At 72.4% G+C, this 94,928-nt stretch carries 88 protein-coding genes, 7 tRNA genes and 1 pseudogene (1 of these 96 only partly in view); 62 read left to right on the top strand and 34 right to left on the bottom strand.

Annotated features, from left to right (window positions below; all coding sequences use genetic code 11):
• Positions 1 to 254: 254 nt before the first annotated feature.
• The gene (locus AB0C62_RS20190; RefSeq protein ID WP_362974930.1) at positions 255 to 935 is read right to left on the bottom strand and encodes a gamma-glutamyl-gamma-aminobutyrate hydrolase family protein; all 681 of its coding nucleotides are present in this window, start codon (positions 933 to 935) and stop codon (positions 255 to 257) included.
• Positions 936 to 1,068: 133 nt separating this feature from the next.
• Entirely contained in the window at positions 1,069 to 1,806 is a 738-nt protein-coding gene (locus AB0C62_RS20185) for an FCD domain-containing protein (protein ID WP_362974928.1), read from the bottom strand.
• 77 nt (positions 1,807 to 1,883) lie between these two features.
• Between AB0C62_RS20185 and AB0C62_RS20180 the strand changes: the two genes are divergently transcribed.
• The 5 genes from AB0C62_RS20180 to AB0C62_RS20160 are packed head-to-tail and all read left to right on the top strand — an operon-like array spanning position 1,884 to position 7,708.
• Positions 1,884 to 3,254, top strand: a complete 1,371-nt coding sequence (locus AB0C62_RS20180) for a glutamine synthetase family protein (protein ID WP_362974926.1) — start codon at positions 1,884 to 1,886, stop codon at positions 3,252 to 3,254.
• A gap of 8 nt (positions 3,255 to 3,262) precedes the next feature.
• On the top strand, positions 3,263 to 4,663 hold the full coding sequence (locus AB0C62_RS20175; protein ID WP_362974924.1) for an aldehyde dehydrogenase family protein: 1,401 nt from the start codon (positions 3,263 to 3,265) through the stop codon (positions 4,661 to 4,663).
• Entirely contained in the window at positions 4,660 to 5,451 is a 792-nt protein-coding gene (locus tag AB0C62_RS20170) for a 3-oxoacyl-ACP reductase (RefSeq protein ID WP_362974922.1), read from the top strand. The genes AB0C62_RS20175 and AB0C62_RS20170 overlap by 4 nt, the downstream gene beginning before the upstream one ends.
• A 27-nt stretch (positions 5,452 to 5,478) precedes the next feature.
• Positions 5,479 to 6,753, top strand: a complete 1,275-nt coding sequence (locus AB0C62_RS20165) for a haloacid dehalogenase-like hydrolase (protein ID WP_362974920.1) — start codon at positions 5,479 to 5,481, stop codon at positions 6,751 to 6,753.
• Positions 6,754 to 6,781: 28 nt separating this feature from the next.
• Positions 6,782 to 7,708, top strand: coding sequence for a DUF2510 domain-containing protein (locus tag AB0C62_RS20160; RefSeq protein ID WP_362974918.1), 927 nt, complete (start codon positions 6,782 to 6,784; stop codon positions 7,706 to 7,708).
• A 9-nt stretch (positions 7,709 to 7,717) separates the two neighbouring features.
• Here the strand turns inward: AB0C62_RS20160 and AB0C62_RS20155 are convergent, their stop codons facing one another.
• Entirely contained in the window at positions 7,718 to 8,920 is a 1,203-nt protein-coding gene (locus AB0C62_RS20155; RefSeq protein WP_362974916.1) for an amino acid deaminase/aldolase, read from the bottom strand.
• 1,915 nt (positions 8,921 to 10,835) lie between these two features.
• Here AB0C62_RS20155 and AB0C62_RS20150 point away from each other — a divergent pair.
• Together AB0C62_RS20150 and mycP are read left to right on the top strand one after the other, a co-directional pair.
• Positions 10,836 to 11,654: a hypothetical protein gene (locus AB0C62_RS20150; RefSeq protein ID WP_362974914.1), complete on the top strand. Its 819-nt coding sequence runs from the start codon at positions 10,836 to 10,838 to the stop codon at positions 11,652 to 11,654.
• The gene (mycP, locus tag AB0C62_RS20145; RefSeq protein WP_362974912.1) at positions 11,651 to 12,928 is read left to right on the top strand and encodes a type VII secretion-associated serine protease mycosin; all 1,278 of its coding nucleotides are present in this window, start codon (positions 11,651 to 11,653) and stop codon (positions 12,926 to 12,928) included. The genes AB0C62_RS20150 and mycP overlap by 4 nt, the downstream gene beginning before the upstream one ends.
• Before the next feature lie 51 nt (positions 12,929 to 12,979).
• On the opposite strand, the gene AB0C62_RS20140 is transcribed toward mycP, so the two are convergent.
• Complete coding sequence (locus tag AB0C62_RS20140; protein WP_362974910.1) at positions 12,980 to 13,948, bottom strand: serine hydrolase; 969 nt, start codon at positions 13,946 to 13,948, stop codon at positions 12,980 to 12,982.
• Positions 13,949 to 14,097: 149 nt separating this feature from the next.
• Between AB0C62_RS20140 and AB0C62_RS20135 the strand changes: the two genes are divergently transcribed.
• The gene (locus AB0C62_RS20135) at positions 14,098 to 14,829 is read left to right on the top strand and encodes an SseB family protein (protein WP_362974908.1); all 732 of its coding nucleotides are present in this window, start codon (positions 14,098 to 14,100) and stop codon (positions 14,827 to 14,829) included.
• 10 nt (positions 14,830 to 14,839) lie between these two features.
• Here the strand turns inward: AB0C62_RS20135 and AB0C62_RS20130 are convergent, their stop codons facing one another.
• Complete coding sequence (locus tag AB0C62_RS20130; protein WP_164371095.1) at positions 14,840 to 15,196, bottom strand: DUF1844 domain-containing protein; 357 nt, start codon at positions 15,194 to 15,196, stop codon at positions 14,840 to 14,842.
• A 391-nt stretch (positions 15,197 to 15,587) separates the two neighbouring features.
• On the opposite strand from AB0C62_RS20130, the gene infC reads away from it, so the two are divergent.
• From infC to AB0C62_RS20080, 10 genes are all read left to right on the top strand, one after another.
• Positions 15,588 to 16,319 (top strand): translation initiation factor IF-3, encoded by a 732-nt coding sequence (gene infC, locus AB0C62_RS20125; protein ID WP_362974942.1) that lies wholly within the window; start codon positions 15,588 to 15,590, stop codon positions 16,317 to 16,319.
• A gap of 106 nt (positions 16,320 to 16,425) precedes the next feature.
• Positions 16,426 to 16,620 carry a 50S ribosomal protein L35 gene (rpmI, locus tag AB0C62_RS20120; protein WP_003947156.1) on the top strand — a complete coding sequence of 65 codons (195 nt, stop codon included), beginning with the start codon at positions 16,426 to 16,428 and terminating at the stop codon, positions 16,618 to 16,620.
• Positions 16,621 to 16,715: 95 nt separating this feature from the next.
• Positions 16,716 to 17,099: a 50S ribosomal protein L20 gene (rplT, locus tag AB0C62_RS20115; RefSeq protein ID WP_024494113.1), complete on the top strand. Its 384-nt coding sequence runs from the start codon at positions 16,716 to 16,718 to the stop codon at positions 17,097 to 17,099.
• A gap of 107 nt (positions 17,100 to 17,206) precedes the next feature.
• Positions 17,207 to 18,067, top strand: a complete 861-nt coding sequence (locus AB0C62_RS20110) for an RNA methyltransferase (protein WP_362974906.1) — start codon at positions 17,207 to 17,209, stop codon at positions 18,065 to 18,067.
• 53 nt (positions 18,068 to 18,120) lie between these two features.
• A complete protein-coding gene (locus AB0C62_RS20105) occupies positions 18,121 to 19,296 on the top strand; it encodes an ATP-binding protein (protein WP_362974904.1) in 1,176 nt (391 codons plus the stop codon).
• Between the two features lie 182 nt (positions 19,297 to 19,478).
• On the top strand, positions 19,479 to 20,606 hold the full coding sequence (gene pheS / locus AB0C62_RS20100) for a phenylalanine--tRNA ligase subunit alpha (RefSeq protein ID WP_362974902.1): 1,128 nt from the start codon (positions 19,479 to 19,481) through the stop codon (positions 20,604 to 20,606).
• Complete coding sequence (pheT, locus tag AB0C62_RS20095) at positions 20,606 to 23,110, top strand: phenylalanine--tRNA ligase subunit beta (protein ID WP_362974901.1); 2,505 nt, start codon at positions 20,606 to 20,608, stop codon at positions 23,108 to 23,110. The genes pheS and pheT overlap by 1 nt, the downstream gene beginning before the upstream one ends.
• Positions 23,111 to 23,690: 580 nt before the next feature.
• On the top strand, positions 23,691 to 24,653 hold the full coding sequence (locus AB0C62_RS20090) for a PP2C family protein-serine/threonine phosphatase (RefSeq protein ID WP_362974940.1): 963 nt from the start codon (positions 23,691 to 23,693) through the stop codon (positions 24,651 to 24,653).
• A gap of 383 nt (positions 24,654 to 25,036) precedes the next feature.
• Positions 25,037 to 26,377 carry a transcriptional regulator gene (locus AB0C62_RS20085; protein ID WP_362974899.1) on the top strand — a complete coding sequence of 447 codons (1,341 nt, stop codon included), beginning with the start codon at positions 25,037 to 25,039 and terminating at the stop codon, positions 26,375 to 26,377.
• 163 nt (positions 26,378 to 26,540) lie between these two features.
• Entirely contained in the window at positions 26,541 to 27,086 is a 546-nt protein-coding gene (locus tag AB0C62_RS20080; protein ID WP_362974897.1) for an NUDIX hydrolase, read from the top strand.
• A 26-nt stretch (positions 27,087 to 27,112) separates the two neighbouring features.
• Here the strand turns inward: AB0C62_RS20080 and AB0C62_RS20075 are convergent, their stop codons facing one another.
• Positions 27,113 to 27,370: a hypothetical protein gene (locus AB0C62_RS20075; protein ID WP_362974895.1), complete on the bottom strand. Its 258-nt coding sequence runs from the start codon at positions 27,368 to 27,370 to the stop codon at positions 27,113 to 27,115.
• A gap of 199 nt (positions 27,371 to 27,569) precedes the next feature.
• The gene (locus AB0C62_RS20070; RefSeq protein WP_362974893.1) at positions 27,570 to 28,433 is read right to left on the bottom strand and encodes a 3-hydroxybutyryl-CoA dehydrogenase; all 864 of its coding nucleotides are present in this window, start codon (positions 28,431 to 28,433) and stop codon (positions 27,570 to 27,572) included.
• Between the two features lie 168 nt (positions 28,434 to 28,601).
• On the opposite strand from AB0C62_RS20070, the gene AB0C62_RS20065 reads away from it, so the two are divergent.
• Positions 28,602 to 29,891 carry a family 10 glycosylhydrolase gene (locus AB0C62_RS20065; RefSeq protein ID WP_362974891.1) on the top strand — a complete coding sequence of 430 codons (1,290 nt, stop codon included), beginning with the start codon at positions 28,602 to 28,604 and terminating at the stop codon, positions 29,889 to 29,891.
• Between the two features lie 80 nt (positions 29,892 to 29,971).
• Here AB0C62_RS20065 and AB0C62_RS20060 read toward each other — a convergent pair whose 3' ends face one another.
• Entirely contained in the window at positions 29,972 to 31,102 is a 1,131-nt protein-coding gene (locus AB0C62_RS20060; protein ID WP_362974889.1) for a DMT family transporter, read from the bottom strand.
• Between AB0C62_RS20060 and AB0C62_RS20055 the strand changes: the two genes are divergently transcribed.
• Both AB0C62_RS20055 and AB0C62_RS20050 read left to right on the top strand, forming a co-directional pair.
• Complete coding sequence (locus AB0C62_RS20055; RefSeq protein WP_362974887.1) at positions 31,101 to 32,537, top strand: PLP-dependent aminotransferase family protein; 1,437 nt, start codon at positions 31,101 to 31,103, stop codon at positions 32,535 to 32,537. The two genes, AB0C62_RS20060 and AB0C62_RS20055, sit on opposite strands and share 2 nt — an antisense overlap.
• A 187-nt stretch (positions 32,538 to 32,724) precedes the next feature.
• The gene (locus AB0C62_RS20050) at positions 32,725 to 33,318 is read left to right on the top strand and encodes a histidine phosphatase family protein (protein ID WP_081223432.1); all 594 of its coding nucleotides are present in this window, start codon (positions 32,725 to 32,727) and stop codon (positions 33,316 to 33,318) included.
• On the opposite strand, the gene AB0C62_RS20045 is transcribed toward AB0C62_RS20050, so the two are convergent.
• From AB0C62_RS20045 to AB0C62_RS20030, 4 genes are all read right to left on the bottom strand, one after another.
• Complete coding sequence (locus tag AB0C62_RS20045; RefSeq protein WP_362974885.1) at positions 33,315 to 33,851, bottom strand: DUF6314 family protein; 537 nt, start codon at positions 33,849 to 33,851, stop codon at positions 33,315 to 33,317. The genes AB0C62_RS20050 and AB0C62_RS20045 overlap by 4 nt on opposite strands.
• Before the next feature lie 83 nt (positions 33,852 to 33,934).
• Complete coding sequence (locus tag AB0C62_RS20040; protein WP_362974883.1) at positions 33,935 to 34,387, bottom strand: carboxymuconolactone decarboxylase family protein; 453 nt, start codon at positions 34,385 to 34,387, stop codon at positions 33,935 to 33,937.
• On the bottom strand, positions 34,384 to 34,803 hold the full coding sequence (locus AB0C62_RS20035; protein ID WP_362974882.1) for a MerR family transcriptional regulator: 420 nt from the start codon (positions 34,801 to 34,803) through the stop codon (positions 34,384 to 34,386). The genes AB0C62_RS20040 and AB0C62_RS20035 overlap by 4 nt, the downstream gene beginning before the upstream one ends.
• Positions 34,804 to 34,933: 130 nt before the next feature.
• Positions 34,934 to 35,761, bottom strand: coding sequence for a LysR family substrate-binding domain-containing protein (locus AB0C62_RS20030; protein WP_362974880.1), 828 nt, complete (start codon positions 35,759 to 35,761; stop codon positions 34,934 to 34,936).
• 80 nt (positions 35,762 to 35,841) lie between these two features.
• Between AB0C62_RS20030 and AB0C62_RS20025 the strand changes: the two genes are divergently transcribed.
• The 6 genes from AB0C62_RS20025 to AB0C62_RS20000 all read left to right on the top strand — a co-directional run bounded on the left by AB0C62_RS20025 (position 35,842) and on the right by AB0C62_RS20000 (position 41,261).
• Positions 35,842 to 36,234 (top strand): DUF5997 family protein, encoded by a 393-nt coding sequence (locus AB0C62_RS20025; protein WP_362974878.1) that lies wholly within the window; start codon positions 35,842 to 35,844, stop codon positions 36,232 to 36,234.
• Between the two features lie 171 nt (positions 36,235 to 36,405).
• Complete coding sequence (argC, locus tag AB0C62_RS20020; protein ID WP_362974876.1) at positions 36,406 to 37,434, top strand: N-acetyl-gamma-glutamyl-phosphate reductase; 1,029 nt, start codon at positions 36,406 to 36,408, stop codon at positions 37,432 to 37,434.
• Positions 37,431 to 38,585: a bifunctional glutamate N-acetyltransferase/amino-acid acetyltransferase ArgJ gene (argJ, locus tag AB0C62_RS20015; RefSeq protein WP_362974874.1), complete on the top strand. Its 1,155-nt coding sequence runs from the start codon at positions 37,431 to 37,433 to the stop codon at positions 38,583 to 38,585. Before argC ends, argJ begins: the two co-directional genes overlap by 4 nt.
• On the top strand, positions 38,582 to 39,496 hold the full coding sequence (argB, locus tag AB0C62_RS20010; protein WP_362974872.1) for an acetylglutamate kinase: 915 nt from the start codon (positions 38,582 to 38,584) through the stop codon (positions 39,494 to 39,496). Before argJ ends, argB begins: the two co-directional genes overlap by 4 nt.
• The gene (locus AB0C62_RS20005; protein WP_362974870.1) at positions 39,493 to 40,701 is read left to right on the top strand and encodes an acetylornithine transaminase; all 1,209 of its coding nucleotides are present in this window, start codon (positions 39,493 to 39,495) and stop codon (positions 40,699 to 40,701) included. The genes argB and AB0C62_RS20005 overlap by 4 nt, the downstream gene beginning before the upstream one ends.
• A 23-nt stretch (positions 40,702 to 40,724) precedes the next feature.
• The gene (locus AB0C62_RS20000; protein WP_081223422.1) at positions 40,725 to 41,261 is read left to right on the top strand and encodes an arginine repressor; all 537 of its coding nucleotides are present in this window, start codon (positions 40,725 to 40,727) and stop codon (positions 41,259 to 41,261) included.
• A gap of 91 nt (positions 41,262 to 41,352) precedes the next feature.
• On the opposite strand, the gene AB0C62_RS19995 is transcribed toward AB0C62_RS20000, so the two are convergent.
• The 5 genes from AB0C62_RS19995 to AB0C62_RS19975 form a co-directional block, all read right to left on the bottom strand.
• The gene (locus tag AB0C62_RS19995; RefSeq protein ID WP_362974868.1) at positions 41,353 to 42,144 is read right to left on the bottom strand and encodes an FAD:protein FMN transferase; all 792 of its coding nucleotides are present in this window, start codon (positions 42,142 to 42,144) and stop codon (positions 41,353 to 41,355) included.
• The gene (locus AB0C62_RS19990; RefSeq protein ID WP_362974866.1) at positions 42,137 to 42,943 is read right to left on the bottom strand and encodes an FMN-binding protein; all 807 of its coding nucleotides are present in this window, start codon (positions 42,941 to 42,943) and stop codon (positions 42,137 to 42,139) included. The genes AB0C62_RS19995 and AB0C62_RS19990 overlap by 8 nt, the downstream gene beginning before the upstream one ends.
• 19 nt (positions 42,944 to 42,962) lie before the next feature.
• Positions 42,963 to 44,300: a ferredoxin reductase family protein gene (locus tag AB0C62_RS19985; protein WP_362974938.1), complete on the bottom strand. Its 1,338-nt coding sequence runs from the start codon at positions 44,298 to 44,300 to the stop codon at positions 42,963 to 42,965.
• A 155-nt stretch (positions 44,301 to 44,455) separates the two neighbouring features.
• The gene (locus AB0C62_RS19980) at positions 44,456 to 45,151 is read right to left on the bottom strand and encodes a L,D-transpeptidase family protein (protein ID WP_362974864.1); all 696 of its coding nucleotides are present in this window, start codon (positions 45,149 to 45,151) and stop codon (positions 44,456 to 44,458) included.
• 3 nt (positions 45,152 to 45,154) lie between these two features.
• Positions 45,155 to 45,742 (bottom strand): pyridoxamine 5'-phosphate oxidase family protein, encoded by a 588-nt coding sequence (locus AB0C62_RS19975; protein WP_362974862.1) that lies wholly within the window; start codon positions 45,740 to 45,742, stop codon positions 45,155 to 45,157.
• Positions 45,743 to 45,898: 156 nt separating this feature from the next.
• Between AB0C62_RS19975 and AB0C62_RS19970 the strand changes: the two genes are divergently transcribed.
• The 5 genes from AB0C62_RS19970 (at position 45,899) to AB0C62_RS19950 (ending at position 51,934) form a co-directional block, all read left to right on the top strand.
• Positions 45,899 to 47,092, top strand: a complete 1,194-nt coding sequence (locus tag AB0C62_RS19970; RefSeq protein WP_362974860.1) for an argininosuccinate synthase — start codon at positions 45,899 to 45,901, stop codon at positions 47,090 to 47,092.
• Positions 47,093 to 47,220: 128 nt separating this feature from the next.
• A complete protein-coding gene (argH, locus tag AB0C62_RS19965; protein ID WP_362974858.1) occupies positions 47,221 to 48,654 on the top strand; it encodes an argininosuccinate lyase in 1,434 nt (477 codons plus the stop codon).
• A 120-nt stretch (positions 48,655 to 48,774) separates the two neighbouring features.
• Entirely contained in the window at positions 48,775 to 49,746 is a 972-nt protein-coding gene (locus AB0C62_RS19960) for an aldo/keto reductase (protein WP_362974856.1), read from the top strand.
• 122 nt (positions 49,747 to 49,868) lie between these two features.
• A complete protein-coding gene (locus AB0C62_RS19955) occupies positions 49,869 to 50,420 on the top strand; it encodes a TetR/AcrR family transcriptional regulator (RefSeq protein ID WP_179165491.1) in 552 nt (183 codons plus the stop codon).
• Positions 50,417 to 51,934, top strand: coding sequence for an MFS transporter (locus tag AB0C62_RS19950; protein ID WP_362974854.1), 1,518 nt, complete (start codon positions 50,417 to 50,419; stop codon positions 51,932 to 51,934). The genes AB0C62_RS19955 and AB0C62_RS19950 overlap by 4 nt, the downstream gene beginning before the upstream one ends.
• Before the next feature lie 356 nt (positions 51,935 to 52,290).
• Here AB0C62_RS19950 and AB0C62_RS19945 read toward each other — a convergent pair whose 3' ends face one another.
• The gene (locus tag AB0C62_RS19945) at positions 52,291 to 53,043 is read right to left on the bottom strand and encodes a lysophospholipid acyltransferase family protein (protein ID WP_362974852.1); all 753 of its coding nucleotides are present in this window, start codon (positions 53,041 to 53,043) and stop codon (positions 52,291 to 52,293) included.
• 328 nt (positions 53,044 to 53,371) lie between these two features.
• On the opposite strand from AB0C62_RS19945, the gene AB0C62_RS19940 reads away from it, so the two are divergent.
• The 3 genes from AB0C62_RS19940 to AB0C62_RS19930 all read left to right on the top strand — a co-directional run bounded on the left by AB0C62_RS19940 (position 53,372) and on the right by AB0C62_RS19930 (position 55,716).
• On the top strand, positions 53,372 to 54,535 hold the full coding sequence (locus AB0C62_RS19940; RefSeq protein ID WP_362974850.1) for a glycerophosphodiester phosphodiesterase: 1,164 nt from the start codon (positions 53,372 to 53,374) through the stop codon (positions 54,533 to 54,535).
• Positions 54,536 to 54,660: 125 nt separating this feature from the next.
• Positions 54,661 to 55,155, top strand: a complete 495-nt coding sequence (locus AB0C62_RS19935; RefSeq protein WP_081223411.1) for a sigma-70 family RNA polymerase sigma factor — start codon at positions 54,661 to 54,663, stop codon at positions 55,153 to 55,155.
• 57 nt (positions 55,156 to 55,212) lie between these two features.
• Positions 55,213 to 55,716 carry a GNAT family N-acetyltransferase gene (locus tag AB0C62_RS19930; protein WP_362974848.1) on the top strand — a complete coding sequence of 168 codons (504 nt, stop codon included), beginning with the start codon at positions 55,213 to 55,215 and terminating at the stop codon, positions 55,714 to 55,716.
• A 66-nt stretch (positions 55,717 to 55,782) separates the two neighbouring features.
• On the opposite strand, the gene AB0C62_RS19925 is transcribed toward AB0C62_RS19930, so the two are convergent.
• Together AB0C62_RS19925 and AB0C62_RS19920 are read right to left on the bottom strand one after the other, a co-directional pair.
• The gene (locus tag AB0C62_RS19925; protein WP_362974846.1) at positions 55,783 to 56,259 is read right to left on the bottom strand and encodes a hypothetical protein; all 477 of its coding nucleotides are present in this window, start codon (positions 56,257 to 56,259) and stop codon (positions 55,783 to 55,785) included.
• A gap of 1 nt (position 56,260) precedes the next feature.
• The gene (locus tag AB0C62_RS19920) at positions 56,261 to 56,620 is read right to left on the bottom strand and encodes a hypothetical protein (protein ID WP_362974844.1); all 360 of its coding nucleotides are present in this window, start codon (positions 56,618 to 56,620) and stop codon (positions 56,261 to 56,263) included.
• A gap of 69 nt (positions 56,621 to 56,689) precedes the next feature.
• On the opposite strand from AB0C62_RS19920, the pseudogene AB0C62_RS19915 reads away from it, so the two are divergent.
• From AB0C62_RS19915 to AB0C62_RS19875, 9 genes and pseudogenes are all read left to right on the top strand, one after another.
• Positions 56,690 to 57,336, top strand: a pseudogene (locus AB0C62_RS19915) (HAD family hydrolase).
• Positions 57,337 to 57,706: 370 nt separating this feature from the next.
• Positions 57,707 to 58,750 (top strand): ATP-binding cassette domain-containing protein, encoded by a 1,044-nt coding sequence (locus AB0C62_RS19910; RefSeq protein ID WP_362974843.1) that lies wholly within the window; start codon positions 57,707 to 57,709, stop codon positions 58,748 to 58,750.
• Positions 58,747 to 59,484, top strand: coding sequence for a methionine ABC transporter permease (locus AB0C62_RS19905; RefSeq protein ID WP_362974841.1), 738 nt, complete (start codon positions 58,747 to 58,749; stop codon positions 59,482 to 59,484). The genes AB0C62_RS19910 and AB0C62_RS19905 overlap by 4 nt, the downstream gene beginning before the upstream one ends.
• A gap of 101 nt (positions 59,485 to 59,585) precedes the next feature.
• Positions 59,586 to 60,422 carry a MetQ/NlpA family ABC transporter substrate-binding protein gene (locus AB0C62_RS19900; RefSeq protein ID WP_356177109.1) on the top strand — a complete coding sequence of 279 codons (837 nt, stop codon included), beginning with the start codon at positions 59,586 to 59,588 and terminating at the stop codon, positions 60,420 to 60,422.
• 183 nt (positions 60,423 to 60,605) lie between these two features.
• Positions 60,606 to 61,244, top strand: coding sequence for a GNAT family N-acetyltransferase (locus AB0C62_RS19895; RefSeq protein WP_362974839.1), 639 nt, complete (start codon positions 60,606 to 60,608; stop codon positions 61,242 to 61,244).
• Between the two features lie 172 nt (positions 61,245 to 61,416).
• Positions 61,417 to 62,628: a precorrin-6y C5,15-methyltransferase (decarboxylating) subunit CbiE gene (cbiE, locus tag AB0C62_RS19890; protein WP_362974837.1), complete on the top strand. Its 1,212-nt coding sequence runs from the start codon at positions 61,417 to 61,419 to the stop codon at positions 62,626 to 62,628.
• A gap of 345 nt (positions 62,629 to 62,973) precedes the next feature.
• Positions 62,974 to 66,672 (top strand): nicotinate-nucleotide--dimethylbenzimidazole phosphoribosyltransferase, encoded by a 3,699-nt coding sequence (gene cobT / locus AB0C62_RS19885; protein ID WP_362974835.1) that lies wholly within the window; start codon positions 62,974 to 62,976, stop codon positions 66,670 to 66,672.
• Positions 66,673 to 66,826: 154 nt separating this feature from the next.
• Positions 66,827 to 68,059, top strand: coding sequence for a uroporphyrinogen-III C-methyltransferase (cobA, locus tag AB0C62_RS19880; protein ID WP_362974833.1), 1,233 nt, complete (start codon positions 66,827 to 66,829; stop codon positions 68,057 to 68,059).
• Positions 68,060 to 68,122: 63 nt separating this feature from the next.
• The gene (locus AB0C62_RS19875; protein WP_362974831.1) at positions 68,123 to 68,941 is read left to right on the top strand and encodes an RNA methyltransferase; all 819 of its coding nucleotides are present in this window, start codon (positions 68,123 to 68,125) and stop codon (positions 68,939 to 68,941) included.
• 22 nt (positions 68,942 to 68,963) lie between these two features.
• Here AB0C62_RS19875 and AB0C62_RS19870 read toward each other — a convergent pair whose 3' ends face one another.
• The gene (locus AB0C62_RS19870; RefSeq protein WP_362974936.1) at positions 68,964 to 70,280 is read right to left on the bottom strand and encodes a serine/threonine-protein kinase; all 1,317 of its coding nucleotides are present in this window, start codon (positions 70,278 to 70,280) and stop codon (positions 68,964 to 68,966) included.
• Between the two features lie 196 nt (positions 70,281 to 70,476).
• Between AB0C62_RS19870 and AB0C62_RS19865 the strand changes: the two genes are divergently transcribed.
• The 4 genes from AB0C62_RS19865 (at position 70,477) to AB0C62_RS19850 (ending at position 72,733) form a co-directional block, all read left to right on the top strand.
• Positions 70,477 to 70,710 carry a hypothetical protein gene (locus AB0C62_RS19865; protein WP_081223398.1) on the top strand — a complete coding sequence of 78 codons (234 nt, stop codon included), beginning with the start codon at positions 70,477 to 70,479 and terminating at the stop codon, positions 70,708 to 70,710.
• Positions 70,711 to 70,951: 241 nt separating this feature from the next.
• Complete coding sequence (locus AB0C62_RS19860) at positions 70,952 to 71,161, top strand: hypothetical protein (protein WP_362974829.1); 210 nt, start codon at positions 70,952 to 70,954, stop codon at positions 71,159 to 71,161.
• 253 nt (positions 71,162 to 71,414) lie between these two features.
• A complete protein-coding gene (locus tag AB0C62_RS19855; RefSeq protein WP_362974827.1) occupies positions 71,415 to 72,356 on the top strand; it encodes an aminoglycoside phosphotransferase family protein in 942 nt (313 codons plus the stop codon).
• Between the two features lie 74 nt (positions 72,357 to 72,430).
• Positions 72,431 to 72,733 (top strand): zf-TFIIB domain-containing protein, encoded by a 303-nt coding sequence (locus AB0C62_RS19850; protein ID WP_362974825.1) that lies wholly within the window; start codon positions 72,431 to 72,433, stop codon positions 72,731 to 72,733.
• Positions 72,734 to 72,850: 117 nt separating this feature from the next.
• Here the strand turns inward: AB0C62_RS19850 and AB0C62_RS19845 are convergent.
• The 5 genes from AB0C62_RS19845 to AB0C62_RS19825 form a co-directional block, all read right to left on the bottom strand.
• A tRNA-Val gene (locus AB0C62_RS19845) sits at positions 72,851 to 72,925 on the bottom strand.
• Positions 72,926 to 72,966: 41 nt separating this feature from the next.
• Positions 72,967 to 73,038, bottom strand: a tRNA-Val gene (locus AB0C62_RS19840).
• 19 nt (positions 73,039 to 73,057) lie between these two features.
• A tRNA-Val gene (locus AB0C62_RS19835) sits at positions 73,058 to 73,129 on the bottom strand.
• A gap of 1 nt (position 73,130) precedes the next feature.
• Positions 73,131 to 73,204 (bottom strand) — tRNA-Cys (locus tag AB0C62_RS19830).
• 39 nt (positions 73,205 to 73,243) lie between these two features.
• A tRNA-Gly gene (locus tag AB0C62_RS19825) sits at positions 73,244 to 73,316 on the bottom strand.
• Between the two features lie 156 nt (positions 73,317 to 73,472).
• Between AB0C62_RS19825 and AB0C62_RS19820 the strand changes: the two genes are divergently transcribed.
• From AB0C62_RS19820 to AB0C62_RS19810, 3 genes are all read left to right on the top strand, one after another.
• Entirely contained in the window at positions 73,473 to 74,519 is a 1,047-nt protein-coding gene (locus AB0C62_RS19820) for a chorismate-binding protein (RefSeq protein ID WP_362974823.1), read from the top strand.
• Positions 74,520 to 74,602: 83 nt separating this feature from the next.
• Positions 74,603 to 75,424, top strand: coding sequence for an aminodeoxychorismate lyase (locus AB0C62_RS19815; RefSeq protein WP_362974821.1), 822 nt, complete (start codon positions 74,603 to 74,605; stop codon positions 75,422 to 75,424).
• 80 nt (positions 75,425 to 75,504) lie between these two features.
• Complete coding sequence (locus tag AB0C62_RS19810) at positions 75,505 to 76,329, top strand: GNAT family N-acetyltransferase (RefSeq protein WP_362974819.1); 825 nt, start codon at positions 75,505 to 75,507, stop codon at positions 76,327 to 76,329.
• Positions 76,330 to 76,426: 97 nt separating this feature from the next.
• On the opposite strand, the gene AB0C62_RS19805 is transcribed toward AB0C62_RS19810, so the two are convergent.
• Entirely contained in the window at positions 76,427 to 76,957 is a 531-nt protein-coding gene (locus AB0C62_RS19805) for a DsbA family protein (RefSeq protein WP_362974817.1), read from the bottom strand.
• 169 nt (positions 76,958 to 77,126) lie between these two features.
• Here AB0C62_RS19805 and AB0C62_RS19800 point away from each other — a divergent pair, with 169 nt between their 5' ends.
• A complete protein-coding gene (locus AB0C62_RS19800) occupies positions 77,127 to 77,588 on the top strand; it encodes a hypothetical protein (RefSeq protein ID WP_362974815.1) in 462 nt (153 codons plus the stop codon).
• Positions 77,589 to 77,835: 247 nt separating this feature from the next.
• Complete coding sequence (locus tag AB0C62_RS19795) at positions 77,836 to 77,988, top strand: hypothetical protein (RefSeq protein WP_179165490.1); 153 nt, start codon at positions 77,836 to 77,838, stop codon at positions 77,986 to 77,988.
• 104 nt (positions 77,989 to 78,092) lie between these two features.
• Here the strand turns inward: AB0C62_RS19795 and AB0C62_RS19790 are convergent, their stop codons facing one another.
• Complete coding sequence (locus AB0C62_RS19790) at positions 78,093 to 78,650, bottom strand: CGNR zinc finger domain-containing protein (protein WP_362974813.1); 558 nt, start codon at positions 78,648 to 78,650, stop codon at positions 78,093 to 78,095.
• 221 nt (positions 78,651 to 78,871) lie between these two features.
• A complete protein-coding gene (locus AB0C62_RS19785) occupies positions 78,872 to 79,285 on the bottom strand; it encodes an SsgA family sporulation/cell division regulator (protein ID WP_003959770.1) in 414 nt (137 codons plus the stop codon).
• Positions 79,286 to 79,476: 191 nt separating this feature from the next.
• Here AB0C62_RS19785 and AB0C62_RS19780 point away from each other — a divergent pair, with 191 nt between their 5' ends.
• Positions 79,477 to 79,911: a TIGR02611 family protein gene (locus tag AB0C62_RS19780; RefSeq protein ID WP_362974811.1), complete on the top strand. Its 435-nt coding sequence runs from the start codon at positions 79,477 to 79,479 to the stop codon at positions 79,909 to 79,911.
• Positions 79,912 to 79,992: 81 nt separating this feature from the next.
• A tRNA-Val gene (locus tag AB0C62_RS19775) sits at positions 79,993 to 80,064 on the top strand.
• A 1,418-nt stretch (positions 80,065 to 81,482) separates the two neighbouring features.
• Here AB0C62_RS19775 and AB0C62_RS19770 read toward each other — a convergent pair.
• Complete coding sequence (locus AB0C62_RS19770) at positions 81,483 to 83,960, bottom strand: hypothetical protein (protein WP_362974809.1); 2,478 nt, start codon at positions 83,958 to 83,960, stop codon at positions 81,483 to 81,485.
• A gap of 164 nt (positions 83,961 to 84,124) precedes the next feature.
• Between AB0C62_RS19770 and AB0C62_RS19765 the strand changes: the two genes are divergently transcribed.
• Together AB0C62_RS19765 and AB0C62_RS19760 are read left to right on the top strand one after the other, a co-directional pair.
• Positions 84,125 to 84,571, top strand: coding sequence for an SRPBCC family protein (locus AB0C62_RS19765; protein ID WP_362974807.1), 447 nt, complete (start codon positions 84,125 to 84,127; stop codon positions 84,569 to 84,571).
• Between the two features lie 39 nt (positions 84,572 to 84,610).
• Positions 84,611 to 84,682 (top strand) — tRNA-Val (locus AB0C62_RS19760).
• A 65-nt stretch (positions 84,683 to 84,747) separates the two neighbouring features.
• Here the strand turns inward: AB0C62_RS19760 and AB0C62_RS19755 are convergent.
• The gene (locus AB0C62_RS19755) at positions 84,748 to 85,476 is read right to left on the bottom strand and encodes a 3'-5' exonuclease (protein WP_362974805.1); all 729 of its coding nucleotides are present in this window, start codon (positions 85,474 to 85,476) and stop codon (positions 84,748 to 84,750) included.
• Positions 85,477 to 85,646: 170 nt separating this feature from the next.
• Here AB0C62_RS19755 and AB0C62_RS19750 point away from each other — a divergent pair, with 170 nt between their 5' ends.
• From AB0C62_RS19750 to thrS, 3 genes are all read left to right on the top strand, one after another.
• Positions 85,647 to 86,213 (top strand): DUF4365 domain-containing protein, encoded by a 567-nt coding sequence (locus AB0C62_RS19750; RefSeq protein WP_362974803.1) that lies wholly within the window; start codon positions 85,647 to 85,649, stop codon positions 86,211 to 86,213.
• Complete coding sequence (locus AB0C62_RS19745; RefSeq protein WP_362974801.1) at positions 86,210 to 87,427, top strand: hypothetical protein; 1,218 nt, start codon at positions 86,210 to 86,212, stop codon at positions 87,425 to 87,427. The genes AB0C62_RS19750 and AB0C62_RS19745 overlap by 4 nt, the downstream gene beginning before the upstream one ends.
• 137 nt (positions 87,428 to 87,564) lie before the next feature.
• Positions 87,565 to 89,541 (top strand): threonine--tRNA ligase, encoded by a 1,977-nt coding sequence (thrS, locus tag AB0C62_RS19740; protein WP_362974799.1) that lies wholly within the window; start codon positions 87,565 to 87,567, stop codon positions 89,539 to 89,541.
• A 35-nt stretch (positions 89,542 to 89,576) separates the two neighbouring features.
• Here the strand turns inward: thrS and AB0C62_RS19735 are convergent, their stop codons facing one another.
• Entirely contained in the window at positions 89,577 to 90,236 is a 660-nt protein-coding gene (locus tag AB0C62_RS19735) for a potassium channel family protein (RefSeq protein ID WP_362974797.1), read from the bottom strand.
• A 67-nt stretch (positions 90,237 to 90,303) separates the two neighbouring features.
• On the opposite strand from AB0C62_RS19735, the gene AB0C62_RS19730 reads away from it, so the two are divergent.
• Positions 90,304 to 90,864 (top strand): HIT domain-containing protein, encoded by a 561-nt coding sequence (locus tag AB0C62_RS19730; protein ID WP_362974795.1) that lies wholly within the window; start codon positions 90,304 to 90,306, stop codon positions 90,862 to 90,864.
• Between the two features lie 143 nt (positions 90,865 to 91,007).
• Positions 91,008 to 91,517, top strand: a complete 510-nt coding sequence (locus AB0C62_RS19725; protein ID WP_362974793.1) for a DUF4232 domain-containing protein — start codon at positions 91,008 to 91,010, stop codon at positions 91,515 to 91,517.
• Between the two features lie 39 nt (positions 91,518 to 91,556).
• On the opposite strand, the gene AB0C62_RS19720 is transcribed toward AB0C62_RS19725, so the two are convergent.
• Positions 91,557 to 93,224 carry a hypothetical protein gene (locus AB0C62_RS19720; RefSeq protein ID WP_362974791.1) on the bottom strand — a complete coding sequence of 556 codons (1,668 nt, stop codon included), beginning with the start codon at positions 93,222 to 93,224 and terminating at the stop codon, positions 91,557 to 91,559.
• 157 nt (positions 93,225 to 93,381) lie between these two features.
• On the bottom strand, positions 93,382 to 94,928 hold the 3' portion of the coding sequence (locus tag AB0C62_RS19715; protein WP_362974789.1) for an elongation factor G-like protein EF-G2. 649 nt of this gene lie beyond the right edge of the window; 1,547 of the gene's 2,196 nt are visible here — the last part of the coding sequence; its start codon lies beyond the right edge, outside the window; its stop codon occupies positions 93,382 to 93,384.

Genomic DNA, 94,928 nt, shown 5'->3' with positions numbered 1-94,928 from the left:
TCCCCCGGGGCGCGACGGCTAAATCCCCCCCCCCCCCCCCTACCCGCCCCGTACCCGGGGGCGCTGCCCCCGGACCCCCCGCTCCTCAAGCGCCGGAGGGGCTGACTTCTTCTCGTCCGGCGCTGGAAAGTCTTGGCCCGTCCGGCGATTGAGGACGAGGCCGTCAGGCCGAAGCGGGGGTCTGGGGGCGCAGCCCCCAGGTTCGGGACGGGTAGGGGCGGCGGGGGCGAGGAACTTCGGTGGGGGGCGTCCGATCAGCCCGCGGCCTCGATCAGCCCCCGCATCACCCTCAGGTCCTCATCCATCTCCGGATGCCACTGGACCCCCAAGACCCAACCGGGGCAGGGGAGTTCGATCGCCTCCACGGTGCCGTCCGCGGCGTACGCGGAGATCACCAGGTCCTCCCCGAGACGGTCCACCGCCTGGTGGTGGTGGGTCGGGACCTCGCAGGGTTCCGGTACGAGCCCGCCGTACAGCGTCCCCGCGACGGGCGTCACCTCGTGGTAGCCGAAGACGCCGGGTTCCTTCACGTGCCCGTCGAGGTGCTGGACGAGCGAGCCGCCGAGGGCGACGTTCAGGAGCTGCTGGCCCCGGCAGATGCCCAGGAGGGGTGTTCCGGACTCCAACGCGGCCCGGATCAGGGCGAGTTCCCAGGCGTCCCGCTCATGGGCCGGCGGGCCCGTCCGCGGGGAGCGCTCGGCGCCGTAACGGGCGGGGTCGATGTCGGCGCCGCCCGCCACGACCACCCCGTCCAGCCGGGCGACCGTCTCGGCGGCCAGCGCGGGATCGTCCGGCGGGAGCATCGCGGCGAGTCCGCCCGCCCGCTGCACGAGCCGCGGATAACCCGCCGGAAGCAGCGCCGCCTCCAGGTGCCACACGCCCCAGCGCGCCCCGGTCTCCAGATACGTACTCACACCGATCAGCGGCCTGCTCACGCGGTTCTCCCTCGGATCCGGGTCGCCACGACGCCCATGGAGGTCAACGGAAGTCGACGGACGTCAATGGAACGGTCTCATACCTTTGCTGTCGGCGGAGGGAAACCCTCGGGTCCCTCGCGTCCCGGCCCGCTCACGTCAGGAACCCGCGCAGCAGCGCCGCCGTGCCCGCGCAGTGTTCGCGCATCATCTCCCGCGCCCCGTCCGCGTCCCCGTCGAGGACCGCCTCGACGAGGGCGGTGTGCTGGCGCTGGGAGTGCTCCAGGTTGCGGACGAGGAGCGGGATGCAGTCGAGGAGGTCGTTCACGGACGCGCGGACGGCCGCGTAGCGGGCGGTGAGCGAGGGGGAACCGCTCAGCTCGGCGAGCGTGAGGTGCAGCAGGGTGTCCGCGCGCCGGTAGTCGGTGAGCGGCGCGTCGGCGGTTCGCGCGAGCGCGGCGCGCAGCCGGTCCGCCTGCCCGGCGCCGAGGCCGTGCGCCGCGCACAGCCCGGCCGCTCCCACCTCCAGGACCTCGCGGAAGCGCAGGACGTCCTCGATGTCGACCGAGGCGACCCGGCGGCGCAGCTCGTGCTCGTCCGGCGCGTCCGCGCGCGCCAGCACGAACGTTCCGCCGTACCGCCCGCGCCGCGACTCCACCAGGCCCTGGTCCTGCAGCACCTTCAGGACCTCGCGCAGGGTGACCCGGCTGATCCCGAGCCGCTCCGCCAGCTCCCGCTCGGCGGGCAGCCGTTCCCCGCCCGGCACCAGACCCAGCCGCACGATCTGGAGGATCTGCTCCAGCGCCTCCTCGAAACCGTTGCCCGCCCGCACCGGCCGCAGCACCGGCGTCAGCCGGTCCTGTGGCCCCCGGCCGGCTTCCGCCCCTGTCATCCGGTCGCGCCCCCTTCCCAAGCAATGGTTCTCCGCAATACCTTATGGCTCTCGGCTGACCCAAGGAGGCTTTTCCGGTGGCAGACCGCACACCCCCGCTCGCCGTCGAGGAGCTGCGCGCTCTCGTGGCGGCCGGTGAGATCGACACCGTCGTCCTGGCCTTCCCCGACATGCAGGGCCGGCTCCAGGGCAAGCGGTTCGCCGCACCCTTCTTCCTCGACGAGGTCCTGGAACACGGCACGGAGGGCTGCAACTACCTCCTCGCCGTCGACACCGACATGAACACCGTCGAGGGCTACGCCATGTCCTCCTGGGACCGGGGCTACGGCGACTTCGCCATGCACCCCGACCTCGGCACCCTGCGGCGCGTCCCGTGGAACGAGGGCACGGCCCTGCTCATCGCCGACCTCGCCTGGAACGACGGCTCCCCGGTGGTCGCCGCACCCCGGCAGATCCTGCGCCGCCAGCTCGACCGCCTCGCCGAACTCGGCTACACCGCCCAGGTCGGCACCGAGCTGGAGTTCATCGTCTTCAAGGACACCTACGAGCACGCCTGGGACACCGGCTACCGCGGGCTCACCCCGGCCAACCAGTACAACATCGACTACTCCGTCCTCGGCACCGGCCGTATCGAGCCCCTGCTGCGCCGCATCCGCAACGAGATGCAGGCCGCAGGACTCACCGTCGAGTCCGCCAAGGGCGAGTGCAACCCGGGCCAGCACGAGATCGCCTTCAAGTACGACGAGGCCCTCGTCACCTGCGACCAGCACGCCGTCTACAAGACGGGCGCCAAGGAGATCGCCAGCCAGGAAGGCGTCTCGCTCACCTTCATGGCGAAGTACAACGAGCGCGAGGGCAACTCCTGCCACATCCACCTCTCGCTCGCCGACGCCGACGGCACCAACGCGATGGCCGGCTCCGCCCAGGACCCCGGCGGCATGTCGGAGGTCATGCGCCACTTCCTCGCCGGACAACTGGCCGCGCTGCGCGACTTCTCGCTCCTGTACGCGCCCAACATCAACTCGTACAAGCGCTTCCAGCCCGGCTCCTTCGCGCCGACCGCCGTCGCCTGGGGGTACGACAACCGCACCTGCTCCCTGCGCGTGGTCGGCCACGGCCGGTCGATGCGCTTCGAGAACCGGCTGCCCGGCGGCGACGTCAACCCGCACCTGGCGGTCGCCGGACTCGTCGCGGCCGGTCTGTACGGGGTCGAGCACAAGCTGGAGCTGCCCGAGGCATGCGCCGGCAACGCCTACACCTCGGAGTACGACCACGTCCCCACCACCCTGCGCGAGGCCGCCGAGCTCTGGGAGAACAGCCCCATCGCCCGCGCCGCCTTCGGCGACGAGGTGGTCGCGCACTACCGCAACATGGCGCGCGTCGAGCTGGAAGCCTTCGACGCCGCGGTGACCGACTGGGAGCTGCGCCGCTCCTTCGAACGCATGTGAGGACCGCCTTGCCGTACCCGTACACCTCGCCCCCGTACGACCACGAGCTCCGGGTGCTGAACCCGGCCACCGAGGAGGTCCTCGCCACCGTCCCGGCCGCCTCCGTCCAGGACGTCGACGCCGCCGTCGCGCGGGCCACGACGGCACAGGCCCGCTGGGCCGCCCTCGCACCGGGCGACCGTGCCCGGCTGCTGCGCCGCTTCGCCGCCGTCGTCGACACGCACGTCGAGGAACTGGCCCTCCTGGAGGTCCGCGAGGCCGGCCACACCCTCGGCAACGCCCGCTGGGAGGCCGGCAACGTCCGCGACCTGCTCGACTACGCGGCCGGCGGCGTCGAGCGGCTGACCGGACGTCAGATCCCGGTCGCCGGCGGACTCGACATCACCCTCCTCGAACCGCTCGGCGTCGTCGCGGTCATCGCGCCCTGGAACTTCCCGCTGCCGATCGCCGCCTGGGGCACCGCACCCGCGCTCGCCGCCGGCAACGCCGTCATCCTCAAGCCCGCCGAGACCACCCCGCTCACCGCGCTGCGGCTCGCCGAACTCGCCCTGGAGGCAGGCCTGCCCGAGCACCTCTTCCAGGTGCTGCCGGGCGCCGGGCCCGTCGCGGGCGACGCGCTCGTCGAACACCCCGGCGTCGCGAAGATCGTCTTCACCGGATCGACCGCCGTGGGCAAGCGGGTGCTCGCGAAGGGATCCGCCCTCCTCAAGCGCGTCACCCTCGAACTCGGCGGCAAGAGTCCCAACATCGTCTTCGCGGACGCCGACATCGAGGCCGCCGCGGCGGCCACCCCGATGTCCTTCCTCGACAACTCCGGCCAGGACTGCTGCGCCCGCACCCGCATCCTCGTCCAGCGCTCCGTCCACGACCGTTTCCTCGAACTCCTCGCCCCCGCCGTCGAGTCCGTCGTCGTCGGAGACCCCTCCGACGAGCGGACCCAGATGGGCCCGCTGATCTCCCGGGTCCAACTGGACCGCGTACGGTCCTACGTCGACGCCGACGCGCCCGGCATCCGCGGCAAGGCCCCCGAGGGGCCGGGCTTCTGGTTCGCGCCCACCGTCCTCACCGGAGTCGAGTCCCACGCGCGCGTGGCCGTCGAGGAGGTCTTCGGGCCCGTCGCCGTGGTGCTGCCCTTCGAGGACGAGGCCGACGCCGTGCGGCTCGCGAACGCCACCGACTACGGCCTGTCCGGCTCGATCTGGACCCGTGACGTCGGCCGCGCCCTGCGCGTCTCGCAGGCCGTGCGGGCCGGCAACCTGTCCGTCAACTCGCACTCCAGCGTCCGCTACTGGACCCCCTTCGGCGGGTTCAAGCAGTCGGGGATCGGCCGCGAACTCGGCCCGGACGCCCTCACCGCCTTCACCGAGACCAAGAACGTCTTCATCAGCACGGAGGGCCCCGCACTGTGACCGAAGCGACCGAAGCAAACATCTGCCGCCGGCTGGTCGGCCGTACCGCCGTCATCACCGGCGCCGGCAGCGGCATCGGCCTCGCCACCGCCCGCCGGCTCGCCTCCGAGGGCGCCCGGGTGGTCTGCGGCGACATCGACGAGCGCAGCGGCAAGGCGGTGGCCGAGCAGGTCGGCGGGACCTTCGTCCAGGTCGACGTCACGGACCCCGAGCAGGTCGAGGCGCTCTTCAGGACGGCGTACGACACCTACGGCTCCGTGGACATCGCCTTCAACAACGCCGGCATCTCACCGCCCGACGACGACTCCATCCTGGACACCGGCCTGGAGGCCTGGAAGCGCGTCCAGGACGTCAACCTCACCTCCGTCTACCTGTGCTGCAAGGCCGCCATCCCCTACATGCGCCGCCAGGGCAGGGGCTCCATCATCAACACGGCGTCCTTCGTGGCCCGGATGGGCGCGGCGACCTCGCAGATCTCGTACACCGCCTCCAAGGGCGGCGTCCTCGCCATGTCCCGCGAACTGGGCGTCCAGTTCGCGCGGGAGGGCATCCGGGTCAACGCGCTGTGCCCCGGCCCGGTCAACACCCCGCTCCTCCAGGAGCTGTTCGCCAAGGACCCCGAGCGGGCCGCGCGCCGCTTGGTGCACATCCCGGTCGGACGGTTCGCCGAGGCGGACGAGATCGCGGCGGCCGTCGCCTTCCTCGCCAGCGACGACTCCTCCTTCGTGAACGCCACCGACTTCCTGGTGGACGGAGGCATCTCGGGCGCGTACGTCACGCCTCTGTAGCCCCTCGCCGGGTACCGTCCACTGGTCATGCGACACCGACAGAACCGACGAAACCCGCACATCCTCGCGTGGACCCTGGCCGCGGCCGCCCTCCTGGCGGCCGCGCCGCCCACCACGACTCCCGCCCCTTCGAACTGCCCCCAGCTGTCCGGCGATTGGTACGGGGACAACCGTGCCCACCTCCAGGAGGTCATCGACGCCCGCGGCACCTGCGCGGGGGGCCCGGGGCACGACCGGCGTCCGGTCGCCGCGTTCGACTGGGACAACACGATCACCAAGAACGACGTCACCGACGCCACGATCTCCTGGGCCCTGCGGCACGACAGGATCCTGCGTCCGGCGCGCTGGAAGGCCACCAGCGCCTGGCTCACCGACGCCGCCGACCAGGCGCTCACCACGGCCTGCGGCACCGCCGTCCCCGTCGGCGCACCCCTGCCGACCGCCACGAACCCCCGCTGCACGGACGAGATCCTGGAGATCCGGGAGTCCGGCCGCACGATGAGCGGCGCCGCCGCCTTCGCCGGTGACTGGAACCACCGGCGCACCGTCCCGCAGTACGCCTGGGTGCCCCAGCTGTTCGCCGGACACACCCCCGCCGAACTCTCCTCGTACGCACGGCACGCCCGCACCGAGGCCCTCGCCGCACCCGTCGGCTCGACCCGCACCCTCGGCACCCACACCGTCCCGGCGTACGTCCGCTACTACGCCCAGCAGCGCGACCTCGTCCGTACCCTCCACCGTGCCGGATTCGACGTCTACATCGTCTCGGCCGGCTCCGAGCCCGTCACCGAGGTCTGGTCGCGCGGCGTCGGCATCGACGCCGCGCACACCATCGCGATCCGCTCCGTCCTCGACCGGCGCGGCCGGATCACCACGTTCAACCAGGGCTGCGGCGGCGTCCCCGCGAACCGCGGCGCGGCCATCCCGTACATCGACGGCAAGCGCTGCTGGATCAACCAGGAGATCTACGGCGTGCGCGGCGCGGCGGCCTGGCAGCGGCAGGACGCCCGCCACAGGACCGCGATCGCGGGCGGCGACGCCGACACCGACGTCACCTTCGTCGCCGACGCCACGGGCGCGCACCTCGTCATCAACCGCAACAAGAACGAACTCATGTGCCGGGCGTACGACGACGCCGACGGCCGCTGGGTGATCAACCCGATGTTCATCGAGCCGCTGCCCCGCAAACAGGGCCTCTACCCGTGCTCCACGAGCGCCTACACCGCCCCCGACGGCACCCTCCGACCCCTCCGCAGGCCGGACGGCTCGATCGTGCCGGACCTCGCCGACACCGTGTACTGAGGTTCGCGGCACGTTTTAGAGTGCCGGGATGAGCATGACGCCACCTCCCGGCTGGTACCGCGATCCCTCGTACCCGCTCGTCGAGCGCTGGTGGGACGGGGCCGCCTGGACCGACCACCGGCGTACGCCCGACCCGGTCCGACAGCCGCTCCCGGTACCGCCGGAGGCCCGCCCGCCCGGGGGCGCCTCCGGCCGTGCCAAGGCCGTCGCGCTCGGCGGCGCCGCCGTCGTCCTCGTCGCCGCGATCGTCACCGGCGCGGTCCTGCTGCGCCTCGACCACGGCGACGGGGAGACGGCCGCGCAGACCACCCCGGCGGTCGCGTCCCCCGCGGACACCGACGGACCCTCGCCCACACCGTCCGGACCCTCGCCCTCGGCCGGCGATCCGTCCGTCGTCGTGGACCAGCTCAACGGCATCACCCTGCCGTTGCGGTCCGGCTGGACCAGGCCGAAGTACATCGCCGACCACGACGTGGTGATGACCACCCCGGGCACCTACGACTGTCCGGGCGACCCCGGCCTGTGCCGGCACGGACAGGTCAGCTCGCGGACGGCCACGGCCACCGACGTGACCTCCCCGAAGGCCCTCGCGGAGGGCGACATCAAGGACGCCGTGGACAGCGTGTACGACCGTGACCTGCTCGGCAGCAGACCCTTCCGGGGCGTCACCTCCCACACCCTGGTCAGGGCCGGCTCGGTCGCCGTCGCCGGACGCGCCGGGTACTTCGTGCGCTGGAAGGTCAAGACCCGTGTGGGGCCCGGAGGTTACGTCGAGTCGCTGGCCTTCCCGTCCAGCGTCGGCACGCAGGCCCTGGTCATCGTCCGGTTCGCCTTCGACGCGGGCGCGGACGGGCCGCCGCTGTCCGACATGGACCGGATCACCAGGGGGATCCGGTCCGTCGGCGGCACGAACGCGGGCGGTGGGGTGGGCAGCAGCATCGGCCCGTCGAACTGAGCGAGCGGCTCAGAGGAACGTGTGCCCCTCACCGCGGTAGGTCGGCACGGTCGCCGTCACCGCGTCTCCCTCGACCAGGTGCAACGCGTCGAACCGCTCGCACAGTTCACCCGCCTTGGCGTGCCGGAACCACACCTTGTCGCCGATCAGCAGATCGTCCGCGGGGGATCCGAGCAACGGGGTCTGCACCTCGCCCGGGCCCTCCTGCGGGTCGTACGCCAGTCCCTCCGGAAGGTAGGGGACCGGCAGCCGGTCGGGGCCCGCCGCACCGGACGCCGGATAACCGCCGCCCAGCACCGTCACGATCCCCACGCCCGGCCGCCGCACGACGGGCTGCGCGAACAGCGCCGCCGGACGGCCGCTGAACGAGGTGTAGTTGTCGAAGAGCCGCGGCACATAGAGCCCCGAGCCCGCCGCGATCTCGGTCACCGCGTCCTCCGCGGCCGTGTGCTGGACGCTGCCGGTACCACCGCCGTTGACGAACTCGAGGTCGGGCTCCACGGCCCGTACCGCGCGGACCACCTCCGCGCGACGCCGCATGAGTTCCTTGCGGGCGGTGGCCTGCATCAGCCGCACGGCCCGCGAGCGCAGCGGCCGCCCCGCGACGGAGTCGCCGACGCCCGCGATGTGTCCCTCGTAGGCCATGATCCCCACGAGCTTGAACCCGGGTGCCCGCTTGATCGCCCGGGCCAGGTCCGCGACCTGGGCGGGGGAGTGCAGCGGCGAGCGCAGCGCCCCGACCCTGACCCGGCCCCCGAACAGTTTCAGCGCGGTGTCCAACTCCAGGCAGACCCGGACGACTTCGGTGCCACCCTGGCGCGCGTCGTCGATCAGCCGCAGCTGTGCCGGGTCGTCGACCATGACGGTCACCGCGGCGGCGAGCTTGGGGTCGGAGGTCAGCTCGGCGTAGCCCTTGCGGTCGGCCGAAGGGTAGGCGAGCAGGACGTCGTCGAAACCGGACCTGGCCAGCCACAGCGACTCGGCGAGGGTGAAGGACATGATCCCCGCGAAGCCGTCCCGGTCCAGGACACGTTCCAGGAGGGCACGGCAGCGCACGGATTTGCTGGCGACACGGATCGGCTTGCCGCCGGCCCTGCGGACGAGATCGTCCGCGTTCGCGTCGAAGGCCTCCAGGTCCACGATCGCGACGGGGGCGTCGAGGTGAGCGGTGGCCCGGTCGTAGCGGGCCCTGTCGGCGGCACGGGCAGTCATGCACGCAGCCTGCCAGACTCGATTACCGCAGGGTAGGGGGACGTTCCGGGCAGATGCCCCGGGGCTTCGGACTGGTTCCCTCCGGACGCGCGTCAACCCGTAGAGTGACGCGGACGCAGGGAGGAACGACCTTGCCCCGGCGGGCCCTGCCCGGGGTGACGGTCCACCGGTACGGGTATGCGTGCTCGTGACGGGCCCCTTCCGCACAGGAACGGCCCGGATGGACTCCGCGAGGGCCGGCAGCCCGGTACGAGGAAACGGGGGGTGCATGAGCACGGAAGCGCGTCGCGCCGCCCCTCCGCCGCGCCCCTCCGGGCCACCGTCGTCCGAACACCCGCCGACCGCGCACCCCGAGGCGGACCCGGAGCCCACGGACATCCCGGCCCTCACCGAGACGCCGGAGCCCCCGCAGCCCTCACCCCCTCCGCGGTACGCACCTCCCTCGACGACACCCCCCGCGCCTTCCTACGCACCGCCGTCGCCCGCGTCTCCTTACGCACGGCCCTCGGGATCCGCCGCGTCCGCGCAGGCCTCGACCTCGTTCGCGCCGCCCGCCGCGTCCCCGCTGGTCCCGCCGCGTCCGGCGACCCCGCCGATGCCGGCCGGTCCACCGCCCGTCCCGGGCGCCCGGGAACCGGAGGCGCCGCAGGCTCCGACGTCCGCGCCCCGTCCGGAACGGCTTCCGGCGGGCGGCGAGGCCTGGGAGCCCGAGCGCGGCGTCCCGTCGGCCGGGACCACGGCGTCCGGACGCGGCTACGCGCCCCCGATCGAGGGGGAGTCATGGTCCGACGAACCCCCGCCGCGGCAAGCGAAGGAACGGTCCCCCGTACCCCCCTCCGCCCCCGGCCGGGGCACCGCATCCCGACCGCCCGCCATCCCGGAAGAGGGCACCCAGTCCCCATATCGGTCCACGCGGGAACAGGGCACCGAGCCCCGCTCCCCGTCCACCCCCGAACAGGGCACCGAGCCCCGGTACCCGTCCACGCCGGACGGGAGCGCCGCACCCCGGGACCTCCCCTCGTCCCGACAGGGCGCCGACTTCGGCAACCGGTCGGCTCCGGGTCAGGGCGCGGCCTCCCGCGACGCGTCGGCCTCCGGCCGGGGCGCCGCATCCGGCGACCCCTCCTCGACCGGCCGGAACGCCGACTTCAGGAACCCGTCGGCCCCGGGTCCGGGTGTGACGTCGAGCAATCCCTCGTCCCCCGGCTCTCCCGGTCGGGCTGCCGCGTCCCGGTACCCGTCCACGCCGGACGGGAGCGCCGCACCCCGGGACCTCCCCTCGTCCCGACAGGGCGCCGACTTCGGCAACCGGTCGGCTCCGGGTCAGGGCGCGGCCTCCCGCGACGCGTCGGCGCCCGCCCGGGGCGCCGCGCCCCGGCATCCTTCCTCGCCCGGTCAGGGCGCCGCATCCCGGTCGCGGCAGGCCGCGCCGTACCCCGGTGCGGGGGTTCCGCCCCGCCCTGCCGGACCGCCCCGGGGGGCGGATCCGTCCGTGCCGCCGCAACCCGAGGGGCCGACGGCCGAGCGGGCAGCCTCGGAGCGTCAACAGGAGCGGTACGGAAGGGAGTTCGGTGCTGTTGACGATGTGTCGCCGGCTTCCGGTCAGGAGCCCCCGCGCTTCCCGCGGCTGCGTCCCGGGGCGATGACCCCGCCGCCGCCCGCGGCCACCGCACGTTTCCCCGACACGCCCCCCGCCACGGAGGACTCCCCGCGCAGCGGCCGGGTGCCCCACCCGGCCCCTCCGTCGCGGGCCGAAGCGCCAGGGCGTTCCGCCGTTCCCGGTGAGCGGCCCACGGAGACGACCCGACGGCTGCGGCCCATCCGTACGGAGACACCCCCCGCGCCCCCCGCCGCGGATCCCCGGCCGACGGCCCCGGCTCCTCCTGCCGGAGCCCCGGGCGCGGAGCGGCCCTTCGTGTCGTTCGCCGAGCCCGAGACCTACGGAGACGCCCCCGCACCGGCCCGTCCGTTCTTCGGCCGTCCCCGGACGCGTACCGCCGCCGCGGCGGCCTGTGTCGTCCTCGGACTCGGCCTCATCGGCGGAGCGGCCACGGGGAGTTGGCTCACCGGCGACGACACGGACGCCCCCGGATCGCGCGGCGCCTTCGCCGCGGCCGGGGAACTCTGGCACAGCGTGCCCGTGGACCAGCTCTTCCCGCCGAGCGTGCGGGGTGACGGAGCGGGCCCCGGCGGCTCCGACCGCACCTGGACACGGATCGCCGTCGCCCCGGACACCGGCTGCGCGAAGGCGTTCGACCCGCTGCTGCGCAAGGCCCTCGCTCCCGTGGGCTGCCTGCGCCTGCTGCGTGCCACCTACGTGGACGCGACCCTGAGCCACGTCACCACCGTCGGCCTGCTGTTCACCAAGGCGGACGCGGCGGCGATGACCGCGCTGAAGGCCCGCTTCCGCAAGGAGGGCCTGGACCGGCGCACTGATCTGATGCCCCGCACCTACCCCGCCGAGGGCACCCCGGCGGAGGGTTTCGGTGACGCCCAGCGCGCGTCCTGGACCGAGTCGGTCCTCACGGACGCCCCGGTCGTCGTGTTCGCCGTCTCCGGGTTCGCCGACGGGCGTACGGTCACCGCGCCGCAGCCCGCCGCCGACGCCATGAAGCCCGAGGCGACGACCGCCCCGGCCCAGGCGGGACTCGGCCACGAGGCACAGGGCCTCGCCGACCGGGTGGAGCGGAGCCTCCGCAAGACCGTCACCCCGGCCACGGAGAAGCCGTCATGAGCCGTGAGCCCGTTCCCGTCCGCGCCGCCACCGCACCCGTGCGGACCGCCGCGGGCCGGGCCCGCCGCCTCCGCGCCGCCCCGACAACGCGTGGCTCCCGGCTCTCCCGCCGGTCCGCCGCGCTCAGCGCCCTGCTCGCCGTCTCCCTCGCCCTGGTGCCCACGGCCGCCGCCCACGCCGACGGCATACGGGCCCAGCAGTGGGGCCTCGACGCGATGCACACGCAGCAGGCGTGGCGGACGACCAAGGGCAAGGGCATCACCGTCGCCGTCCTCGACACCGGCGTCGACGCCCGGCACCCCGACCTCACCGGCAACGTCCTGACCGGCAAGGACATGGTCGGTTTCGGCGCGAGCCGCGGCGACCGGGCCTGGGCCCGGCACGGCACCGCCATGGCGGGCATCATCGCCGGTCACGGCCATGGGACCGGCGACGCCGACGGAGTCATGGGCATCGCGCCCGAGGCCAGGATCCTGCCCGTCCGCGTCATCCTCGAAGACGCCGACCCCGCCCGCTCCAAGGCCCGCACCACCCGGGGCAACGCCCTCGCCGAGGGGATCCGCTGGGCCACCGACCACGGCGCGGACGTCATCAACCTCTCCCTCGGCGACGACTCCAAGTCCGCGCACCCCGAACCCGCCGAGGACGCTGCCGTCCAGTACGCGCTGAAGAAGGGCGTCGCCGTCGTGGCCTCCGCCGGGAACGGGGGCGAGAAGGGCGACCACATCTCCTACCCGGCCGCGTACCCCGGTGTGATCGCCGCGACCGCCGTCGACCGCTACGGAACCCGCGCCTCGTTCTCCACCCGCCGCTGGTACGCCACCGTCAGTGCCCCGGGCGTCGACGTCGTCATCGCCGACCCGGACGACCGGTACTACGAAGGCTGGGGCACCAGCGCCGCGTCCGCGTTCGTCTCCGGCGCGGTCGCGCTCATCCGGGCCGCCCACCCCGGCCTCGCCCCGGCGCAGATCAAGCAGCTCCTGGAGGACACCGCGCGCAACGTGCCCTCGGGAGGCCGCGACGACGCGCGCGGCTTCGGCTTCATCGACCCGGCGGCGGCCATCGAGGCCGGCGGCCGGCTCAAGCCCGAAGGCCTCACCTCGGCGGCGTACGGCCGGAAGTACTTCGGCCCCGGACCCGAGACCGCGGACGACGACGGCGGATCGGCCGACTGGGCCGGCCCGCTCGCGGGTGCCCTGGGACTGGCTCTGCTGGCGGGCGCCGTGGTCCTGTGGCGCGGACGCAAGGGCGCGCCCCTGTTCGGCCGGCGCTAGACCGGGAGTCGTGTCGGCGACCGGCGGGCCGCCCGGCGCGCTGTCCGGCCCTCACTTCTCCCCGGAGTCCCGGAACGCGGCGAGCGCGGCCTTGGACGCCGCCTCCACCAGTGAAATCCCCTGGGCCTGCGTGGAGTTGCCGTCCGACAGTGCCGCCACGAGATAGTCGTGGCCGTCGACGGTCACGCGCCCGATGCTGTTGATGTCCCACAGCCCGGTCGCGGTCCGCGGCAACCACCCGTTCTTCAGGGCCCATTGAGTGCCGTCCGCCGCGGCCGACACCCCCCACCGCTGACCGGTCGCTATCTTCCCCATGAGCCCCTGGAGATACGCGCGGGAGGCCGAGCCTAGTTCCGAGTCCTCCCCGAACACCTGCTGCAAAAGGGTGAGTTGATCGCCCGCCGTGGTGCGGGTCAGCCCCCACAGCTCGCCGTCGCCGCCCTTCGTACCGGTCAGGCCGAAGCGCTTGTTCGCGGCGTCGAGGCCGTCCGCCCGGCCGATCGCGGCCCACAGCGCGGACGCCGAGGCGTTGTCGCTGTTCTCGATCATCGTGGTGGCGTACGCCTTCTCCTGGGCCGTGAGCGGCCGGTTCGCGTCCTGCGTCCGCAGCAGCAGCGCGGCCAGGATGTCCACCTTGACGATGCTCGCGGTGTCGAAGGCGCCGTCGCCGTACCCGGCGCTCTCGCCGGAGTCGACGTCGAGGACGGCGACCGACAGCTTCGCGCCGTCCGCCGGCGTCACCGACCTCATCGCCTTCGCGAGCAGCGCGTCCCGGTCCACCGACGGCTCCGCCACAGGTTCCACCGACGCCTCCTCGCTGACCGACGGCGACGCCGAGGGAAGTGCCGACGCCGACGAGGCCGACGATACGAGGCCCTTGCCGTCGTGCGCATGCGCCTGCACGTACACGGTCCCGGCTCCCGTGACGCCGACGAGCACGGCGGAGGCCACCACGGTGTAGAGGAGCGAGGTGCGCCGGACGGGCCGGGCGCGGCGCCCTCGGGATCTGTGACGGTCCATGCCGTGATGCTGGACGGCCCGACTGTGCCCCCGGTTAGACGCGTGTTAGAGCTGTGTCAGCGAAGACTGAGAAAGCCGTGAATCCCGTCACCGCCGGGTTTCGGGGGCCGCACAAGCGCAACAGCATCCCCCCGATAGGGTCAGGGACCGTGGCGAACAAGAACATTCCCGACTCCGGCTTCCCCGACGACGACGGCTCCGCCGATCCCCGGTTGAGCGCGGCCCTCGCCGGCTGGTCGGCGGACCGTACCGCCGTGCCGCCGGTCCTTGCGGCCCTCAAGGACGCCCGGCTGCTCGTGCCGGTCGTGGCGGTCCTCGGCGAGGTCGAGGAGGACGAGAACGGGCTGCGCCACGAGAAGACCAGCGACATGGCGGTGCCCACCCTCAAAGCGGGGGACCGCACGGCGCTGCCCGCCTTCACCTCCACGGACTCGCTGGCCCGCTGGGACCCCGCGGCCCGCCCCGTGGCCGTACCCCTGCGTCAGGTGCTGGAGGCCGCGGCGCACGAGAAGGCCGACACGATCGTGCTGGACCTGGCCGGGCCCGTCGCCTTCCAGCTGACCGGCTCCGCCCTGCTGGCGCTGGCCGAGGGGCGGACGACCGCCGAACCGCTGGCCGATCCCGCCGTCGTCGAGGCGGTACGCGCCGCGGTCGCCGCCGAGCCCCTGGTGGTCCGCGCCCATCTCGGCCCCGGCCGGGCCGACGGCACCCTCGCCCTCGTGCTCGACCCTTCGGCCGCCCCCGCCGAGGCCGCCCGCGCGGTCGCCGAGCGGCTCGCGGCCGACGAGACACTGCGGGCCCGCCTGGTCCGCGGCCTCGACCTGGCACTCCTGCCGGCCGAGGCGACACCACCGGGCGAGCCCCTGTACGTGCGCCGCTGAGCGGGACGGTTCAGCCGTAGACCGGACCCGTGTACTTCTCGCCCGGGCCCTGGCCCGGCTCGTCCGGGACGAGGGAGGCCTCGCGGAAGGCGAGCTGCAGCGACTTCAGGCCGTCGCGCAGCGGCGCCGCGTGGAAGGAGCTGATCTCGGTCGTGCTCGCGTCGAGGAGCCCGGCGAGCGCGGTGACGAGCTTGCGGGCCTCGTCCAGGTCCTTGTGCTCGTCGCCCTCCTCGGTGAGACCGAGCTTCACCGCGGCGGCGCTCATCAGGTTGACGGCGACCGTCACGATGACCTCGACCGCGGGGACCTCGGCGATGTCGCGGGTCATGGTGTCGAAGTCGGGGTTCTGGGGAGGGGTGTCACTCATGCCTCCCACGATAGGCCCCGGCGCGCACGCCCCCGCCCGCGGGAGCGTTCCCCCCGGCGCGGGACGGTCGGGAGGCCGTCGGTTAGCGCGTACCCGGCGAAACTGCTAACCTTGTGTAACGACCGGCCGGACACGTATGTGCTCGGCCCACAAGTGGAGGCTCCGATCTCCCACCTGACCGTCCCTCGGGACGGCGGGTCACCCGGTCAGGCGGCCGCCACCGTTCCGTACGGACGGTGGAGTCGCCCGAATGTGCGCCCCGCGGTTGACCGCGGCGGTGTTCCGGTAATCCATGGAGCCCCGCCTGTGTCCCGTCAGGGGCATTTTTCATGCCCCGCAGCGGTTGGTCCCACTGTCAGCAGAGACATACGCGGCTGTCCGCCAGACCGCCGTGTGGTGCTACCTAGGAGGATCCATCAGCGCCGAGCCCCGCATCAACGACCGGATTCGCGTTCCCGAAGTGCGACTTGTCGGTCCCAGCGGCGAGCAGGTCGGGATTGTTCCGCTTGCCAAGGCCCTTGAGCTTGCTCAGGAGTACGACCTCGACCTGGTCGAGGTGGCGGCGAGTGCTCGCCCGCCCGTCTGCAAGCTCATGGACTACGGCAAGTTCAAGTATGAATCGGCCATGAAGGCCCGCGAGGCGCGCAAGAACCAGGCGCACACGGTCATCAAGGAGATGAAGCTCCGGCCGAAGATCGACCCGCACGACTATGACACCAAGAAGGGTCACGTCGTCCGGTTCCTCAAGCAGGGCGACAAGGTCAAGATCACGATCATGTTCCGTGGTCGCGAGCAGTCCCGGCCGGAGCTCGGCTACCGACTGCTGCAGCGTCTCGCTTCGGACGTCGAGGACCTCGGGTTCATCGAGTCGAACCCGAAGCAGGACGGCCGAAACATGATCATGGTTCTCGGCCCGCACAAGAAGAAGACCGAGGCGATGGCCGAGGCCCGTGAGGCCCAGGCCGCTCGCAAGGCGGAAGCGAAGGCCAACCCCGGTCGCTCGCAGAACGCCGCCGACGGTGACCTGGCCGAAGGCGAGATCGCCGAAGGTGAGAGCACCGAGGGTGAGATCACCGAGGCCGAGTCCGCCGAGGCTCCGGCCGAGGCGTCCGCCGAGGCGTGATCCCAGGGCTCACGCCCCGGGATGTCAATCGATACATATGACGTTCCACCGTGCCCGGTCCCGCGACCGGGCACCGGAACGCCACTGACGAGGAGAGAACGGCGCTATGCCGAAGAACAAGTCGCACAGCGGTGCCAGCAAGCGCTTCAAGATCACCGGCTCCGGCAAGGTGCTCCGCGAGCGTGCCGGCAAGCGCCACCTGCTCGAGCACAAGTCGTCTCGTCTGACGCGTCGTCTCACCGGCAACGCCGAGATGGCCCCGGGCGACGCCAAGAAGATCAAGAAGCTTCTCGGCAAGTGACGTACCGGCGCCCAGGCGCCGCACGTCAGGACCGGGACCCCATCGATTTCGGGCCGTGTGACTCCCACCACGGCCCCGCTACAAGGAGTTAAAAAGTGGCACGCGTCAAGCGGGCAGTCAACGCCCACAAGAAGCGCCGGGCAATCCTCGAGGCGGCCTCCGGCTACCGCGGTCAGCGTTCGCGCCTGTACCGCAAGGCCAAGGAGCAGGTCACCCACTCGCTGGTCTACAACTACAACGACCGCAAGAAGCGCAAGGGCGACTTCCGTCGGCTGTGGATCCAGCGCATCAACGCTGCGGCCCGCCAGAACGGCATGACGTACAACCGCCTCATCCAGGGTCTGAACGCCGCCAACATCGAGGTGGACCGCAAGATCCTCGCTGAGCTGGCCGTCAACGACGCCAACGCGTTCGCCGCGCTCGTCGAGGTCGCGCAGAAGGCCCTGCCGTCGGACGTCAACGCGCCGAAGGCCGCCTGACACCGACGCCGGCCCTCGCCGGATGTCACCGGACCCGCAGGTTTTCGCCTGCGGGTCCGTCGTGTTCCGTGCGGCAGAAACTCCCCCTGCAACGTGAAGGTGACCCCATGCCCCCCGCCGCCCCCGAGCTGATCTCCCCGCGCTCGCCGCGCGTCGCCGCCGCCCGTCGGCTCGCCAGGCGGAACTTCCGGGGCAAGGAGCGGCTCTTCCTCGCCGAGGGGCCGCAGGCCGTACGGGAGGCCGCCGCGCACCGCGCCGACGGTGCCGCCACCCTCGTCGAACTGTTCGCCACGGTCGAGGCGGCCGAGCGGTACGCCGACATCGTCGGCGACGCCCGCGCCGCGGGCGCCCGCGTCCACCTCGCCGAGGATGAGGTCATCGCCGACATCTCCACCACCGTCACCCCGCAGGGCCTCGTCGGGATCTGCCGCTTCCTCGACACCCCCTTCGAGGACGTCCTCAAGGCCCGGCCGCGCCTCGTCGCCGTGCTCGCGCACGTCCGCGACCCCGGGAACGCCGGAACCGTGCTGCGCTGCGCCGACGCCGCGGGCGCCGAGGCCGTCGTCCTCACCGACGCCTCCGTCGACCTCTACAACCCCAAGGCCGTCCGCGCCTCCGTGGGATCCCTGTTCCACCTGCCCGTCGCCGTCGGCGTACCCGTCGAAGAGGCCGTCGCGGGCCTCAAGGACGCCGGTGTCCGGATCGTCGCCGCCGACGGAGCGGGCGAGGACGACCTCGACGACGAGCTCGACAAGGGGACCATGGGCGGACCCACCGCCTGGGTGTTCGGCAACGAGGCCTGGGGACTCCCCGAGGAGACCCGGGCGCTGGCCGACGCCGTCGTGCGTGTCCCGATCCACGGAAAGGCCGAGAGTCTGAACCTCGCCACCGCCGCGGCCGTATGTCTCTACGCGTCGGCCCGTGCACAGCGCGCCTCCACAGGGTGCCGCTCCGTCACCGACAGCTAGTAGGGTGACGGGCTCGGGGGCCCTCTGCGCCAGACGAGAGGTGGGGTACGGGGATGAGTGTCGGCACGGGCGGTGCGCACAGCGCGCTGCGAGCACGCGACGTGCGCGGCACCCCCGCGTCCCGGCCGGATGACGGCGCCGACCCGCAGGCCGGTACCGGCGTCGACCCCGACGACCTGCCCGACGGACTCGTCGTCGCCGACGAGCACGGCCGGGTGATCTGCTTCAACGCCGCCGCCGCGCGGATCACCGCGGTCCCCGCCGACCGGGCCCTCGGCCGCCGTCTGGAGACGGCACTGCCCCTGGAGGACCTGGAGGGCCGCCGCTGGTGGCAGCTGACCGACCCCTACGGCGGGCTGGCCATCCGCAACGGCCAGCCCGAGCGCAATCTGCTGCTCCCCGGCGGCCGTGAGGTCCTGGTCGCCGCCCGCTACGTACGGACCCGGCCCACCGGACCCGTCCGCCGCGTCGTCGTCTCCCTGCGCGACACCGAGGCCCGCCGCCGCACCGAGCGCAGCCACGCCGAGCTGATCGCCACGGTCGCCCACGAACTGCGCTCGCCGCTCACCTCCGTCAAGGGCTTCACCGCGACCCTGCTCGCCAAGTGGGAACGCTTCACGGACGACCAGAAGAAGCTGATGCTGGAGACCGTCGACGCCGACGCCGACCGCGTCACCCGGCTCATCGCCGAACTCCTCGACATCTCCCGCATCGACTCCGGACGCCTCGAGCTCCGCCGCCAGCCCGTCGACATGGGCGTCGCCGTCGGCCGCCACATCCAGGCGTACGTCGCCTCCGGCCAGCCCGCCGACCGTTTCCTGCTGCGCATCGAGCAGCCGTTGCCCGCCCTGTGGGCCGACCCCGACAAGGTCGACCAGGTGCTGAGCAACCTGATCGAAAATGCGGTGCGGCACGGCGAGGGAACCGTCACCATTGACGTGGCACCCTCGGTCTCCCCGCGCGAGCGGGCGGACGAGGAGGGCCCGGCGAGTGCCGTCACGTCGGTCACCGTGAGCGACGAGGGCACCGGAATCCCGGAGGAGTCCATGAACCGCGTCTTCACCCGCTTCTGGCGGGGCAGCAAGCGCGGTGGCACGGGCCTCGGGCTGTACATCGTCAAGGGCATCGTCGAAGCCCACGGCGGCACGATCACGGTCGGCCGCGCCCCCGGCGGAGGCGCCGAGTTCCGATTTACGTTGCCCGTGGGCACCCCGGCGTATCTCCTCTGACGCCGCGCCGGACCCCACGGGCTCATCCGCACGGGAGCATCGTGAGGACGCCCAGTCCTGGGCAGGCCCCCACCCCCGTTAGACTCGGCCTTTGGCACCTTTGCGTCCTCTCATCTGCGGACGATTCGTCTCCGAGTCGGTGACGGGGACCCTCAGCCAGCCAACCGGAAGCACGGGAAGAGATGTCGGCACCTAATAAGTCGTACGACCCTGTAGAGGTCGAGGCCTTGAAACCGGAAGAGATCGAGCGCATGCGGGACGAGGCGCTCGCCGCCTTCGCGGCCGCCGGCGACCTCGACGCGCTCCAGGAGGCCAAGGTCGCCCACACTGGCGGCACCTCTCCGCTGGCCCTCGCCAACCGCGAGATCGGCGCGCTGCCCCCGCAGGCCAAGGCCGCGGCCGGCAAGCTCGTCGGCCAGGCCCGAGGCGCCGTGAACAAGGCCCTCGGCGCCCGCCAGGTCGAGCTGGAGGCCGAGCGCGACGCGCGCGTACTGGTCGAGGAGGCGGTGGACGTCACACTGCCGTACGACCGCGTACCCGCCGGCGCCCGGCACCCGCTGACCACCATGATGGAGCGCGTCGCCGACGTCTTCGTGTCCATGGGATACGAGATCGCCGAGGGCCCCGAGGTCGAGGCGGAGTGGTTCAACTTCGACGCTCTGAACTTCGGCCCGGACCACCCGGCCCGGCAGATGCAGGACACCTTCTTCGTCCAGGGCCCGAAGGGCGTGGAGGGCGACGAGTCCGGTGTCGTGCTGCGTACCCACACCTCCCCGGTGCAGGCCCGCGCCCTGCTCGACCGGGAGCCGCCCGTCTACGTCGTGTGCCCCGGCCGCGTCTACCGCACGGACGAGCTCGACGCCACGCACACCCCGGTCTTCCACCAGATCGAGCTGCTCGCCGTCGACGAGGGCCTGACCATGGCCGACCTCAAGGGCACCCTCGACCACATGGTCCAGTCGCTCTTCGGCTCGGACATGAAGACCCGGCTGCGCCCGAACTACTTCCCCTTCACCGAGCCGTCCGCCGAGATGGACATGCTCTGCTACGTCTGCAAGGGCGAGTCCGTCGGCAACCCCGACCGCCCCTGCCGGACCTGCTCGTCCGAGGGCTGGATCGAGCTCGGCGGCTGCGGCATGGTCAACCCGCGGGTGCTCGTCGCCTGCGGGGTCGACCCGGAGAAGTACAGCGGGTTCGCCTTCGGGTTCGGTATCGAGCGGATGCTGATGTTCCGCCACAACGTCGAAGACATGCGAGACATGGTCGAGGGTGACGTCCGGTTCACCCGGCCGTTCGGGATGGAGATCTGATGCGGGTCCCGCTTTCTTGGCTGCGGGAGTACGTCGACCTGCCGGCGACGGAGACCGGGCGCGACGTCCAGGCCAAGCTCATCTCGGCCGGCCTCGAGGTCGAGACCGTCGAGCCGCTCGGCGCCGACCTCAAGGGTCCCCTGGTCGTCGGCCAGGTGCTCACCATCGAGGAACTGACGGAATTCAAGAAGCCCATCCGCTTCTGCACCGTCGCCGTCGGCACGGCCAACGGCACCGGTGAGCCGCAGGAGATCGTCTGCGGCGCCCGCAACTTCGCCGTCGGCGACAAGGTCGTCGTGGTGCTGCCCGGCGCCGTCCTGCCCGGCAACTTCGCGATCGCCGCGCGCAAGACGTACGGCAAGACGTCCCACGGCATGATCTGCTCAGGCGACGAGCTCGGCATGGGCGACGACGGCAGCGGCGGCATCATCGTGCTGCCGCCGGAGGTCGAGGTCGGCACCGACGCGATCGAGCTGCTCCAGCTCGTCGACGAGGTCCTCGACATCGCCGTCACGCCCGACCGCGGCTACGCCCTGTCGATGCGTGGCGTCGCCCGCGAGACGGCCATCGCGTACGGCCTGCCGCTGCGCGACCCGGCCCTGCTCGACGTACCGGCCCCGAACGCGTTCGGCTACCCGGTGCAGGTCTCCGACCCGATGGGCTGCGACCGCTTCACCGCCCGTACGGTGACCGGCCTCGACCCCGACGCCCACTCCCCGATCTGGCTGCGACGCCGCCTCCAGAAGGCCGGCATGCGCCCGATCTCGCTGGCCGTCGACATCACCAACTACGTGATGCTGGAGCTCGGTCAGCCGCTTCACGCGTACGACCGAAGCCGCGTCCAGGGCACCATCGGTGTGCGCCGGGCCGAGCAGGGCGAGAAGCTCACCACCCTCGACGGCGTCAAGCGCACGCTGAACGCCGAGGACCTGGTGATCACCGACGACCGCGGCCCCATCGGCCTCGCGGGCGTCATGGGCGGCGCCAACACCGAGATCGACGACACCGAGGGCACCACCACCGAGGTCGTCGTCGAGGCCGCGCACTTCGACGCCATCTCGATCGCCCGCACGGCCCGCCGTCACAAGCTGGCCTCCGAGGCGTCCAAGCGCTTCGAACGCGGCGTCGACCCGCAGGCCGCCTCCGCGGCGGCCCAGCGGACCGTCGACCTGCTCGTCCTCCTCGCCGGCGGCACCGCCGACGCGGGGGTCACCGAGGTGATCGCGCCGTCCGCGCCGCACACCATCACCATCCCGGCGAACCACCCGGACAAGGTGGCCGGTGTCGACTACGGCCGCGAGACCGTCGTCCGCCGCCTCCAGCAGGTCGGCTGCGACGTCTACGGCCAGGACGAGCTGATCGTCACGGTGCCGTCCTGGCGGCCCGACCTGACGGACCCGAACGACCTGGCCGAAGAGGTCATCCGGCTGGAGGGCTACGAGAACCTGCCCTCGACGCTGCCCAAGCCTCCGGCCGGTCTCGGCCTCACGGACCGGCAGCGTCTGCACCGCCGTGTCGGCCGCGCCCTCGCCGGCGCCGGATACGTCGAGACGCCGAACTACCCGTTCATGGGCGAGCAGGTCCTCGACCAGTTCGGCCTGGCGGGTGACGACCCGAACCGCAAGGTCGTCAAGCTCGTCAACCCGCTCTCCGACGAGGAGCCCGCGCTCCGTACGACGCTGCTGCCGGGCCTGCTCCAGGCCCTGCGCCGCAACGACGGACGCGGCAGCCACGACCTGGCGCTCTTCGAGACGGGCCTGGTCTTCCACCCACGGGCGGAACTGCGTGTCGCCGGGCGGCTGCCCGTCGACCGTCGTCCCACCGACGAGGAGATCGCGTCCCTGACCGCCGCGCTGCCCGTCCAGCCCCGGCACGCCGCCGTCGTCCTCGCGGGCGCCCGTGAGCAGGCCGGCTGGTGGGGCAAGGGCCGCCCGGCCGACTGGGCCGACGCGATCGAGGCCGCGCGCATCCTGGCCCGCGAGGCGGGGACCGAACTCCTCGTCCGCTCCGGTCAGTACGGTCCGTGGCACCCCGGCCGCTGCGCCGAGCTCGCGGTCGTCGTGGACGGCACGCAGCGGGTCGTCGGGCACGCCGGTGAACTGCACCCCCGTGTGCTGAAGGCGCTGGGTCTGCCCGCGCGCACCTGCGCGATGGAACTGGACCTGGACGTGCTGGAGGAGGCGAGTTCCGGCCACCCCAAGGGGCCGAAGATCTCGACCTTCCCGGTCGCCACGCAGGATGTCGCGCTGGTCGTCGACAAGGCCGTCCCGCACGCCGACGTCGAGGCGGCGCTGCGCGAGGGCGCGGGTGAACTCCTGGAGTCCGTCCGGCTGTTCGACGAGTACGAGAGTGAGCAGCTCGGCGGGGACCGCAAGTCCCTCGCGTACGCGCTGCGCTTCCGTGCCGATGACCGCACCCTCACCGTCGACGAGGCCTCCGCGGCTCGTGACGCGGCGGTGGCGCTCGCCTCCGAGCGCACGGGAGCGGTGCTGCGCGGGGCCTGACGGGCCGACAGGTCGTGCCGGGGAGCTGTGTGCCGGACCGCGGATCGTCCCGCGGCCGGGCGCACGGCTCCCCGCCCCCTTTCCAGGGGCCCCGCCCGCCCTCTCCACGAGGTCGGGCAGGGCCCCTGCCTGCATCGATGCCGGGGGTGCGGGTGTCCGAAGACACCTCACTCATTCGAGTGACATGTCCGGACGATCTGGCCCGATCGGGCGGGCGGTCGACAGAATCGGACCGGTCTCGCCGAGGCCGTCTGCGCAGTCAGGGCCTATTGGGGGGCCAACCGGCATGATCCGAATCAAGGCTGGGGCTCCCCGCGGGGCGACGCCCCGGACGCACGCACGGGAGCCGGTCCGGGCGGTCCCGGGACCGCGGCGCCGGGGTGGCCGGCTGAGGGTGGGCTTCGCCCGGGTGCTGCGCGGGGGCGGACCTCGTACGGGGTTCACCCGCCGGCTCCGGCGGCCCGGACGGGACACCCGCCTCGGCCGGGGCCACTCCGGCGACTCCGACCGGCCGCCGCTCCGCCGGGCCCTGGCCCTCGGGCTGCCCACGGCCTGGGGCGCCCTCGCGATCTCGTACCGGATGGTCTGTCCGCTCGCGCAGCAGGACGGCCTCGGGGCCCGGATCGCCACCAGCGCCGTCTTCTTCGCCGTCGGCACGGGACTGGTGGTCCATGTCCGTGGGGCGCTGCTGCGCGAACTCCGGCAGATCCGCAAGGTCGCGGGAGCCGCCCAGAGTGTCCTGCTGCGGCCGTTGCCACCACGGATCGACGGGCTCGGCCTCGCGGCGACGCAGCTCTCCGCCGACCAGGGGGCGGCCGTCGGCGGCGATCTGTACGAGGTGATCGCCACCGAGCACGGTGTGCGGGTCGTGATGGGCGATGTCCGCGGGCACGGGCTCGGCGCCCTCGGGACCGTCGCCGCCGTCCTCGGCAGCTTCCGCGAGGCCGCGCACGACGAACCCGAACTCGGCGGTGTCCTCAGGCGGCTCGACCGCGCCCTGGCGCGGCACCTGCGCGAGCGGGCCCGCTACGAACACCCGTCGTCCGGGCTCGACCCCGACCACCCGGTGGCCGAGGACTTCGTCACCGTCCTGCTCCTGGAGATCCACCCCGACGGCGAGGTGCACGCGCTCAACTGCGGTCATCCGTGGCCGTATCTCCTCGGCACGGGCCGGGTCGCCCCGCTCGCGAGCGCCGAACCCCTGCCCCCGCTCGGGCCGTTCCCGCTCCCGGCCGTCCTCGCGGCGGAGCCCTGCGGCCAACTCCTGCCCGGCGAGGGGCTCTTCCTTCACACCGACGGTGCCGAGGACGCGCGGGACGCCCGCGGGCGGTTCTTCCCGCTGCTGCCCGCCCTCGCGGAAGCCGTGCACGACCGGCCCGTCGTGCCGGAGGCCGTCCTGCGGGCGGTCCTGGCGGGGCTGCTGCGCCACACCGGCGGCCGGCCCGCCGACGACGTGGCCCTGCTGGTGCTGCACAACGACCGTCGGCGCGTCCCCCTGCATCAGGGTCACGGCGTCTCCCGGCACCTGCCGCACGGACCGTGACAGACCGCGCCGTGTGCCGGCTCCGACGCCGTCCCGCGGGCGGTGACGCCGTCAACGCGTCCCGGCCGGACGGGACTTCGCGGCTGTCCCGGCGGTGCCGACGGCGGCCGTCCGCCCCGCCACGGAGTGTCGGGCAGGCAGCCGGGCGGACGGCGCGAAGCGGGCCGCCGCACTGTACGAGGGGGAGCCGGCGGCCCGGCCGGCCTCTTGCGAGACAGCTCAGTCAACCGGCCCACGACTCTCCGCGACAGCGCGCGCACACGATGGATACGGGTATTCGCTTCACACCCCGTGTGAAAGGGACCCGCTACGCTGACTGGCGCTGACGGGCGCGGAAGAGGACGATCGGCGCCGTCGGCCACGAGCCACCCGGGGGGCCTTCCATGCAGCCCAACACTCTGCTCGACGCGATCCTCGACGAGGCGGGCATCTCGCACGCGGGACTCGCCGCCCACGTCAACCAGGCGGGACGGGCCCGCGGGCTCGCCCTGCGCTACGAACACACCGCCGTCGCGCGGTGGTTGAAGGGGCAGCGTCCGCGCGGTCAGGTGCCCGACCTCATCTGCGAGGTCCTCGCGGCGCGGCTGCACCGGCCCGTCACGCTCGACGACATCGGCCTCGGACTGCCCGGCGAGCCGTCCGCCCCGCACGCCACCTCGCTCTCCGGATTCGTCGAGCGCGCCACCGCCCTGTGGCGTTCCGACGAGCAGCAGCGGCCGCACATCCTGGGCGCCCCGGCCGTCACCGGCACGCCCGCGGTGATGCCCGTCTGGGAGTGGGAGAACCCGCCGGAGGACGTGGACGTCTCCCGCGGCGGCCGCCAGCAGGTCAGCATGGCCGACATCGAGATGCTCCGGGCGGCGCGGGCCCACTACGAGCAGATGTACCGCAAGGCCGGGGGCATCGCGACGCGCACCCGGATCGTCGGCTTCCTCAACTCCGAGACCGCGCCCCTGCTGCGCGGCAGTTACACCGACGCCACCGGCCGCCAACTCCACCGCGCCACCGGTGGACTGGTGGCCATCGCGGGCATCTGCGCCTACGACTCCGACGCGCACGGCCTGGCCCAGCGCTACTTCCACCAGGCGCTGCGCCTGGCGAAGGCCAGCGGGGACAGGGGACTTGGCGCCTACGTGATAGCGCTGCTCGTCAACCAGTCGCTGTTCATGCGCGAGTACCGGCAGGCGGTCGCCTTCGCCGAGGCCGCGCTGCGCGCCGCGGGGCGTCACATCACGCCGGCGCTCGCCTCCGACCTCTACGCGATGCAGGCCAAGGCGTACGCGCACCTCGGCGACGGCAGCAGTGCGCTGTCCTGCATTCGGCGTGCCGAGCAGGCCGCCGAGCGCATCCGGCGTGGATACGAGCCGGACGAGACCGGCTATGTCCAGCCGGGACTGGTCAACGTACAGGTGGCGGAGGCGCTGCTCAGCCTCGGTGACCTGGTGGCGGCGGCCGAGCATGCCGCGGCGGCGGTCGACAATCCGGCGCACGACCGGGGGCGGGTGCACCGGCTGGCCATGCTCAGCCAGATCGAGCTGCGCCAGGGCAACGCCGACAAGGCCGTGGAGACCGCGGTCCAAATGGCCGAACAGGCACGCGGGATGGAGTCCCAGCGGCTGCGCGACAGACTCCGCGCGGTACGCCGGCATCTGGTGAGCAGCGGCTGTGCGGGGACGGCCGAGGCCGCGGAACTCATCGACGGCGCCCTGCGCGTACCGCTGTAGGCGGCGCCCCGGCGGACCGTGTCCCGCCGCTCGCTGCGACCCCGGACACCCTTTTGGCACACCGTCTTCACCGTCACCGCACCGTGCCCCGACCGCTGTGAGCCTGCTGCCAGGACGCTCCTGCTGCGATATTGCCACTTACCTAGCGGAAGGTGGCAGAACTGTGCAGTGGACGAAAAAGAACGAACAAACTGTGTACGCAAACCGCTGGTTCAGCGTCAACCTCGCAGATGTGCGGCTGCCGGACGGGCGGCATCTCGATCACTTCCTGATACGGCTGCGGCCCGTCGCCGTGGCCACGGTGGTGAACGAGTCCAACGAAGTCCTGCTCCTGTGGCGGCACCGCTTCATCACGGACAGCTGGGGATGGGAGCTGCCGGCGGGCGTGGTCGAGGACGGTGAGGACATCGTCGTCGCGGCGGCCCGTGAACTGGAGGAGGAGACCGGCTGGCGGCCGGGGCCCCTGCGGCATCTGATGAGCGTCGAGCCCTCGAACGGGCTCACCGATGCCCGGCACCACATCTACTGGGCCGACGAGGGGGAGTACATCGGGCACCCCGTGGACGACTTCGAGTCCGACCGCCGGGAGTGGGTGTCCCTGAAGCTCGTCCCCGACATGGTCGCCCGCGGTGAGGTCCCGGCCGCCAACATGGCTGCCGCGCTGCTGCTCCTGCACCATCTCAGGCTCGGACAGGACGCGTTGCCCTGATCGGTCCCGCTCCGGCGGTCCGGGTCCTAGTGGCCCAGAGCCTGCCAGACCGTCACGGCCAGCGCTCCGACGGCCGCGACGACGGAGACGGTGGGCAGGGGCCAGCGGGTGTGTTCGAGCGCGACGATCCGTGTGCTCAGGTCGTCGAGATCCTTGGCCGTCTGGTCGTCGCGCTGGGTGAGCAGCGCCAGTCCTCCCTCGATGCGGGTGAGCCCCACTTCGAGGGACCGGCGTAACTCGGCGAGTTCCTTCGGTGCCGCGGGATGCTCGGAGTCGGTGGTCACGAGTCCGCTCCTTCGCGTAGTCGGAAATCCCTTGTCTGCGCACGGAAAGTCAACTCGCCTGGTGGACACGTGGGGAGCGTGTGCGCGCGGCATATGCGGGCCCGGCGCGCACACTCCGTGTGAACGGCGCGGGCCCGGCACCACAGAGGGTGCCGGGCCCGCGCCCGTTCTGGTCGACCCGGAGGTCAGCGGCCGGTCGTCACTGGCCGTACGTGTAGAAGCCCGAGTTGGTCTTCCGGCCGAGGCGGCCGGCGTCGACCATGCGCTGGAGCAGCGGGGGAGCGGCGTACAGCGGTTCCTTGTACTCCTCGTACATGCTGAACGCGACCGAGGCCACCGTGTCGAGACCGATCAGGTCGGACAGCCTGAGCGGGCCCATCGGGTGGGCGCAGCCCATCTCCATGCCGTTGTCGATGTCCTCACGGCTCGCGATACCCGACTCGAACATCCGGATCGCGGACAGGAGGTAGGGGATCAGCAGCGCGTTGACGACGAAGCCGGAGCGGTCCTGGGCGCGGATCGTGTGCTTGCCCAGCGCCTTCTCGGCGAACAGCTGGGCCCGGCCGATGGTGCCCTCGGAGGTGGTCAGCGCCGGGATCAGCTCCACGAGCTGCTGGACCGGCGCCGGGTTGAAGAAGTGGATGCCGATGACCTGGTCGGGGCGCGAGGTGGCGACGGCCAGCTTGACCAGCGGGATCGAGGAGGTGTTGGAGGCGAGGATCGCGTCCGGCCGGGTCACCACCTGGTCGAGCACCTGGAAGATCTCGGTCTTCACCTGCTCGTTCTCGACGACGGCCTCGATCACCAGGTCGCGGTCGGCGAACTCGCCGAGGTCCGTGGTGAAGCTGAGGCGGTTCTGGGTGGCCTCCAGCTCGTCCTCGGAGATCTTGCCGCGCCCGGCGGCCTTGGACAGGGAGTTGAACAGCCGGGTCCGGCCGATCTCCAGGGCCTCGCCGGTGGTCTCGGCGACCTTGACGTCCAGACCGGCGCGGGCGCACACCTCGGCAATGCCCGCTCCCATCTGGCCGCAGCCCACCACTCCGACGCGTTCGATGTCGGTCACATCGTCCCCTTCGCTGATCCGCACGGCTCGGCAGGACCTCCGTTGTTCGGCGCCTGCTCCGAACGTGCACGTTACCGCCAAGTATCGATGATCGATCGCGGGGGTCGGGCATGCTGGGCGGCGGGACGATCCGTCACCGGGCGGATCCACTGCGTAGGGGGTGCGGCGATGGGGCGACTGCCACGCCGGGCGTTCGCGGCGGCGGCGCTGGCGACGCTCACGGGACTCGGCACGGCGGGGGACGCGGCGGCCGCTCCCGCCCCGCTCCCCGGCCCCCGGGCGCCACGCGCCGTACGCGGCATGTGGCTCGCGACCGCCTCCCACCGCGACTGGCCCTCGCGCACCGGTCTGGGTGCCGCCGAACAGCGCGCCGAACTCCTCGCCCACCTCGACACGGCGGTCCGGCGGCGGCTGAACACCGTGTTCTTCCAGGTGCGCCCGTCCGCCGACGCGCTGTGGCCCTCGCCGTACGAGCCGTGGTCGCAGTCCCTGACCGGGGTCCAGGGTCAGGACCCCGGGTGGGACCCCCTGGGCACCGCGGTACGGGAGGCCCACGCGCGCGGCCTCGAACTGCACGCCTGGTTCAACCCGTACCGGGTCTCGGGACAGCCGGATCCGGCGCTGCTCGCCGCCACCCACCCGGCCCGCGTCCACCCGGACTGGATCGTCCCGTACGGCGGGAAGCTCTACTACAACCCCGGGCTGCCGCAGGTGCGGACGTTCGTCCGGGCGGCCATGCTCGACGCGGTCGGCCGGTACGCGATCGACGGGGTGCACTGGGACGACTACTTCTATCCCTATCCGGTGGCCGGCGAGGAGTTCGACGACGCCGCCGCCTACGCGGAGCACGGCGCCGACTTCCCGGACAGGGCCGCCTGGCGGCGCCACAACATCGACAGGCTCGTGCTGGAGATGGCGGCGGGCATCCGGCGGACGCGCCCCGGCGTCCGCTTCGGGATCAGCCCCTTCGGTGTCTGGCGCAACGCGGCGACCGACCCGCTCGGTTCGCGGACCCGGGCCGGTGTCCAGACGTACGACGACCTGTACGCCGACACCAGGAAGTGGGTCCGCGAACACTGGATCGACTACATCTGCCCGCAGCTGTACTGGCACATCGGCTTCGAGGCCGCCGACTACGCCGAACTGCTGCCCTGGTGGGCGCGGGTCGCCCGGGGCACCGGCGTGCGGTTGTACGTGGGGGAGGCGCTGTACAAGGCGGGCGCCCCGGGGCAACCAGCGCGCTGGCAGGACCCGGCCGAGCTGTCCCGCCACCTCACCCTCGCCGCCGGGTACCCCGAGGTGGGCGGGCACGTCTTCTTCTCGGCGACGGAGGTCGCCGAGGACCGCGTCGGCGCGCTGGGCCGGGTGGTCGCCGACCACTACGGGCAGGCGGCCACCGCGGGCAGTGGGCCAGGCGCCCCCGCTGACCCTGGCCACCCGGTCGGCCGCCTGCGCTGACCTCTGGCTCTGCGCCGGTCCGCCGCCCGTGCCGAGGGCTCCCCGCCGGTCCGCCGCCCGTGCCGAGGGCTCCCCGCCGGTCAGCCGCGCGCCCGCTGGGTGAGCGCGATGCACACCAGGACGGCGGCCGCCGTCAGCGGAGCGGCGGGTGTCAGCCGCTCGCCCAGCAGCAGCACCGACCACACCAGCGTGAGCAGCGGCTGGGCCAGCTGCAACTGGCTGGCCTTGGGGATGCCGATCGCCGCCATCCCCCGGTACCAGACGACCAGGCCGAGGAACTGCGAACCGGCCGCGACCCACAGCACCCCGGTCACGCTGTGCGCGGTCAGGTGCACCGGCTCGTACGACAGGGCGATCAGCGCGCCCGGGACGCTGAGCGGCAGACACAGGACGAGGGCCCAGCCGATGACCTGCCAGCCCGGCATCAGCCGGGCGAGCCTGCCGCCCTCGGTGTAGCCCGCCGCGCAGATCAGCAGCGCGCCGAAGAGGTAGGCGTCCGCGCCGGTCAGGGCGCCGCCGCTCTGCTGCACGGTGAACGCGATGACGGCGGCCGCGCCCGTGCAGGCCGCCAGCCAGAACATCCGGGAGGGCCGGGCGCCGGTGCGCAGCGCCGAGAACAGCGCCGTCGTCAGCGGCAGCAGCCCGACGACCACCGCCGCGTGCGCGGTGGTCGACGTCCGCAGCGCGAGCGTCGTCAGCAGCGGGAAGCCGAGGACGACACCGGCGGCGACGACGGCCAGGCCCGCCAGATGGCGCCGGGCCGGGACGGGGACCCGCAGCGCGAGGAGAGCGCCGCCGGCCATGACCGCGGCGAGGACGCAGCGCACGGCCACCAGGGACCAGGGGCCGAAGCCCTCCAGCCCCCAGGCCGTGGCCGGGAAGGTGAGGGAGAAGGCGGTGACGCCGAGGGCCGCCTGCAGTGTGCCGGCGCGGCGATCCACCCGGGAGGGGCCCGACGCGCTGGCTCCGGACGCGGCCCCGGTGCTCTCGGGACCCCGTCGGCCGGTCGCGGTACCGGTGCTGACGGTGCTCTGCGCGGCGCCGGTGGTCTCGGTGGCCGGGCTGTACGCGGCGGCGGGCGTCTCGCCCCGGTGCCGGTGCGTACGTGCGGAGGTGGATCCCGCAGTCGCCGCCGGTGCGCCCGGAGCGGGCTCGGTGTCGCCGCTGACCGCTATCCCGCTGGGCTCGATAGCGCTACTGTCTGCTCTCATGCAAGAGCGTAGCAGCGTGGGAGATCTGGCGAACCGACTGCGTCATGAGCTGAACCGCTACTCACCCGGAGGAAAGCTGCCATCGAGCAGAGCCCTCGTCGACCAGTACCACGTGAGCCCGGTGACCGTGACGCGGGCGCTCGCCCAGCTGGCCGCCGAGGGCCTCGTGGTCACCCGGCCCGGAGCGGGCGCCTTCCGGGCGGAGCCGCGGACGACCGCCCCGCCCGGTGGGGACACCTCCTGGCAGGAGGTCACGCTCAGCGCGGACGCCGCAACCGAAACCGTCCCCCGCACCGTCGACGCGTCCGGCGTCCTCGCCTCGCTCGCCGCACCGCCGCCCGGGGTCGTCGAGTTCAACGGCGGCTACCTCCACCCCTCGCTCCAGCCCGAGCGGGCCATGGGCGCCGCCCTCTCCCGGGCGGGCCGGCGGCCCGGCGCCTGGTCCCGCCCACCCATGGAAGGGCTGCCGGAACTGCGCGAGTGGTTCGCGCGGGGGATCGGCGGAGCGGTCGGCGCCGCCGAGGTGCTCGTCACGGCGGGCGGCCAGTCCGGCCTGACGACCGCGCTGCGCGCGCTCGCCCCGCCCGGCGCCCCCGTCCTGGTCGAGTCGCCCACCTATCCGGGCATGCTGGCGATCGCCCGGGCGGCGGGCCTGCGTCCCGTGCCGGTCCCGGTGGATCCCGACGGGGTGAAACCCGAGCTGCTCGCCGATGCCTTCCGGGCCACCGGGGCCCGGGTCTTCGTCTGCCAGCCGCTGTTCCAGAACCCAACCGGCGCCGTGCTCGCGCCCGCGCGCCGCGGCGAGGTGCTGCGAATCGCGCGGGACGCCGGAGCCTTCGTGATCGAGGACGACTTCGTCCGTCGGCTGGTGCACGCGGACGCGGGCCCGCTGCCGCGTCCGCTGGCCGCCGAGGACCAGGACGGGGTCGTCGTGCACGTGGGTTCGCTGACCAAGGCGACCTCGCCGAGTTTCCGGGTGAGCGCGCTGGCCGCCCGCGGCCCGGTGCTCGAACGCCTCCGCGCCATCCAGGTCGTCGACACCTTCTTCGTGCCGCGCCCGCTCCAGGAAGCCGCGCTCGAACTCGTCGGTTCGCCCGCCTGGCCACGTCATCTGCGCACCGTTTCGGCCGAGTTGAAGGCGCGACGCGACGCCATGACCGCGGCACTGCGTCTGCGCCTTCCCGAACTCGCCCTGCCGCACGTCCCGTTCGGCGGCTACCACCTCTGGGCCCGACTGCCCGACGGCACCGACGAGTCCGCGCTGGTCGCCGCCGCACTCCGCGCCGGCGTGGCCGTCGCTCCCGGCCGCCCCTACTTCAGCGCCGAACCCCCGGCCGCCCACCTCCGGTTGAGCTTCGCGGCGGTGGCCGGAACGGAGGAGATCACGGAAGGGGTGCGCAGACTGACGACGGCGTACGAGGAGGTCCGGACCTGAACCGTGCGGGGACCGCCCTCCTACCTGCACGGCCCTGCCCGGGCCCGGCGGACACACGGCGTCCGGACCGGATCGCCGAGCCCGTGGACAGCGGGCCCACAGGGTGCGACGGGGAGGTCCGGTGAACTTTCGGACACCCTGAGTAACCCCTATTGACCTGCGGAGTCCCGCGTCCCACCATCTGGCCATGCATCTTCGGGTCACGTTCGTCGCCGCCGCGCGCAGCTCCTCGCTGCTGGCGGAACGCTTCGAGGACGACCGGCCGCTGGACCAGGCCGGCTGGGAAGAAGTGCTGCGCGCCGCCAACGAACTGACGCCCCTCGCGGCGGCGGAGCTGCGCTACTGCTCGCCGACACCCCGCAGCCGGGCGACCGGCGACGCGCTCGGGTACGCGCCCCTGGTCCAGCTCGCGCTGCGTGACTGCGACATGGGCCGGTGGCGGGGCTTCACGCTGGGCGAGGCGATGGCCCGCGAGCCCGAGGCGGTGGACGCCTGGCTGGCCGACCCGCGCTCCACGCCGCACGGCGGGGAGTCCCTGCTGTCCTTCATCGGCCGGGTGGGTTCCTGGCTCGACACCCGGCCCGCCGACGACGGGGGAAGCATCGTCGCGGTCGCCGAACCGGCCGTGGTGCGCGCCGCGCTGGTCTACGCCCTGAAGGCGCCGCCCTCGACCTACTGGAACATCGACGTCCGGCCGCTGTCGGCGATCTCCGTGACGGGCCGGGCGGGCCGCTGGAGCCTGCGCTTCGACGGCTCCTCCACCCAGCCCACCCGCACCTAGAGGCTGCCCGGTCGGCCTTCCGTACCGGTGCGGTCGCGCGTGTAGTCGGTGGTGAGCACGAGATCCTTCGCCGGTCCCCGGACGCGCCACACGGTCCGCCAGTGGTCCTCGTCCCCGACCGTGAACTCCCCGCGGTACAGGTCCGCCGAGCAGGGATGGTCGGCGACGTACCGTCCGGTCGCGAGGTCCAGGTCGTGGAACGGGCGGCCGTCGGAGAACCGCACGAGAGCGGTGCCCGGCTCCGTGCCCGGCAGGAACCGGAGAGTCCGCTCGGCGGGCCGGGCGACGCCCTGCCAGACGAACGTGCCGGCCTCGTGATGCAGCAGCCCCCTCACCCTGAGCGGCCCTCCGGTCTCCGGCGGCGACGGGTCGGCGTCGGTGGGCGGCAGGTCGGCGTCCTGGAGCGGCCCGAAGAGCGTGGCACCGGTGAAGCGCCCCTCCCCGTGGCCCGCGAGGTCCCGGACCGTGCGCCGCACCTGCCAGTTCCCGGCCAGATACGTCAGCGCGTCCCGCACCGGCCAGAACTCGCCCATACCGTCCCGCACTCCGTCCCGTCAGCCGCCCCGCGCCCCGTCGGGGCACTCCTGCCGCTTCCCATTCTGCCTTCGCCCCCCGCTCAGGCGGTGGCGGTGTCGGCCGTGGGCCCCTGGCCGGCCGGGAGCAGCCCGCGCTCGGCGAAGACCTTCTTCGCGACCAGGCTCGCGTTCATCGCCTTCGGGATGCCGCAGTAGACGGCCGAGTGGAGGAGTGCCTCGACGATCTGGTCCGGGGACAGGCCGACGTTCAGCGACGCGTTGACGTGCACCTCCAGCTGGGTCTCGCAGCCGCCGAGTGCGGTGAGCATGCCGAGGGTCACCAACTGCCGGTCGCGCGCCGCGAGTCCGGGCCGGTCGTAGATGTCGCCGAAGGCCCAGGCGATGATCTGGTGGCCCAGTTCGGGGTTGATGTCGGAGAGGGCGTCGACCACCCGGTGGCCGGCCTCGCCGTCCACCTGGTCCAGGATCTTCAGGCCGTGCTCGAACCGCTCCTCGCGCGTGGTGGAGGCGGGGTTCTTCGTCGCGTCGCTCATGAGAGGTCGTCCGATCCCGGCTCGTCGAGGAGCCGTTCGTAGTGGTGGATCTTGTCGTCGAGCGCGGCCGCGTTCCGGCGCAGGGCGCGCATCCGGTCCGCGAGGTCGGCGCGGTGCTCGCGGAGCATCGCGAGCCGCTCGGGGACCGAGCCGTCGCCCCGCGAGCGCAGCTCGGCGAACCTCTGCATGTCCGCGATCGACATGCCCGTCCCGCGCAGCCGGATGAGGAACTCCAGCCAGGCCAGGTCGGCCGCCGCGTAGCGCCGCTGGTTGCCGGTGGTCCGGCCGACCCGTTCGATCAGGCCGGCCTTCTCGTAGTACCGCAGCGTGTCGTGCGAGAGGCCGGTGCGCTCGACGACCTGGGCGATCGTGAGCGTGGGTCCCGCCCCGCGCGGGAGGGGCTGTCCGCTGGTCATGAGAAGACCGTAGAACCTGGAGCGCGCTCCAGGTCAAGCGGTGATCGGGGGTAGGGGATTCCCGTGAGGAGCCCCTACCGGACGCGGCGGCCCTGCCGGCCGTGGTCGGTGGGGCCGGTGCGGCGGGGGATCAGCCGTGGCGGCGGGGCTTGCCGCCCTTCGCGCCGCCCTTGGGGCCGCCCTTCGCGCCGCCGCCGGAGCCACCGCTGCGGGGGTTCTTGCCCGCGGTCCTGCCGCCCGTCTTTCCGGCGGCGGGCTTGCGCCGCGCGCCGCCGCCCGCGTCGCCCTTGCGGGGGGCGGACTTGGCACCGCTCCTGGACTTCTGCTGATCGGCGGCCGGCGCCGCGCCGCGCCCGCGCGTGCTGTTGACCGTCCGGCCGCGCACGATGCCGATGAAGTCCTCGACCAGATCGGTGGTCCGGTCCTCGGGCCAGGCCAGCGCCACACGGGACTCGGGGGTGTCCGTGACCGTCCGGTAGGTGAGGTCCTTGCGGTGGTGGAGCCGCGCGAGGGACTGCGGGACGAGCACGACGCCGATGCCCGCGGCGACCAGTTCGACCGCGTCCGCGGTGGTCGCGGGGCGTTCCAGCGCGTGCCTGCCCGGCAGCTTCTCCCAGTCCAGCGGGTCGTCGAGGGGGTGCAGCACGATGTCGTCGTCGAGGTCCCCGGGGGAGATCTGCTCGACCGCGGCGACGATGTGGTCCTTCGGGACCACGACCACCGTCGTCTCGGTGTAGAGCGGGATCGCGCTCAGGTCCTCCTGATCGACCGGCAGCCGGACGAAGCCCGCGTCCACGTCGCCGGCGCGCAGCAGCTCGTAGATCTCGTCGGGGGAGGCCGGGACGAGGGACAGGGGCACGTCGGGCAGCCGCTCGTGCCAGATCCGCACCCACTTCGAGGGGGTCACCCCAGGAACGTAGGCGAGCCTGAAGGAAGGGGATGCGTCGGAGCCGGTCACCCCGTCAGGTTACCCGGCGCGGTCCGGCGGTCTCACCCGCGATGGTCGGCGGTCGCTCGCGCGCTCGATACCCTGGACCCATGAGTTCGCACCAGACCACCCAGACGATGAAGCCCGCCACGGCGGCGAAGAAGCTGGGTGTGTACCTCGAGGCCACCCCCGCCGAGTTCCAGGAGGGTGTCGTCTCCCGTGCCGAGCTGAACGCGCTGCAGGCCGACCCGCCCGAGTGGCTCCAGGAGCTGCGCCGCAACGGTCCGCACCCGCGTCCGGTCGTGGCGTCCCGGCTCGGCGTCTCCATCGCGGGTCTCGCCCGCGGCGGCGTCAGCGAGGCGCTCACCACCGAGCAGATCGACGCGCTCAGGGACGAGGACCCCGAGTGGCTGCGCCGTGAGCGTGCCACCCAGGCCGAGGTCCGCAAGGAAGCCGCCCGTATCAAGGAGAAGCACGCGGAGCAGGCCGCCAAGCACTCCTGACCCGTATCCGACCGGTCCGGCCGCCTCGTGGGGCGGTCGAGCCCCGGACGACGACCGCCCCCCAGCCGTTGACGGCTGGGGGGCGGTCGTCGTATGCCGGTCATTGATCGCAACAGGATTGCATAAACGTGCATGGAAACGTATAGTCATGCCATCTAGGAGGAGGGTTCCATGACGGTACGCGCGGCAGTGGCGGGAGCGAGTGGATACGCGGGCGGGGAACTGCTGCGTCTGCTCCTGACGCACCCCGAGATCGAGATCGGAGCCCTGACCGGCAACTCCAACGCGGGCCAGCGGCTCGGCGCGCTCCAGCCGCACCTGCTGCCGCTCGCCGACCGCGTCCTCGCGGAGACCACCCCCGAGGTGCTCGCCGGGCACGACGTGGTGTTCCTCGCGCTGCCCCACGGGCAGTCCGCCGCCGTCGCCGAACAGCTCGGCCCCGACGTCCTGGTCGTCGACATGGGCGCCGACTTCCGGCTCAAGAACCCGGCCGACTGGGAGCGGTTCTACGCCTCCGCGCACGCCGGGACCTGGCCCTACGGCCTCCCCGAACTGCCGGGTGCCCGCGCCGCGCTGGAGGGGTCCAAGCGCATCGCGGTGCCCGGTTGCTATCCGACGGCCGCCTCCCTGGCCCTCTTCCCGGCGTACGCGGACGGACTCGCGGAGAACGAGGCCGTGATCGTCGCCGCCTCCGGCACCTCGGGAGCCGGCAAGGCGCCCAAGGCGCACCTCCTCGGCAGCGAGGTCATGGGGTCGATGACCCCGTACGGCGTCGGAGGCGTCCACCGGCACACCCCCGAGATGATCCAGAACCTCAGCGCGGCGGCCGGGGAGAGCGTCACCGTCTCCTTCACGCCGACGCTCGCGCCGATGCCCCGCGGCATCCTCGCGACGTGCAGCGCCAAGGCGAAGCCCGGGGTCACCGCCGAGGCCGTCCGCGCCGCCTACGAGAAGGCCTTCGCCGACGAGCCGTTCGTCCACCTGCTCCCCGAGGGACAGTGGCCCGCCACCGCGTCCGTCTACGGTTCCAACGCCGTTCAGATCCAGGTCGCGTACGACGCCGCCGCGCACCGCATCATCGCGGTCAGCGCCATCGACAACCTGACCAAGGGCACCGCGGGCGGTGCCGTCCAGAGCATGAACCTCGCGCTCGGCCTGCCCGAGGAGCTGGGGCTCTCCACGATCGGAGTCGCACCGTGAGTGTCACGGCAGCACAGGGATTCACGGCGGCGGGAATCGCCGCCGGAATCAAGGAGAACGGCAACCCGGACCTGGCCCTCGTGGTCAACACCGGGCCCCGCCGCGCCGCCGCGGGCGTCTTCACCTCCAACCGCGTCAAGGCCGCCCCGGTCCTCTGGTCGGAGCAGGTCCTCACGTCCGGCGAGCTGACCGCCGTCGTCCTCAACTCCGGTGGCGCCAACGCCTGTACGGGCCCCAAGGGCTTCCAGGACACCCACGCCACCGCCGAGAAGGTCGCCGAGGCGCTCGGCGACACCGGGGCCGGCAGCGTCGCCGTGTGCTCGACCGGTCTCATCGGTGTCCTGCTGCCGATGGACCGGCTGCTTCCCGGCGTCGATCTGGCCGTCGCCCAGCTCAGCCCGCACGGCGGCGAGAAGGCCGCCATCGCCATCAAGACCACGGACACCGTGCACAAGACGTCCGTCGCGGAGCGGGCCGGCTGGACCGTCGGCGGCATGGCCAAGGGCGCCGGCATGCTCGCCCCGGGCCTCGCCACCATGCTCGTCGTGCTCACCACCGACGCGGACGTGCCCGGCGAGGCCCTCGACCGGGCCCTGCGCGACGCCACCCGCACGACCTTCGACCGCGTCGACTCCGACGGCTGCATGTCGACCAACGACACCGTGCTGCTGCTGGCCTCCGGAGCCAGTGGAGTCACCCCGGAGTACGCGGAGTTCGCCGAGGCCGTGCGCGAGGTCTGCGACGACCTCGGACAGCAGCTCATCCGCGACGCCGAGGGCGCGACCAAGGACATCAGGATCGAGGTCGTGGGCGCCGCGACCGAGGACGACGCCGTCGAGGTGGGCCGCTCCATCGCCCGCAACAACCTCCTCAAGTGCGCCCTCCACGGCGAGGACCCCAACTGGGGACGGGTGCTGTCCGCGATCGGCACCACGAAGGCCGCCTTCGAACCGGACCGGCTGAACGTCGCCATCAACGGCGTATGGGTCTGCAAGAACGGCGGTGTCGGCGAGGACCGCGACCGCGTCGACATGCGCTACCGCGAGGTCCACGTCGTCGCCGACCTCGCCGCGGGCGACGCCACGGCAACGATCTGGACCAACGACCTCACCGCCGACTACGTCCACGAGAACAGCGCGTACTCCTCATGAGCAATGTGACCCGCAAGCACACCGCTCTGCCCAAGGCGCAGATCCTCATCGAGGCACTGCCCTGGCTCACCCGGCACCGCGGCAAGACCGTCGTCGTCAAGTTCGGCGGCAACGCCATGATCGACGGCGACCTCAAGGCGGCCTTCGCGCAGGACATCGTCTTCCTGCACCACGCGGGCCTCAAGCCCGTCGTCGTGCACGGCGGCGGCCCGCAGATCAGCGCCGCCCTCGACCGGCACGGCATCGTCAGCGAGTTCAAGGCCGGCCTGCGCGTCACCACCGAGGACGCGATGGACGTCGTCCGCATGGTGCTCGCCGGGCAGGTCCAGCGCGAGCTGGTCGGCCTGCTCAACGAACACGGACCGCTCGCCGTCGGCCTCACCGGCGAGGACGCGCACACCATCACCGCAACCAAGCACCAGCCCACGATCGACGGCCAGTTGGTCGACATCGGGCGGGTGGGCGAGATCACCGCGATCGACACGGGCGCGATCGAGGCTCTGCTCGCCGACGGCCGCATCCCGGTCGTCTCCTCGATCGCCCGGAGCCAGGACGACGGACATGTCTACAACGTCAATGCTGATACGGCGGCTGCGGCACTCGCTGCTGCGCTGGGGGCCGAGACCCTCATGGTCCTCACGGACGTCGAGGGCCTCTACGAGGACTGGCCGAACAGCGACGAGGTGATCAGCCGCCTCACCGCTTCCCAGCTGGAGAAACTCCTTCCCGAGCTGGCCAGCGGCATGGTGCCGAAGATGGAGGGCTGTCTGCACGCCGTACGCAACGGCGTCACGACCGCCCGGGTCATCGACGGCCGGGTCCAGCACTCGATCCTGCTGGAGATCTTCACCGACGAGGGCATCGGCACGATGGTCGTGCCGGACGACGAGGAAGCGGGGGACGCAGCATGACCGGCAGCGCCACGAACGCAGAGCTCACCGAGCGGTGGCAGGGCTCACTGATGGACAACTACGGCACCCCGCGCCTGCCGCTCGTCCGCGGTGCCGGCACGCAACTGTGGGACGCCGACGGCACGCGGTACCTCGACTTCGTCGGCGGCATCGCGGTCAACGCCCTCGGCCACGGCCACCCGGCGATCGTCGAGGCCGTGAGCCGCCAGATCGGCGAACTCGGCCACGTCTCCAACCTCTTCGTCGCCGAACCGCCCGTCACCCTCGCCGAACGGCTCCTCCAACTCTTCGGCCGCGAAGGCCGGGTGTACTTCTGCAACTCCGGGGCCGAGGCCAACGAGGGCGCCTTCAAGATCGGCCGGCTGACCGGCCGGACCCACATGGTCGCCACCACCGGCGGCTTCCACGGCCGCACCATGGGCGCGCTCGCCCTCACCGGCCAGCCCGGCAAGCGGGAGCCCTTCCTGCCGCTGCCCGGCGACGTCACGCACGTCCCCTACGGCGACCCGCAGGCCCTCGCGGAAGCGGTCACCCCGGACACGGCCCTGGTCGTCATCGAGCCCATCCAGGGCGAGAACGGCGTGGTCGTGCCGCCGCCCGGCTATCTGAAGGCGGCCCGCGCGATCACGGCGGCCAACGGCGCGCTGCTCGTCCTGGACGAGGTGCAGACCGGGATCGGCCGCACCGGCCACTGGTTCGAGTACCAGGCCCACGAAGGTGTCCTGCCCGACATCGTCACGCTCGCCAAGGGACTCGGCGGCGGCCTTCCCCTCGGCGCCACCGTCGCGTTCGGCCGCGCCGCCACCCTGCTGAAGCCCGGTCACCACGGCACGACCTTCGGCGGCAACCCGGTCGTCTGCGCCGCCGGACTCGCCGTGCTCGACACGATCGAGTCCGAGGGCCTCCTGGAGAACGTGAAGCGCGCCGGCGAGAAGCTGCGCGACGGAATCGAGGGCACCGACGGCGGAGCCCGCCACCCGCTCGTCGACCATGTCCGGGGTGCGGGCCTGCTCCTGGGTATCGTGCTCACCGAGCCGCTCGCGCCCCAGGTGCAGCAGGCGGCTCAGGACGCCGGTTTCCTGGTGAACGCGCCCGCCCCCGATGTCGTACGGCTGATGCCGCCGCTGAACCTGGGCGATGACGAGGTGGACGCGTTCCTCCAGGCGCTTCCCGGCATCCTCGACGCAGCCAACGGGGACGGATGATCCCGGGAAATGGGACGACGACGATGAGCCAGGCGCAGGACCACGAGCCAGCAGGGCCTGCCGTGCCGCAGACCCGCACCGCACGCCACCGCCGGATCGTGGACATCCTCAACCGGCAGCCGGTGCGCTCGCAGAGCCAGTTGGCGAAGCTCCTCGCCGACGACGGGCTGAACGTCACACAGGCGACGCTCTCCCGGGACCTCGACGAGCTGAACGCGGTGAAGATCCGCAACAACGACGGCGACCTCATCTACGCGGTGCCGAGCGAGGGCGGTTTCCGTACACCGCGCGCGCCGCTGGGGGAGTCGGCCAAGGAGGAGCGGATGCGGCGGCTCTCCTCGGAGCTGCTGATCTCCGCGGAGGCCTCGGCGAACCTCGTGGTCCTGCGCACCCCGCCCGGGGCCGCGCAGTTCCTCGCCTCGGCGATCGACCAGGCGGAACTGCACGACATCCTCGGCACGATCGCCGGGGACGACACCCTGCTGCTGATCAGCCGGGGCCCGACCGGCGGTCAGGCACTCGCCGACCACCTGCTGCGGCTCGCGCAGAACGCCCACTGAGACCGGCGGCGACCCGGCCGGTCGTCACGGACACGTACGAGGAGGCGCGCCCCACAGCGGGGCGCGCCTCCTCGTACGTGGGTCTCGCCGGTCACCCCAGGCGCCGGGCCAGCCCGCCCGTGCACCGGACCTCGTCGCCCGCCGTGACGAGCAGGCCCTCCACGTCCGGCAGGGACTCCAGCCAGTCCAGACCCGCCCGTGACCCCATCGCGAAAGCCGCGGTGGCCCAGGCGTCCACCCAGGTCAGACGGGGGCCCACCACCGTCACGGCCAGCAGGTCGGTGACCGCGGGCCTGCCGGTGCGGGGGTCGACGATGTGCGCACCGCGTTCGGCGGTTCCGGAGGTCGCCACGGCCAGCTCGTCGGCCCCGGCCGCGGAGACGACAGCGGCCAGCGAACCCGGGCGGAGCGGGTCCGACACCCCGATCCGCCAGGGCCGGTGCGAGCCCGGGACGCCGCACAGTTGGACGTCACCGCCGCCGTTGACGCTCACCCCGCTCGCCCCGGCCTCGGTGAGCCGCAGGGCCGCGCGTTCGGCCGCCCAGCCCTTGACGATCCCCGTCGGGTCCAGCCGGCCCTCGTACCGTGTGCTGAACCAGCCGTCGCTGATCCGCTCCGCCTCGGCGCCCAGGCCGAGCACCTCGGCGACCTCCTCGTCGCACTCCTCGGCGGTCAGCTCCCCGCGCACCAGGCGCGAGATCTGGCTGTCGTCCCGGTAGGTGCTGAACACCTCGTCCACCCGGTGCAGTTGGGCGACGGCCTCCTCCAGCGCGGCCCGGACGGTCTCCGGGTCCCCGCCGCGCACGTCGAAGGAGAACACCGTGCCCATGACCTCCTCGGCGTGCCGCAGAGCGGGCGGTGCCTCCTCGGCGGGCTCAGCCACCGGCCTTGTCCAGCGCCGACTGGAGGGACTTCTTGTAGCCGCCGGAGGTGTAGGTCGCCCCGGAGACGGCGTCGATGTCGGCACTGCCCGCCGCGACGGCCTCCTGGTTCAGCTTCGGCACGGCGTCGGCGGTGACCTGCGTGCTGCGCCCGCCGCTCGGCGCCTGGACCGTCTCCGCCTTCGTGATCTTCGTACCGGCGAGCACGAGGCGGACCTGGACCGGGCCGTACTCGGTCCGGGCGACGTTCCCGGTGATGACGCGGGTCTGGGTGGCGGGCGCCTTGCCGGCCGGCGCCTTCGGTGAGGTGGACGCCCCCGCGGAACCCGAACCGCCGCCGGTCGCCTTCGCCTTGTCCAGCGCCGACTGGAGGGACTTCTTGTAGCCGCCGGAGGTGTAGGTCGCCCCGGAGACGGCGTCGATGTCGGCGCTCTGCGCGGCGACCGTCGCCTTGTTGAGCCGGGGAACGGCCAGGGCGGTCTTCTGGTCGCTGGTCCCGCCCTGCGGGGCCTGGACCGCGTCGGCCTTGACGATCCTGCCGTCGCTCAGCGACAACCGGACCTGGACCGGGCCGTACTCGGTCTTCACCACGTCGCCGGTGACGGTCCGGGTACCGGTCTGCTGAGCGCTGCCGCCCTGCGGCGACTCCTGCCCGGCCACCGTCTGCTGGGGTGCCGCGCCGCCCTGCGCCGACGCGGCGGCCGGATCGCCCGCCGGTTTGAGCGACAGCAGCAGTACGATCCCGGACACGGTGGCGGCGGCGGCGAGCATGGTGCGCCGTATGGGGTGACTCTTCTTCATCGCTCCTGACTCCCGTCGCTCACATCTCGAACGACTCGTGATGGATGCGGCGGGCGGGAACCCCCGCGCCGCGCAGTGCGTCGTACACCTGCTGCGCGAAACCGGGCGGCCCGCACATGAAGACGTCGTGCCGTTCGATGTCCGGCAGCTTGCGGCGCAGGGTGTCCGCCGAGATGTCCGGGCGCTCCCCCTCGGGGCTGTTCACCGCGTACATCAGCCGGGCCCCGCGCTCCTTGGAGATCGAGGCCAGCTCGTCCCACAGGGCCAGGTCCTGGGTGCTGTTGGCGCGGTAGAGGAGCGTGATGTCGCCGGACGCGCCGGGGAGGGTCTCGAACAGGGCCCGCATCGGGGTGATGCCCACGCCGCCCGCCACCAGCAGGACCTTGCCGCGGCTGCGCTTGCCCGCGGTCAGCGCGCCGTACGGGCCCTCGGCCCAGACCCGGGTGCCCGGCTCCAGGTCGCGCAGGGCGGCGCTGTGGTCGCCGATCGCCTTGACGGTGATGCGCAGCATGTTCGGGCGGGGCGCCGCCGACAGCGAGTACGGGTGGGAGCTGAGCCGCATACCGGGCGCCAGGAACCGCCAGCGGAAGAACTGCCCCGCCTCGGCGCCCATCCGGTGCAGCTTGCGCCCGCTGATCAGCACCGACACGATGCCGGGCGTCTCCTCGATGACGGCCTCGACGCGCATCCGGTGCTTCACGTTCAGCCGGATCGGCGAGAGGATCCGGTACCAGAGCACGAGCGCGGTCACCGAGCCGTACAGCCCGTACCAGACGGTCTTGGCGACCGGTTCCACGGCGAAGTCGTTCCCGGTGGACAGCTGGTGCCAGAACGTCAGGAACACCGCGGCGTACGTCAGCAGATGGACGTGGTACCAGGTGTCGTACGGGATGAGCCGGCGGACCGGGCCGACGGAGATGAAGCCGATGAGCACCAGCAGACCGGTGCCGATCGCGGCCTTGCCCATGTCGGGGAGCTGGTCGACCGAGTCGATCGTCTGCTGCACGATCGCGCCGAGCCCCTTCCCGGACTGCAGGGCGTAGCCCCACATGGTCAGGAAGAGGTGGGCGAGGACCAGGGAGATCGTGTAGCGGCCGGTCATCGCGTGCCAGCGTGCCACGCGGTCGGAGCCCACCCGGCGTTCGAGAGCGGGGACGCGAGCCATCTGCAGCACCACGAGCGCCATCAGGTATCCGGCGAGCAGACCGGTGATCCGGCCCGCGTTCAGGATCCTGCTGTTGTCGTCGGCGATGGACGGAGTGTTGTTCCACCACAGCCAGATCACCCCGGCGGCGCCCGCCCAGACGGCGAGCAGCAGGGGGACGGCGGGCGAGCGGCGTGGGCGGATGCGGCGCATGGTCTGGCGCCGCGCGGCGCGGCCACCGGCGATCGTGGACACGGTTCCTCCGTGTTCGTCCGTGGGGACGGGGCGAGGGGAGTGGCCCCCTGGCCCACAGATACGGTCCACGACGCCCGTGCGTTCACCCGTCGCACGGACTTGGCTGCGGAACTTCAGTACCGTGTCAGGGCGGTGGGCCCGCTCGCGGTGCCGATGGCGATGTGCGGGCTGCGGGCCGGGTCCGCCCAGGTGAGCAGGCGCCGCATCGTGTCCGCCGGCACGGACACGCAACCGGCCGTCGGCCCGCTCCCGTTGACGTGCAGGAAGATCCCGGCGCCGCGTCCGCGCACCGGGCGCGCGTAGTTGAACCCGATGACGAAGGCGTGCGCGTACTGCTTCTCGTAGGCGACCAGGTGCTCGGACTCGGTGGCCCGGCAGTCCGCGGGGCGCGGTTCGGTCCACCGGTTGTACGACCGGGACCCGTTGTCCTGGCACCACCAGGAGTCCTGCCGCACCGGGCGGTAGGGCACCGAGGTCCCGCCCGGTGCGGGGCTGGTCCCGAACGCGTACGGCAGGTCGTACAGGCCGGTGGGGGTCGTGTTCGTGCCCTGGCGCCGCGCGCCGCCCTCGACGAGCCCCTTCGCGCCGAAGCGCGCGGGGGCGGAACCCGTCCGCACCCACCGTCCGCCCCGCCGGTCCCACCAGGTGAGCGTCCCCGACGTGGCGTTCCCGGCCGGGGCACGGGCGGTGAGGAGCTGGGTGCCGCCGCCGGTGTCGGCCATCAGCTCGGGCAGTTCGCGCGCCGGCGGCCCGCCCGGGGCCAGGGCGAGCAGGGACGCGGACGCGAGGGCGACGGCTCCGAGGCGCATGGCTCAGACCGTACTGGGGGGCAACGGCAGCGGCAGCCCGGGCAGGCCGTCAAGGCTCGTCGCGATGTGCTCCTTCTTGGTGAAATACGCGTCCAGGGAGGCGTCGTCCTCCCGGGCGAACCGTCTGCCGTGCAGATCGCGGTCCTCCTCGTAGGCCATGAAGGGGACGGCGTAGCCGCAGGAGTCGCGGACGGTCTCGGCGGTCACGACGATGACCGCGCGCAGGCCGTGCAGCGTCGGGTCGATGTCGGGGAAATGGCTGACGAGTTCCGTGAAGCGCGGGTCGTCCCGGAAGACGGGTTCGCCGCGGCCGTGCACCCGCACGATGTTGGGCGGCCCCTGGAAGGCACACCACATCAGGGTGATCCGGCCGTTCTCGCGCAGGTGCGCGATGGTCTCGGCGGTGCTTCCCGCGAAGTCCAGATAGGCGACGGTCAGCTCGTCGAGCACGACGAAGGAACCGGAGAGGCCCTTGGGGGACAGGTTGACGGTGCCGTCCCCGGACAGCGGGGCGGTGGCGGTGAAGAAGAGGGGCTGTGCCTCGATGAACGTTCGGAGGCGGCCGTCGATGCGCTCATAAGTCTTTCCCATGTCTAACGATTATGGTGGAAGATCTTTCGCTCGTCTAAGGATTTCGCGCGCCCCGGCACCCTCGAACTTCCGGGCCGCCCCCCGGATCGCGTTGACGAACCATGCAGAGTGCTGCATACTCATGCATGTCAGCGAATGCAGTGTGAGGAGAATCCCGTGACCGAGCGCGTCGTACTCGCCTACTCGGGCGGTCTGGACACCTCCGTCGCCATCGGCTGGATCGCCGAGGAGACGGGCGCCGAGGTCATCGCCGTAGCGGTCGATGTCGGCCAGGGTGGCGAGGACCTGGACGTCATCCGCAAGCGCGCCCTCGCGTGCGGCGCCGTCGAGGCCGAGGTCGCGGACGCCAAGGACGAGTTCGCCGACGAGTACTGCCTCCCGGCGATCAAGGCCAACGCCCTCTACATGGACCGCTACCCGCTGGTCTCCGCCCTCTCCCGGCCGACGATCGTCAAGCACCTCGTCGCCGCCGCGCAGAAGCACGGCGCCACCACGGTCGCCCACGGCTGCACCGGCAAGGGCAACGACCAGGTGCGGTTCGAGGCCGGCATCGTCGCCCTCGCCCCGGACCTCAAGTGCATCGCCCCGGTCCGCGACTACGCGATGACCCGGGACAAGGCGATCGCCTTCTGCGAGGAGAAGCAGCTCCCGATCGCCACCACCAAGAAGTCCCCGTACTCCATCGACCAGAACGTCTTCGGACGCGCGGTCGAGACGGGCTTCCTGGAGGACATCTGGAACGCGCCGATCGAGGACATCTACGAGTACACCTCGAACCCCGCCGAGCAGCGCGAGGCCGACGAGGTCGTCATCTCCTTCAAGGAGGGCGTCCCGGTCGCGATCGACGGCAGGCCCGTCAGCGTCCTCCAGGCCATCCAGCAGCTCAACGAGCGCGCCGGCGCCCAGGGCATCGGCCGGATCGACATGGTCGAGGACCGGCTCGTGGGCATCAAGTCCCGCGAGGTGTACGAGGCTCCGGGCGCGATCGCGCTGATCACCGCGCACCAGGAGCTGGAGAACGTCACCGTCGAGCGTGAACTCGCCCGCTACAAGCGGCAGGTCGAGCAGCGCTGGGGCGAGCTGGTCTACGACGGCCAGTGGTTCTCCCCGCTCAAGCGCGCCCTGGACGGCTTCATCTCCGAGGCCAACCAGCACGTCAACGGCGACATCCGGATGATCCTGCACGGCGGTCGCGCGGTCGTCACCGGCCGGCGCTCCGACACCGGGCTCTACGACTTCGACCTCGCGACGTACGACACGGGCGACACCTTCGACCAGGCCGCGGCCAAGGGCTTCATCGACATCTACAGCCTGTCGTCGAAGATCGCCGCCAAGCGGGACCTGGCGTAACGCACAAGGGACTTGGCGTGCCGGTCGTGTCGGCCGTCCCCGAGCACCCCACCCACTAGCCTGACAGCCGCCTCCTCACCCGCGTGAGGAGGCGGTGGCACATCCAACCCCTGCGAGGAGCAACGCAAGTGAGCAGCAACAGCGGTGACGTCCGGCTCTGGGGCGGACGGTTCGCCGACGGTCCCGCCGAGGCCCTGGCCAAGCTGTCCGCGTCGGTCCACTTCGACTGGCGCCTCGCGCCGTACGACATCGCCGGGTCGCGTGCCCACGCGCGCGTGCTGCACGGGGCGGGCCTGCTCACCGAGGACGAGCTCACCCGCATGATCGAGGGCCTCGACCGGCTGGAGGCCGACGTCGCCGACGGCTCGTTCGTCGGCACCATCGCCGACGAGGACGTCCACACCGCCCTGGAGCGCGGCCTGCTGGAGCGCCTCGGCGCGGACCTCGGCGGCAAGCTGCGCGCCGGCCGCTCCCGCAACGACCAGGTGGCCACGCTCTTCCGGATGTACCTGCGCGACCACGCCCGGATCGTCGGCGGCCTGATCGCCGACCTCCAAGAGGCGCTGATCGGTCTCGCGGAGGCCCACCCGGACGTGGCGATGCCCGGCCGCACCCACCTCCAGCACGCCCAGCCGGTGCTCTTCGCCCACCACGTCCTCGCCCACGTCCAGTCCCTGTCCCGGGACGCGGAGCGGCTGTGCCAGTGGGACGAGCGGACCGCCGTCTCGCCGTACGGCTCCGGCGCCCTGGCCGGCTCCTCCCTCGGTCTCGACCCGCAGGCGGTCGCGAAGGACCTCGGCTTCGAGCACGGCAGCGTCGCCAACTCCATCGACGGCACGGCCTCCCGCGACTTCGTGGCGGAGTTCGCCTTCATCACCGCGATGATCGGCGTGAACCTCTCCCGGATCGCCGAGGAGGTCATCATCTGGAACACGAAGGAGTTCTCCTTCGTCACCCTCCACGACGCGTTCTCCACCGGCTCGTCGATCATGCCGCAGAAGAAGAACCCGGACATCGCCGAGCTCGCGCGCGGCAAGTCGGGCCGTCTGATCGGCAACCTCACCGGGCTGATGGCCACGCTCAAGGCGCTGCCCCTCGCGTACAACCGCGACCTCCAGGAGGACAAGGAGCCGGTCTTCGACTCCTGCGACCAGCTGGAGGTCCTGCTCCCCGCCTTCACCGGCATGATGGCCACGCTGACCGTGCACCGCGAGCGCATGGAGGAGCTGGCCCCGGCCGGCTTCTCGCTCGCCACCGACATCGCCGAGTGGCTGGTCAGGCAGGGCGTGCCGTTCCGTGTCGCGCACGAGGTGGCCGGCGAGTGCGTGAAGGTCGCCGAGGCGGACGGCAAGGAGCTGGACGAGCTGACCGACGAGCAGTTCGCCAAGATCTCCCCGCACCTGACACCGCAGGTGCGGTCCGTCCTGAACGTGGCCGGCGCCCTCGCCTCCCGCGACGGCCGCGGCGGCACGGCACCCGCCGCCGTCGCCGTCCAGCTGGCCGACATCAAGGCGAACGTGGCGGACCAGCAGCTCTGGGCGCGGGCCAAGCGGAAGAAGTAGCCCGGGCACGGGTGAGCGGCGCGGGCTGTGCCGCGTCCGGGAGCGGGTGCCGTACGACGGAGGGCGTCGCGGGTTACGTTGGTCCGGAGCCGTAGAGGAGCCGACCGAAACGGAGCCGCGATGCCCTTCGCACGCCTGGCCTCAGCCACGACGCCCACCGCCCGCATCGGTCTGGGCCTCGCCGCCGTCGGCCGCCCCGGCTACATCAACCTCGGTCGCGAGGAGGACCTCCCGGCCGACCGCAGTGTCGACGCCCTGCGCGAGCGCACCCACGAACTCCTCGACGCCGCCTACGCCCAGGGCGTCCGCTACTTCGACGTGGCCCGCTCCTACGGCCGCTCCGAGGAGTTCCTCGCCGACTGGCTGCGCGAGCGCCCCGCCGTCGACGACGTCGTCGTCGGGAGCAAGTGGGGCTACACCTACACCGCCGACTGGCGCACCGACGCCGAGGCGCACGAGGTCAAGGACCACGGCCTCGCCACCTACGAGCGGCAGCGCGCCGAGACCGCCGAGCTGCTCGGCGAACGCCTCGATCTCTACCAGATCCACTCGGTGACCCCGGACAGCCCGGCCCTCACCGACAAGGAGCTGCACGCCGCGCTCGCCGAGGCGGCCGCCGGGGGACTGTCGATCGGCTTCTCCACCAGCGGACCCGCGCAGGCCGACGCGATCCGCGCCGCGCTCGCCGTGACGGTCGACGGCGAACCGCTCTTCCGCACGGTCCAGTCCACCTACAACGTCCTGGAGACCTCGGCCGCGCCCGCGCTCGCCGAGGCCCACGACGCCGGACTGACCGTGATCGTGAAGGAGGGCATGGCGAACGGCCGGCTCGCGGAACCCCACGCGCCCGAGGCGCTGCGCGCGGTCGCCGCCGAGACCGGCCTCGGCTGCGACGCGGTCGCCCTCGCGCTCGTCCTGCGGCAGCCCTGGACCGGCGTGGTGCTCTCGGGCGCCGCCACCGCCAACCAGCTCGCCTCGAACCTGCACGCCGCCGTCGTCGACCTCGGCGACGCCCAGCTCCGCCGGCTCGACGCCCTCGCCGAGGCCCCCCGGGCGTACTGGGAGCGGCGCGGGCAGCTTCCCTGGCACTGACCCGACGTTCCGCCCTCCGGGGCACGTGTGCGGAGCCCTCTCACACGCCGCGCACCCCTCGCCAGTGAGACACCTGTGCCCAGCATGAGACGTGTGTGTCTCATCTGGGGTACTCTTGTCTCATGGCTGTCGATCGTGACCACGTGCTGCGCAGCGCAGCCGCCCTGCTGACCCGGAAATCCACCGCGACCATGGACGAGGTCGCGAAGGCCGCCGGGATCAGCCGGGCCACGCTGCACCGCCAGTTCGCCGGGCGCGACGCGCTCGTACGGGCGCTGGAGGCCCTCGGCATCGAGGAGTGCGAGGCGGCACTCGACGCCGCCCGCCTGGACGAGGGCACCGCCCAGGAGGCCGTGCGCCGTCTGGTGAAGGAGCTGGAGAAGGCGGCCGGACTGCTCGCCTTCCTCTACACGGAGAACCAGCTGTTCGAGGGGGACGGGCAGCACGAGGGCTGGGCGCGGCTCGACGCCCGGATGTCCGCGCTGTTCCGGCGCGGACAGGAGAGCGGCGAGTTCCGCATCGACCTCACACCGCCCTGGCTCACCGAGGCGCTCTACGGCCTGATGGCCTCCGCGTCCTGGGCCGTCACCGAGGGCCGGATCGCCGCCAACGACTTCCACCACATGATCGTCGAGCTGCTGCTCGGCGGAGCACTACGGAGAGAGGAACCATGACCAGCACCCTGCAGCCGGCCGTCGCGGCGGAGGTGGAGAAGCGCCCGGGCCGCTGGCTCGCGCTCTCCGTCCTCGTCCTCGCCGTGCTGTTGGTGGCCGTCGACGCGACCGTCCTCGGCCTCGCGACCCCGTACATCAGCGAGGACCTGAAGCCCTCGGGCACCCAGCTCCTGTGGATCGGGGACGTGTACTCCTTCGTCATCGCCGGTCTGCTCGTCTCGATGGGCAGCCTCGGCGACCGCATCGGCCGCAAGAAGCTGCTGCTCGTCGGCGCGACGGCGTTCGGCCTCATATCCGTGCTCAACGCGTACGCGACGACACCCGAGATGATGATCCTGGCGCGGGCCCTGCTCGGTGTCGCGGGCGCGACCCTGATGCCCGCCACCCTCGCCCTGATCCGCAACATCTTCCACGACCCGCGCGAGCGCAGCCTCGCCATCGGAATCTGGGGCGCGACGGCCTCCGCCGGCACCGCCGTCGGCCCGGTGGTCGGCGGATTCCTGCTCGAACACTTCTGGTGGGGCTCGGTCTTCCTGATCAACCTTCCGGTGATGGTGGTCCTCGTCCTCGTCGGCATCAAGCTGCTGCCCGAGTCGAAGAGCCCCAGCCACGGGCCCTGGGACCTCATCAGCGTGACGCTGTCCCTCGTCGGCGTGATCGGCGTCGTGTACGCGGTGAAGGAGGCCGCCGCGCACGGCCCGAGCGGCGCGGTGTTCGCCACCGGTCTGCTCGGCGCGGCCGCCCTCGTCTGGTTCGTGCGCCGCCAGCTGACGCTGCCCGCACCCCTGCTGGACGTCCGCCTCTTCCGCCACCGGGGCTTCTCCGGTGCGGTGCTCGCCGACCTGTTCACCGTGCTCGGTCTGTCCGGTCTGGTGTTCTTCCTCTCCCAGTACCTGCAACTCGTGCAGGGACGCGGCCCGTTCGAGGCCGGGCTCGCCGAGATCCCGGCCGCCGTCGGCGCCGTCGCCGCCGGTCTGGTCGCGGGCCGCTACGCCCGTCGGTTCTCCGTACGTGTCGTCGTCTCCGGCGGCCTCGCCGCGGTGGGCCTCGCGCTCGGCACGCTCACCGTGCTCGGCCAGTCCACGGGCTACCCGGTCCTCGGCGCCGCCCTGCTCGTCGTCGGCATCGGTGCCGGCTTCTCGTTCACGGTGACCGCCGACGTCATCCTGTCGACCGTGCCCAAGGACCAGGCGGGCGCCGCGTCCGCGGTCTCCGAGACGGCGTACGAACTCGGCGCCGCCCTCGGCATCGCCCTGCTCGGCTCCGTCGTGACCGGCGTCTACGCCGGATTCACCGGCCCCGCGGGCACCCCCGCCGCGGCGCACGACTCCCTGGGCGGAGCGGTGGAGGCGGCCGGAAACCTGCCCGCGCCGGCCGCCGAGGCGATGCTGAACGCGGCCCGCGAGGCCTTCGTGGACGGCCTGGCCTTGGCCTCCGGCGCGGGAGCGGTGGTGCTCCTCGCCACCGCCGTCGCGGCCTGGTTCCTGCTGCGCGGCCAGAAGCTGGAGTCATGAGAAGGCGGCCGGCCCGCTTCGGGTCCGGCCGCACGAACGGCGTGGGCCGGCTGCACCGCGTCCGGCCCACGCGCCGGTCGCCCGTCGCCACAGCCGCCCCGCCCTCGGCGCGGGTCGAGCGGCACGCGGAGCGGTAGCGGGCTGCCGGGGGCGGGGCGCCTGTGGCGGTCCGCCCCGCCCCCGCCGGTGGTCGCCGGCGGGGTGGCTCCGCCCGTCGACGGCACCACGAAAGGGACCCGGCGGCGGGGACGCCGACGGAGCGGGTGCTCGGGCGACCGCGAGCACGAACGGGGTGGGCCCCGGCCGCTGTCCAGCGGCCGGGGCCCACCCCCTGTGCGATGTCGTGCGGGCGGGGGCTAGGCCGCCTTCGCCTTCGTTGCGTACATGTCCACGTACTCCTGGCCGGACAGCCGCATGACCTCGGTCATCACGGAGTCGGTCACGGCGCGCAGCACGTACCGGTCGCGGTCCATGCCCTCGTACCGGGAGAACTCCATGGCGGGGCCGAAGCGGACGGTGACCTTGCCCGGGCGCGGGATGCCCGCGCCGCCCGGCTGGAGCTTGTCGGTGCCGATCATCGCGAACGGCACGACCGGGGCCCCGGTCATCAGGGTGAGGCGGGCGATACCGGTGCGGCCGCGGTACAGCCGGCCGTCGGGGGAGCGGGTGCCCTCGGGGTAGATGCCGAAGACCTTGCCCTCCTCCAGGATGCGGCGGCCGGTCATCAGCGCCGCGACACCGCCGTTGGCGCCGTCCCGGTCCACGGGGATCATGCCGACGCCGGTGAAGAACCACGCCATCAGCCGGCCCTTGAAGCCCTTGCCCGTGACGTACTCGTCCTTGCCGATGAACAGCACCTGCCGGTCGCAGACCAGCGGAAGGATCATCGAGTCGATGAACGTGAGGTGGTTGCCGGCCAGGATCACCGGACCGTCGCCCGGAATGTGCTCCACGCCCTCCACCCGAGGACGGAACATCAGGCGCATGATCGGTCCGAGCGCTGCCTTGATGAGCGCGAAGCGGGACAACGGGCCCTCCGGTGTCAAGGGATTCGGTATGGAGTCTGTGCAGGTGAGGACGATACTCGCGGTTGCCGGGTGATTGCACATCGGGTTCACCGACTGGATACGCGGTGTTGACGTACGTTTACCTGCGGTGGCACGCCTGTGGGCGGCCGACATCGGGGCGACACGATGTGACGGACATCGCGCGCCGCACCGGCGAACGGGTGACCCCGCCATGGTTCGCCGCCCGCTCGCCGCTCTCCCCGCCGGGTACCCCCGCCGCACGACCCGAAGCGGACGGACCGTCAATTCCGCGTCGGGCGCCCGCCGGGGTCATCGACTGTTCCGCCGCAGGCCTCCCTCCCGTCACACGGGGACACCTACGATCGTCCCGCTCGACAGGCAGGACACCGACGGCGGGAGAGGAACGCTCATGGGAGTGCAGGAGCCGAACGGTCAGGGGCGCGGCGCGGCGCGGCGGACGCTGCTCGGGGCCGCGGTACTCGGAGCCGGGGGAGCGGTCCTCGGACTGCCCGGCACGGCGAGCGCCGACGAGCGCCACGGAGGCGGCGGCTACCGCGGCCTGCCCAAGCCGACGATCATCGGTCACCGCGGCGCCAGCGGCTACCGGCCGGAACACACCTTCGGCTCGTACCAGCTCGCCCTCGACCTCGGCGCCGACGTCGTCGAGGCGGGCGACCTCGTCCCGACCAGGGACGGTCACCTCGTCTGCCGCCACGAACCGGAGATCGGCGGGACCACCGACGTCGCCGCGCACCCCGAGTTCGCCGCGCGCAGGACCACCAAGGTGCTGGACGGCGTCTCCACCACCGGCTGGTTCACCGAGGACTTCACCCTCGCCGAGCTGAAGACGCTGCGGGCCGTCGAGCGCATCCCCGCCAACCGCCCGCACAACACCCTCTACAACGGGCGCTGGGAGATCCCCACCTTCGAGGAGGTGCTCCGCTGGCAGGACGAGCAGACCCGCAAGCGAGGCAAGCAGGTCTGGATCTACCCCGAGACCAAGCACCCGACCTATTTCCGGGCCCTCGGCCTCGGCCTGGAGGAGCGCGTCGCCAAACTGCTGCGCAGGTACGGCAAGGACAAGAAGGACTCTCCGGTCATCCTCCAGTCCTTCGAACCGACCAGCATCCAGCGCCTGAACAAGCTCGTCGGCAACCCGCTCGCCGTGCTGCTCTCCGGCGCGGACACCCGCCCCTGGGACTTCGTCACGACGGGCGACCCGCGCACCGTCGCCGACCTGGTCACGCCCGAGGGCCTGAAGTGGATCGCCTCGTTCGCGCAGGGCATCGGCCCCACGCTCGACCTCGTCATCCCCAAGGACGCGGCCGGCAAGCTCACCACGCCGACCACGCTCGTCGCCGACGCGCACCACGTGGGCCTCGTCCTGCACCCGTACACCATGCGCAACGAGAACCCCTTCCTGCCGGCCGACTTCCGCAAGGGCACGGACCCGACCGCCTACGGGGACGCCTTCGGCGCGTTCAAGGCGTACTTCGCGACGGGCATCGACGGCGTCTTCTCCGACAACGCCGACACGGCGCTGCTGGCCCGCGCGGACTTCCTCGCCCGCTGAGCCGTCGGCCGAGACGCACAACGAACCGCACGCCGGGCCGTCAACCGGCGCTCCCGTCACCCCGGATGGGGTGACAACCGGCCGTCCCGGCAACCTCCTGCCGGGGCGGCCGCGTCGTGCCGCACATGACCCACGAGATGGTTTCCGCGCTCCGTCCCCTGCTCGCCGCCGAGGCGTCGGCCGAGGCCCACGCGTCCGGCACCGAGCAGAACGATCTGGAACAGGCCGTCTGGCTCCGCCTCCTGGAGCGGCTGGACACCGCGGGCCCGCCCGCCGACCCGCCGGGATGGCTGCGCCGCGCGGTGCGCTCCGAGGCCCGCCGCAGCCGCCGTACGGCACGCGCCGAGCAGCCGTACGCCGTCGAGCCCGCGGACGACCGGCGGCACGGCCCCGAGCAGCAGGCGATGACCGCGGACCGGCGCCGTGAACTGCACGCGGCCGTGCGCCGGCTGCCCCGCCGCTGCCGTGGCCTGATGGCCGCGCTGCTCTCCCCGGAAGACCTCACGTACCGGGAGATCGCAGGCGAGTTGGGTATCTCACAGGGCAGTCTGGGTCCGGAACGTTCCAGATGCCTGGGATGTCTGCGGCGATTGCTCGCGGTGGAGGTTGCGGCCCACTGACGACGGGGATAGGAGTGGGGGACGACCGGTGAACAGGTGAGCGGGAGGCATGCACACATGGGCATGAGCGTGACCATCTCGGCGGCGACCGAGCAGGACGCAGAACAGATCCTGAAGCTGCAGTACCTCTGCTACCAGAGCGAGGCCGCGCTGTACGGCGACTACGGCATCGAGCCGCTCACGCAGCCGCTCGACTCGCTCAGGGCGGAACTCGCGGACGCCACGGTCCTGGTGGCCCGGCTCGGCGACGAGGTGGTGGCCTCCGTGCGGGGCGCCGTCGACGCCGACGGGACGGCCCGGATCAACAAGCTCATCGTGCACCCGCGCATGCAGCGGCACGGCCTCGGCGGACGGCTGCTCGCCGCGATCGAGAGCCGGCTCGGCGCGGACGGCGCGGCCACGTCCTTCCAGCTCTTCACCGGCCACCGCAGCGAACACAACCTGCGCCTGTACCGCAAGCACGGCTACGCGCCCGTCTCCCGGGAGCAGGTCGACGAGCGGCTGACCCTGGTGACCCTCGCCAAGGGCGCGGACACCGTCGCGTACGCCACCAGCGCCTGACGGCCGCGGCCGTCGGCCTGCACCCCGCCGAAGGGTGGGAGTCGGGCCCGGCGGCCGCCGCGGTCGCTAGCGGGCGGTGGTACGCGCCGTGCGCAGCCAGTACATCGCCGACAGCGGCAGCAGCACCGGGATGAAGAGATAGCCCATCCCGTAGTCCGACCACACCGTGGCGTCGGGGAAGGCGGACGGCTCCACCAGCGTCCAGGTCCCGACGATCAGCACCCCCGCGAGCTCGGTGGCGCAGCACACCAGCGCCGCCCTGCGCGCCTTCTCGCCGCCGCGCACGAGTGAGTACGTGATGAAGCCGTAGACGAGACCGGCGACCGCGGACAGCGAGTAGGCGAGCGGGGCCTTGTCGAACTCCGTGGAGATCTGCACGGCCGACCGCGAGACCGCGCCGACCACCATCACGCCGTACAGCCAGACCAGCAGCATGCCCGGGCCGCTGACGAGCCGGATGCGACCGGTCGCCGCAGGCTCCTCGCGCACCGTGTCGTCCCGCTCGTCCCGAGGCACGCTCGCGTTCTCCTCCGTGGCCGTCATCTCAGCCTCCCCAGATGTCATAGAGCCGCACTTCGAGCACGGCGAGGACGATGCCGCCCGCCGCCACCGTGGCCGAACCCCAGCGGGTGCGCTCCGCCAGCGACATGAATCCCACGGCGGGGACGCACGCGAAGGCGCCGAGCAGATACGCCACGAAGATCGTCGTGCCCTGTTCCGGCTTCTCGCCGCGCGCCAGCTGGACCACGCCGACCACCAGCTGGACCGCGGCGAGCAGCGACACCACGGCCATGCCGATGAAGTGCCAGTCCTTCGTCGGCTGATCACGGTAGGCGGCCCAGCCGCACCAGGCGGCGAGCGCGAGCGCGGCGACGGCCGTCGCGACCGTCAGGGCATCAAGCATGCCGCGACCCTATTACGGGCCAAAAGGCCCGATGCGCTCGCCCCCGGGGTGGCCCGTAGGGTCGAAGCCATGAAGATCCACGCTGACGCCCTCCTGTTCGACAACGACGGCACCCTCGTCTCGTCCCTGGACTCGGTGAACCGCTGCTGGACCCGCTGGGCGCAGGAGTACGGCATCACCGCCGAGGACTTCGCCCGCATCGAACTGCACGGCCGCCCCGCCGCCGAGATAGTCGCCGACCTGCTTCCTCCCGAGACCGCCCCCGAGGCCCTCGCCAGGGTCGAGCAGCTGGAGCTCGAGGACGTCGCGGGCGGGGTCGTGCCGCTGCCCGGCACCCTCGCGCTGCTCGCCGCCCTGCCCGCCGAGCGCTGGGCCGTCGTCACCTCGGCCACCCGACGGCTCGGCGAGGCCCGCCTCGCCGAGGTCGGCGTCCTGCCCAAGACGCTGATCGCCGCCGACGACATCACCCGCGGCAAGCCCGACCCGGAGCCCTACCTGCTCGCCGCCCGCCGCCTCGGCGTCGACCCGGCCCGTTGCGCGTCTTCGAGGACGCCCCGGCCGGACTCCAGTCGGGCCGCGCCGCCGGGATGACCACCGTGGCGTTGGCCACAACGCACCAGGCCCACGAGCTGGACGCCGACCACGTGGTCGAGGACCTCTCCGCCCTGTCGGTGCTGGTCAGCGACGGGGGCGTCGAGATCTTCACCCGCGACTGAAAAGTGTCCACCGCTGTCCGCTATACGGACAGCGGTGGCGGTTCCCCGCTTGGCGTCTGCTTTACTTCATCCCATGACCACGACGAGCAGCCGCATCCTTGCGACCGAGGCGACCATGACGCCCGGTGCTCGCTGTATGTGTCGAATGCGCGCCTTCTAGAGGGCCCCCGCACCACCGCCTGATCCCGCGCCCCGAAGCGGGATCGCCGCGCCCTGTGTCCGTACCGCGTACGTGACCGGGCTGCCCCGCGCACCTGTTCTCCCCCCGGTTCCATCGCCATCGCGAGAACCCGTGTCGCGTTCCCGCCCGCATGCACCCGTGCCCCGGCGTACACCCACGCCCGCACTCGACAGTGACGGAAACCCCTCAGTGATCACGACAACGGGCCTCACCAAGGTCTACCGCTCGCGCGGCCGTGAAGTGACCGCCCTCGACGGCGTCGATCTGCATGTCCGCGAAGGCGAGGTGTACGGCGTCATCGGTCAGTCCGGCGCCGGCAAGTCCTCCCTCATCCGCTGCGTCAACCTGCTGGAGCGCCCCACCGCCGGCACGGTCACCGTCGCCGGACAGGACCTCACCGCCCTCGCCGGGCGGGGCCCGCGCGCGGGCCGCGAGCTCCGCCAGGCGCGCAGCCGGATCGGCATGGTCTTCCAGCACTTCAACCTGCTGTCCTCGCGGACGGTCCAGGACAACGTCGAGCTGCCGCTGGAGATCCTCGGCGTCTCGGGCAGGCGGCGGACCTCCAAGGCGCTCGAACTGCTCGACCTGGTCGGCCTCTCCGACAAGGCCAAGGCCTACCCCGCACAGCTCTCCGGCGGTCAGAAGCAGCGCGTCGGCATCGCCCGCGCGCTGGCCGGCGACCCCAAGGTGCTGCTCTCCGACGAGGCGACCAGCGCCCTCGACCCGGAGACCACCCGCTCCATCCTCCAGCTGCTGCGCGACCTGAACCGCCAGCTGGGCCTGACCGTCCTGCTCATCACGCACGAGATGGACGTGGTCAAGTCGATCTGCGACTCGGCCGCCCTGATGGAACGGGGCCGCGTCGTCGAGTCCGGCACCGTCAGCGAACTCCTCGCGACGCCCGGCTCCGAGCTGGCCTCCGCGCTGTTCCCGGTGAGCGGCGACGTGTCCGGCGACGACCGCACCGTCATCGACGTCACCTTCGTCGGTGAGGCCGCGACCCGGCCGGTCATCTCGCAGCTCTCGCGCACCTACAACATCGACATCTCGATCCTCGGCGCCGCGATGGACACCGTCGCGGGACGCCAGGTCGGCCGGATGCGCATCGAACTGCCCGGCGGCTACGAGGAGAACGTCGTACCCATCGGCTTCCTCCGCGAGCAGGGCCTGCAGATCGACGTCGTCGAACAGGCCGCCCCGGAGTCCGTGCTGGTGAAGGAAGGTGCCAAGTGACCTGGTCCGAGATGCAGCCCCTGCTGTCCCAGGCGTGTTGGGACACGCTCTACATGGTCGGCTGGTCCACGCTCATAGCCATCGTCGGCGGTCTCCCGCTCGGTGTCCTGCTCGTCCTCACCGACCGCGGCGGACTCCTGCAGAACGTGGTCGTGAACAAGATCGTCGGTCAGGTCGTGAACGTCGCCCGCTCGCTGCCGTTCATCATCCTGATGGTTGCGCTGATGAGCTTCACGCGGACGATCACCGGGACGACCATCGGTCGTGAAGCGGCCATCGTGCCGCTCGCCGTCGGCGCGATCCCGTTCTTCGCGCGCCTGGTCGAGACGGCGGTCCGCGAGGTGGACGGCGGACTCGTCGAGGCCGTGCAGGCGATGGGCGGCAACACCTGGACCGTCGTCCGCCGGGTCCTCGTGCCCGAGTCGCTGCCCTCGCTGATCTCCTCGGCGACCACCACGATCGTCGCCCTCATCGGCTACTCGGCGATGGCCGGCACCGTCGGCGCGGGCGGCCTCGGCGACATCGCGATCCGCTACGGCTACCAGCGCTTCGAGACCGAAATGATGTGGATCACGGTCGCCATCCTCGCGGTCGTCATCTCCGTCATCCAGTTCGCCGGCGACTACGCCGCCCGTGGACTGCACCGCCGCGGCGGCCAGTCCGGCGCCGCCCCGAAGCTGCGGTTCCTGAAGTCCCGGGAGCCCTCCGCCGCGGACGTCGGCAAGGTCGCCTGACACTCGGCGGCCCGTCTTCCGGCCGTCGGCACCCCACCCCCCTCGGTTTCCCCGTCCACCTCATGACGGGGCGGCACCACCCATAAGGAAAGGCACTTTTCGTGCGTAACACCGCCAAGATCACCACCGCTGTCCTCGCTGCCGGAGCCCTCACCCTCGGCCTCTCCGCCTGCGGCTCCGACAAGGACTCCGCGTCCTCCTCCGACAAGAGCGGCCCGCTCGTCGTCGCCGCCAGCCCCGTCCCGCACGCCGAGATCCTGAACTTCGTCAAGAAGAACCTGGCGAAGAAGGCGGGCCTGGACCTGGAGGTCAAGGAGTTCCAGGACTACATCGTCCCGAACACGGCGACCGAGGACGGCTCGGTGGACGCCAACTACTTCCAGAACCAGCCGTACCTGGACGACTTCAACAAGAAGCGCGGCACCCACATCGTGCCCGTCGTCACGGTGCACCTGGAGCCGCTCGGCCTCTACTCCCACAAGGTGAAGAGCTCCGACGCCCTGAAGAGCGGTGCGACCGTCGCCGTCCCCAACGACGCGGTGAACGAGGCGCGTGCCCTGAAGCTGCTCGCCTCCAAGGGGCTCATCACCCTCAAGGACGGCGTCGGCAACGAGGCGACCCCGCAGGACATCTCCAAGAACCCGAAGAACCTGAAGTTCAAGGAGGTCGAGGCGGCTCAGACCCCGCGCTCCCTCGACGACGTGGACGCCGCGGTGATCAACGGCAACTACGCCATCTCCGCCGGTCTCAAGCCCGCCAAGGACGCCCTCGTCCTGGAGTCCGCGACGAACAACCCCTACGGCAACTTCCTCGCCGTCAAGAAGGGCAACGAGAACGACCCGCGCGTGAAGAAGCTCGCGAAGCTCCTCACCTCGCCCGAGGTCAAGAAGTTCATAGAGGACAAGTACGCCGGCTCCGTCATCCCCTCCTTCAAGTAGGCGCGAAGCGGCAGTTCACCGACCGCGGGGCCGCACGGTCCTCCCGGTCACCGCACGGGGTCCACTCCATTACCCGGAGTGGACCCCGTTGTGCGGTTCGGTGGTTTCATGCTGCATGCTGGGCAGTTCAGCGGACCTGGCGGTACATCAGGTCCGAAGTCCCCGACGGTTACGGAGCGTCGTATGACGAGCACCTTCCCCGACATCTCCATCAGCACGGAGCGGTTGGTCCTGCGTGCGCTCGACGAGGACGACGTCGCTCCGCTGGCCGAGATGATGAACGACGAGATGGTGGCGGCCTGGACGTCGATCCCCCAGCCGTTCTCCGAGGACGGCGCCCGCCACTGGATCACCGACTACGCGCCCACCGAACGCGCGGAAGGGCGTGGACTCGACCTCGCCGTCACCGAGTTCCTCACCCAGCGCCTGGTCGGGGTCATCCAGCTCGGCAAGACGAACTGGCGGGTCCGCTCCACCGAGCTCTCCTACATCATCGCCCCCTGGGCGCGCGGTGAGGGCTACGCCTCCGAAGCGGCGCTCGCCACCGCCCGATGGCTCTTCGGGGACCAGAAGTTCGAACGCCTCGAACTGCGTACGGCCGCCGACAACACCGCCTCCCAGCAGGTCGCCCAGAAGATCGGCTGCATCAGCGAGGGCGTGCTGCGCAACGCCTGCATAGCGCGTACCCGGACCGAGGACGGCACCTGGGTCGACCTGCGCACCGACTTCATCGTGTGGAGCCTGCTGCCCGAGGACCTGGAGGACGTCGGCGAGCATCACGCCGACGCCGGCGGCTACACCTCGTACAACGACTGGAACTGAGCGGGGCGGCCGGAGGGAGGGCGGTCCGCGCGCCGGAAGCGTCGGCGTACGGGAGCCCCCGCGTCGCACCGTACGGACCGGCACGGCGCCGTCCGGGCACACCAGGTACCCTCACGGAGCCCGCTCGGGCTGCACCTGAGGACCCGCGACGACCTTCTGGAGACTGACGACGATGGCCGACCGGGTCACGGTGATCGGCTGGGACGGCTCGCCGCTGACCGCCGCGGGGCGCTCCGCTCTCGGCGCCGCCACCCTCGTGGCGGGCGCGGCCCATCATCTCGCGCTCCCCGAGGTGCCCGAGCGCGCCGAACGCATCCGCCTCGGCAGCGTCGGGCTCGCCGCCCGTCGCATCGCCGGCCACCGCGGCACCGCCGTCGTCTTCGCCGACGGGGATCCGGGGTTCTTCGGCGTCGTCCGCACCCTGCGCGCTCCCGAGTTCGGCCTCGAGGTCGAGGTCGTCCCCGCCGTCTCCGCGGTGGCCGCCGCCTTCGCCCGCGCCGGGATGCCCTGGGACGACGCACAGGTGGTCGTCGCCCACGGCCGTACGCTGCGCCGCGCGGTGAACGTGTGCCGCGCCCACACCAAGGTCGCCGTCCTCACCTCTCCCGGCGCGGGCCCCGCCGAACTCGGGCTGCTGCTCGACGGCGTGCACCGCACCTTCGTCATCTGTGAGGAACTCGGCACGTCCGACGAACGGGTCACGATGCTGACCTCGGACAAGGCGGCCGACCACACCTGGCGCGACCCCAACGTCGTCATCGTCATCGGCGGATTCGTGGCCACCGCGGAAGGGGGCGGCTGGATCGCGGGCCGTGAGCCCGGCGCCGGGCCGCGCGGCTGGGCGCTGCCCGCCGAGACGTACGGCGGTGCCCTCGGCGAAGGCGAAACGGATCTGCTGCGGGCCGCCCAACTCGCCCGCCTGGGACCGCGCGTCGGCGACCTCGTCTGGGACATCGGCTGCGGCAGCGGGGCGTTCGCCACCGAGGCCGCCCGCACCGGCGCGGCCGTCATAGCGGTCGACCGCAGCCCGGGCTCCTGCGCCCGCACCGAGCACGCCGCCCGACGCTTCGGCGTCCAGATGCAGATCGTGCACGGAGCGGCCCCGCACATCCTCGAAGACCTGCCCGAACCGGACGTCGTGCGCATCGGCGGCGGGGGAGCGGCGGTCGTCTCGGCCGTCGCCGACCGCCGTCCCCAGCGCATCGTCGCGCACGCGTCCACCCGTGACGCCGCCGAACTGATCGGCCGCGACCTGACCGAACACGGTTACGACGTCGACTGCGCCCTCATCCAGTCCGTCGAACTCGACACGAGGGCCTGGACGGAGAAGGAGCGGAGCGTCGCGTTCCTGCTCAGCGGCCGTCTGCCGGATCGCGCCCCGTGATCCTGTTGTCGTACTGCGCGCGGTAGGCTGGCCGATCGTTGTACCGCTCCCGTGGGTTCGGCCTTTCGTAGGCCAATGTCCGGAAAACCCGCCCGTTTTGAGGCGTGTGTGGTACGGCAGAACCGGAGGACGCGCAACGTGGCGTAGTCCACAGCGGGCGCTCGCGGATCATGCCGCCGCGAGGGCGGAACGACCGGGACAATGCCAGTTAATGGCTTTGTCGTCTTTGTTGGCCGGTCGTTCGTGCCGCTGGGCACGCACGCTCGTTCTTGACTACGGGGCGGTCGGTGCGCCGTTCCGGGCGAGCTGGACTTGGAAGCACTAACCGATGGGCGAGGGGTACGCATGACCGACACCGGCCAGGTCCCGGGCGAGGGAATGCCGGAGAGCGCAGGCATGGTGGAGCAGCCGGGCGTCACCGCGCCGGGCGCGTACACCTACCTCGACCCCTCCGTGAGCCCCGCCGAGGACGACGACCTGCTTCTGCTGCCCGGTGCCCCCGGCGCCCAGGGCGCCTGGGGCAACGAGGTGCCGCCGCCGGCCCCGATGCCGTTCGCCCCCGAGCCGGGCGCTCACGAGCCCGGCCCGCACGAGACGGCCGGACGCGACACCGGCTCGGTCGATCTCGGCGCCGTCCGCACGGTCGGCCAGGTCCCCGCTCCGCAGCCCGTGCCGCCGCGGCGCCCGCTGCACCTCGGCCCGCCCACGCCCGACGGCTCCTCCAGCCCGGTGCGCTCGCTGGCCGACCGGGGGCCCGCGGGCTCGCGGACCGGCTCCATGGCCGCGCCGGTCACCCCGCTGCGGCACGCGGGGCCGCCGACCATGGGGCCCGAGTACCTCGACGTGCCGCCCACGGGGGACGCCTCGCCGCAGGGCGCCGTGCCCTGGGGCGTTCCGCAGGCGGGCCCCGAGGCCCCGGCTGCAGAAACGGTCGTCCCGGAGCCGGCCGTGACCCCCGCAACCGCCGCCGGCGCCGAGGCGCCGATCGACGCGAGCGCCGGGCAGGAGCCGGAGTTCGCGGCTGCCCCCTTCGGCCACGGCCGGGACCCGGAGACCGCACAGGCGCCCGCGCCCCAGACCGGAGAAGCAGCCTTCGACCTCCAGGACGTCGACCTCCAGGACGCCGATCTTCAGGACGTCGAGTCGCAGGGGCTCCCCCAGGCCCAGGCGGAAGGCGTCGCCCCCGAGCCCGAGCCCGCGGCGGTCGCCGTGGCGGCCCCGCAGGTCTCCGACGCCCCGCAGTTCCCGGACACCCCGCTGACCCTCGGTACGCCGGACTCCGTCGAGGCGGCCGAGCAGACGGTTCCCACGGACACCGACCCCTCCCTGTACGCGACGGAAGCCCCCGCACACGCGGACGCCGAGCCGCTCGCCCCCGCGCCGTACCCGGCCCCGGTCGAGGACCCCGTCGCCGCGCAGGTCCCGCAGGAGACCGGCGAGCAGGACGTGTACGAGGCGCAGCCCGCCCAGTTCGCCGAGCGGAGCGGTCATCTGCCGGACCCGGCCGCCCCGTTCGAGGAGGCGGGCCCCCCGGCGGACGCCGAGCAGCCTCCCGCCCAGCACGCGTTCGACGCGTCCGAGTCCGCGCTGACCGCCCTCACCGCGCACACCGACGGCTCCCATGGCCGTCCCGTCGACGGTCTCGACGACTTCCGGGCCCAGCAGTTCACGGAGCCGGCCGCGTTCGCCGACACCTCCTTCACCTCGAACGGCTCCGCCCTGCCCGTGGACGGAGCCTTCGCGCCCGACGGCGTCGCCCTCGCCGAGGACGCCGCGCTGTACGCCCCGCACGGCGTTCCCGTCGGCGTGGCCGCGCACGCGGACGCCTCCGGCCCGGCGCCGGGCCACCCGCACGGCGAGCAGCCCTACCAGGACACGACGCTTGCCCCCGGATTCGCCGGAGTTCCCCCGGAGCCCTCGGCGGACCACTCCCTCGGCCAGTTCGTACCGGTGGAGGGCCAGGTGCCGACCACACCGCACCTGGCGCCGACCCCGGCGCACGCCATGGTCGTGCCGCCGCTTCCGGTGGAGGAGGAGCAGCCGCAGGCCCCCGAGCCCGAGCCCGAGCTCGTCGCGGAGCCCGTCCCAGCGGAGGAGCCGACCGGCGAGACCGCGGACGCCGAGGCGGTCGCTCAGGCGGCCGTTCCCGCGCCGCGCGAGGCGGAGGCGGCACCCGGGGCGACCGCCGAACCCGGCCCGCTCGACGTGGAGCCGGAACCCGTCGCCGCGCAGCTCGCGGAGGACCTGGACACCCGGGTCGCCGACCAGGAGGAGAGCACGGCCGCAGTGGAAGACGTACGAGAGTCCAGCGGCCCGGCGGCGCCCGGCTACGACGACGCCGAGCGCGAGGCGGTGCTGCGCGTGATGCGCGAGCGCCGTGACATCCGCAACGGCTTCCGCAGCGACCCGATCCCGCACGACGTGCTGCTGCGGGTCCTGGAGGCCGCGCACACCGCGCCGTCCGTCGGCCACTCCCAGCCCTGGGACTTCGTCGTCATCCGCTCCGCCGACACCCGGCGCAGCATGCACGAACTGGCCCAGCGGCAGCGCGAGGCCTACGCCAAGTCGCTTCCCAAGGGCCGCGCCAAGCAGTTCAAGGAACTGAAGATCGAGGCCATCCTCGACACCCCGGTGAACATCGTCGTCACCGCCGACCCGACCCGCGGCGGCCGGCACACCCTGGGCCGGCACACCCAGCCGCAGATGGCCCCGTACTCCTCCGCCCTCGCGGTCGAGAACCTGTGGCTCGCGGCCCGCGCCGAGGGCCTCGGCGTCGGCTGGGTCAGCTTCTTCGACGAGCGCGAGATGGTCCGCGCCCTCGGGCTCCCCGACCACCTGGAGGTCGTCGCCTACCTGTGCGTCGGGTACGTCGACGAGTTCCCCGACGAGCCCGAGCTGATGCAGGCCGGCTGGTCCAAGCGCCGCCCGCTCTCCTGGGTCGTGCACGAGGAGACGTACGGCCGTCGAGCGCTGCCCGGCGAGGAGCCGCACGACCTGCTCGCCGAGACCGTCTCCAACATCCGCCCCCTGGACGCCAAGGCGCTCGGCGAGGCGTGGGAACGCCAGAAGCGGATGACCAAGCCCGCGGGCGCCCTCGGCATGCTGGAGATCATCTCCGCGCAACTGTCGGGCCTGTCCCGGATGTGCCCGCCGCCGATCCCCGAGCCGGCCGCCGTCGCGATCTTCGCCGGCGACCACGGGGTGCACGCGCAGGGCGTCACACCCTGGCCGCAGGAGGTCACCGGTCAGATGGTGGCCAACTTCCTGGGCGGCGGGGCGGTCTGCAACGCCTTCGCCAACCAGGTGGGCGCCGAGGTCTGCGTCATCGACGTGGGCGTCGCCTCCGACCTGCCGGCCACCCCCGGTCTGCTGCCGCGCAAGGTCCGCGCGGGCACCGCCGACATGACGACCGGCCCGGCCATGACCCGTGAGGAGGTCGTGGCGGCGCTCGAGGTGGGCATCGAGACGGCCCGCGACCTGGTGGCCGCCGGCAACAAGGCACTGCTGACCGGTGAGATGGGCATCGCCAACACCACCGCGTCGGCCGCCCTGATCGCCGTCTACACCGGCGCCGACCCCTCCGAGGTCACGGGACGCGGCACCGGCATCAACGACGAGACCCTGGCCCGCAAGACCGAGGTCGTCCGTCGTGCCGTCGAGCTCCACCAGCCCGACCCCGCCGACCCCATCGGCGTCCTCGCGGCCGTCGGCGGACTCGAGCACGCCGCCATGGTGGGCCTGCTCCTCGGCGGCGCGTCCCTGCGCACGCCGGTGATCCTGGACGGCGTCAGCGCCGGCGCCGCCGCCCTGGTGGCCCGCGCGATCGCACCCGAGGTCCTGGCCGCCTGCATCGCGGGCCACCGCAGCGCCGAGCCCGGTCACGTGGCCGCCCTGAACAAGCTGGGTCTGCGCCCGCTGATCGACCTCGACCTGCGCCTCGGCGAGGGGACCGGCGCCCTGCTGGCCCTCCCCGTGGTGCAGAGCGCGGCCCGCGCCATGCACGAGGTGGCGACGTTCGACTCGGCCGGGGTGACCGAGAAGTAGGTCCGCCGGCAGGGGACCGGGTGGGCGGGCGTTCCGCGCCGCCACCCGGCTCCGCCGTACGCTGGACGCGCACCTAAGATCCCCACGTCAGGGCAGCTCCGATGTCGCAGCGCGCCCGTCCGCACCGCCTGCCCGTACGAGGAGCCGCACCTCCATGGCCGAACACCCCGCCTATCCCGTGGGCCTCCGCCTGACCGGACGACGCGTCGTCGTCCTCGGCGGCGGTCAGGTGGCCCAGCGACGGCTCCCGGCTCTCATCGCGGCAGGCGCGGACATCCACCTCGTGTCACCGGGGGCGACCCCGTCGGTGGAGGCGATGGCGGACGCCGGCGAGATCAGCTGGACCCGGCGTGCGTACGAGGAGGGCGACCTCGCCGACGCCTGGTACGCGCTGATCGCCACGACCGACGAGGACGCCAACGTCGCCGCGTCCGCCGAGGCGGAGCGCCACCGGGTCTGGTGCGTCCGCGCGGACGACGCCGACCGGGCGACCGCCTGGACCCCGGCCACCGGCCACAGCGAGGGCGTGACCGTCGCCGTCCTGACCACGGACGCCAAGGGCCGCGACCCCCGCCACACCGCCGCGATCCGTGACGCCGTGGTCGAGGGACTGCGCGACGGCACCCTCGTCGCGCCGCACCACCGCACCCGCACCGCCGGTGTCGCCCTGGTCGGCGGCGGACCCGGCGACCCCGACCTCATCACGGTGCGCGGCCGCCGCCTGCTCGCCGAGGCCGACGTCGTCATCGCCGACCGGCTCGGCCCCCGCGACCTGCTCGCCGAACTCCCGCCGCACGTCGAGGTGATCGACGCGGCGAAGATCCCGTACGGCCGGTACATGGCCCAGGAGGCCATCAACAACGCGCTCATCGAGCACGCGAAGCAGGGCAAGTCCGTGGTTCGGCTGAAGGGCGGCGACCCGTTCGTCTTCGGCCGCGGCATGGAGGAGGCCCAGGCACTCGCCGAGGCGGGCATCGCCTGCACGATCGTCCCCGGCATCTCCAGCTCGATCTCCGTCCCGGGCGCGGCCGGCATCCCGGTCACCCACCGAGGTGTCGCCCACGAGTTCACCGTGGTCAGCGGCCATGTCGCTCCCGACGACGAGCGCTCCCTCGTCGACTGGCCCGCGCTCGCCCGGCTCCGCGGCACCCTCGTCGTCCTCATGGGCGTCGACAAGATCGGCAGGATCGCCGACACCCTCGTGGCGCACGGCAAGCCGGCCGACACCCCCGTCGCCCTCGTCCAGGAGGGCACGACCGCCGCCCAGCGCCGCGTCGACGCCACCCTGGCCACCGTCGCCGAGACCGTCCGCACCGAGGACGTCCGCCCGCCCGCGGTCATCGTCATCGGCGAGGTCGTGAACGCGGGCCCCGGAACCCTGAAGTAACCACGGGTAACCAACCCGTTCCCAGCCGTTGGCACCACACCCAGGACAAGGCAGTATCACCCTGTGGCCGATCTCATCACCGTCGACAACCCCGACGACCCGCGTCTGAGCGACTACACGGGCCTGACCGACGTGGAACTGCGCCGCAAGCGCGAACCCGCGGAGGGCCTGTTCATCGCCGAGGGCGAGAAGGTCATCAGACGTGCCAAGGACGCCGGGTACGAGATGCGCTCCATGCTCCTGTCGGCCAAGTGGGTCGACGTCATGCGCGACGTCATCGACGAACTCCCGGCGCCCGTCTACGCGGTCAGCCCGGAGCTCGCCGAGCAGGTCACCGGCTACCACGTGCACCGTGGAGCCCTCGCCTCGATGCAGCGCAAGCCGCTCCCGACCTCGGACGAACTCCTGCGCACCGCGCGCCGGGTGGTCGTCATGGAGTCGGTCAACGACCACACCAACATCGGCGCCATCTTCCGCTCCGCCGCTGCCCTCGGCATGGACGCCGTCCTGCTCTCGCCGGACTGCGCGGACCCGCTCTACCGCCGCTCCGTGAAGGTCTCGATGGGCGCGGTCTTCGCCGTCCCGTACGCCCGGCTGGAGGCCTGGCCGAGGAGCCTGGACTCGGTCCGCGACGCCGGATTCAACCTGCTCGCCCTCACCCCGGACGAGAAGGCCAGGTCGCTCGACGAGGCGGCCCCGCACCGCATGGACCGGGTCGCGCTGATGCTCGGTGCCGAGGGCGACGGTCTGTCCACCCGCGCCCTGATGGCGGCCGACGAGTGGGTCCGCATCCCGATGGCCCACGGCGTCGACTCCCTGAACGTCGGAGCGGCTGCGGCGGTCGCCTTCTACGCCGTGGCCACGGGCCGCCCCGAGAGCTGACGGCCGCCCGCCGCCCGTGCGCTCAGTCGTCCAGGTGCATGTCGGCGCGGTACGTGTCGGCCATGAGGTCGTCCGTGGGCAGTGGCGTGAACGACGGCTGCTCCTGGCGCACTTCCCTGCGCGGGTCCCCGCCGTCCAGCCCCCGGGCCGGACCCTGGCACCCCTGGGCGACCGCGATCCCCAGCGCGACCAGCAGCGTCACCACGACGAAGACGAAGAGGCGCTGGCGCAGCAGCCGCGGATTGGCGGGCCGGCGGCCCGTGCCGGTCGTCCGCGGCCCCGGCCGTCCGGCGCCACTGCGGGGCGCGGGCCTGCTGCCGGAACGCCCGGTGTTGCGGGCCGGAGCGGGACGCGCCCCCGACCGTGATCCGCCGCTCGTCCCTCCGGTGCGCGGCGGGGGAGTGCCCTGCGGGCGCCGCTGGGTGCGCTGCTCGGCGTACTGCTCGGCCAGCCGGCCCGACGGGCGGTCCGGGTCGTTGCGCGGCGCGGGCGGGCGTACGTCCGGCATGCCCTGCGCCTCGCGTGCCGCGATCTCCTTGAGCCGCAGCGACAGTTGGAGTGTGCTGGGCCGCTCCTCGGGGTCCTTCGCCAGACAGGCGCGGACGAGCGGCGCGAGCGCGTCCGGCACCCCCTGCAACTGGGGCTCCTCGTGCACCACCCGGTAGAGCATGACCTCGGAACTGCCCTGTCCGAAGGGCGAGTCCTGGGTCGCGGCGTACGCCAGGGTGGCCCCGAGCGCGAACACGTCGGTGGCCGGGGTGACGGCCGCGCCGCGCACCTGCTCGGGCGCCAGGAAGCCGGGTGAGCCGACGGCCGTACCGACGTGCGTGAGCGTGCTGGCCCCGGTCGCCCAGGCGATGCCGAAGTCGATGATCCGCGGCCCCTTCGGGGACAGCAGGATGTTCGAGGGCTTGAGGTCACGGTGGACCACCCCCGCCTCGTGCACCGCGACCAGACCCTCGGAGAGGGCGGCACCGACGGCGGCCACGTCGGCGGCCGACAGGGGCCCTTCCTCCGACACCTTGTCGTGCAGGGAGGGGCCGGGCACGTACTGCGTGGCGAACCAGGGCCGGTCGGCCTCCAGGTCCGCGGCGACGAGCCGCGCCGTGCAGCCGCCCCTGATCCGTCGAGCCGCCGAGACCTCGCGGGCGAACCGTGAGCGGAACTCCTGATCCTCCGCCAGATCCGGCCGGATCACCTTCAGTGCGACCCGCTGCCCGCGCCGGTCGGAGCCCAGGTAGACAACACCCATCCCGCCCGCGCCGAGCCGTCGGTGAAGCCTGAACGAGCCGACGACACGCGGGTCCTCGCGCCTCAGGCGCATCATCGCCATGTCCATCCCCGCCGCCCGGTCCGTTTGACGAGCCACAGCTTACGTTTCCGCGGCCGGGTGCGCGCAGAGGCCGCGCCCTCTCGTTCCGATCGATTGTCAGTGCCGGGTGGGAAACTTGAAAGGTGGTCAGGGAGCTTGCGCCCAGGACCTCTTTGGGGAGCTCGTGATCCCAACCACCCGTCGCAGAAGGGGGATTGAGCCCATGAAGGGTGACCGCGTGGAGATAGTCGTGGACGCAGGGGACACGACGCGTACGTACGAGGTGGTGGCGAGCAGGGCGGGTCGCCGGGTGGAGACGGCGGTGCGCCGAGGGGTGGTGGAAGTGAGCGAAGTCACCCGAAGCGGATCAGTGGTGCGGACCGCCCGCTTCATGGCGACTCGGGTACTGGCGCTCGTCGAGCAGCCGGTTCCCCGGGAGGACAGCTCGGAACAGTAGGGGCACTTCGGACACCCCCTCCGGGAAGACCCTGAGACCTGGGTCCTCGTCTCCACCCAGGGGAGTAGTCCGCAGGTCATCGCTCATCCTCCGGGAGGCCCGGCAATCGGTACGAGGGCATGACGACCCGTCCTCGCCGCGCCCCTAGATTTGAGGTCAAGCGGCGGGTGCAGCACTCGTCCCCCGAGGTCAAGCACCCGCCGCTGCCAACCACAACAGAAGCTCGGTCAGGAGAGGGACCATGGCCCAGACGGCACCGCGGACAGCGCTCCGCACGCAGGGACGCAGGGCGTACAGCGCGGCGTTCGGCACCCGCCGTCAGGGGCAGCGCCACCCCTTGGTGGCGACAGCGATGGTCCTTCCTCTGGCGGCCCTGCTCGTGGTCGTCTTCGGCGGCTGGGAAGCAGTGGTCACACAGGCGTCGTCCGTGGGCGTGATGCTGGGGCGCTGAGCGGCGCCCCAGGCCCGGAAGAGCGGTCCGGGCGGGGACATCCGGCCATGAAACCCCGTGGGGACGGGGGTGCGGCGGACGGCACGAAGAATGCCCGCGCAGCTGGGGAGCTGCGCGGGCATTCTTCATTCCCGCCGCACACGTGGCGCCCGGTGACCCCGGGCAGGGTGCCACGAGACGCGGGCCGGGCCCTGTCACCGCCCCCCGCCTGCGTACGCTCACCGGCAGACGTCGTACTACCTCAGGGGGACCCGTGACCGCAGACACCCTGCTGCCCGCGCTCACCGCCAGCGCCCGGCACGCGGCCCACCCCGCGACGGACATGGACTGCTCCTGTGCCGCCGAGGACGCGCTGCTCGCGGACCGGGACGACGGCACCGTGGTCCGGCACGGCGGCACCGTCGCCAAGGCCCACGCCCCGGACACCGACCCCGCGGCGCTCGCCCGCCGCCTGTCCGCGGCCGCGGACCTCCCCGGCGTCCTCCTGCCGCCGCTGCACAGCACCCCCGACGACCTCCTCGGCCGCCAGGTGACCCTCTGGCCGTACGGCAGCCCCGTCGACCCGGACGCCCCCGACGCGGCCCCCTGGGAGGCGGCCGCGACCCTGCTGGCCCGGCTGCACCGGGCGCCCGTCCCCGTCGGCCTGCCGCCCATGCGAGGGCCGCTCAAGGCCGCCCGCGCGATCGCCCGCCTGCGCGCGGCCGGCCCGCACCCCGGCTCCGCTCCCGTGCTGCGGGCCTGGGCCCACCTGCCCGACTGGGCCCGGGCGCGGGCCCCGATGTCCGCCACGACGCTCTGCCACGGCGACCTGCACCTCGGGCAGCTCGTCCGCCATCCCGCGCCGGACGGTCCCTGGCTGCTCATCGACGTCGACGACCTCGGTGCCGGTGACCCCACCTGGGACCTGGCCCGACCGGCCGCCTGGTACGCCTGCGGGCTGCTCCCGCCCGACGAGTGGCTCCGCTTCCTGACCGCGTACCAGGGCGCGGGCGGGCCGGCCGTCCCCGCCGAGGGCGATCCCTGGCCCGCCTTGGACGTCGCCGCCCGTGCCCTCACCGTGCAGACGGCGGCCCTGGCCGTCGCCAAGTCCGCAGCGGCGGACCGGCCGTTGGACGAGGTGCAGCAGGCCGTCGTCGACGCCTGTGACCGAATGAGTGGCGAACCACCCGAGTTGGGTCAAGGTTTCGCGACGTAGGGTGCAACCGACCGAAGCCGGGCAGTGTCTGTCCTGGCGGAAGCAGTACCGAACGGCGAGGAGTTGAGCCGAGCATGCAGTGTCCGAAATGCCATGCGCCGATGCACACGTACAACCGCAATGGCGTCCAGATCGAGCAGTGCAGCGGCTGCCGCGGGATATTTCTCGACTACGGCGAGCTGGAGGCGCTGACGCGCGTGGAGTCGCAGTGGTCGCAGCCCGCGCCGCCGCCCCAGGGTGCCCCGCAGGCGTACCCGTCCACCCCCGCGCCCGCGTGGGGAGCCCCGCAGCACGGGGGCCACGGCGGTGGCCACTACGGCGGGCACGGCGGCCACCACCGCCACAAGAGCTTCGGCCACATGCTCTTCTCGTCCTGAACGACCGAAGGGCCCCTCCGTTCCCGGAGGGGCCCTTCGCCGTCCGAGCGCCGGCGTGCCGTCACGGCCGGAGCACGACGAAGCCCCCGACCGTACGAGACGGTCGGGGGCTTCGGGTGGTGCGCGATACTGGGATTGAACCAGTGACCTCTTCCGTGTCAGGGAAGCGCTCTCCCGCTGAGCTAATCGCGCAGGTCACGCGGCCAGGAGCCACGCTTGCTGCTGATAGTGCGTGCGCGATACTGGGATTGAACCAGTGACCTCTTCCGTGTCAGGGAAGCGCTCTCCCGCTGAGCTAATCGCGCGGGGATCCTTGCGGACCAGTGGACGATACTGGGATTGAACCAGTGACCTCTTCCGTGTCAGGGAAGCGCTCTCCCGCTGAGCTAATCGTCCTTGGAGGTGGAGACGGGATTTGAACCCGTGTAGACGGCTTTGCAGGCCGTTGCCTCGCCTCTCGGCCACTCCACCAGGAGTGCGGGGGTTCGGGAAGATCCCCCACTTCCTGCGAGCGGACGACCAGGTTCGAACTGGCGACCTCAACCTTGGCAAGGTTGCGCTCTACCAACTGAGCTACGTCCGCTTGTCGTTTCCGTTCCGCTTGCGCGGCCCGGCGACGAGTTGAACTCTAGCGGATTCCCGGGCCAGCACAAAAACGCGTTTGTGCAGCGTGCTGCGCTCTGTCCGCCCAAGGACATGGTCAGGGCACCCGCAGGACACCCGCTCTAGACTCGGCTGCGTGCTCGAGCTCCCTCCTCTCGCCCGCTTCGGCGGTCTCGTCGCGACCGGTCTCCTCGACGTCACCAGCGATCCCGCCGCTCTGGACTCGGCCGGTTTCTGGGCCGTCGCGGCCGACTTCGAGGGGCGCCTGACCTGCGCCCGCTTCCGTGACGTACGCCGGGAACCGGTGCCCGCGCCGGTGCCGGGCCGGTGGCACGGACCCGCGGCCGGTGACTGGACGTCGTCCCTCGACCGCGCCGCGTACACCGCGGGCGTCCGCCGGATCCGCGAGCACATCGCCGCCGGCGAGGTCTATCAGGCGAACCTCTGCCGGGTCCTGTCCGCGCCCGTCCCGCCCGACGCGGACGTGGACGCGCTGACCGCTCTGCTGGCCCGCGGCAACCCGGCCCCCTATGCGGGAACGATCCGGCTGCCCGCCCACGGCGTCGAGATAGCCACGGCCTCTCCCGAACTCTTCCTGCGCCGCGCGGGCCGCGTGGTCGAGTCGGGGCCGATCAAGGGCACCGGACGCACCGAGGCGGACCTCCTGGAGAAGGACTACGCCGAGAACGTCATGATCGTGGACCTCGTCCGCAACGACATCGGCCGGGTCTGCGTCCCCGGCAGCGTGACCGTGCCGGACCTGTGCGTCGTCGAGAAGCACCCGGGACTCGTGCACCTCGTGTCCACCGTCCACGGCGAGCTGCGCGCGGACGCCGGCTGGCCGGAGATCCTCGGCGCCGCCTTCCCGCCCGGCTCCGTCACCGGAGCGCCGAAGTCCAGCGCCCTGCGGATCATCGACACCCTGGAGACCGTGCCACGCGGCCCGTACTGCGGGGGCATCGGCTGGGTCGACGCCGACCGCGGCACCGGCGAGCTGGCCGTGGGCATCCGCACCTTCTGGATCGACCGCGCCGACGCGGTCCTGCGCTTCGGCACGGGGGCGGGCATCACCTGGGGCTCCGACCCCGAGGGGGAGTGGCGGGAGACCGAACTGAAGGCGTCCCGGCTGCTCGCGGTAGCGTCGGGAGAGTACGAGGCGGGTGACGGGACTCCCACCCCCTGAGCCGGGCCCGGGGCACCGCACACACCACCGGGGCGACGACGCCACGCCGGACGACGCGTCCGGCACTCTCATGCGAGGTAACAGTGAAGCTTTGGCTCGACGGCGGGCTGCAGGACATCGACACCGCCCGCGTCTCCGTCTTCGACCACGGACTGACCGTGGGTGACGGCATCTTCGAGACCGTGAAGGCCGTCGACGGCCGGCCGTTCGCGCTGACCCGTCACCTCGACCGGCTGGCCCGCTCCGCGCGCGGCCTCGGGCTGCCCGAACCCGACGCCGACGAGGTGCGCCGCGCCTGCGCCGCGGTCATGGACGCCAACCCGATGCCGCTCGGCCGGCTGCGCATCACCTACACCGGCGGGCACGGCCCGCTCGGCTCCGACCGCGGCGACCAGGGGCCGACGCTCGTCGTCGCGCTCGGCGCCTCCGACCGGCGGCCCGACTCGACCGCCGTCGTCACCGTCCCCTGGACCCGCAACGAACGCGGCGCCCTGACCGGCCTCAAGACCACCTCGTACGCCGAGAACGTCGTCGCCCTGGCCCGCGCGCGTGAACACGGCGCGTCCGAGGCGTTGTTCGCCAACACGGTGGGCCAACTCTGCGAGGGCACCGGGTCGAACGTCTTCGTCGTGCTCGACGGCGAGATCCACACCCCGCCCGTCGCCTCCGGCTGTCTCGCCGGCATCACCCGTGCCCTCGCCGTCGAGTGGACCGGCGCCCGGGAGACCGACCTTCCGCTGGACGTCCTGGAGCGTGCCGACGAGGTGTTCCTCACGTCCACGCTGCGCGACGTGCAGGCCGTGCACCGGGTCGACGGCCGTGAACTGCCGGGCGCGCCGGGTGCGGTGACCGCCAAGGCGATGCGGGTCTTCGATGAGCGCGCCGGCGACGACCTCGATCCCTGACCGGTCCGCGGCGGCCATCCGCCCCCGATCGTGGGGTGATTCGGCTGACCTCGCACGCCGCAGGGGGTAGAACTCCTCTGATGACCACCACCCTGCGGCCGACCGAGCCGCTTCAGCTCGCCGACGACGGGACGCGTTCACGCCGCTACCAGGTGTGCGTGAACAGTCGCCCGGTCGGTGCGGTGCACCTCGCGACGAGCCCCGAACTCGGGCCGGCCTTCGTCAAGATCCACGATCTTCGCATCGAGGAACCCGACCGGGGCCGCGGCCGGGGCACCGTGGCCGCGCTGGCCGCCGAGGAGGTGGCACGTGGCTGGGGCTGCCGGCAGATCGAGGTGACCGTCCCCGGCGACGCCCCCCGGGCGCTCGGTCTGACGCGGGCACTCGGGTACGTCCTCCGCAACCGTGCCATGGACAAGGCCCTCGACGGCAGCCTCCCCGCCCTGCCGCCCGGCGGCGTCGCCCGGCCGATGACCCGCGCAGAGTACGAGATCTGGGACCGGACCGGCCGCAAGGAGTACGCGGAGGACTGGGTGAAACGGGGCCTGCCCGAGAGCGAGGCGCGCGCGAAGGCGGACCGCGACTTCGGCAGCGCGCTGCCGCAGGGTCCGGACACCGCCGGCGCGCGACTGACCGTGCTGGAGCACGAGGGTGTCCCGGTGGGCGAACTGTGGCTGGGCCACCGGGACGAGCGCGCCTTCGTCTACGACGTCGCGGTCCGTGAGGACCACCGCGGTCACGGCCACGGCCGGACGCTCATGCTGCTCGCCGAGGCGCAGGCGACCGCCGCCGGATTCCGTCGCCTCGCGCTCAACGTCTTCGCGGGCAACCTCCCCGCCGAACGGCTCTACGAGTCCCTCGGCTACGTGACGACGCAGTGCCACCTCTACAAGGACCTGCTGTAGCCGACCGGGCGGCAGCCGGCCACGAGGACCGTCCGGACATGGGCCCGCCCGCCAACCAGCCTTCGGTGCAGCGCCGTTGAGCCGTCAGGGGCGGCCGTCAGGCCTGTTCGGCGAGCAGGCGGTCGGTGATCTCCTCGATGCGCTCGCGCAGCCCCTCCTGGCTCTTGCCGCCGTCCAGCCGCTCACCGTCGATGACGTACGTCGGCGTCCCGGTGACACCGATCGCCTTGCCCTCGGCCTGGTCCGCGTCGACGATCAGGATGTGCCGGCCGTCGATCAGGGCCGTGTCGAACTCCTCGGCGTCCAGGCCCAGTTCCCGGGCGATCTCGATCAGGACGGGTTCACCCTCGCGGTCCAGCTCCGCCACGCGGTCGAGCACGGCCTCGACGTACGGCCACGCGCTGCCCTGCTCCGCGGCCTCCTCGGCGGCCTGCGCCGCGGCGAACGCGTGCTTGTGCTTCTCCAGCGGAAAGTGCCGCAGCCGCAGCTCCAGACGGTCGCCGTAGCGGGCGCGCAGGGCACGCAGATCGGCGAGGGCGTCACGGCAGTCGGCGCACTGCAGCTCGCACCACACGTCCAGGACGACGGGGGCCGGACGCTGGGTGGAGGAGGCGGGGGAGTCGTTCATGGGTCCAGTCTCCCAGCCCGGGAAGGGGGCGGACCAACCGGGACCTGGGGAGGAGGGCACCCCCGAGATGTCCCTGAGGTTGGCCCGGGGCGTGGCCCCGGGGGTGGGTGACGGTGCAGGATGGAAGGGACGAACCGCCCGTTCGACCGAGCCCTGCCTGGAGGACCGGATGATTGCAGAGACCGTCTGTTCAGCCGTCTCCGTCGCCGGCCTCGGCATCGCCGCGGTCACGGCCTACCGCAAGCGTTTCCTGTCGGCGGCCCGGATCGCCGCGTACTCGCTGGTGCCGATCGGCCTCGTCATGACCGGTGTGGTGGGCTGGCTGGCCGACACCGCGTTCAGCCCGACCGCGTGGGCCGGCTTCGTGGTGCTCGGCGGTGCCTGGCTCCTGTTCATGATCACCCGAGCCGTGGAGCGGCGCGGTGGCGGTACGCGCAAGGAGCGCAGGGCGGCGAAGGCGGCCGCGGAGCGTGACGCGGTCGCCCCGGCGGCCTCGGCTCCGTCCCTGGGCCAGGCCTCCCGGCCGGCGGCCCGGCCCGCAGACCGGCCCGCCGCGCAGCCGCGGCGGTCCGAGGGCTCCGGCGACGACTTCAGCGACATCGAGGCGATCCTGAAGAAGCACGGCATCTGAGCGCACGGCACCGGCGCAGCGGTCCGTCCGGGCGGCACGCCCTCCGAGCCGTTCGACCCGAGAAGCGCGGCGTCGGAGCGGTACCGCTTTCCGGGGCCGACCGGCCACAAGATCGCACGCCGGGCGTACGGAACGTACGGAACCGTTCAGGTTCGGGCACGCCCGTCACATGATCCAGCGAACTCCCGTATATTCCGTGCGTGTTGATCGCGCAGAGGGTGCTGCCTGCGTCATCATCGCCCGCGAGATGCTGGACACAACACCGAGCGACACCGCCGCCCCGCCCAAGGAGCGGCGAGGTTGTCTCTTCGCGCTCTCCCAGCCGCCACTGATGATCTTCCTGACAGTGATCGGCTGCCTGCTACTCATGGCTTCGCTGCACGACCTGCTGCTGCTCTGAGCTGTACACGGAGCCCCTGGCGTCACCCGCCGAGGGCTCCGTCGGTCCGGTCCCCCGTGGGGGCGGTCGCGGACGTGTCCCACCATCTCGCCCGTTCGGCCCGTTCAGCCCGCGGCTTCCTTGCGGCGCGCCCGGTACGCGGCGACGTGGAGCCGGTTCCCGCAGGTTCGGCTGTCGCAGTAGCGGCGCGAACGGTTGCGGGAGAGATCCACGAAGGCCCGCCGACAGTCCGGCGCCTCGCAGCGGCGCAGCCGCTCCTGCTCCCCGGCGACCACGAAGAAGGCCAGCGCCATCCCGCAGTCGGCCGCGAGATGGTCGGCGACCGAGGCTCCCGGCGCGAAGTAGTGGACATGCCAGTCGTAGCCGTCGTGGTCCGTCAGCCGCGGGGTGGTGCCCGCGGTGGCGATCAGCTCGTTGATGAGGGAGGCCGAGGTCCGGGGATCGTCGGCCGCGAAGATCGCGGCGAACCGGCCGCGGATCCGGTGGACGGCGGCGAGATCGTCCGCAGACAGCACCCCGACATCGCTGATCTCGTGCTTTCGTACGAAATCCGCGAGGGCCGCGACGTCCGCGAGCCCGTCGGTCGTCTCGTCCTCCGGCACGGTGTTCACCAGATCCACCACGGTGTCGAGTGAGCACCGGGTGTCGTGGGTGATCAGCACGATTCGCTCCCTGGCCTGGGGCCGGGCGAGGGCGCCCGTCCGATGCTGGCCGATCGTAGTGCTTCCCGGCCGGACGGAGGCGGGCGTGGTGCCCCGGACACGCACCGGCGCCGCCGCCGCGGACTTTCCGCGACGCCGGCGTCGGTGTCATCCCTATGCGGTTGTCTAGGCCCGAGCCGTCTCCCCGAGTGGACGGCGCCGGGCGGCTCTGTGGAGACGCGTCAGCTCTCGGCCAGGATGTGTGAGAGCTCCGTGTCGAGGTCGAAGTGCCGGTGTTCCGTACCCGGGGGCACGGCTGCGTCCGTTCGCTTCAGGAAGGATTCCAGGGCCCTCGCGGGGGCTTCGAGCAGGGCTTCACCCTCCGGGGAGCTCAGGGCGATGCATACGACGCCCTGACCGTGGCTCCGGGACGGCCAGACTCGGACGTCGCCGGTACCGGTGGGCCGGTGCAGGCCCTCGGCGAGGAGGTCGCGGGCGAACACCCACTCGACGGTTTCCTCGGCTCCGGTGTGGAAGGTGGCGTGCACGGCGTAGGGATCGGCCGTGTCATACCGCAGTCCTGCGGGTACAGGCAGTGAGGACTCGCTCGACACAACGAGGCGCAGGTGCAGCTCGCAGCTGACCGTGGTGTTCATAAGCGCCAGGGCCTTTCGCTCAGTGTGCGCTCGGGGATTCGCACGTCGGCGAAATCGACATGCCACCTACGGTGCCGTTGTAAACCCCTCTGAGGGTTTTGCGTGTCTTTATGTAACTCATCCGGCCGAGGGCGCCTTCGCCGGATAGGGCCATTCCGGTGACCGGTTTCTCTCGGGTAGGGTTTGGTCGTATGAATACGGGGAGTGACGAGCCGGGCGAGGTCGCCATGGCGGACGACGAGGCGGAGAATGAACGAGCGCTCGGTTCGCGTGCGCCGGAATTCATCAAGGCGCGGCGCGCCCTGCATGTGAGCTGGCAGGTCGGCGTTTTCGTCGTGGGGCTCGCAGTGGTCGGCGCGGGCGTGGTCATGCTGCCGCTGCCGGGCCCCGGCTGGCTGGTGATCTTCGGGGGCATGGCGATCTGGGCGACCGAGTTCGTCTGGGCCCAGCTGGTGCTCCGCTGGACGAAGCGCAAGGTCACGGAGGCGACCCAGCGCGCGCTCGACCCCAAGGTCCGGCGTCGCAACATCATCCTGACGACGATCGGCCTCGCGATCGTGGCCGTCCTCGTCGGCGTCTACGTCTGGAAGTTCGGCTTCGAGATGCCCTGGAACATCAAGGAGTGACCGGGCGGGACGGGCCTCCTGAGGGCCGTCCGCGCTGGTCGAAGCCATCCCCTGACATGGGGTAATGTTCTCTCTGCGCCCGGGCGATTAGCTCAGCGGGAGAGCGCTTCGTTCACACCGAAGAGGTCACTGGTTCGAACCCAGTATCGCCCACTTGTACGAATCGGCTCCGGTCCACGACCTCGTGGACCGGAGCCGTTGTCGTTGACGTGAGGGGGGCTCGCCGTACGTGGCGGCCGTGGTCCGTGCCGGAGCCGGCGGGTGCGCATGTGCCCAGGTCATCTGCCTCGGGACTGCCCCGGTCCGGGCCGCGGCCTCCCGGTGAGCGGCCCGCGGCGCTCCGCGCCGGAGCGCTCGGGGCCCCACCGCGTTCGCGCGACGCGAGGCGGTCGAGGGTCGCGGAGGCGAGTGCGGCCCGGGTCGGTGCCGGTCCGCGCGCGACCCGGCGCCGTCGCTCGGTCGCTTCGAATCGACCGTTCCGTGCTTCGCCTGCCGCTTCCGTGGGTGCGGACTCCGCCGAGCGTCGCGCCCCCACTCCTCACGCTCCGTTCCGTGACCCGTCGCCAACGCCTCCGACGGCCGTACGTTTTCGGCCGTGCGCCCCCTCCGCCCCGCGATGCGAAAGATGTTCGATCAATCGATCGTGTGCGCCCGACCTGCGGAGTCCCGCCCAGGGGGACCGGCCTCGTCGCACGGTCGTGAGAACGCGGACGTGGCGGGGCGCGTCCGGGTCCTGTCCGAATCACCGGTGCGCTCCACCGTGACGGGACGGACAGCGGCGGCTCCACGAGCGGACCGTGACGGTCCGTCATGTGGGGCGGCGTTCGCCGGGGCCGGTGAGGGTGACGGGAGGTTCGAAACCCGCCCTTCCGGGAACAAGCGGAAGTTTCGGAAGAGTTGGTGAAGCGGACTTCCCGGATTATGTGGACTTCTGAGGGAAGTTCTTGTGCCCGGACCTCCATGGAAATTTGGTGTACGCATTTCGGAACGCCATCTGATTTCTGCGGAAGTACGACAAGAACGGAAGTCCGTTCGGCTCAAGTCGCCGATAAGTGTGGGAAATATTAATCGGCTCGGAAATCGTCGAACCGGAGTTGAGAAGAACGGGCCCGGCGGACGGAAAACGGTTCGGTATTCCGGGCCTTCCCGACGCCGTGTCACTTCTCCATGGCGGGGCGGTGCTTGGGGGTGGGCGGGCTCCGCGCGGGAGAGGAGCCGGGCGGCGGCCGATGTTGCGTGGCGCACCCAAGGCGATCCATGGCGCGTTCGTCAAGCACCCGCCGCCCGACGCGCCGGAGATACCCCCTGGTGGCCCCGGCGCGGAAATGTGCCGAGGTCCGGGAGTAGCCGTCCGTCCTCTCTCCCCGGCCCTGTGGACTGGGGGCTTCCGCCCGTCGGACGGTGAGCACGACGGATGCTCCGCGCTCCCGCTCCAATACCGGCGACAGCCTTCCGAATTCCCGGAAGCGGTATCAAGCGGGGTGCTGTCGCGACACCTTCACCGAGATGTCCGACGGCGCCGGTGGCCGAGGGCCGACCGGCGCCGTCGTGGTGGACTGCGGGCTTCTCGTTCAGTCCATCCGTCCCAGCACGTCCCGCACGCGCCGCGCGTCGCGGATCCGCTGCTCGTACGTGGCGCCCAGGGCGAGCAACAGCACACCGGCGAGTGCGGGTGCCACCCAGCGGGGGAGTGCGTCGACCATCTGCACGATGTACGGCGCGAGTTCGTGGAGCGCGTCCAGGGTGAGCACCGCGCCGCCCAGCAGCAGCGGCGCCTGGAGGCGGTGGCGGGCGCCCAGCAGCGTCACGGCGAGCGCCGCCGCACCGAGCACCAGGGGGCGCAGCGCCTGCGGGTCGGCCCACGCGGCCAGGAGACTCGGGAAGAGGCTTGCGGACAGCCCCGGCGCGTACGCGGTCCAGGACGACACCGCCGGGTCCTCGCGACGCCGATACACGCCGACGAGCAGCGCCGGGACGGTCACCGGCAGTGTGTAGGCCTCCGGGGACGTCACGTCCCAGGCCGCCAGCCGCACCCAGGCGGCCAGCACGAACAGGGCGGCGGCCGCGTAGCCGACGGACCGGCGGTCCTCCCGTACGGCCGTGCCCGCCGCGACGACCCCGCACAGCGCGAGGACCGTGGCCAGCATCGGCGGGTCGGTGACGGTGAGCGCGACGGCGAGCACTGCCGCGACGGCTCCGGTGATCTCGACGGACACCGTCGTCGGCACGTCGCCGAGGCGCGCCGCGATCAGGGCGGCCAGGGCGGGGACCGCCAGCACGAGCAGAGCCGTGTGCTGAGGCTGCCAGCCGAGGGACGCGCCCGCCGCACAGGCCGAGGCGGCGAGGTAGCCGAGGGCGGCCGGCGCCCCGACCGGACCGAGGCCGGGCTCTCGGGCGGTGACCGCGAACAGGGCGGCCAGCGCGGCGAACACGATCAGGGTGGCGGTCTCCGAAGCCAGCGCCAGGAACGCGAGATCGACGGAGGTGACCAGGGCCAGGACCACGGAGATCACCGGGGGACGCGTGCGGCGGGCGAGCACCAGCAGGGCCGCCGTCGTCAGCACGTGGACGAAAAGGCCGGCCACGTAGGGGAGTTCGAGGGCGGCCGGGAGGGAGAGGGCCGTCGACCACGCCAGGACCAGAGCGCCCGCAAGAGCCCGCGGACGCCACGCGGCGGAACGGACCGCGACGACCAGGACGGCTGCGACGAGGCCGAGGACGAGCGGTGCCGTGAGCGCGTCCGACGGCCAGGGCAGCGCGCTCGTCACCGCGTCCCGCGCGGTCGCCGGGGCACCGGACCAGACCGTGCCCACCCGGGCGAGCGGTCCCACGAGCGAGACCACGACCACGGGCAGCGCCCAGACCACGGCGAGCGCCTGCACAGCGCCGGAGGCGGCGGCGATCCCACGGCGCACCGACTCCGGCAGCCCGGGCCGAACGGCAGCCAACAGGGCCAGCCCGCACACCAGATGGCCGGGAACGGTCCACTCGCCGGGCAGCACCGTCCGCAGCACACCGCCGAACGCGACGACCGTGATCAGCCCGCCGGCCGCGGCGGTGCCGGTCGCGACGCCCGGCCTCGCGGCGGCCCACGCCGCCGAGAGGGCGATCGAGGCGGCGAGGAGCAGGAGCGCGGCCGCCCGGGTCGCGTCGCCCGGTCCGGCGGCCGACCAGGACAGATAGCAACCGGCGAACGTGCCCCAGCCACCCAGACCGAACGCGCCGACGGCGGCGACCACCCGTACGGCCGTCGAAGGCGCGCGCAGCGCGACCACGGCGTCGAACGCGGCCGTCACCAGCAGGGCGGCCGTGATGGCGTGCGCTCCCGCGCCGACGGCGGCCGCCCAGAGGACGAGCGGGAACTGGGCGGCGACCACGGAGGCCGGGACAGGAAGCCGCAGCCGCAGACCGGGGACGGCCCCCCGTCGTACCGCTCCGGACGCGGGGTCCGGAGCACGGTCGCCGGACGGGGACTCCCCGGTCATCCGGCGGTCGCCGGACTCCTGTCGGCCCGGAGCGCCGCGCCACGCGCCGATCGTGAGCCCGTACGCGGCCCACCCGGCGGCCAGGGTCGCCGAGGCGAGCGCCGCGTACCCGACGCCGTCCGTGTCCGGGAGCGCGACCGTGTGCAGGGCGTACGCGTCCAGGACCGTCAGGACGAGGCCGAGGCCGGCCAGCGACTCGGCGGTCGACCGCAGGCCCCGCCGCAGGAGGAGGACGGGCGAGCCGAGCGCGGCCAGCGTCACCGCGCCGAGCACGGCGGACCGTCCGACGATCCCCAGGTGGCCCCAGCTCACGAGCGTGAACGCGATGGCGGCGACGGTGAGCAGGATGCCGCCGAGGATCAGGAGCACGTTCTGCACACCGGGCGCCGTGGCCTCGGGCCGGCGGGCCGGCGGCACCGGAGGTGCGGTCAGCGCGGGCCGCGACTGGAGCAGGTGGACCAGCCAGGCACGACGGTGCAGCAACACGGCCCGGCGTGCGTCCAGTTGCCGCAGCTCGGCGTCCAGGAGCCGCAGCTCTTCGGCCGGAGGCGGGATAGGGGTCATGTCACGGAGTGTGGTTCCGGCCAGGTGTCCGGGACATGAGTCCGCGTACTCACGCCGTACTCAGGTCCGCCGACGGGTCCGTGCGTACCGGAACCCGGCAGCCCGCGAACAAGGGCGCGCACGACCGGACATGGAGACGACCCGACGACGGGCACACTCGTTCCATGGACTGGAGTCACTACCGCTTCCACAGCGAGTGGGAGCTGCCCGCGCCTTCCGCCGCCGTGTACGCCGCCCTGGAACGCGCCGAGAACTACCCGCTCTGGTGGCCCCAGGTGCGCGAGGTGACGCCGGTCGACGACCACAGCGGCGTCATCCGGATACGCTCCACCCTCCCGTACGACATCACCTTCACCGCACGCGCGGCGCGCCGGGACCCGGTGGCCGGCGTCCTGGAGATCGCGATGACGGGCGACCTGGACGGCTGGGCGCGCTGGACCCTCGACGTGACGGGGCCGGGCACCCGCGCGCGCTACGACCAGGAAGTGCGCGTCACCACGGCGCTGCTGCGCCGCCTGGCCGTGCCCGGACGGCCCTTCTTCCGCGCCAACCACGCCCTGATGATGCGCGCGGGACGACGCGGCCTGAGGACGTACCTCGAAGCGGTTTGAACCCCACCCGCCCGGACCTGTATGGTTCAGTGCGTTCCCGGGCGATTAGCTCAGTGGGAGAGCGCTTCGTTCACACCGAAGAGGTCACTGGTTCGAACCCAGTATCGCCCACCCGGAGAAGACCGGTCCGTCACCGACGGACCGGTTTTTCGTTGTGCTCGCGCCCGCCTGCCCGTTCAGGCCGCGGCCGCCGGAAGCTCGGGTCGCAGCGGCCACGCCGGATCCACCGCCTCGTCCGAACCGCTGCGCGCGAACCACGCCTGCAGCCCGCGCGCCTGCGCCGCGTGCCACCCCGCCTGGAGCGTGTGCAGCTCGGCGGGCGACAGCCGTTCGAGCCGCGGCGCGAACCGCCGCCCCACCGCCCGCACCAGTTCCAGCGACGCGAGCGCGTCCGCCGCCGCGTCGTGCGCGCCCTCCAGCACCACGTCGTAGTGCGCGCACAGGTCGGTCAGGGTGCGGCGGCCCTTGCGGTAGCGGTCCAGATGTTTGTCCAGAACCCGCGGGTCGAGCACCCGCAGCGCCGCCGGGTCGAACCAGCGGTCCAGCGACGACGCCCGGTGCCGGCGCAACTCCCGGTCCAGGAGCGTCAGGTCGAAGGGGGCGTTCATCACCACCAGCGGCCGCCCCGCCGCGGCCTGTTCGCCCAGCTCGCGCGCTATCTCCTCCAGTACGGGCGACGGCCAGCGGCCGTTGCGCTGCAGATGTTCGTCCGTGAGCCCGTGCACCGCCGTCGCCCCCGCGGGCACCGGCACTCCCGGGTTCACCAGCCATCGGGTCACCCTGGGGCGGGTACCCGCGGCGTCCTGGACGACGACGGCGGCCGACACGATCCTGTCGGTCTCGACGTCCACGCCCGTGGTCTCCGTGTCGAACGCGGCCAGAGGGCCCTCGTACCAGCACGTCATACGTACACAACTCCTCGTTCACCCACGGCAGCTGACGCACCGTCTTCTGCCCGTTTGGTGATACCCGGGCTGTTTGCGCCGTACGCCGGAAGGAGACAACAGAGGTACGGGTCTTTGCAGTTCAGCGACCCGCTGCGCGGATACACCAAGTCTGGAAGGCTGTTGGACTCATGGCACTCGCCCAGCCCGAACGGGGCGGGCTGCTGCCCCAGCGGACGGCACCCCATCGCGGCTCACTCGCCACCACCGCCTGCATGGAGACCCTGCAGGTGGGCTACCTGCACGCCGTGGCGGCGGCGGCCGGCTGCTCGCTGTCCCAGCCGTTTCCCGACAACGGCATCGACTGGCACGTCAGCCACAGCGCCCCCGGGCACACGGTCGACGACGAAGTCACCATCAAGGTGCAGCTCAAGTGCACGTACCAGATACCGCCCGACCCACCGGGGCCCGCGTTCTCCTTCACGCTCGACAACGCCCACCTGGCGAAGCTCGCGCGCACCCCGGTCTCCGTGCACAAGATCCTGGTCGTGATGCTCGTGCCCAGATCCCAGGACGACTGGCTGCGCGCCGGCCACGACCGGCTCGACCTGCGGCACTGCTGCTACTGGATCAACCTCGCCGGGCACGCCATCACGGGCCGGCGCCGGAGCACCGTCCGCATCTCGACGGCCCGGATCTTCGACGACCGTGCCCTCTGCGAGATCATGACGAGGGTCGGGACGGGAGGCAGACCATGACACACCGCCCGATCGACGAGCCGCTGCGACCGGTGAGGCCGCACCCCGCCGAACCCCTCTGGGACGCCCCTCCGGCCCCCGACCAGGTCGACCCGTCCGTCCTCGGCGCCCTCCTGCGACGCCACGGCTGGCAGCGGCGCGGGGGAGCTCCGGGACGGTACGGCCGGTGGACACCACCCGGGCCCGGGGGCGGCGGCACCAGCCTGCTGGTGCCGGAGAACCGGGCCTTCCCCGACAGCGACGACCTGCTCGGCGAAGCCCTCGTCGCGCTCGCCCGCAGCGGCTCGCCGTCCGCACGCGACGTGCTGCTCGCGCTCGCCGTCCCCAGCGACGAGGTCCGCTGGTGGCGCGACGTGCCCACCGGACCCGCCGGCGCCGCGCCCTGGACGGTCGAGGAGCAGCTGCGCGGGGCCGCCCGCCAGATGCTGCTCGCCGCCGCGCTCGCCACCCGCGCGCGTGCCGGTTACTACGGCGCCCGGCACCGCAGGTCCGCCGCCGCTTCCCTGGACAGCGTGCTGGTCGGTGCCGAACCGGGCGGCCGCCGTCTCACCGCGTTCGTCCCCGTCGCCACCGGCCGGCCGCTCGCCGTCCGCCTGCACCAGGCGCTGTACGCGGCCCGCGAGGCGATCGACTACCAGCGGGCCACGGGCGGCATGGACGCCTTCGACGCGGCCGTCGAGGCCGGCGTCAGCCACGAACTGATGGAAGCCCTGGTGGCCCTCGTGCGCGGGACGGAGGGCGCCCGGATCGCCGTCGAGTGGTCGCCCGCCGAGGGTGTTCCCGAGGGCGGAGCGAACCCCGCCGAGGCCGTGGAGTTCTCGCCCGGTGACCTTCCCGTGCTCCGCGAGGCGGGCGCCCGGTACCTGCGCGAGGAGCCGTCCGTCCCGGTGCGCATCACCGGCGCGGTCGTCAGGATGCGCCGGTCGGGTCCGCGGGGCGCGGGGACCGTACGGCTGCGGGTCATCGCCGGCGCGGAGGTCCCGCACGTACGGGCCACCCTGGACGAGGAGGCCTACCGGATAGCGGGCCAGGCCCATCTGGTCGGGCTGCCGGTGCGCGTGCACGGACGGCTGGAGAGCCGCGGCGGTTTCCGGCGGCTCACGGACGCCTCCGGGGTCGTGCCCGTACAGGTCGACGAGGCGGAGCGGGACCGGCTGATGAAGTCGCTGCAGGAGAACCTGGACTTCTTCGAGGAGGCCTGCAGCGGGGACTGAGGCGGCCCGCGATGGGGACCGGGGCGGGGGCCTGTCCACAACCCTTTCGCGGAGGGGTCCCCGGGCTCGGTAGGATTCGGGGCATTGCCATGCCATGCCGTCTGTGGTGTGGAGTCGCCTTCAGTCAGGAGAGTCCGGTGTCAGAGGTCCGTGTGGTCATCCAACGCGATTCCGAGCGGGAAGAGCGCGTGGTGACGACGGGCACTACGGCCGCCGAGCTCTTCGCCGGCCAGCGCACCATCATCGCCGCCCGCGTGGCCGGCGAGCTGAAGGACCTCGCGTACGAGGTGCGGGACGGCGAGGAGGTCGAGCCCGTCGAGATCTCCTCCGAGGACGGCCTGAACATCCTGCGCCACTCCACCGCGCACGTCATGGCCCAGGCCGTGCAGGAGCTCTTCCCCGAGGCCAAGCTGGGCATCGGCCCGCCGGTCAAGGACGGCTTCTACTACGACTTCGAGGTCGCGAGGCCCTTCACGCCCGAGGACCTCAAGGCCGTCGAGAAGAAGATGCAGGAGATCCAGAAGCGCGGCCAGCGCTTCTCCCGCCGCGTCGTCACCGACGAGGACGCCCGCGAGGAGCTCGCCGCCGAGCCGTACAAGCTGGAGCTCATCGGCATCAAGGGCTCCGCGTCCTCGGACGACGGCGCGGACGTCGAGGTGGGCGGCGGCGAGCTGACCATCTACGACAACCTCGACGCCAAGACCGGCGAGCTGTGCTGGAAGGACCTCTGCCGCGGTCCCCACCTGCCCACCACCCGCAACATCCCGGCGTTCAAGCTCATGCGCAACGCCGCCGCGTACTGGCGCGGCAGTGAGAAGAACCCCATGCTCCAGCGCATCTACGGCACCGCCTGGCCCTCCAAGGAGGAGCTGAAGGCGCACCTCGACTTCCTCGCCGAGGCCGAGAAGCGCGACCACCGCAAGCTGGGCAACGAACTGGACCTGTTCTCCATCCCGGACCAGATCGGCTCCGGCCTCGCCGTCTTCCACCCCAAGGGCGGCATCATCCGCCGGGTCATGGAGGACTACTCGCGCCGCCGGCACGAGGAGGAGGGCTACGAGTTCGTCTACACCCCGCACGCCACCAAGGGGAAGCTCTTCGAGACCTCGGGCCACCTGGACTGGTACGCGGACGGCATGTACCCGCCCATGCAGCTCGACGAGGGCGTGGACTACTACCTCAAGCCCATGAACTGCCCGATGCACAACCTGATCTTCGACGCGCGCGGCCGTTCGTACCGTGAACTTCCCCTGCGCCTCTTCGAGTTCGGCACCGTGTACCGGTACGAGAAGTCCGGCGTCGTGCACGGCCTGACCCGCGCCCGCGGCTTCACCCAGGACGACGCGCACATCTACTGCACCAAGGAGCAGATGGCGGAGGAGCTCGACAAGACGCTCACCTTCGTCCTGAACCTGCTGCGCGACTACGGCCTCACCGACTTCTACCTGGAGCTGTCCACCAAGGACCCGGAGAAGTTCGTCGGCTCGGACGAGGTCTGGGAAGAGGCCACCGAGACGCTGCGCCAGGTCGCCGAGAAGCAGGGCCTCCCGCTGGTCCCGGACCCGGGCGGCGCCGCCTTCTACGGCCCGAAGATCTCCGTGCAGGCCAAGGACGCCATCGGCCGCACCTGGCAGATGTCGACCGTGCAGCTCGACTTCAACCTGCCCGAGCGCTTCGACCTCGAGTACACCGGCCCGGACGGTTCCAAGCAGCGCCCGGTCATGATCCACCGCGCGCTCTTCGGCTCCATCGAGCGCTTCTTCGCCGTGCTCCTCGAGCACTACGCGGGCGCGTTCCCGGCCTGGCTGGCGCCCGTCCAGGCGATCGGCATCCCGATCGGCGACGCGCACGTCGAGTACCTGCAGAAGTTCGCCGCGGAGGCCAAGAAGAAGGGCCTGCGCGTCGAGGTGGACGCCTCCTCGGACCGGATGCAGAAGAAGATCCGCAACGCGCAGAAGCAGAAGGTGCCCTTCATGGTCATCGCGGGCGACGAGGACATGGCGGCCGGCGCCGTCTCGTTCCGCTACCGCGACGGCTCGCAGGAGAACGGCATCCCGCTCGACGAGGCGATCGCCAAGATCGCCCGCGTCGTCGAGGAGCGCGCGCAGGTCTGATCCGCGACCACAGCCGACGAGAGGCCCCCGGAAGCTCAGCTTCGCGGGGGCCTCTCGTCGTCGCCCTCCCGCGAGAACACCTGCAGCAGCCACGACGAGAACGAGCCCGTGACCGCGCCGAGCAGGGCCAGACCGCACGCCATCATGGCGACGGCGATGACGCGGCCCCGGGCCGTCACCGGCGTCACGTCCCCGTAGCCCACCGTCGCGAGCGTGGAGCACGCCCACCACACGGAGTCCCCGAAGGTACGGATCGTCGCGCCCGGCGCCGCGTACTCCGCCTGGTAGACGGCGAGGGCCCCGGCGAAGCCGAGCAGCAGGACGCCGATGCCCGCGTAGAACATCACGCGCGCGTACAGCGGCAGCCGGGGTTCCCCTCGCCGGCGCATCACGGCGTCGTAGAGCCGGACGACCCGCAGCGGCCGCAGCAGCGGCAGGACGAGGACCACCGTGTCCAGGACATGGGTCCGTACGAAGCCGAGGCCCCGCCCGCTCAGCCGCCAGAGCACCAGGTAGTCGACGAGGAACATGGCCCAGGCGACCGCGATCACGATCAGGCAGATCCGGCGTCCCCAGTCGGGCATCCCGTGCGCCAGCACGTGGACCGCGTAGGCGGTCAGGAAGAGCATCGACGCGACCGCCAGCGGTACCTCGGTGCGCTGCCTCCAGCGGCTCGTCGGGCTGTCGTCGTCCATGGCCCCAGCTTGGCCGCAGGGACCTTTCCCGGGCACCCGCCGACACGCCGCGAACGGGCGAAGCAATATGCTGCACCACATGACGAGTGAGCCGGAGCAGCAGATCGGAGTGGGAACGCAGGACGCGTTCCAGCGCCTTTGGACGCCCCACCGGATGGCTTACATCCAGGGCGAGAACAAGCCCACCGGCCCGGGGGCCGACGACGGCTGTCCCTTCTGCTCGATCCCGGCCAAGTCCGACGAGGACGGGCTGATCGTGAAGCGCGGCGAGCAGGTGTACGCGGTCCTGAACCTGTACCCGTACAACGGCGGGCACCTGATGGTCGTGCCGTACCGGCACGTCGCCGACTACACGGATCTCACCGCTCCCGAGACCGTGGAACTGGGCGAGCTGACCAAGCAGGCCATGACCGCCCTGCGGACCGCCTCCGGAGCCCACGGCTTCAACATCGGCATGAACCAGGGCAGCGTCGCGGGCGCCGGTATCGCCGCCCACCTGCACCAGCACATCGTGCCCCGCTGGGGCGGCGACACGAACTTCATGCCGGTCGTCGGCCACACCAGGGTCCTGCCCCAGCTCCTCGCGGACACCCGCAAGATGCTGGCGGACGCCTGGCCCGCCTCCTAGGCGACCGTTTCCCGGACATCGGCCGTTTCCGCCGCGGGAGCATCACCCGTACGAGGGGAATGCGGCGGGGGCGCGACTGCGCGGGGGGTCCCGGCGGACAGGTCAGAGGTGCTCGCCCGGATTCGCCGGGACTCCAGGAGGGGATGCCCGTGCATCGTCGCAGCGCTCTGATCGCAGCCACCGCCACCCTGCTCGTCGGTGTGGCGGGACTCGGAACGGCACAGGCGTCGCCGACGGCCGTCGCCGGTGCGGCTCCGTCCGCGTGTCGTCCGGCGAACCACACCGCCAGGATCACCGCGAGCCACGCCACCGCGGGGCACCGCCACTACCGGGTCACCCTGACCGCCGCGCGGGGGTACGAACCCTGCCGGCTGGCCGGTTCACCGGTCGACGTACGGTTCCACCAGCACGGTTCCCCTCGTGGAATCACCGCCGGCCGGTACGGCTCGCAGCACGCTGCCGTGACCTTCGGCCCGGGGCATCCGGTGCACTTCGACATCCAGGTGCCGAAGGGTCCCGGCGGTGTCCGCGCCGACGAGGCCACCTTCACACTGCGGACCCCGGCCGGGGTGATCCCCGGTGAGTCCAGCGCTTCTGGCCGACTCGTCGTCGATGCCGGCACCGTCGTCGGTCCGGTCCGACCCGGAGCCTGACTCCGGGGTGGCGGGCCGTCCCCGGCCCGCCGTCCCGCCCTACGCGTCGTAGAGATCGGCCTTGCGCGGTGCGGCGTCCTGCACCGCGGTGCTCAGGAACGACGAGCGGTTGCCGAACTTCTCCGTGTCCACGCCGTTCTCCTCCAGGACCCTGATCGCCGCGGCGTGCACCACACGCAGCACGGGCGTCGCGGCCCGCAGCGCGTCGTCCGCCATGAAGCGATGGCGCCACGGCTGGTCGGCCCAGGCGTGCCGCAGCCCGAACGGCTCGGGGAGTGCCAGGGAGCCGCCCAGCCAGTCCAGGAGCGGCGGATACCAGCTGAGGGGTGCCCGCGCGGCCAGCCGCACGACCTCGTCGGCGGTGACCAGCGGCAGGCTCACCTTGCGGGTCTCCCAGAACCGGACGGTCTTCGCGACCTCCTTGGTCGGGGCCTCCGGCTTCGTGGTGAACAGCGAGTTCACCGGACCCAGCGCGTGACCGGTGACCTCGATGCGCAGCGTCTCGTGCAGCACGGTCACCGTGATCAGCATCGTGATGACCAACTGGCCGTCCCAGAGCGTCCACTGGACCCCCAGGTAGTGCCGGTCGCCGCCGCCGAACTGCTGCTTGTTGCAGATGTCCTGGACGGCGTGGTTCCTGACCGTGTACGCGTCGACGTCCGTGCCGCCCGGCCGGGACACCGCCTTCGCGTTCTCCCCGATCGGCGTGACCACCCAGTGCTTGAGCGAAGGCGCCGGGAAACCACCGGTGTTGAGCGGTCCGCGCTCCAGCATGCGCAACTGGTCGTGGATGCTGCGGATGACGTCCCAGCTGCGGAACGGATGGATCTCCTTGGCCGCGTCCCGGGGCACCAGGTCCTCGGCGAGCTGCCAGCTTCCCCAGCGCGTCCCCATGCCGAGGATGCCCTTGGGGCCGGCGTAGAACACGGAGTTGGACTGCTGCTCGGCGCTGAGGCGGGCGAGGGACTGGCGCAGCCGCTCGGCCGCCGTCTCACCCGGGCTGCCGGGGACCGCCTCCGGAATCTTGGCGCCGAGACCGCCGCCCGACAGGAGACTGTCCCAGCGGGCGCGCAGGTCCTTGGCCGTGCGCTCGCAGATCTGCTTGGCCCACAGCCAGCCGACGACGGGCAGGACCACCGACGCGCGTCCGTACCAGCCCCAGAAGCCTGTGAAGGGTGCCTTCAGCAGGAACAGGACGGCGAGGGCGCCGGCGGCGAACAGGAGCGTGGTGCCGAGGGCCGAGGCGCGTTTGTTCTCGCTCTTGGCGATCTGCGTGCGGATCGTGAAGACCAGCAGCCACACCACGAGCCCCGGCAGGAACAGCAGCCCGCAGAGCACCATGACGGCCGACAGCCAATTGTCGCGGTCCCGGCGGATGTTGGTCGCCGCCAGGCAGTGCTCCACGACGACCTGCGGCTCGGTGCCGAAGGACTGGATGAGCGGCTTGCGGCCGACGCCAAGCATGCGGCCGGTCACCGCCGTCGAGAAGGCCTCGCCGAGATTCGGCGCGAGCAGCTTGATCCGCGGGGCCTTGACGGTGGACTGATGCCACTCGTTGTCGGCCTTGAGGATCTCCGTGATCGGACTGTCCCGGTACGCCGCCGAGGCCAGGGCGAAGGTGGCCGCCGTCTGGCCCGCGGAGCCCGTGAGCGGCACCTGCGCCCCGGGAGTGAAATCGAAACCCTCGAACGTCACTTCCGCCCCCATCGCCGCCGCACCCGCTCCTGCGGCTTTCCCGACTTCGGTGCTCCGCACACCTGTTGATCAGGTCATCGTCTTGATCAGGTTCTCAGAGTAACGGGCATGACCGACATTCGTCGGCGGACGGCCGAAGCCGTCCGCCGACGAACGACGCCCCGAACCCTCAGGAGTCCGGGGTCCGTTCGCGGATCCGGTCGGCGATCTGCTGCGGCATCGGTTCGTGCCGCGCGTAGTGCCGCTCGAACCGCGCGGTGCCGTGCGAGATGGACCGCAGATCGACGGCGTACCGCCCGATCTCGATCTCCGGCACCTCCGCCCGTACGAGCGTGCGCCCACTGCCCGCCTGCTCGGTGCCCACCACCCGGCCGCGCCGCCCCGACAGATCGCTCATCACGGCGCCCACGTAGTCGTCGCCGACCAGCACACTCACCTCGGCCACCGGCTCCAGGAGGTGGATCCTGGCGTCGGCCGCGGCCTCGCGCAGTGCCAGCGCGCCCGCCGTCTGGAAGGCGGCGTCGGAGGAGTCCACCGAGTGCGCCTTGCCGTCGCGCAGCGTGACCCGGACGTCGATGAGCGGATAGCCCGCGGCCACGCCCCGGGCCGCCTGGGCGCGCACGCCCTTCTCGACGGACGGGATGAACTGGCGGGGCACGGCGCCTCCGATGACCTTGTCCACGAACTCGATGCCCGAGCCGTTCGGCAGCGGTTCCACCTCGATCTCGCAGATCGCGAACTGGCCGTGCCCGCCGGACTGCTTCACGTGCCGGCCCCGCCCGCTGGACGTGCCGGCGAACGTCTCGCGCAGGGACACCTTGTGCGGGACCACGTCGACCCGCACGCCGTACCGGTTGCGCAGCCGCTCCAGCGCGACGTCCGCGTGCGCCTCGCCCAGGCACCACAGGACGACCTGGTGCGTGGCCGGATTCTGCTCCAGCCGCATGGTGGGGTCCTCGGCGACCAGCCGGCCGAGACCCTGGGAGAGCTTGTCCTCGTCCGCCTTGCTGTGCGCCTCGATGGCGAGGGGGAGCAGCGGGTCCGGCATCTGCCAGGGCTCCATGAGGAGCGGGTCGTCCTTGGCCGACAGGGTGTCGCCGGTCTCGGCGCGGTTCAGTCTGGCCACGCTCGCGAGATCGCCGGCGATGCAGTGCGTGAGAGCCCGCTGCTGCTTGCCGAACGGCGCGGACAGCGTGCCGATCCGCTCGTCGACGTCGTGGTCCTCGTGACCGCGGTCGGTGAGCCCGTGCCCGGAGACGTGCACCGTCGCGTCCGGACGCAGTGTCCCCGAGAAGACCCGGACCAGGGAGACCCGGCCGACGTAGGGGTCGGACGCGGTCTTCACCACCTCGGCGACCAGCGGGCCGTCCGGATCGCACGCCCTGACCTCGCGGGCCGCGCCGTCGGGTGTGGTCACCGAGGGCGCCGGGCGCTCCAGCGGGGTGGGGAAGCCGCCCGTGACCAGTTCGAGGAGCTCGACCGTGCCGAGGCCCTGCCGGGCGCCCTCGGCGGCCGGGGCGGCGGCCAGCACCGGGAAGAAGGTGCCGCGGGCCACGGCCCGCTCCAGGTCCTGCACGAGCGTCTTGAGGTCGATCTCCTCGCCGCCGAGGTAGCGGTCCATGAGGGTCTCGTCCTCGCTCTCGGCGATGATTCCCTCGATCAGCCGGTTGCGGGCGTCCTCGATGAGCTGCCGCTGCTCGGGGCCCGGTTCCCCCT

The organism is Streptomyces sp. NPDC048643, assembly GCF_040650615.1.
In the GTDB taxonomy this organism is placed as follows: domain Bacteria; phylum Actinomycetota; class Actinomycetes; order Streptomycetales; family Streptomycetaceae; genus Streptomyces.
This window is presented reverse-complemented; position numbering and strand designations above follow the sequence as displayed.

Excerpts from the sequence above, each read along its gene's own strand:
- AB0C62_RS20185 (WP_362974928.1), bottom strand. The coding sequence starts at position 1,806 with ATGACAGGGGCGGAAGCCGGCCGGGGGCCACAGGACCGGCTGACGCCG.
- AB0C62_RS20165 (WP_362974920.1), top strand. The coding sequence starts at position 5,479 with ATGCGACACCGACAGAACCGACGAAACCCGCACATCCTCGCGTGGACC.
- AB0C62_RS20160 (WP_362974918.1), top strand. The coding sequence starts at position 6,782 with ATGAGCATGACGCCACCTCCCGGCTGGTACCGCGATCCCTCGTACCCG.
- AB0C62_RS20155 (WP_362974916.1), bottom strand. The coding sequence starts at position 8,920 with ATGACTGCCCGTGCCGCCGACAGGGCCCGCTACGACCGGGCCACCGCT.
- mycP (WP_362974912.1), top strand. The coding sequence starts at position 11,651 with ATGAGCCGTGAGCCCGTTCCCGTCCGCGCCGCCACCGCACCCGTGCGG.
- AB0C62_RS20140 (WP_362974910.1), bottom strand. The coding sequence starts at position 13,948 with ATGGACCGTCACAGATCCCGAGGGCGCCGCGCCCGGCCCGTCCGGCGC.
- AB0C62_RS20130 (WP_164371095.1), bottom strand. The coding sequence starts at position 15,196 with ATGAGTGACACCCCTCCCCAGAACCCCGACTTCGACACCATGACCCGC.
- rpmI (WP_003947156.1), top strand. The coding sequence starts at position 16,426 with ATGCCGAAGAACAAGTCGCACAGCGGTGCCAGCAAGCGCTTCAAGATC.
- AB0C62_RS20110 (WP_362974906.1), top strand. The coding sequence starts at position 17,207 with ATGCCCCCCGCCGCCCCCGAGCTGATCTCCCCGCGCTCGCCGCGCGTC.
- AB0C62_RS20105 (WP_362974904.1), top strand. The coding sequence starts at position 18,121 with ATGAGTGTCGGCACGGGCGGTGCGCACAGCGCGCTGCGAGCACGCGAC.
- pheS (WP_362974902.1), top strand. The coding sequence starts at position 19,479 with ATGTCGGCACCTAATAAGTCGTACGACCCTGTAGAGGTCGAGGCCTTG.
- pheT (WP_362974901.1), top strand. The coding sequence starts at position 20,606 with ATGCGGGTCCCGCTTTCTTGGCTGCGGGAGTACGTCGACCTGCCGGCG.
- AB0C62_RS20090 (WP_362974940.1), top strand. The coding sequence starts at position 23,691 with ATGGTCTGTCCGCTCGCGCAGCAGGACGGCCTCGGGGCCCGGATCGCC.
- AB0C62_RS20085 (WP_362974899.1), top strand. The coding sequence starts at position 25,037 with ATGCAGCCCAACACTCTGCTCGACGCGATCCTCGACGAGGCGGGCATC.
- AB0C62_RS20065 (WP_362974891.1), top strand. The coding sequence starts at position 28,602 with ATGGGGCGACTGCCACGCCGGGCGTTCGCGGCGGCGGCGCTGGCGACG.
- AB0C62_RS20055 (WP_362974887.1), top strand. The coding sequence starts at position 31,101 with ATGCAAGAGCGTAGCAGCGTGGGAGATCTGGCGAACCGACTGCGTCAT.
- AB0C62_RS20060 (WP_362974889.1), bottom strand. The coding sequence starts at position 31,102 with ATGAGAGCAGACAGTAGCGCTATCGAGCCCAGCGGGATAGCGGTCAGC.
- AB0C62_RS20050 (WP_081223432.1), top strand. The coding sequence starts at position 32,725 with ATGCATCTTCGGGTCACGTTCGTCGCCGCCGCGCGCAGCTCCTCGCTG.
- AB0C62_RS20045 (WP_362974885.1), bottom strand. The coding sequence starts at position 33,851 with ATGGGCGAGTTCTGGCCGGTGCGGGACGCGCTGACGTATCTGGCCGGG.
- AB0C62_RS20040 (WP_362974883.1), bottom strand. The coding sequence starts at position 34,387 with ATGAGCGACGCGACGAAGAACCCCGCCTCCACCACGCGCGAGGAGCGG.
- AB0C62_RS20035 (WP_362974882.1), bottom strand. The coding sequence starts at position 34,803 with ATGACCAGCGGACAGCCCCTCCCGCGCGGGGCGGGACCCACGCTCACG.
- AB0C62_RS20025 (WP_362974878.1), top strand. The coding sequence starts at position 35,842 with ATGAGTTCGCACCAGACCACCCAGACGATGAAGCCCGCCACGGCGGCG.
- argC (WP_362974876.1), top strand. The coding sequence starts at position 36,406 with ATGACGGTACGCGCGGCAGTGGCGGGAGCGAGTGGATACGCGGGCGGG.
- argB (WP_362974872.1), top strand. The coding sequence starts at position 38,582 with ATGAGCAATGTGACCCGCAAGCACACCGCTCTGCCCAAGGCGCAGATC.
- AB0C62_RS20005 (WP_362974870.1), top strand. The coding sequence starts at position 39,493 with ATGACCGGCAGCGCCACGAACGCAGAGCTCACCGAGCGGTGGCAGGGC.
- AB0C62_RS20000 (WP_081223422.1), top strand. The coding sequence starts at position 40,725 with ATGAGCCAGGCGCAGGACCACGAGCCAGCAGGGCCTGCCGTGCCGCAG.
- AB0C62_RS19990 (WP_362974866.1), bottom strand. The coding sequence starts at position 42,943 with ATGAAGAAGAGTCACCCCATACGGCGCACCATGCTCGCCGCCGCCGCC.
- AB0C62_RS19985 (WP_362974938.1), bottom strand. The coding sequence starts at position 44,300 with ATGCGCCGCATCCGCCCACGCCGCTCGCCCGCCGTCCCCCTGCTGCTC.
- AB0C62_RS19980 (WP_362974864.1), bottom strand. The coding sequence starts at position 45,151 with ATGCGCCTCGGAGCCGTCGCCCTCGCGTCCGCGTCCCTGCTCGCCCTG.
- AB0C62_RS19975 (WP_362974862.1), bottom strand. The coding sequence starts at position 45,742 with ATGGGAAAGACTTATGAGCGCATCGACGGCCGCCTCCGAACGTTCATC.
- AB0C62_RS19960 (WP_362974856.1), top strand. The coding sequence starts at position 48,775 with ATGCCCTTCGCACGCCTGGCCTCAGCCACGACGCCCACCGCCCGCATC.
- AB0C62_RS19955 (WP_179165491.1), top strand. The coding sequence starts at position 49,869 with ATGGCTGTCGATCGTGACCACGTGCTGCGCAGCGCAGCCGCCCTGCTG.
- AB0C62_RS19950 (WP_362974854.1), top strand. The coding sequence starts at position 50,417 with ATGACCAGCACCCTGCAGCCGGCCGTCGCGGCGGAGGTGGAGAAGCGC.
- AB0C62_RS19945 (WP_362974852.1), bottom strand. The coding sequence starts at position 53,043 with ATGTGCAATCACCCGGCAACCGCGAGTATCGTCCTCACCTGCACAGAC.
- AB0C62_RS19940 (WP_362974850.1), top strand. The coding sequence starts at position 53,372 with ATGGGAGTGCAGGAGCCGAACGGTCAGGGGCGCGGCGCGGCGCGGCGG.
- AB0C62_RS19935 (WP_081223411.1), top strand. The coding sequence starts at position 54,661 with ATGACCCACGAGATGGTTTCCGCGCTCCGTCCCCTGCTCGCCGCCGAG.
- AB0C62_RS19930 (WP_362974848.1), top strand. The coding sequence starts at position 55,213 with ATGGGCATGAGCGTGACCATCTCGGCGGCGACCGAGCAGGACGCAGAA.
- AB0C62_RS19925 (WP_362974846.1), bottom strand. The coding sequence starts at position 56,259 with ATGACGGCCACGGAGGAGAACGCGAGCGTGCCTCGGGACGAGCGGGAC.
- AB0C62_RS19920 (WP_362974844.1), bottom strand. The coding sequence starts at position 56,620 with ATGCTTGATGCCCTGACGGTCGCGACGGCCGTCGCCGCGCTCGCGCTC.
- AB0C62_RS19895 (WP_362974839.1), top strand. The coding sequence starts at position 60,606 with ATGACGAGCACCTTCCCCGACATCTCCATCAGCACGGAGCGGTTGGTC.
- cbiE (WP_362974837.1), top strand. The coding sequence starts at position 61,417 with ATGGCCGACCGGGTCACGGTGATCGGCTGGGACGGCTCGCCGCTGACC.
- cobT (WP_362974835.1), top strand. The coding sequence starts at position 62,974 with ATGACCGACACCGGCCAGGTCCCGGGCGAGGGAATGCCGGAGAGCGCA.
- cobA (WP_362974833.1), top strand. The coding sequence starts at position 66,827 with ATGGCCGAACACCCCGCCTATCCCGTGGGCCTCCGCCTGACCGGACGA.
- AB0C62_RS19870 (WP_362974936.1), bottom strand. The coding sequence starts at position 70,280 with ATGGACATGGCGATGATGCGCCTGAGGCGCGAGGACCCGCGTGTCGTC.
- AB0C62_RS19865 (WP_081223398.1), top strand. The coding sequence starts at position 70,477 with ATGAAGGGTGACCGCGTGGAGATAGTCGTGGACGCAGGGGACACGACG.
- AB0C62_RS19860 (WP_362974829.1), top strand. The coding sequence starts at position 70,952 with ATGGCCCAGACGGCACCGCGGACAGCGCTCCGCACGCAGGGACGCAGG.
- AB0C62_RS19850 (WP_362974825.1), top strand. The coding sequence starts at position 72,431 with ATGCAGTGTCCGAAATGCCATGCGCCGATGCACACGTACAACCGCAAT.
- AB0C62_RS19810 (WP_362974819.1), top strand. The coding sequence starts at position 75,505 with ATGACCACCACCCTGCGGCCGACCGAGCCGCTTCAGCTCGCCGACGAC.
- AB0C62_RS19805 (WP_362974817.1), bottom strand. The coding sequence starts at position 76,957 with ATGAACGACTCCCCCGCCTCCTCCACCCAGCGTCCGGCCCCCGTCGTC.
- AB0C62_RS19800 (WP_362974815.1), top strand. The coding sequence starts at position 77,127 with ATGATTGCAGAGACCGTCTGTTCAGCCGTCTCCGTCGCCGGCCTCGGC.
- AB0C62_RS19795 (WP_179165490.1), top strand. The coding sequence starts at position 77,836 with ATGCTGGACACAACACCGAGCGACACCGCCGCCCCGCCCAAGGAGCGG.
- AB0C62_RS19785 (WP_003959770.1), bottom strand. The coding sequence starts at position 79,285 with ATGAACACCACGGTCAGCTGCGAGCTGCACCTGCGCCTCGTTGTGTCG.
- AB0C62_RS19780 (WP_362974811.1), top strand. The coding sequence starts at position 79,477 with ATGAATACGGGGAGTGACGAGCCGGGCGAGGTCGCCATGGCGGACGAC.
- AB0C62_RS19770 (WP_362974809.1), bottom strand. The coding sequence starts at position 83,960 with ATGACCCCTATCCCGCCTCCGGCCGAAGAGCTGCGGCTCCTGGACGCC.
- AB0C62_RS19765 (WP_362974807.1), top strand. The coding sequence starts at position 84,125 with ATGGACTGGAGTCACTACCGCTTCCACAGCGAGTGGGAGCTGCCCGCG.
- AB0C62_RS19755 (WP_362974805.1), bottom strand. The coding sequence starts at position 85,476 with ATGACGTGCTGGTACGAGGGCCCTCTGGCCGCGTTCGACACGGAGACC.
- AB0C62_RS19750 (WP_362974803.1), top strand. The coding sequence starts at position 85,647 with ATGGCACTCGCCCAGCCCGAACGGGGCGGGCTGCTGCCCCAGCGGACG.
- AB0C62_RS19745 (WP_362974801.1), top strand. The coding sequence starts at position 86,210 with ATGACACACCGCCCGATCGACGAGCCGCTGCGACCGGTGAGGCCGCAC.
- AB0C62_RS19735 (WP_362974797.1), bottom strand. The coding sequence starts at position 90,236 with ATGGACGACGACAGCCCGACGAGCCGCTGGAGGCAGCGCACCGAGGTA.
- AB0C62_RS19730 (WP_362974795.1), top strand. The coding sequence starts at position 90,304 with ATGCTGCACCACATGACGAGTGAGCCGGAGCAGCAGATCGGAGTGGGA.
- AB0C62_RS19725 (WP_362974793.1), top strand. The coding sequence starts at position 91,008 with ATGCCCGTGCATCGTCGCAGCGCTCTGATCGCAGCCACCGCCACCCTG.
- AB0C62_RS19720 (WP_362974791.1), bottom strand. The coding sequence starts at position 93,224 with ATGGGGGCGGAAGTGACGTTCGAGGGTTTCGATTTCACTCCCGGGGCG.